General features: G+C 53.1%; 106 protein-coding genes, 2 tRNA genes, 2 rRNA genes, 10 pseudogenes and 1 other annotated feature (2 of these 121 only partly in view). Of the genes and pseudogenes, 61 read left to right on the forward strand and 59 right to left on the reverse strand.

Annotated features, from left to right (window positions below; genetic code table 11):
* From BRW62_RS11405 to BRW62_RS11415, 3 genes are all read right to left on the reverse strand, one after another.
* A protein-coding gene (locus tag BRW62_RS11405) for a sensor domain-containing protein (protein WP_099799523.1) crosses the window boundary here: on the reverse strand, positions 1–109 show its 5' end (the start). Its footprint begins 3,620 nt before the window's first position; only the first 109 of its 3,729 coding nucleotides appear in the window; it begins with the start codon at positions 107–109; its stop codon lies off the left edge, out of view.
* 43 nt (positions 110–152) lie between these two features.
* A complete protein-coding gene (rpe, locus tag BRW62_RS11410) occupies positions 153–854 on the reverse strand; it encodes a ribulose-phosphate 3-epimerase (protein WP_099799524.1) in 702 nt (233 codons plus the stop codon).
* Between the two features lie 156 nt (positions 855–1,010).
* On the reverse strand, positions 1,011–1,424 hold the full coding sequence (locus BRW62_RS11415) for a pentapeptide repeat-containing protein (protein ID WP_099799525.1): 414 nt from the start codon (positions 1,422–1,424) through the stop codon (positions 1,011–1,013).
* 66 nt (positions 1,425–1,490) lie between these two features.
* On the opposite strand from BRW62_RS11415, the gene BRW62_RS11420 reads away from it, so the two are divergent.
* Complete coding sequence (locus BRW62_RS11420; protein ID WP_198406032.1) at positions 1,491–2,402, forward strand: AEC family transporter; 912 nt, start codon at positions 1,491–1,493, stop codon at positions 2,400–2,402.
* 172 nt (positions 2,403–2,574) lie between these two features.
* Here the strand turns inward: BRW62_RS11420 and BRW62_RS15375 are convergent, their stop codons facing one another.
* The gene (locus BRW62_RS15375) at positions 2,575–3,042 is read right to left on the reverse strand and encodes an RNA-guided endonuclease InsQ/TnpB family protein (RefSeq protein WP_198406265.1); all 468 of its coding nucleotides are present in this window, start codon (positions 3,040–3,042) and stop codon (positions 2,575–2,577) included.
* A 128-nt stretch (positions 3,043–3,170) separates the two neighbouring features.
* Positions 3,171–3,272, reverse strand: a complete 102-nt coding sequence (gene petM / locus BRW62_RS11430) for a cytochrome b6-f complex subunit PetM (RefSeq protein WP_099799527.1) — start codon at positions 3,270–3,272, stop codon at positions 3,171–3,173.
* 962 nt (positions 3,273–4,234) lie between these two features.
* On the opposite strand from petM, the gene BRW62_RS11435 reads away from it, so the two are divergent.
* The 7 genes from BRW62_RS11435 to BRW62_RS11460 all read left to right on the forward strand — a co-directional run bounded on the left by BRW62_RS11435 (position 4,235) and on the right by BRW62_RS11460 (position 9,086).
* Positions 4,235–5,005 (forward strand): RNA methyltransferase, encoded by a 771-nt coding sequence (locus BRW62_RS11435; RefSeq protein ID WP_227517399.1) that lies wholly within the window; start codon positions 4,235–4,237, stop codon positions 5,003–5,005.
* Between the two features lie 4 nt (positions 5,006–5,009).
* Positions 5,010–5,357 (forward strand): hypothetical protein, encoded by a 348-nt coding sequence (locus BRW62_RS14175; protein ID WP_227517400.1) that lies wholly within the window; start codon positions 5,010–5,012, stop codon positions 5,355–5,357.
* A complete protein-coding gene (locus BRW62_RS14180) occupies positions 5,329–6,003 on the forward strand; it encodes a serine hydrolase (RefSeq protein WP_227517401.1) in 675 nt (224 codons plus the stop codon). The genes BRW62_RS14175 and BRW62_RS14180 overlap by 29 nt, the downstream gene beginning before the upstream one ends.
* 55 nt (positions 6,004–6,058) lie before the next feature.
* On the forward strand, positions 6,059–6,832 hold the full coding sequence (locus tag BRW62_RS11445; protein WP_099799528.1) for an ABC transporter ATP-binding protein: 774 nt from the start codon (positions 6,059–6,061) through the stop codon (positions 6,830–6,832).
* Positions 6,825–7,685, forward strand: a complete 861-nt coding sequence (locus tag BRW62_RS11450) for a DUF6671 family protein (RefSeq protein WP_099799529.1) — start codon at positions 6,825–6,827, stop codon at positions 7,683–7,685. Before BRW62_RS11445 ends, BRW62_RS11450 begins: the two co-directional genes overlap by 8 nt.
* Positions 7,686–7,877: 192 nt before the next feature.
* Complete coding sequence (locus BRW62_RS11455) at positions 7,878–8,138, forward strand: hypothetical protein (protein ID WP_198406033.1); 261 nt, start codon at positions 7,878–7,880, stop codon at positions 8,136–8,138.
* An 18-nt stretch (positions 8,139–8,156) separates the two neighbouring features.
* Positions 8,157–9,086: an NAD(P)H-dependent glycerol-3-phosphate dehydrogenase gene (locus tag BRW62_RS11460; protein WP_099799531.1), complete on the forward strand. Its 930-nt coding sequence runs from the start codon at positions 8,157–8,159 to the stop codon at positions 9,084–9,086.
* A gap of 1 nt (position 9,087) precedes the next feature.
* On the opposite strand, the gene BRW62_RS14185 is transcribed toward BRW62_RS11460, so the two are convergent.
* The 10 genes from BRW62_RS14185 to BRW62_RS11500 form a co-directional block, all read right to left on the reverse strand.
* Entirely contained in the window at positions 9,088–9,444 is a 357-nt protein-coding gene (locus BRW62_RS14185; protein WP_237269103.1) for a response regulator, read from the reverse strand.
* Positions 9,445–9,449: 5 nt separating this feature from the next.
* Complete coding sequence (locus BRW62_RS11465; RefSeq protein ID WP_227517403.1) at positions 9,450–11,468, reverse strand: chemotaxis protein CheA; 2,019 nt, start codon at positions 11,466–11,468, stop codon at positions 9,450–9,452.
* Positions 11,447–11,674 carry a hypothetical protein gene (locus BRW62_RS14190; RefSeq protein ID WP_227517404.1) on the reverse strand — a complete coding sequence of 76 codons (228 nt, stop codon included), beginning with the start codon at positions 11,672–11,674 and terminating at the stop codon, positions 11,447–11,449. Before BRW62_RS14190 ends, BRW62_RS11465 begins: the two co-directional genes overlap by 22 nt.
* A 30-nt stretch (positions 11,675–11,704) precedes the next feature.
* Positions 11,705–13,273 carry a methyl-accepting chemotaxis protein gene (locus BRW62_RS11470; protein ID WP_099799532.1) on the reverse strand — a complete coding sequence of 523 codons (1,569 nt, stop codon included), beginning with the start codon at positions 13,271–13,273 and terminating at the stop codon, positions 11,705–11,707.
* Positions 13,270–13,776 carry a chemotaxis protein CheW gene (locus tag BRW62_RS11475; protein ID WP_099799533.1) on the reverse strand — a complete coding sequence of 169 codons (507 nt, stop codon included), beginning with the start codon at positions 13,774–13,776 and terminating at the stop codon, positions 13,270–13,272. Before BRW62_RS11475 ends, BRW62_RS11470 begins: the two co-directional genes overlap by 4 nt.
* A gap of 3 nt (positions 13,777–13,779) precedes the next feature.
* Complete coding sequence (locus BRW62_RS11480; protein WP_099799534.1) at positions 13,780–14,154, reverse strand: response regulator; 375 nt, start codon at positions 14,152–14,154, stop codon at positions 13,780–13,782.
* Entirely contained in the window at positions 14,154–15,308 is a 1,155-nt protein-coding gene (locus BRW62_RS11485; protein ID WP_227517405.1) for a response regulator, read from the reverse strand. Before BRW62_RS11485 ends, BRW62_RS11480 begins: the two co-directional genes overlap by 1 nt.
* Positions 15,309–15,906: 598 nt before the next feature.
* Positions 15,907–16,500, reverse strand: coding sequence for a peroxiredoxin (locus tag BRW62_RS11490; protein WP_099799536.1), 594 nt, complete (start codon positions 16,498–16,500; stop codon positions 15,907–15,909).
* Between the two features lie 109 nt (positions 16,501–16,609).
* Positions 16,610–17,476, reverse strand: a complete 867-nt coding sequence (locus BRW62_RS11495; RefSeq protein ID WP_227517406.1) for an amino acid ABC transporter permease — start codon at positions 17,474–17,476, stop codon at positions 16,610–16,612.
* Positions 17,477–17,497: 21 nt separating this feature from the next.
* Complete coding sequence (locus BRW62_RS11500; RefSeq protein ID WP_099799538.1) at positions 17,498–17,818, reverse strand: 2Fe-2S iron-sulfur cluster-binding protein; 321 nt, start codon at positions 17,816–17,818, stop codon at positions 17,498–17,500.
* 189 nt (positions 17,819–18,007) lie between these two features.
* Between BRW62_RS11500 and psbB the strand changes: the two genes are divergently transcribed.
* The 3 genes from psbB (at position 18,008) to BRW62_RS11515 (ending at position 21,220) form a co-directional block, all read left to right on the forward strand.
* Positions 18,008–19,540, forward strand: coding sequence for a photosystem II chlorophyll-binding protein CP47 (psbB, locus tag BRW62_RS11505; protein WP_099799539.1), 1,533 nt, complete (start codon positions 18,008–18,010; stop codon positions 19,538–19,540).
* A 22-nt stretch (positions 19,541–19,562) separates the two neighbouring features.
* Complete coding sequence (locus tag BRW62_RS11510; protein ID WP_099799540.1) at positions 19,563–19,661, forward strand: photosystem II reaction center protein T; 99 nt, start codon at positions 19,563–19,565, stop codon at positions 19,659–19,661.
* A gap of 146 nt (positions 19,662–19,807) precedes the next feature.
* Positions 19,808–21,220 carry a CheR family methyltransferase gene (locus tag BRW62_RS11515; RefSeq protein WP_099799541.1) on the forward strand — a complete coding sequence of 471 codons (1,413 nt, stop codon included), beginning with the start codon at positions 19,808–19,810 and terminating at the stop codon, positions 21,218–21,220.
* An 18-nt stretch (positions 21,221–21,238) separates the two neighbouring features.
* Here BRW62_RS11515 and BRW62_RS11520 read toward each other — a convergent pair.
* Both BRW62_RS11520 and BRW62_RS11525 read right to left on the reverse strand, forming a co-directional pair.
* Positions 21,239–21,312, reverse strand: a tRNA-Arg gene (locus BRW62_RS11520).
* 74 nt (positions 21,313–21,386) lie between these two features.
* Entirely contained in the window at positions 21,387–22,769 is a 1,383-nt protein-coding gene (locus BRW62_RS11525) for a glycosyltransferase family 4 protein (protein ID WP_099799542.1), read from the reverse strand.
* Positions 22,770–23,160: 391 nt separating this feature from the next.
* On the opposite strand from BRW62_RS11525, the gene metK reads away from it, so the two are divergent.
* Positions 23,161–24,417, forward strand: a complete 1,257-nt coding sequence (gene metK, locus BRW62_RS11530; protein ID WP_198406034.1) for a methionine adenosyltransferase — start codon at positions 23,161–23,163, stop codon at positions 24,415–24,417.
* A 61-nt stretch (positions 24,418–24,478) separates the two neighbouring features.
* On the opposite strand, the pseudogene BRW62_RS11535 reads toward metK, so the two are convergent.
* A pseudogene (locus BRW62_RS11535) lies at positions 24,479–24,928 on the reverse strand (RNA-guided endonuclease TnpB family protein); the annotation flags it as partial.
* Positions 24,929–25,140: 212 nt separating this feature from the next.
* Here BRW62_RS11535 and tnpA point away from each other — a divergent pair.
* Together tnpA and BRW62_RS11545 are read left to right on the forward strand one after the other, a co-directional pair.
* Positions 25,141–25,596, forward strand: a complete 456-nt coding sequence (gene tnpA, locus BRW62_RS11540; RefSeq protein WP_099799544.1) for an IS200/IS605 family transposase — start codon at positions 25,141–25,143, stop codon at positions 25,594–25,596.
* Between the two features lie 155 nt (positions 25,597–25,751).
* On the forward strand, positions 25,752–26,519 hold the full coding sequence (locus tag BRW62_RS11545; RefSeq protein WP_099799545.1) for an amino acid ABC transporter ATP-binding protein: 768 nt from the start codon (positions 25,752–25,754) through the stop codon (positions 26,517–26,519).
* Here the strand turns inward: BRW62_RS11545 and BRW62_RS11550 are convergent.
* The 6 genes and pseudogenes from BRW62_RS11550 to BRW62_RS11575 all read right to left on the reverse strand — a co-directional run bounded on the left by BRW62_RS11550 (position 26,516) and on the right by BRW62_RS11575 (position 31,024).
* Entirely contained in the window at positions 26,516–27,034 is a 519-nt protein-coding gene (locus BRW62_RS11550; protein WP_099799546.1) for an inorganic diphosphatase, read from the reverse strand. The two genes, BRW62_RS11545 and BRW62_RS11550, sit on opposite strands and share 4 nt — an antisense overlap.
* Before the next feature lie 96 nt (positions 27,035–27,130).
* Positions 27,131–28,327 (reverse strand): aspartate aminotransferase, encoded by a 1,197-nt coding sequence (locus BRW62_RS11555; RefSeq protein WP_099799547.1) that lies wholly within the window; start codon positions 28,325–28,327, stop codon positions 27,131–27,133.
* Positions 28,328–29,459, reverse strand: a pseudogene (locus tag BRW62_RS11560) (iron-containing alcohol dehydrogenase).
* Positions 29,460–29,525: 66 nt separating this feature from the next.
* Positions 29,526–29,636: a photosystem II reaction center protein PsbM gene (gene psbM, locus BRW62_RS11565; protein ID WP_099799548.1), complete on the reverse strand. Its 111-nt coding sequence runs from the start codon at positions 29,634–29,636 to the stop codon at positions 29,526–29,528.
* Between the two features lie 148 nt (positions 29,637–29,784).
* Positions 29,785–30,423 carry an imidazoleglycerol-phosphate dehydratase HisB gene (hisB, locus tag BRW62_RS11570; RefSeq protein ID WP_198406035.1) on the reverse strand — a complete coding sequence of 213 codons (639 nt, stop codon included), beginning with the start codon at positions 30,421–30,423 and terminating at the stop codon, positions 29,785–29,787.
* A 7-nt stretch (positions 30,424–30,430) separates the two neighbouring features.
* The gene (locus BRW62_RS11575) at positions 30,431–31,024 is read right to left on the reverse strand and encodes a hypothetical protein (protein ID WP_099799549.1); all 594 of its coding nucleotides are present in this window, start codon (positions 31,022–31,024) and stop codon (positions 30,431–30,433) included.
* Between the two features lie 124 nt (positions 31,025–31,148).
* Here BRW62_RS11575 and BRW62_RS11580 point away from each other — a divergent pair, with 124 nt between their 5' ends.
* From BRW62_RS11580 to BRW62_RS11590, 3 genes and pseudogenes are all read left to right on the forward strand, one after another.
* On the forward strand, positions 31,149–32,066 hold the full coding sequence (locus BRW62_RS11580; protein ID WP_227517409.1) for a cell division protein FtsQ/DivIB: 918 nt from the start codon (positions 31,149–31,151) through the stop codon (positions 32,064–32,066).
* 26 nt (positions 32,067–32,092) lie between these two features.
* Positions 32,093–32,608: a cofactor assembly of complex C subunit B gene (locus BRW62_RS11585; RefSeq protein WP_099799550.1), complete on the forward strand. Its 516-nt coding sequence runs from the start codon at positions 32,093–32,095 to the stop codon at positions 32,606–32,608.
* Between the two features lie 68 nt (positions 32,609–32,676).
* Positions 32,677–33,881, forward strand: a pseudogene (locus tag BRW62_RS11590) (4-hydroxy-3-methylbut-2-enyl diphosphate reductase).
* Positions 33,882–33,893: 12 nt separating this feature from the next.
* Here BRW62_RS11590 and psb30 read toward each other — a convergent pair.
* The gene (gene psb30, locus BRW62_RS11595; protein WP_099799551.1) at positions 33,894–34,034 is read right to left on the reverse strand and encodes a photosystem II reaction center protein Ycf12/Psb30; all 141 of its coding nucleotides are present in this window, start codon (positions 34,032–34,034) and stop codon (positions 33,894–33,896) included.
* 69 nt (positions 34,035–34,103) lie between these two features.
* Here psb30 and BRW62_RS11600 point away from each other — a divergent pair, with 69 nt between their 5' ends.
* The gene (locus BRW62_RS11600; protein WP_099799552.1) at positions 34,104–34,469 is read left to right on the forward strand and encodes a YkgJ family cysteine cluster protein; all 366 of its coding nucleotides are present in this window, start codon (positions 34,104–34,106) and stop codon (positions 34,467–34,469) included.
* Here the strand turns inward: BRW62_RS11600 and dprA are convergent.
* From dprA to ndhC, 3 genes are all read right to left on the reverse strand, one after another.
* Positions 34,466–35,590, reverse strand: coding sequence for a DNA-processing protein DprA (gene dprA / locus BRW62_RS11605; protein ID WP_099799553.1), 1,125 nt, complete (start codon positions 35,588–35,590; stop codon positions 34,466–34,468). The two genes, BRW62_RS11600 and dprA, sit on opposite strands and share 4 nt — an antisense overlap.
* A gap of 9 nt (positions 35,591–35,599) precedes the next feature.
* Positions 35,600–36,082, reverse strand: coding sequence for an NAD(P)H-quinone oxidoreductase subunit J (locus tag BRW62_RS11610; protein WP_099799554.1), 483 nt, complete (start codon positions 36,080–36,082; stop codon positions 35,600–35,602).
* 99 nt (positions 36,083–36,181) lie between these two features.
* A complete protein-coding gene (gene ndhC, locus BRW62_RS11615) occupies positions 36,182–36,544 on the reverse strand; it encodes a photosynthetic/respiratory NAD(P)H-quinone oxidoreductase subunit C (RefSeq protein WP_099799555.1) in 363 nt (120 codons plus the stop codon).
* Between the two features lie 116 nt (positions 36,545–36,660).
* Here ndhC and BRW62_RS11620 point away from each other — a divergent pair, with 116 nt between their 5' ends.
* Complete coding sequence (locus tag BRW62_RS11620; RefSeq protein WP_099799556.1) at positions 36,661–37,644, forward strand: carbohydrate kinase family protein; 984 nt, start codon at positions 36,661–36,663, stop codon at positions 37,642–37,644.
* Positions 37,645–38,100: 456 nt separating this feature from the next.
* Here BRW62_RS11620 and acsF read toward each other — a convergent pair.
* From acsF to BRW62_RS13515, 4 genes and pseudogenes are all read right to left on the reverse strand, one after another.
* A pseudogene (gene acsF / locus BRW62_RS11630) lies at positions 38,101–39,242 on the reverse strand (magnesium-protoporphyrin IX monomethyl ester (oxidative) cyclase).
* A gap of 98 nt (positions 39,243–39,340) precedes the next feature.
* Complete coding sequence (locus tag BRW62_RS11635; protein ID WP_227517411.1) at positions 39,341–39,733, reverse strand: Npun_F0494 family protein; 393 nt, start codon at positions 39,731–39,733, stop codon at positions 39,341–39,343.
* Between the two features lie 3 nt (positions 39,734–39,736).
* Complete coding sequence (locus BRW62_RS13510; RefSeq protein WP_198406036.1) at positions 39,737–40,111, reverse strand: hypothetical protein; 375 nt, start codon at positions 40,109–40,111, stop codon at positions 39,737–39,739.
* Positions 40,047–40,403: a hypothetical protein gene (locus tag BRW62_RS13515; protein WP_227517412.1), complete on the reverse strand. Its 357-nt coding sequence runs from the start codon at positions 40,401–40,403 to the stop codon at positions 40,047–40,049. Before BRW62_RS13515 ends, BRW62_RS13510 begins: the two co-directional genes overlap by 65 nt.
* A 275-nt stretch (positions 40,404–40,678) precedes the next feature.
* On the opposite strand from BRW62_RS13515, the gene BRW62_RS11645 reads away from it, so the two are divergent.
* Positions 40,679–41,089, forward strand: a complete 411-nt coding sequence (locus BRW62_RS11645) for a single-stranded DNA-binding protein (RefSeq protein WP_099799557.1) — start codon at positions 40,679–40,681, stop codon at positions 41,087–41,089.
* Here the strand turns inward: BRW62_RS11645 and BRW62_RS11650 are convergent.
* Positions 41,086–44,154, reverse strand: a complete 3,069-nt coding sequence (locus BRW62_RS11650) for an alpha-mannosidase (RefSeq protein ID WP_099799558.1) — start codon at positions 44,152–44,154, stop codon at positions 41,086–41,088. The genes BRW62_RS11645 and BRW62_RS11650 overlap by 4 nt on opposite strands.
* Positions 44,155–44,304: 150 nt before the next feature.
* On the opposite strand from BRW62_RS11650, the gene BRW62_RS11655 reads away from it, so the two are divergent.
* Positions 44,305–45,111 carry a hypothetical protein gene (locus BRW62_RS11655; protein ID WP_099799559.1) on the forward strand — a complete coding sequence of 269 codons (807 nt, stop codon included), beginning with the start codon at positions 44,305–44,307 and terminating at the stop codon, positions 45,109–45,111.
* Between the two features lie 2 nt (positions 45,112–45,113).
* Positions 45,114–46,084: pseudogene (locus tag BRW62_RS11660) on the forward strand (glycosyltransferase family 2 protein).
* Here BRW62_RS11660 and BRW62_RS11665 read toward each other — a convergent pair.
* Positions 46,002–46,916: an alpha/beta fold hydrolase gene (locus tag BRW62_RS11665; RefSeq protein ID WP_099799560.1), complete on the reverse strand. Its 915-nt coding sequence runs from the start codon at positions 46,914–46,916 to the stop codon at positions 46,002–46,004. The pseudogene BRW62_RS11660 and the gene BRW62_RS11665 sit on opposite strands and share 83 nt — an antisense overlap.
* Before the next feature lie 96 nt (positions 46,917–47,012).
* On the opposite strand from BRW62_RS11665, the gene secE reads away from it, so the two are divergent.
* The 8 genes from secE to cobO all read left to right on the forward strand — a co-directional run bounded on the left by secE (position 47,013) and on the right by cobO (position 51,042).
* The gene (secE, locus tag BRW62_RS11670) at positions 47,013–47,228 is read left to right on the forward strand and encodes a preprotein translocase subunit SecE (RefSeq protein WP_099799561.1); all 216 of its coding nucleotides are present in this window, start codon (positions 47,013–47,015) and stop codon (positions 47,226–47,228) included.
* Positions 47,229–47,309: 81 nt separating this feature from the next.
* Positions 47,310–47,939, forward strand: coding sequence for a transcription termination/antitermination protein NusG (nusG, locus tag BRW62_RS11675; RefSeq protein WP_376787948.1), 630 nt, complete (start codon positions 47,310–47,312; stop codon positions 47,937–47,939).
* 14 nt (positions 47,940–47,953) lie between these two features.
* Complete coding sequence (gene rplK, locus BRW62_RS11680; protein ID WP_099799563.1) at positions 47,954–48,379, forward strand: 50S ribosomal protein L11; 426 nt, start codon at positions 47,954–47,956, stop codon at positions 48,377–48,379.
* Positions 48,380–48,460: 81 nt separating this feature from the next.
* A complete protein-coding gene (rplA, locus tag BRW62_RS11685; RefSeq protein WP_099799948.1) occupies positions 48,461–49,174 on the forward strand; it encodes a 50S ribosomal protein L1 in 714 nt (237 codons plus the stop codon).
* A 7-nt stretch (positions 49,175–49,181) separates the two neighbouring features.
* Positions 49,182–49,337: a hypothetical protein gene (locus BRW62_RS13155; RefSeq protein ID WP_157768365.1), complete on the forward strand. Its 156-nt coding sequence runs from the start codon at positions 49,182–49,184 to the stop codon at positions 49,335–49,337.
* Positions 49,203–49,341 (forward strand) — a sequence feature (ribosomal protein L10 leader region). Its footprint overlaps the gene before it by 135 nt.
* Positions 49,342–49,358: 17 nt before the next feature.
* Complete coding sequence (gene rplJ / locus BRW62_RS11690; protein ID WP_099799564.1) at positions 49,359–49,886, forward strand: 50S ribosomal protein L10; 528 nt, start codon at positions 49,359–49,361, stop codon at positions 49,884–49,886.
* A 70-nt stretch (positions 49,887–49,956) separates the two neighbouring features.
* Positions 49,957–50,352 (forward strand): 50S ribosomal protein L7/L12, encoded by a 396-nt coding sequence (gene rplL / locus BRW62_RS11695; RefSeq protein WP_099799565.1) that lies wholly within the window; start codon positions 49,957–49,959, stop codon positions 50,350–50,352.
* 87 nt (positions 50,353–50,439) lie between these two features.
* The gene (cobO, locus tag BRW62_RS11700) at positions 50,440–51,042 is read left to right on the forward strand and encodes a cob(I)yrinic acid a,c-diamide adenosyltransferase (RefSeq protein WP_099799566.1); all 603 of its coding nucleotides are present in this window, start codon (positions 50,440–50,442) and stop codon (positions 51,040–51,042) included.
* Here cobO and BRW62_RS11705 read toward each other — a convergent pair.
* A complete protein-coding gene (locus tag BRW62_RS11705) occupies positions 51,039–51,839 on the reverse strand; it encodes a PhzF family phenazine biosynthesis protein (protein ID WP_099799567.1) in 801 nt (266 codons plus the stop codon). The genes cobO and BRW62_RS11705 overlap by 4 nt on opposite strands.
* Before the next feature lie 56 nt (positions 51,840–51,895).
* Here BRW62_RS11705 and ndk point away from each other — a divergent pair, with 56 nt between their 5' ends.
* Positions 51,896–52,348: a nucleoside-diphosphate kinase gene (ndk, locus tag BRW62_RS11710; RefSeq protein WP_099799568.1), complete on the forward strand. Its 453-nt coding sequence runs from the start codon at positions 51,896–51,898 to the stop codon at positions 52,346–52,348.
* On the opposite strand, the gene BRW62_RS11715 is transcribed toward ndk, so the two are convergent.
* The 3 genes and pseudogenes from BRW62_RS11715 to lipA form a co-directional block, all read right to left on the reverse strand.
* Positions 52,323–53,057, reverse strand: a complete 735-nt coding sequence (locus BRW62_RS11715; protein ID WP_099799569.1) for a TerC family protein — start codon at positions 53,055–53,057, stop codon at positions 52,323–52,325. The genes ndk and BRW62_RS11715 overlap by 26 nt on opposite strands.
* A 43-nt stretch (positions 53,058–53,100) precedes the next feature.
* Positions 53,101–54,426, reverse strand: a complete 1,326-nt coding sequence (locus BRW62_RS11720) for a valine--pyruvate transaminase (protein WP_099799570.1) — start codon at positions 54,424–54,426, stop codon at positions 53,101–53,103.
* An 84-nt stretch (positions 54,427–54,510) separates the two neighbouring features.
* Positions 54,511–55,379: pseudogene (gene lipA / locus BRW62_RS11725) on the reverse strand (lipoyl synthase).
* Between the two features lie 171 nt (positions 55,380–55,550).
* Between lipA and BRW62_RS11730 the strand changes: the two are divergent.
* The gene (locus BRW62_RS11730) at positions 55,551–56,519 is read left to right on the forward strand and encodes a protochlorophyllide reductase (protein WP_099799571.1); all 969 of its coding nucleotides are present in this window, start codon (positions 55,551–55,553) and stop codon (positions 56,517–56,519) included.
* Positions 56,519–57,007: a DUF3828 domain-containing protein gene (locus tag BRW62_RS11735; protein ID WP_099799572.1), complete on the forward strand. Its 489-nt coding sequence runs from the start codon at positions 56,519–56,521 to the stop codon at positions 57,005–57,007. Before BRW62_RS11730 ends, BRW62_RS11735 begins: the two co-directional genes overlap by 1 nt.
* Here the strand turns inward: BRW62_RS11735 and BRW62_RS11740 are convergent.
* Positions 57,004–59,682, reverse strand: coding sequence for a CHAT domain-containing tetratricopeptide repeat protein (locus BRW62_RS11740; RefSeq protein WP_099799573.1), 2,679 nt, complete (start codon positions 59,680–59,682; stop codon positions 57,004–57,006). The two genes, BRW62_RS11735 and BRW62_RS11740, sit on opposite strands and share 4 nt — an antisense overlap.
* A 12-nt stretch (positions 59,683–59,694) precedes the next feature.
* Between BRW62_RS11740 and BRW62_RS13160 the strand changes: the two genes are divergently transcribed.
* The 3 genes from BRW62_RS13160 to BRW62_RS11750 all read left to right on the forward strand — a co-directional run bounded on the left by BRW62_RS13160 (position 59,695) and on the right by BRW62_RS11750 (position 61,411).
* Positions 59,695–59,841 carry a hypothetical protein gene (locus BRW62_RS13160; RefSeq protein WP_157768366.1) on the forward strand — a complete coding sequence of 49 codons (147 nt, stop codon included), beginning with the start codon at positions 59,695–59,697 and terminating at the stop codon, positions 59,839–59,841.
* Between the two features lie 26 nt (positions 59,842–59,867).
* Positions 59,868–60,812: a M23 family metallopeptidase gene (locus tag BRW62_RS11745; RefSeq protein WP_099799574.1), complete on the forward strand. Its 945-nt coding sequence runs from the start codon at positions 59,868–59,870 to the stop codon at positions 60,810–60,812.
* Between the two features lie 185 nt (positions 60,813–60,997).
* The gene (locus BRW62_RS11750) at positions 60,998–61,411 is read left to right on the forward strand and encodes a hypothetical protein (protein WP_099799575.1); all 414 of its coding nucleotides are present in this window, start codon (positions 60,998–61,000) and stop codon (positions 61,409–61,411) included.
* Between the two features lie 93 nt (positions 61,412–61,504).
* Here the strand turns inward: BRW62_RS11750 and psbC are convergent, their stop codons facing one another.
* Together psbC and psbD are read right to left on the reverse strand one after the other, a co-directional pair.
* A complete protein-coding gene (psbC, locus tag BRW62_RS11755) occupies positions 61,505–62,890 on the reverse strand; it encodes a photosystem II reaction center protein CP43 (protein WP_099799576.1) in 1,386 nt (461 codons plus the stop codon).
* Entirely contained in the window at positions 62,874–63,932 is a 1,059-nt protein-coding gene (gene psbD, locus BRW62_RS11760; protein WP_099799577.1) for a photosystem II D2 protein (photosystem q(a) protein), read from the reverse strand. Before psbD ends, psbC begins: the two co-directional genes overlap by 17 nt.
* Positions 63,933–64,407: 475 nt before the next feature.
* On the opposite strand from psbD, the gene BRW62_RS11765 reads away from it, so the two are divergent.
* The 3 genes from BRW62_RS11765 to BRW62_RS14205 are packed head-to-tail and all read left to right on the forward strand — an operon-like array spanning position 64,408 to position 67,334.
* Positions 64,408–64,839, forward strand: coding sequence for a universal stress protein (locus tag BRW62_RS11765; protein ID WP_099799578.1), 432 nt, complete (start codon positions 64,408–64,410; stop codon positions 64,837–64,839).
* Between the two features lie 3 nt (positions 64,840–64,842).
* Positions 64,843–65,976, forward strand: coding sequence for an HAD-IC family P-type ATPase (locus tag BRW62_RS14200; protein ID WP_227517414.1), 1,134 nt, complete (start codon positions 64,843–64,845; stop codon positions 65,974–65,976).
* Positions 65,977–65,987: 11 nt separating this feature from the next.
* Positions 65,988–67,334 carry an HAD-IC family P-type ATPase gene (locus BRW62_RS14205; RefSeq protein WP_237269106.1) on the forward strand — a complete coding sequence of 449 codons (1,347 nt, stop codon included), beginning with the start codon at positions 65,988–65,990 and terminating at the stop codon, positions 67,332–67,334.
* Here the strand turns inward: BRW62_RS14205 and BRW62_RS13165 are convergent.
* On the reverse strand, positions 67,311–67,451 hold the full coding sequence (locus BRW62_RS13165) for a hypothetical protein (protein WP_157768367.1): 141 nt from the start codon (positions 67,449–67,451) through the stop codon (positions 67,311–67,313). The genes BRW62_RS14205 and BRW62_RS13165 overlap by 24 nt on opposite strands.
* 25 nt (positions 67,452–67,476) lie before the next feature.
* Here BRW62_RS13165 and BRW62_RS11775 point away from each other — a divergent pair, with 25 nt between their 5' ends.
* The 6 genes from BRW62_RS11775 to BRW62_RS11800 all read left to right on the forward strand — a co-directional run bounded on the left by BRW62_RS11775 (position 67,477) and on the right by BRW62_RS11800 (position 71,518).
* A complete protein-coding gene (locus BRW62_RS11775; protein WP_099799579.1) occupies positions 67,477–67,851 on the forward strand; it encodes a c-type cytochrome in 375 nt (124 codons plus the stop codon).
* A gap of 122 nt (positions 67,852–67,973) precedes the next feature.
* Positions 67,974–68,243: a CD225/dispanin family protein gene (locus tag BRW62_RS11780; protein WP_099799580.1), complete on the forward strand. Its 270-nt coding sequence runs from the start codon at positions 67,974–67,976 to the stop codon at positions 68,241–68,243.
* Between the two features lie 227 nt (positions 68,244–68,470).
* Entirely contained in the window at positions 68,471–69,595 is a 1,125-nt protein-coding gene (locus tag BRW62_RS11785; protein WP_099799581.1) for a GGDEF domain-containing response regulator, read from the forward strand.
* Between the two features lie 5 nt (positions 69,596–69,600).
* Positions 69,601–70,563: an aldo/keto reductase gene (locus BRW62_RS11790; protein WP_099799949.1), complete on the forward strand. Its 963-nt coding sequence runs from the start codon at positions 69,601–69,603 to the stop codon at positions 70,561–70,563.
* 21 nt (positions 70,564–70,584) lie between these two features.
* A complete protein-coding gene (locus BRW62_RS11795; protein ID WP_099799582.1) occupies positions 70,585–70,764 on the forward strand; it encodes a hypothetical protein in 180 nt (59 codons plus the stop codon).
* Between the two features lies 1 nt (position 70,765).
* Positions 70,766–71,518, forward strand: coding sequence for a cobalt-precorrin-6A reductase (locus BRW62_RS11800; RefSeq protein WP_099799583.1), 753 nt, complete (start codon positions 70,766–70,768; stop codon positions 71,516–71,518).
* Here BRW62_RS11800 and BRW62_RS11805 read toward each other — a convergent pair.
* Positions 71,510–72,655, reverse strand: a complete 1,146-nt coding sequence (locus BRW62_RS11805; protein ID WP_099799584.1) for a citrate synthase — start codon at positions 72,653–72,655, stop codon at positions 71,510–71,512. The two genes, BRW62_RS11800 and BRW62_RS11805, sit on opposite strands and share 9 nt — an antisense overlap.
* Before the next feature lie 196 nt (positions 72,656–72,851).
* Between BRW62_RS11805 and bchB the strand changes: the two genes are divergently transcribed.
* The 5 genes from bchB (at position 72,852) to BRW62_RS13170 (ending at position 79,067) form a co-directional block, all read left to right on the forward strand.
* On the forward strand, positions 72,852–74,378 hold the full coding sequence (gene bchB / locus BRW62_RS11810; protein ID WP_099799585.1) for a ferredoxin:protochlorophyllide reductase (ATP-dependent) subunit B: 1,527 nt from the start codon (positions 72,852–72,854) through the stop codon (positions 74,376–74,378).
* A gap of 133 nt (positions 74,379–74,511) precedes the next feature.
* Positions 74,512–76,368, forward strand: a complete 1,857-nt coding sequence (gene ftsH4, locus BRW62_RS11815) for an ATP-dependent zinc metalloprotease FtsH (RefSeq protein WP_099799586.1) — start codon at positions 74,512–74,514, stop codon at positions 76,366–76,368.
* Positions 76,369–76,701: 333 nt separating this feature from the next.
* Positions 76,702–77,532, forward strand: a complete 831-nt coding sequence (locus BRW62_RS11820; protein WP_099799587.1) for a Tic22 family protein — start codon at positions 76,702–76,704, stop codon at positions 77,530–77,532.
* 9 nt (positions 77,533–77,541) lie between these two features.
* The gene (locus BRW62_RS11825; RefSeq protein WP_099799588.1) at positions 77,542–78,648 is read left to right on the forward strand and encodes an esterase-like activity of phytase family protein; all 1,107 of its coding nucleotides are present in this window, start codon (positions 77,542–77,544) and stop codon (positions 78,646–78,648) included.
* A 254-nt stretch (positions 78,649–78,902) separates the two neighbouring features.
* The gene (locus BRW62_RS13170) at positions 78,903–79,067 is read left to right on the forward strand and encodes a hypothetical protein (protein WP_227517415.1); all 165 of its coding nucleotides are present in this window, start codon (positions 78,903–78,905) and stop codon (positions 79,065–79,067) included.
* A 35-nt stretch (positions 79,068–79,102) separates the two neighbouring features.
* Here BRW62_RS13170 and BRW62_RS11830 read toward each other — a convergent pair whose 3' ends face one another.
* The 4 genes from BRW62_RS11830 to BRW62_RS11845 form a co-directional block, all read right to left on the reverse strand.
* Entirely contained in the window at positions 79,103–80,110 is a 1,008-nt protein-coding gene (locus BRW62_RS11830; RefSeq protein ID WP_198406038.1) for a GntR family transcriptional regulator, read from the reverse strand.
* A 261-nt stretch (positions 80,111–80,371) separates the two neighbouring features.
* The gene (locus BRW62_RS11835; protein ID WP_099799589.1) at positions 80,372–80,542 is read right to left on the reverse strand and encodes a chlorophyll a/b-binding protein; all 171 of its coding nucleotides are present in this window, start codon (positions 80,540–80,542) and stop codon (positions 80,372–80,374) included.
* 115 nt (positions 80,543–80,657) lie between these two features.
* Positions 80,658–82,205: a serine/threonine protein kinase gene (locus BRW62_RS11840; protein WP_099799590.1), complete on the reverse strand. Its 1,548-nt coding sequence runs from the start codon at positions 82,203–82,205 to the stop codon at positions 80,658–80,660.
* Positions 82,206–82,308: 103 nt separating this feature from the next.
* Positions 82,309–82,836, reverse strand: coding sequence for a hypothetical protein (locus tag BRW62_RS11845; RefSeq protein ID WP_099799591.1), 528 nt, complete (start codon positions 82,834–82,836; stop codon positions 82,309–82,311).
* Between the two features lie 283 nt (positions 82,837–83,119).
* Between BRW62_RS11845 and psbO the strand changes: the two genes are divergently transcribed.
* Positions 83,120–83,938: a photosystem II manganese-stabilizing polypeptide gene (psbO, locus tag BRW62_RS11850; RefSeq protein ID WP_099799592.1), complete on the forward strand. Its 819-nt coding sequence runs from the start codon at positions 83,120–83,122 to the stop codon at positions 83,936–83,938.
* A 12-nt stretch (positions 83,939–83,950) separates the two neighbouring features.
* On the forward strand, positions 83,951–85,552 hold the full coding sequence (locus BRW62_RS11855; protein ID WP_099799593.1) for a dipeptide ABC transporter ATP-binding protein: 1,602 nt from the start codon (positions 83,951–83,953) through the stop codon (positions 85,550–85,552).
* A 10-nt stretch (positions 85,553–85,562) separates the two neighbouring features.
* Here the strand turns inward: BRW62_RS11855 and BRW62_RS11860 are convergent.
* Together BRW62_RS11860 and BRW62_RS11865 are read right to left on the reverse strand one after the other, a co-directional pair.
* Positions 85,563–86,242, reverse strand: a pseudogene (locus BRW62_RS11860) (response regulator transcription factor).
* Positions 86,243–86,254: 12 nt separating this feature from the next.
* Positions 86,255–86,515: a ferredoxin-thioredoxin reductase variable chain gene (locus BRW62_RS11865; RefSeq protein ID WP_099799594.1), complete on the reverse strand. Its 261-nt coding sequence runs from the start codon at positions 86,513–86,515 to the stop codon at positions 86,255–86,257.
* A gap of 114 nt (positions 86,516–86,629) precedes the next feature.
* Between BRW62_RS11865 and BRW62_RS11870 the strand changes: the two genes are divergently transcribed.
* Positions 86,630–87,754: a glycosyltransferase gene (locus tag BRW62_RS11870; protein ID WP_099799595.1), complete on the forward strand. Its 1,125-nt coding sequence runs from the start codon at positions 86,630–86,632 to the stop codon at positions 87,752–87,754.
* On the opposite strand, the gene BRW62_RS15380 is transcribed toward BRW62_RS11870, so the two are convergent.
* Together BRW62_RS15380 and BRW62_RS11880 are read right to left on the reverse strand one after the other, a co-directional pair.
* Positions 87,684–87,947 carry an ATP-binding protein gene (locus BRW62_RS15380; RefSeq protein WP_198406040.1) on the reverse strand — a complete coding sequence of 88 codons (264 nt, stop codon included), beginning with the start codon at positions 87,945–87,947 and terminating at the stop codon, positions 87,684–87,686. The two genes, BRW62_RS11870 and BRW62_RS15380, sit on opposite strands and share 71 nt — an antisense overlap.
* A gap of 234 nt (positions 87,948–88,181) precedes the next feature.
* Positions 88,182–88,733: a hypothetical protein gene (locus BRW62_RS11880; protein ID WP_099799596.1), complete on the reverse strand. Its 552-nt coding sequence runs from the start codon at positions 88,731–88,733 to the stop codon at positions 88,182–88,184.
* A 103-nt stretch (positions 88,734–88,836) separates the two neighbouring features.
* On the opposite strand from BRW62_RS11880, the gene BRW62_RS11885 reads away from it, so the two are divergent.
* The 5 genes and pseudogenes from BRW62_RS11885 (at position 88,837) to pgsA (ending at position 95,862) form a co-directional block, all read left to right on the forward strand.
* On the forward strand, positions 88,837–89,346 hold the full coding sequence (locus BRW62_RS11885) for a TIGR02652 family protein (protein WP_099799597.1): 510 nt from the start codon (positions 88,837–88,839) through the stop codon (positions 89,344–89,346).
* A 34-nt stretch (positions 89,347–89,380) separates the two neighbouring features.
* Complete coding sequence (gene thiL / locus BRW62_RS11890) at positions 89,381–90,385, forward strand: thiamine-phosphate kinase (RefSeq protein ID WP_227517418.1); 1,005 nt, start codon at positions 89,381–89,383, stop codon at positions 90,383–90,385.
* Positions 90,386–90,568: 183 nt separating this feature from the next.
* On the forward strand, positions 90,569–93,988 hold the full coding sequence (locus BRW62_RS11895) for a phycobilisome rod-core linker polypeptide (protein WP_099799598.1): 3,420 nt from the start codon (positions 90,569–90,571) through the stop codon (positions 93,986–93,988).
* Positions 93,989–94,224: 236 nt separating this feature from the next.
* A pseudogene (gene glpX, locus BRW62_RS11900) lies at positions 94,225–95,267 on the forward strand (class II fructose-bisphosphatase).
* Positions 95,268–95,352: 85 nt separating this feature from the next.
* On the forward strand, positions 95,353–95,862 hold the full coding sequence (pgsA, locus tag BRW62_RS11905; RefSeq protein WP_099799599.1) for a CDP-diacylglycerol--glycerol-3-phosphate 3-phosphatidyltransferase: 510 nt from the start codon (positions 95,353–95,355) through the stop codon (positions 95,860–95,862).
* Here pgsA and BRW62_RS11910 read toward each other — a convergent pair.
* A complete protein-coding gene (locus tag BRW62_RS11910; RefSeq protein ID WP_099799600.1) occupies positions 95,844–97,514 on the reverse strand; it encodes an alpha/beta hydrolase in 1,671 nt (556 codons plus the stop codon). The genes pgsA and BRW62_RS11910 overlap by 19 nt on opposite strands.
* A 210-nt stretch (positions 97,515–97,724) precedes the next feature.
* Here BRW62_RS11910 and BRW62_RS11915 point away from each other — a divergent pair, with 210 nt between their 5' ends.
* Positions 97,725–98,714, forward strand: coding sequence for a DNA-methyltransferase (locus BRW62_RS11915; RefSeq protein WP_099799601.1), 990 nt, complete (start codon positions 97,725–97,727; stop codon positions 98,712–98,714).
* A 77-nt stretch (positions 98,715–98,791) separates the two neighbouring features.
* Here the strand turns inward: BRW62_RS11915 and BRW62_RS11920 are convergent.
* Together BRW62_RS11920 and BRW62_RS11925 are read right to left on the reverse strand one after the other, a co-directional pair.
* Positions 98,792–98,864: transfer RNA gene (locus BRW62_RS11920), tRNA-Ala, on the reverse strand.
* A gap of 151 nt (positions 98,865–99,015) precedes the next feature.
* The gene (locus tag BRW62_RS11925) at positions 99,016–100,203 is read right to left on the reverse strand and encodes a 1-deoxy-D-xylulose-5-phosphate reductoisomerase (RefSeq protein ID WP_198406041.1); all 1,188 of its coding nucleotides are present in this window, start codon (positions 100,201–100,203) and stop codon (positions 99,016–99,018) included.
* Positions 100,204–100,355: 152 nt separating this feature from the next.
* Between BRW62_RS11925 and BRW62_RS11930 the strand changes: the two genes are divergently transcribed.
* Both BRW62_RS11930 and BRW62_RS11935 read left to right on the forward strand, forming a co-directional pair.
* The gene (locus tag BRW62_RS11930; protein WP_157768369.1) at positions 100,356–100,532 is read left to right on the forward strand and encodes a hypothetical protein; all 177 of its coding nucleotides are present in this window, start codon (positions 100,356–100,358) and stop codon (positions 100,530–100,532) included.
* Between the two features lie 34 nt (positions 100,533–100,566).
* Positions 100,567–101,701, forward strand: a pseudogene (locus tag BRW62_RS11935) (cob(I)yrinic acid a,c-diamide adenosyltransferase).
* 2 nt (positions 101,702–101,703) lie between these two features.
* On the opposite strand, the gene BRW62_RS11940 reads toward BRW62_RS11935, so the two are convergent.
* The 5 genes and pseudogenes from BRW62_RS11940 to BRW62_RS11955 all read right to left on the reverse strand — a co-directional run.
* Positions 101,704–102,036 (reverse strand): ArsR/SmtB family transcription factor, encoded by a 333-nt coding sequence (locus tag BRW62_RS11940; protein WP_099799604.1) that lies wholly within the window; start codon positions 102,034–102,036, stop codon positions 101,704–101,706.
* Positions 102,036–103,384, reverse strand: a pseudogene (locus BRW62_RS15385) (S41 family peptidase). Before BRW62_RS15385 ends, BRW62_RS11940 begins: the two are co-directional and overlap by 1 nt.
* 179 nt (positions 103,385–103,563) lie before the next feature.
* A 5S ribosomal RNA gene (rrf, locus tag BRW62_RS11950) occupies positions 103,564–103,680 on the reverse strand.
* 590 nt (positions 103,681–104,270) lie between these two features.
* The gene (locus BRW62_RS15535; protein ID WP_455650734.1) at positions 104,271–104,750 is read right to left on the reverse strand and encodes an LAGLIDADG family homing endonuclease; all 480 of its coding nucleotides are present in this window, start codon (positions 104,748–104,750) and stop codon (positions 104,271–104,273) included.
* A gap of 41 nt (positions 104,751–104,791) precedes the next feature.
* Positions 104,792–105,962, reverse strand: a 23S ribosomal RNA gene (locus tag BRW62_RS11955); it runs 2,142 nt beyond the window's last position.

The following is a 105,962-nucleotide window of genomic DNA, read 5'->3' on the forward strand; positions in this document are numbered from 1 at the left end:
TGGAGGGCGTAACGTAGAGATAGCAGCCGTTGGGTTCGTGCAGACAAATCAGATCATCTGTGTAGTTGACCAGTAGCTCTGTAAAATGTTCAAATTCGCCGATGAGCATGGCTTAGAGTCCGCACCGCTGTGCGGTCGGAGTCGGGAGTATGTCACTGCAGTACTGGAATATTTTCAAGGCTAGGACGTTTGCTATTGCGAATGCCGGCGATCGCCGCCGCATAATCTGGAGCATTAAACACGGCTGAACCTGCCACAATGGCATTGGCTCCCGCCTCTAGCACCTGCCATGTATTATCAACCTTCAGACCGCCATCGACCTCAATCCATGGATCTAAGCCCCGGTCTTCACACATTTGCCGCAACCGTTGAATTTTCGGCAGAACCGCTGGAATAAACTTCTGGCCGCCAAACCCTGGGTTCACACTCATAATCAAGATGAGATCGCACACCTCAAGGACATACTCAATGAGGTCTAGCGGGCTAGAGGGATTGAGAACCACCCCAGCTTGCTTACCTAATTCACGAATTTGGCACAGGGTGCGGTGCAAGTGGGGCGAAGCGTTGTGCTCTGCGTGCACAGAGATAATGTCGGCACCGGCCTTGGCAAAGTCAGCCACGTATTTTTCCGGCTCAACAATCATCAAGTGCACATCGAGGGGCTTCTGGGTGAGGGGACGAATTGCTTCGACAATTAACGGCCCAATGGTAATATTCGGAACAAAGCGACCGTCCATCACATCCACATGAATCCAGTCGGCACCCGCGCGATCGACGGCTTCAATTTCCTCGCCCAAACGGCTAAAGTCAGCAGACAAAATTGAGGGCGCAATCACAACGGGCTTAGCACTCATGGTAGGTCGGCGTCCGTAGATTTAAGGTAACAGTTGCTACTAGTTTAGCCCTCGATCGCCCCTAGGGCAACTCCTTTTGCGGCTAGTTCCCTGTGACGAACTTCTAGCCAAAAAAAAACTTGCTTAAAGTTGGTTTGTGGAGCCTTGCCTAGAGGCTTACCCTGAGGTGCGACCATTCGGCAGCACAGTACCTCGCAGGGTGGCGGTTAATAGGGAGGTATGGGTTAGGGTTGCCCCTCTGAAACTGGCACGACTGAGATTGGCTTGCCGCAATTGGACATTTGTTAGCTCAGCATTAATCAATTTTGCTTCAATGAGTTTTGCATCACTCAGGTCAACATTAGTCAAACTAGCAGTAGATAAATCTGCTCCGCTCAGATCAATCCCTGAAAGGTTGACATCCTCGAGGGTTACCCCCCGTAGATCGTAGTGGCGAAAGTCACGACGACCAGCAGCATACTCCTTGATCAGTTCCGCCGCTTTCTTTTGGTTAATAATTGCGGGGGCATAGCGGTTCAGAAAACCATGGGCATCTAAGGAATTAACAGGCCGCTCGGCAGAACCGGTCATTCTAAACTTGGTATTATAGTTATTCTTTAATTGTAGCGCGACCTTTAGGCTATAGTCGATTCAGTCTTGTTACCTACCCTTGCCCGACTCTATGGGTTAATTTTCTTCTGCATGGGGGCGGGCTATATTGGTGTGCGGTTTGTGCCTGCCACAACAACAGGTTGGCTGGCTCAAGGGTTGTTTTGGGTGGGTGCTCCCCTCTGTGCCTTAAGTTTCATTCTCACAACCCCCTTGACCGGAAGTAGTAGCTTGGCTCCCTTAATGGCATGGGCAGGGATGGGTCTAGGTGTTGGTGTGGCGTGGCTATGGTTACGGTGGCACCCCTGCCACACTCGCCAAGGGTCAGGTAGTTTTCTGTTGGCAACGATGGTCGGTAATACCGGTTTTATTGGTTATCCAATTACATGGCAACTACTGGGGAGCAGTCATTTTAGTTGGGCTTTATTTTACGATCTGCTGGGTTCTTTGCTAATTTCTTACAGTGCCGGTATTGGCTTGGCCGCTAGCTTTGGTCAAACGCATGTGTCCGTGCCGAAGCTGCTTTGGCATATTGGCCGCAATCCAACGCTTTGGTGTGTGGGGTTGGGGTTGGCGCTACGGAACTATCCCTTGCCGGCGATCGCCCATCAAGGACTACTGGCCGTGGCGTGGCTCATGGTTTTGGCGGGACTGGTCTATATGGGAATGTGCCTTGGGGAAACAAACCTACACATGGACTGGCGGCGCATTATTCCCTGTTTAAGTATCAAGATGTTTCTGGTGCCCCTACTGTTAGGGATAGGGCTGACCCTTGTAGGGGTTAATGGTTTACCTCGTTTGGGGATCGTCTTGCAAGCGGGTATGCCCCCTGCCTTTATGACCCTTGTGCTGGCAGATGTCTATCGTTTAGACCGCCCGTTTGCCGCGAGTCTGATCATGGTGAGTCTGCTGGTGTTAGTGCCACTATTACCCCTATGGCTATTGCTATTTGGTTCCTAGGCAACTGACTGTGGCAGGAGACGTCCCTTGGCCGCATGAACTATCACTCGTATGACCCTTGCAAGGAAGTAAACTACTCCCAGCTAAAGCAGGGAGTAGTTTACTGCTTGCTTTTGGCTGTTCAACTTCGTCATCTATCAGCAGAGACGCAGAGTATCGCCCATCCGGCATCTTAGATTAGGGTTACGGTTTTAAGCTGTCCAACAACGTCGCGATGCACCTTAGCTTTAACAACGCCAAGCTTTCCGGGGAACTTAATCTCTGCAGCGCTGAGCAGTTTGACGTTTGCAGGATACTGGAGAGACTGCCGACCGTGGCGAGTCTTGAACTTTGGATATTGAGCTCGGCCATCAAAAAAGTTAATGAACGCCCTAGATAGATTTAGCACCGACGACTGGAGGCGTTGAGAGTAGCATTCCTTGAGCCACGGGTGCTCCAACTTCCAGAGCGGAATCTGCTTTTTCATGTCGTAAGCAGAAAGACCTTTCCCTGTCTCGTTGTAGGTCTGAGAGAGTGTTGCAAGGGACTGATTCCAAACCCATCGCGCCCAACCGAACGCTTGAGCTAGATGCGTCTGCTGTTCAATCGTGGAATAGAGTCTAACCTTGACGCTCTTAACATGAACCTTTATCGCAGTAATACGACCATAATAACACGGTTAGATAGGTTTGCCATGTCATCAATCAAATTGTTCGCCTACGGCTCACGCGACTCTCATCCCGACGCTGACCCTAGCACGTACAGCGCGGGGCTTCCCGTCTAGAACAGCTAATCGTCGGGGGTTAGGCGCAGTAGCAGGTAGCCCGCCCCTAGGCCGACAAGAACAAGGGTGAAGGAAATGACTGCGGTGTTAAAAATTTCTTCTGCCATAGGATTGCAAGGCTCTAGTGAACAAGAACCCATTGTAGCCAATTTGGGGACATTCTCGGTCTTCTAGTGGGGTGTTGCTGAATGTGGCTCGCAAAAGACTAAGACAGTCGGCCTCGCTGTCCGTGTACCATCAGGATTTTGACATACTCCCCAGCCTAAAGGCTGAGGATTCTTGTTCTTGGTTCCACGAGCGCACTTACTTCATCAGGTTGCCCCTCTAAAGCAGAGGTGCATCTCTCCCCAAGCGTTCCTCCTTTCGGAGCGGTTCCCTTATGCCCTAAGGTACCGTAGCCCACGTCGTGGGCTTCGTTGCAAACAAACACAAACCTATTGAGGTTGTATTCAGTCGTTTGACTGTTGGGTTTTTAGAGCGGTTGACTACCCTCCCGCTATAATGGCGGTGTACCACGATCTCGCTTTGCGTGCAAGTCTTTCATCAAAGCAAAAGCGCCTTATAGGAGTGATGTGGGCGGGCTAAAACCCCTCCGCTTTAGCGAGGGGATACAGCCAACTAGGGGGCTTTAGCCCTCTCTATGTGTTAAACTAGAGACGTGGAAAGTAGGCGTATCAACTACGCGAAGAAACATCCTAGTACGGAGAAATCCCGGCACGTAAGTCACTACCGCTTTGGCGGCAAGCCTAAACCACTGCAAGCAATGGCAGGATGTTGAGCGTATCGAACTGGCTAGTGTTGAAAAGCGCGAAACCACGAACCGAAACATAAACGTAGTCCCAATAGCAGAGATGCTTGAGGTGAGTAGGGGGTCTTTGACTGCTCCCACCCGCATTAAATTGTGGGTGACAGCTCAAGGGAAAAGCGAAGCAACGCGGCTTCAGCCCGTTGCGTAGCATCCTTTGGGAATCCCCTCTCTTTCAAGGAGGGGAGAAGTCAAATCCCCGCCCTAAAGGGCAGGTCTTTACGGCGCTGCTTGGTAAAAATCGATGCCAAGGGAAGCAATATTTTGTTGAACTCTTCTGCTGTCCAGCGGCTTGCTGGGGTGCGCATTGTTCTTGTCGAACCCAACGGTGATATCAATATCGGCAGCGTAGCTCGGGTAATGAAAAATATGGGGTTACAGCAGTTATGGATTGTGAGTCCCCGCTGCTGCCCCCACAGTGAGCTGGCCTATCGCTGGGCAGTGCATGGAAAAGAGGTGCTCACCCAAGCTACGATTACCGATTGCCTAGACACTGCCTTAAAAGGGTGCCAGCGGATTTTTGCTACCGTTGGCCGTGATGTTGCCGATTTAGCCCTTCCCTGCTGGCCACCGCGCGAGGGCGCACCGCAACTGTTAGGTACCGGTACCGCTGCGCTCATCTTTGGTCGCGAGGATCGCGGCTTAACGAATCAGGAACTCGCCTTAGCCCAAGGACTCATTCGCATTCCCACAGCAACCCTCTACCCATCTTTGAATCTGGCCCAGGCTGTGGCCGTATGTTGCTATGAATTGTGGTGCGCTGCCAGCAACCCAGCGGGAACTTCCGATCAGGAGTCTGCCGTCACATTTGAGCGGTTGCAAGGGTTCTACGACCACTTAGAGCAGCTATTGCTCAGGGTTGGTTTTTTGTACCCCCATACGGCAGCCCGTCGCATGGAAAAGGTGCGATCGCTCCTGGGCCGTGCTTACCCAACAGAGGCAGAAGTGGCTCTGCTGCGGGGGATGGTACGGCAATTGGAATGGGCGATTGGTCAGCCTTCCCCCACAAAATCAGACACATTCCCTTTACAGTAGTGGCATGGTTGCACGGTATCGATCGATGGTTCAACAGTCTAACCTTTCCTCACTCCCCCGTTATACTTCTGCACCGTCGTCGCCACCCCATCCTCGCCCTAACCTATTGCTGATCAGCTTTCGCTTTGGGGTGAGCGTCGTTGCCCTTGCGGCTATTGTTGGCACGCTGCTGTCCATCCTGCAACCGCGGGAACTCTCCTTAGACACGGTTGCTGCGCAGGCGATCGCCCCCGATGTGACCAACGCTGATCTACCGCCGGAGCGCCCCTTAGGGAATTTGCAGCAAAAGATTCAGCAGTTAGTGACCCGTCAACCCAAACTCAGTGCTGGGTTTGTACTTTTTCAACCTTGACTCCGGTGCAGCACTGAACGTCGGTGGTGACGATGTCTTTCCTGCCGCCTCAACCATTAAGATTCCAATTCTGGTGGCCTTTTTCAAAGCAGTGGATGAGAACCGCATTAGCCTGAGTGAGCGCCTGACCATGCGACCCGATTTAATTGCGCCGGAGGCAGGAACCTTACAGTACCAAAAACCCAACTCCCAGTATCCAGCCCTAGAAGTGGCCGACTTGATGATTACCATCAGTGACAACACCGCCACCAATATGCTGATCGATCGCCTAGGGGGTGCCGCCGTGCTCAACCAACAGTTTCAGGAGTGGGGCTTAAAGAATACAGTGATCAATAATCTGCTGCCGGATATGGAGGGCACCAACACCACCAGCCCTCGGGATTTAGCTACCCTAATGCTGAAGATTGGCCAAGGGGAACTGGTCTCTCCCCGCAGTCGCGATCGCCTCCTCGATATTATGCGCCGCACGGTTACCAACACGCTGCTACCGGCTGGCATTGGCCCAGGTGCCACCATTGCCCATAAAACAGGTGACATTGGCACCGTCGTGGGGGATGCTGGCATGGTGGATATGCCCAACGGTCAACGCTATGTTGCCGCCATGATGGTCAAGCGCCCCTACAATGACCCCAAGGTAGTGAGCTGATCCGTCAAGTGTCGCGCTTAGCCTACCAAGCCTTTGAAAAAACACCGCCGCAGCCATGAGTGGGGCAGCCGTCCTGACCCTTAGAGAGGTCAGCCGTACCTTTGGTGGCCTGAAGGCCGTGGATCGGGTATCGCTGACGGTTGAAGAGGGGGAAATTTTTGGCATTATTGGCCCCAATGGTGCGGGCAAAACCACCCTCTTTAATCTGCTCACGGGGCTGATTCCCCTCACTAGTGGCGACATCTACTTTCAGCAGCAGCGGTTGACCCATGCGCCCCCCCACCAGATTGCCGCCTTGGGGATTGCCCGTACGTTTCAGAATATTCGCCTGTTTAAGGAGATGACGGTGTGGCAGAATGTGCGGCTGGGGCAGCATCGCCACGGCTCAACGCAGTTTTGGGCCAATCTGCTGAACACTCCTGCGGTGCAACAACAGCAGCGCCGCTTGGCCGATCGCGCCACTGAGCTTTTATACTGGCTGGGTCTCTACGATCGCCGCGATGAATTGGCCGGCAATTTACCCTACGGAGAGCAGCGCCGCCTTGAAATTGCTCGTGCTCTGGCCTTGCAACCGAAGGTACTGTTGCTGGATGAACCAGCGGCGGGGATGAATCCGGCTGAAAAGCAAGCACTGTGCGAATTGATTGACCGTCTGCACGAGGCATTTCAGTTAACGGTGATCGTAATTGAGCACCATGTTCCCTTAGTGATGAATCTCTGCGATCGCATCGCCGTGCTGGATTTTGGTCAACTGATTGCCCTAGGTGACCCCCTCCGGGTTAAAAATGATCCCAAGGTCATTGAGGCGTACTTGGGTGGTGATGTTTAAGGACACAACCGCTTACTTTCACGGACGAACCGCCATTCTAGCCACAAAGCATGGCAAGGAGCAGGTGATTGCCCCAGCGCTTGCGGCACTGGGAATCCAAGTCGAGGTGGCAGCCGCCATTGATACGGATCAGTTTGGCACCTTTAGCCGCGATCGCCCCCGCTGCGGTACTCAAGAGGAGGCTGCTGAAGCAAAAGCCAACTTGGTGCTATCTGAAACGGGGGCTGATTTGGCGATCGCCAGTGAGGGGAGTTTTGGCCCCCATCCCCAGTGTCCCTTAGTCCCGGGCGATCGCGAGCTGGTGCTGCTTGTGGATCGTCTCCACGATCTAAAGTTGTGGGGGGAGGTCATCTCCCTAGACACTAACTTTAGCCATGCCACCATCCGCAGCCTGTCTGATGCCTTAACCTTTGCCAAAACGGTGGGGTTTCCCAGCCATGGCTTAATTGCCATGGTCAGCTCTGACCCAATACCGAATACGCCGATTTTTAAGGGCATTAAAACTGTGGAGGAACTTGAAGCAGCGATCGCGGCGCTACACCCGCATAGCCCGGATGGCCGCCTCCACCTAGAAACCGATATGCGCGCCCACATGAACCCAACCCGCATGGGCGTGATTGCCAGCGCCACCGCTGAACTGGTCAAGGCCATGCAACAGGGTTGCCCCCAGTGTGGTCTGCCCGGCTTTGTCGCAACAGAAACTATCCCCGGTCGCCCCTGCGCCCTGTGTGGTGCACCAACTAGCCAGACCAAAGCAGTCCGCTACCGCTGCCAACGCTGCGCTCACGTCCTCAGCGTCCCGACTCAAGAACCTCTGGCCGACCCAAGTCAGTGCTACTTTTGTAATCCCTAGGCCAAGAACTTGCTATAATTGCAGCATTTCTTCAGTGCCATCCTCAACAGCCCTTGGATGCGTTCTGGCACCTGAATGCTCTGCCCGTCGTCACCCGCTTACATGGATCGTGAGGAGTACTATAGATGAAGCGTCACCTTTTTACCAGTTGCGCCCTTTGCGTTGCTCAGCTTGAGTGTGTGTGGTGTTGTTATGGCTCAGATCCGGCCCACCAACAACCCCATGGACGGTTGGCAGCAAAATGACTCGGGGAGTGGAGACCTCAACTCTATCCTCAACCCCAGTCAAAACTCCAATTTTTCGGTGCCGGGCTTAATGAATCGGCTGCGGCTGCTCGATGGCCGCGATCCCAACGAAATTGCTGCAGATCAAATGGAAAATCTTAGCTCTGAAGCCGAAGCGTTTCGGCAGCGGCAGCGGGAGCAATTCCAAAACTCAACGGTGACTCCCTAAGGGACGACAACTGTTTTCATGCACCCCCATTCCTCTGTACTCATTCTTGGTTTAGGTAGTTGGGGACAAACACTCTCCTATCTGTTTAGACAACAGGGATGTGCTGTGCGCTTGTGGGGGCGATCGCAAGGAGCGCTAGGGAAAGACCTCCTAGACAATATAGACCTCCTTGTATCGGCGTTGCCCATCAAGGCAGTGCGCGACGTTGCCCAGCGGGTGGCGGCTCTACAGCCGAGTCCGGATGTTATTCTTGTCAGTGCCACCAAAGGACTGGAGGCAGAAACCGTTTCCACCGCAGCAGACATCTGGCAAACCTACTGCCCCAATCAAGCGCTGGTGGTGCTATCTGGGCCGAACTTAGCGGCAGAAATTCAACAGGGGTTACCGGCAGCAGCGGTGGTTGGCGGTCAAGCCACCGCTACCAAGCAGGTACAGGACTTGCTCGGCAGTGCCACGTTTCGGCTCTACAGCAATGAGGATCGGCGCGGGGTTGAAATGGGTGGCATTTTCAAAAATGTCATCGCGATCGCCTGCGGGGTCAACGATGGCTTAGGCTTAGGGGTTAATGCCCGCTCCGCCCTAATTACCCGTGGCCTAGTGGAAATGGTACGGGTTGGCTGTCACTGGGGAGGGGAAGCGGCAACATTTTATGGCCTATCTGGACTCGGGGATCTCTTGGCCACCTGTACCAGCTCCCTCAGCCGCAATTATCAGGTGGGGTGGCACCTCGGCCAAGGAAAATCCCTGCCCCAAGCCTTAGAGCTAACCCATGGCACCGCAGAAGGGGTCAATACCGCGCTTGTGTTGTATCGGTACGCTCAGCACCACGGCCTAGAGATACCCATTACCGCAATGGTGGCAGCAGTGCTCCAAGAGCAACTCACCCCCCAAGCGGCTCTCACCCATCTCCTAGAGCGACCCTTCAAGCCTGAAACTACCCCCTGCTAGATCAGCGCTTCCCAAGAAGTTGCGCCACCGTTTCGAGCATGGCTTGGGGCTGGAAGGGTTTTGTAATATAACCATTGGCACCCAATTGCAGTGCTTTCTGGCGATGGCGATCGCCCCCCCGCGAGGTTAACATCGTTACGGGCAGGTGTTGCAGCGGTGCTGCGGTGCGAATTGCCTCGAGTAAGCCATAACCATCTAAGCGCGGCATTTCTACATCGGTAATGACCAAGTCAACCTCTTGCCCTTGCCCCAGCAACGTCTCTAGGGCTTCTTTGCCATCGCGACATTGCACGACTTCGTAGCCAGCTTGACGCAACACCCGATCCAATAGCCGCCGCACCGCAATAGAGTCATCCACAATCATCACTTGGGGAGTGGTGCGTCGTGCCGGAGGCTCACTGGGAACTGCAGGGGAGCAGGAGTTGCCAGCAGCGCCGTAAAATTATCGGGCGCAAGAACAGGCACCACCTCACCGCTGCCTAGCACCGTACACCCCATAATGTAGGGGGGGACGGGCACCGTCTGATCAAAGGGCTTGACCACCAGTTCCCGCTCAGCAATGAGGTAGTTCACCCCTAAGGCAACGGGTTGCCCTGCAACATCCACCACAACCCCCACCCCCAACGGTTGTAGCGGGGCAGTCGTGGGGCGTTGGTAGGGCAAGAAGCTGTGCAGCGGATAGAGGGGGACACTTTGCCCTTGCCAGCGAATGGTGGCACTCGGTTGATGAATATCGGTGTACTCTTTGAGGGCAATGACTTCGCGAATACTCAAATCAGGAATGGCCAAGGTTAAATCGCCAACCTGACACAGCACCATCGGCAAAATGCTCAGGGTCAACGGCAGAGTCAGGGTAAAGGTCGTGCCCTGCTGCGGCTCAGTGGTAACCTTAATGCTGCCGCGCGATCGCTGCACTTGCTCGCGAACCACGTCCAGCCCCACGCCCCGTCCCGAGAGGTCGCTCACCTGTTTAGCCGTTGAGAAACCCGGCAAAAAGAGGAACTCAAGGATTTGCTCACGGCTAAGCTCTGGCATTTTTTCAATGGGGCAGAGATTGAGCGCCACTGCTTTTTGCCGTACCCGCTGCAGATCAATGCCACGGCCATCATCGGCCACTTGAATCTCCACTGCATTACCCCGCAGCTTTGCCCGCAGATAGATGGTACCCATGCTGGGCTTGCCCCTCGCTTGGCGCTCATTGGGAGGTTCTAGACCATGGTCAAAGGCATTGCGGACTAAGTGGGTGAGCGGAGCTTTCAATTGCTGCAAAATCACTTGATCGACTAAGGTGTCCCCCCCTTCAATCACCAGTTGCACAGGTTTCTGGTGGCGATCGCCAAGGGTTTGCACAGCCGTGATAAATTTCTCGGCTAACTGGCGAAAGGGAACAAGGCGTGAGTCTGTCAGTTCACTGTAGAGATTATTCAGGTGTTGCCGCCCCAGATCGAGGGCTTCTTGGAGGTCGCGGTTGAGCAGGTCAATGTCTGCCCCGATCTCTTGAATCCGCGCCAGTAATTCCTGAAAGTCTTGGAGGGTGGTGTGCAGTTCCGTATAACGGTCAAATTGCAACGCATCAAAATCATGCGTTTCATGGCCATGGCTAACCATTCCCCGCGCCGCAAGGGGCGTGGCCAAGCGATCGTAAACGGTCTGCACCTGATCCCGAATCGGACGGAATTGTTCAATACGGCGCTTCAGTTGGCGGTTTGTCTGGGAAAATTGCTGCTGGTAGAGGGTTAACCGCTCTTGACCAATGAGCAGCTCACTGACGGTGTTGCCCAGCCGATCTAACTTGCTTACCGGAATGCGCACATAAAACTCGTCTGGCTGCGGCACCGTTGGCGGGGGAGGAGGAGCGGCGGCAGCTAATTTGGTTAGCTCTGCCTCTCGCAGTTGGCGAAATTCCGCAATGACCGCGGGCACTAATTCTGCCAAGGGCATTTCCGCCACTAGATTGGGGAGTTCTGCGGCCAATTGGCTGAGCCAAGGTACCTGATGGCGATCGCCGAGGGTTTGGGCTGTCCTCACTAGAGCCATAAACGCTTCCTCGCGCTCGGCATCGGTGGTGCTGACTTCTAAACCCTGTAAGCAGGCGTCTAGGTCGTTCGTTAGGGCACTCTGGAGATCTCCCCCAGAGAGGGGCGCAGTCGTCGCAGGCGGGGGGACGGTTTGCAACAGTTCCGCCAAGCCAGCGAGTAGTGCCTGCCGTTGCGGGGTGGGTGTCACTGGCCGCTGCTGTTTTGCTGCCTCCAGTAGCTCATGGGTTTGCTCAATGCCTTGCAGCAATAATTGGTGGGCACGGGGGCGATCGCCCATCTGATTGTCTTTGAGGGCTTCAAGCACATCCTCAAGACGATGGGTTAGCTCCTGTAGCTCTGCCAACTGGGCAATGCCTGCCCCCCCTTGAGGGAGTGTGCCGCTCGCATCAGCGTGTTGTAGTCGTCGGGGCTATAGCGGCGCTGCGGGTCTGCCGCAACCTGCTCTGCCCACTGCTCTAAAAGCAGTAGGTACTCTGGGGCATCCTCGTAGAGAAAGCAATTACGGGCTTCTTGGGTAATGGCATCCAATTCTGCAGCATTTAGGGTCATAGCGCACCGTCCCACGCATTGCCAATGGCCTTAGGTTTCAACACGGAACCGTGACACCGACGACTGGAGTTCTGCCGCCACCGTGACCAAGCTCTCCATCGCTGCGACCACCGCTGCCGAGGCCGAAGAGGTCGTCTGAGCCATCTCAGCCACAGCCTGCATAATCTGAGTCACTTCCGCGGCAGTGGCTGTCTGGGAGACGGTACGCTCAGAAATCGCTTGTAAGCGCGAGTCAATTTGCTGGTTCAGCCGCGCTAGCCCCTGTAGGGTTGTTTTGGTTTGACTCACCAGCTGGGTGCCTTTGACCACCTGAGCCGTGCTGCCCTCCATCTGCTGCAATACGTCAGCAGTTTCCTGCTGAATGCCAGTCACTAATTGCTCAATATCACGGGCTGAATCAGTCACTCGCTCAGCCAAGCGCCGAACCTCGTCGGCCACAACCCGAAACCCTTGACCATGCTCCCCGGCTCGCGCCGCCTCAATGGAAGCGTTAAAGGCCAAAAGGTTCGTTTTCTCAGAAATACCTGAAATAATATTAATAATTTTGGAGATTTCCTGGGACGATTCCGCCAAGCGTTTCATTTTTTTGGCGGTATCGGCTACACTGAGGCGGATATTTTCCATGCTGTCCACCGTGGTATCCATTGTGGCATCCCCTAGTTCCGCTGCGGCTAAGCCTTCCGCAGCAATGGTTGCAGCGTCTTGGGCAGATTTGGCCACATCTTGCACAGAGGCTGCCATGGCTTCCACCGCTTGTAGGGTGCGCTGAATATCCTCGGCTTGCTGGGTTGCCCCTTCGACAAGGCCAGCGATCGCCTGCTGACTGCTTTGAGCCGCAGCTTGCACTTGATTTGCAGCGGCCTGCACCTGCACAACAATTTGCCGCAGACTGCGCACCGTAGCATTAAAGGCATCGGCAATCGACCCCATCTCACCTTCATCAACCTTGGCGCGAACCGTGAGATCCCCCCGCTGTGCCCCCTCAATATCCAACAGCAGATTAATCACAGCCTCCTGCATTTTCATGCGCTCTTGGCGCTGTAGTTGACTATCCGATTGCCGCTGCGCCTCTAGATCCATGATTTGCTGCTGCTGCTGTTGCAATTGCTCGACCAAGGCGGCAATTCCTTGGGCAATTCCTCGCAACTGGGGATCACCCACCTCTGGTAAGGGGGTCTGCCACTGCTGTTGATTCAGTTGCACGAGCGCGCTTTCTAGGGCATGTAGTTCCTGTCGCAGTTGTTTGATTTGGCCACGACCAAAGCTCATCGCTGTGGGGCGAACTGGCGCGGCGGGGCGTGTTGGTATCGCAGGGGTTGCAGGGGGAGAGTTATCCCGCAAGAGGGCAAGGGCATTACGGGCGCTTTGGCCAAAAATCCCCTGATCCCCTTGGGCGATCGCACCGTACAGTTCCGTGGCAGCGGCGATCTCCCCCTGATGCTCTAGGGCAGTGGCCAAGGTTAATTGAACCAAGTAATCCGTTGGGTCTTCGCTTAAAATATCCCGTAGGGTCGGAATATCCTGAGTGAGGATGGCGTTAAAGTAGCGATCGCTCAGGGGGCGAGTCGGGCGACGAGCATTATCGGCAAGGGATGTCATAGGCTGAGGGCAGAGGAGGACAACGGTGAACGAGCCACGGCCTGGAAAATTGCTTCAATGTTTAACAGTAAAATGGGTAACCGCTCCATTTGCACAAATCCCGCCAAGTATTGGCGAACCTCTCGTTGCAGCCGCTTGGGAACAGGTTGAAGTTGATCCGGCAGGACACTCATAATGCCCCGTAAACGGCTCACAATACAGGCAAACTGGCGGGGCTGCTGCGGCGTTGCCTCCCTGACCACTAAGGCCGTCAAGCGTTCATTGGTGGTCTGGCCACTGGGGTGATTCAACCCTAGGAGTTGCAATAAATCTAACATCCACAGGAGGCGACCGCGCTGATTACTAATGCCCAGCAGTGCTGGCGATACCCCCGGGATCAAGCAAATATCCCGCGCTTGCAGGCTCAGTACCTCTGCGGTTTGATCAAGGGGAATGGCCACGTTCACCCCTCGAGGCAACTCAACATGAAAGTACTCGGTAGCACGCAGGGAACCAGTTGCCATAGCTTACTCAGCAGGATTTAAGTACTCACCAATCGTCTGAATGAGGTCTTCCGGTTCAAAGGGCTTTGTCAGGTAGGCATTTCCACCTTGTCGGAGTGCCCAAAAGCGATCAAAGTCTTGATCCTTAGAGGAGCAAAAGACAATGGGGACGTGTTTTAACTCAGGGTTAGCCCGCACTTCGCGGCACAGCTCGAGACCATTGACACCGGGCATGACAATATCTAGGATAATCAAATCCGGTGGCTGATGGTTGGCCAACCACTCCAGTGCTTTTTCAGCGCTTTCGGCAAGATGAGCTTTGTGACCTAGCTTTTCAAGGATAGAAACAATCATTGTTTGATCCGCTCGCGAATCTTCAACCACTAGCACCCGCTTCATCAGTTCGTCTCCAAAACTGCGGAATGAGCAAATCGCTCCGCTAATGATAGTAACTCTTGCGGGGTAAAGGGTTTTGTTAAATAATCGGTGGCACCCACCATGCGGGCGCGAATCCGATCCACGAGGCCATCACGCCCCGTAAGCATCACCACGGGGACATCCTTGAGGGTGTCGGTTTGCCGCAACTGACGGCAGAGTTCATAGCCATCCATCTCTGGCATCGAAATATCCATCAGCACTAGGTCGGGCTTGGTATCGGTAAGGGTACTGAGGGCATGGGTTGGCTGCATTACCTCTAGTACTCGATAGCCAGAGGTCTCTAAAATTAACCGCACATTGCGCTGAATGGTGCGACTATCGTCAATACAGGCAACGACGGGGCGATCGTCGCGTTTGGGAGGGGTGTGGGGATACTGCACAATCGCGCCATTCATTAGGGCAGGGCGCAGCAGTTGAGCCGTGGCGATCGCCTCTAAGCGTAACTGGGTTGCAATTTCGTAGAGCACAGGGGTCTGAGCTAACAGTTGGGGCAAAGCAGCCGCCACATGACGACCATAGTCCTCTTGCCAAAGGCTTGGATGAAGCCTGTCTGCATGCGCCACACCCAGACGTTGTAGGGGTGAGTTCAGGTAGGCGCGGGTTTGTACCGCTTGACTAATACCATCGCGCAACTGGCTGAGGGTTTGCTTGATAGGAACACACAGGACAAGGTGATCTAAGCCCAAGACCCGCTCAACTGAGAGGGAGGCTTGGGGCATGGCAAAGATATGAATCAGCGCTTCTTGGGTAAACAAGAACAGGAGCTTCCGCAATTGGGGGAGGGTTAATTGCCCAGACTGCCAAAGGCGACAGAGATACTGGTACTCAGTGTCGCCCTCTGGCAACGTCCCAGCTAATTGTGGGCAGTACCGCTGGCACAGGTAGTCAAACCGCTGCTGATAGCCAGTGTTGCTGGTGGCATAGTGAAGTTGGCCACTCCCTACATAAAGGTTCCACGCAATAGACACATCATTGGGGTCTGTAAATGTCAACCGCCCCGAGAGGCGATCGCCCATTACCCGCTGTATAACCCGTGCTGGAAAAACAAGTGCCTTATTGGCTTGGGGTGCCTGCTGTGGGGTCAGTGCTGGTGATGGCGTAGAGGTCATAGTCATAGCGCTGTTAAGTTCCCTAGACAAAATTGTGGTGGTCATTTCATAAAATACATTCAGTACATTCAGTGTTGAACCGACTGTAGAGGTTTTGCGGTACGGAGACCTAAGACCGTCTCAAGTAAAACCGTAGGCCAGATGTCATGCCAGCTTGCATCAGCGAGAACACACAGTACAAGCCACTGGTTCAACAACAGATCCCCCATCAGCTGAATTTTGAGAAAAAAGGGCGACTAAGGCACTACATGGAGCCACTATCGTCTTTACTCTAATTTATTCTAAAATTTACCCTTGCCAGTAAAATGTATTCTAAGTAACGATTTGTTGGTCTTAATGTTACCCAGAGGACACTAAACTATTTCTAGAAATCATCAAGGGCAATAGTTGCCCAAATAGGTTCCCCTAATTAAATCTGTTGCAGCAGCCCTTGGAGCTAGGCGACCTAGGCGAGAGATTGTACGATTAATCGTTTAGTTTATACTCAACTGGACTACTCTCTCACCTAACCTAATAGACCACCACTGCACCGTAATCATAAAAATAAAAAACCCACCCTAGGGGCAGGTTTGGACTATGAGATCAGTTCACTCAGCAAGAAGGCTTAGCCAACGGCCTCAAAATACACTTTTGACTTCACTGGATCCGGATTCATCGTTTTGTCACCGGGTTGCCAGCCTGCGGGGCAGACTTCATCGGGATGGGACTGCACGTACTGAATGGCCTGTAAAACCCGCAAGGTTTCATCAACACTGCGACCAAAGGCTAAGTTGTTAATTGTCGCGTGTTGAATCACCCCTTCTTTGTCGATAATGAATAGTCCTCGCAGCGCAACGCCTTCCTCAGTCAACACATTATAGGCTGTGCTAATTTCTTTTTTGAGATCAGACACTAAGGGGTACTTTAGATCTCCGACACCACCAGATTTGCGGTCAGTTTGTGTCCAAGCCAAGTGGGAAAATTGGCTATCAACGGATACCCCTAACACTTCAGTATTGAGTTGGGCAAATTCAGCATAGCGATCGCTGAAGGCCACAATTTCGGTGGGACACACAAACGTGAAGTCCAAGGGGTAGAAAAAGAGGACGACATATTTGCCGCGATAATCGGACAGCTTGATGGTTTTGAACTCCTGATCATACACCGCAACCGCTTCAAAGTCGGGGGCTGCTTGGCCAACACGCAAACATTCAGACATAAAACCTTGTGCTCCTAACTACAACAGCTCTGCATGGAACAGATCGATAGCGGACTGTTAACATTTTTTAACAGCCATGCCTACTATATCATACTCATAACGATTTTGACTACGAAATGCCACTGTGACTAAAGCGGCGTTCACAATAGCGCAAGAGGCGCGATAGGGGATAGCAGAGGGCAAAATAGAACAGAGCACCCAAAATATAGATAAAGAGCTTACGCTGGGGATCGGTGATGGGATTGGCAAAGGTGCTGGTCATGTTCTGGAGTTCTGGTACTCCAATCACGGTCAGGAGGGCGCAATCTTGGATCAAGGTAATAAAGTTATTGGTGAAGGGAGGAAGCATAATTAAGATGGCTTGAGGGAGAATAATCCGCCCCATGGTTTGCCGAGGGGAGAGTCCTAAACTGAGGCTGGCTTCTGTTTGTCCTTGGGGAATTCCTTCAATGCCGCTGCGAAAGACCTCACTCAGGTACGCACCATAATTAAAACCGAGACCAAGGATACCGTAAAAAATAAAGTTAAAGAGGGGCGACACCAAGCGGTTGCTGTGCAGGACAGTCATGATGTCAAAGGCAATCTGTCGTGGGTCAACCCCCAAGTGTCCCAGCAGGCCACCAATGCCAAACCCCCACACCAAGAGTTGCACCAAGGTGGGGGTGCCGCGCACAAACTCAATGTAGAGGGTGCTAGCCAGTCGCAGTAATTTAGCTGAATGCAGCCGTGCCCAAGTGGCGATCGCCCCCAAAATAACTGCTAAAACAAGGCTAACTAGGGCAATTAAAAACGTAGTGACAGTAGCTTGAAACAGAAAAGGCGCGTAAAGAACAATCGTAGAGCGGTAGTAAAAGAGATAGCGAGCAAAAGCCACCCCCCCCACAGCAACTGCAATTAAGAAGGCACTATTGAGAACCACTGCCCACGCAGGAGTAAAAGGGGGCGCGATCAGCCGCTGTAGTCTCAAGATCAGCACGACCCTCATTCCTGTTGAGTGCTATGGCTTTGTCTTGACCGATACCGGACCGTTAACCAAGGTTTGACACGCCAAGCGGTAGTTGTCCGGCTTGCGGCGGAGCTTGCGCTCTTCCACCGCGGTACGGGGCGATAAATGCTCCATGCCTTCGAGAATTTCAACAATGCAGGTGCCACACTGGCCATAGCCGCCACAGTTAAAGAGCTTACCCTTTAAGGTGTACAGATCAACCCCCGCTTCCATTGCTTTTAAGCGCAAATTTGCCCCTTGAGCCGCAACAATTTCTTGGCCTTCGTTAACAAACTTAATATTTGTACCCACAAACTCAGCTTTGCTTGCCATAGCGACCCACGCTAGTTACCATTCTTAATACATTCTCATTCTGGCAGAAAAACTGACCAACCAGAGCTGAAGTTACGGGTAACTTGGCCGTTAAACTCTTAGTAGGGAAGCGGTTGTCACCGTGATCCGGCTGCTTAATAAAATTTGTTCATGCAAACGCTAAACTTTTGTATAGGAGGAGCGTAGTCAATGGGACTACCCTGGTACCGAGTCCACACCGTCTTGATCAATGATCCGGGGCGGTTGATTGCGGCCCACCTGATGCACACGGCACTGGTCGCCGGTTGGGCAGGGTCGATGGCTCTTTACGAGCTAGCTATTTTTGATCCCAGTGATCCAGTTTTGAACCCGATGTGGCGGCAGGGGATGTTTGTCCTGCCCTTCATGACCCGTTTGGGGGTGACTGGTTCCTGGAGTGGCTGGAGCGTCACCGGTGAAACTGGCGTTGATCCCGGATTTTGGAGTTTTGAAGGGGTTGCCCTCGCCCACATCGTCCTTTCCGGCCTCTTGTTCCTTGCGGCCTGCTGGCACTGGGTGTATTGGGACTTAGAATTATTCCGCGATCCCCGCACGGGTGAGCCTGCCCTCGACTTACCCAAAATGTTTGGGATTCACCTGTTTCTATCGGGACTGCTCTGCTTTAGTTTTGGCGCATTTCACCTCACGGGCCTATTTGGGCCGGGGATGTGGGTCTCTGATCCCTACGGTCTCACCGGAAGTGTGCAACCTGTGGCACCGGAGTGGGGGCCTGATGGGTTTAACCCCTTCAATCCGGGCGGAATCGTAGCTCACCATATTGCTGCGGGAATTGTAGGTATTATTGCGGGGCTGTTCCACCTGTTGGTGCGACCCCCACAACGCCTCTACAAAGCCCTGCGCATGGGGAATATTGAAACAGTCTTGTCCAGCAGTATTGCCGCTGTTTTCTTTGCTGCCTTTGTTGTTGCTGGCACCATGTGGTATGGCAGTGCGACGACCCCTATCGAACTATTTGGGCCAACCCGCTATCAGTGGGATAGCAGTTACTTCCAGCAAGAAATTAATCGTCGCGTCCAAGCCTCTTTGGCGAGCGGCGCAACGCCAGAAGAAGCATGGTCGGCAATTCCAGAAAAACTGGCCTTTTACGACTACATTGGCAATAATCCCGCCAAGGGTGGCCTGTTCCGCACTGGGCCAATGAATAAAGGGGATGGTATTGCCCAAGGCTGGAAAGGTCATGCGGTGTTCCGGGACAAAACGGGCGAAGAGCTATTTGTGCGCCGTATGCCTAACTTCTTTGAAACGTTCCCCGTCATCCTCACCGATAAGAATGGGGTTGTGAAGGCGGATATTCCTTTCCGGCGGGCTGAGTCGAAGTATAGTTTTGAGCAGCAGGGTGTAACCGTCACCTTTTATGGTGGTGAGCTGAATGGCCAAACCTTCACGGATGCACCAACAGTGAAGAGCTATGCCCGTAAGGCCATATTTGGGGAGATTTTCGAGTTTGACAAGGAAACCCTCAACTCCGATGGTATTTTCCGCACCAGTCCCCGGGGGTGGTTTACCTTTGGTCATGCCGTATTTGCCCTACTCTTTTTCTTTGGTCACATTTGGCATGGTGCCCGTACCCTCTTCCGCGATGTCTTCTCGGGGATTGATCCTGAGCTGTCGCCGGAACAGGTGGAATGGGGTGTCTACCAGAAAGTGGGTGATCTGAGCACCCGTCGTAAAGAAGCTGTTTAGCTAGTACTCCTAGGGACTTACCATGGAAACTATCACCTACGTTTTCATTTTTGCCTGTTTAATCGCCCTCTTTTTCTTTGCGATCTTCTTCCGTGAGCCGCCGCGGATCACGAAAAAGTAAGATTGAGGTTGGCTGATCTCGGCTTGGGGGTTGGCCAACTGTCATCATTAGGCATCTAAAAATAAAAAATGTCTTAGCTCAACGAGCGATCGCCCTCAGCGGTGGCTCGTTTTTGTTACGGTGTAAGCTGGTGCACTACAGCCGTCATGGACGATCAATTACTCGAGCAATTTTTACAATTAATTCGCCGCCAAACCGGGATTAGTATTCGGCCACAGGACAGACCGCAACTAACCAAGAAGCTCCTGATGCGCTGTCGTGCCCTAGACTGTCAGCATCCCAGCCAATATCTCGCCCTACTGGTGAATTCAGAGTCCGTGGCAGGCCAAAAGGAATGGCAGCACCTTGCGGATCTGATTACCACGGGTGAGAGCTACTTTTTCCGCGACCACGGCCAAATTAAAGTTCTGCGCGAGAGTATTTTGCCGGATCTGATTGCCCGCCATGAGGGCGATCGCACCTTGCGAATTCTGAGTGCAGGCTGCGCCAGCGGCGAGGAACTCTATTCCATTGCCATCTTACTCAAGGAACTGATTCCCAACCCAGAACGCTGGCAATTGAGTCTTGTTGGCTACGATCTTAGCCAAAATGCTGTTGCTCAAGCTCGGGCAGGGGTGTATAGCCGCTGGTCATTTCGCGGCATGAATCCGACCTTACAGGCGCGCTACTTTCAGGAAACAGCCCAAGGTTGGGTCATTGATGCAGCCCTGCGGCAATGGGTGCGCTTTCGTTGCGTCAATTTACTGTGTCCAGAAGACTACGATCTGTTGCCCGCAAGTCTTGACCTCATCATCTGTCGCAATGTATTCATTTACCTTGACAGCACCGCCATCAGCCAAATTTTAGGCACCTTTGTGTCTCTACTGCGTCCCCAAGGTTATCTGTTAACGGGTCATACCGAGCTACAAGGACAAGAGATCAGCCCGCTAGAGATCCTCAGCTATCCTGAATCAGTGGTGTATCAACTTGGGATTGATCCGCCCGTACGGCCACAGCCGACCCCGCCGCCAATCTCTGCTCTAGAGGAAGCCCGCGCAGACTTTGCACAACGGAACTATACCCGTGCATTGGCCTTGGCTCAGCAATGGCAAGCAGGCCACCCCAAGGATGAGGACTGCTTGCTACTTATGGCACAAATGTATGCCAATCAGGGTCGCTACACGGAGGCGATCGCCACCAGTCAACAGATATTAAGCGTGAACCCAGAAAATGTGAATGCACTTTTCTTACTGGCTCACATTGCTGAAGAACAGGACGATAAAGCCACAGCAAAGGAGTACCTGCGACGAATTATTTTCTTAAGCCCCAACACTGTGGCTGCCTACATTGAACTGATAGAGCTGCACCTGAGTGAGCAAGAGACTGATGCCATTCCTTCCTTGCTGGCAACTGCACAAATGTTATTACTACAGCATCATGATAGGAATGAAATTATTCCTTTCCGTCAGGGAGTGACAGTAGCAATGTTGCAGCATTATCTGACTCACATTGCAGCCACGACATTGAGTAAAAACACCTCAAGTTGGCCACATTTGAATGGCGTGACCACCCAGGTTTAAGTACTGGTTTGAACTTTACGGGCTTGGAGGGACTCGAACCCCCGACCTGCTGATCCGTAGTCAGCCGCTCTAATCCACTAAGCTACAAGCCCCAGTCAGGATTCTTATCCTATCATGAATGCACAACAATGCCAACGCCTAATCTCACTAGATCTCAGGGATTGACTTAGGACGCAAGGGAGGCCGGTGAGTTATTGAGCAACGCATCCATGGACGCTAGCATATCGGTATTGGCCAGAGCCGTCAAGCAACCGGACATCCCCATTAAGGAGGCGGCAAACAACTGGCGATAAAGTGCTCCCATTTGCAGGGCGATCGCCTGCCAGTCAAACTGAGCAGCCACGCGCTCACGACCATTTGCACCCAGCATCTGTGCCCATTGGGGGGCATCAATCAGCCGTTGAATTGCTGCGGCTAAGGCGGTTGCATCTTCAGGGGGCACTAGCAGGCCAGTTTCTTCGGGTACCACCGTAAACTGAAGGCCGCCAACGGCAGAGGCAATGACCGGAGTGCCGCAGGCCATCGCTTCGATCGCCACCAAGCCAAAGGGTTCGTAGTAGCTAGGCACCACACAGACATCGGCAGCGCTATAGTAAGCGCCTAGGTCTTCGTGCGCCACTTGCCCCACAAAGGTGACGCGATCGCCTAAGCCGTACGCCTGAACTAGCCCCTCAATTCGGCATCGCTCTGCCCCATCACTGCGCTGGGGGTCACTCCCCCCAACAATCAACAGTTGTCCACGGGGTACCTGCGCTAGGGCTGCCACAAGGGTTTCTAACCCCTTACGCCGATCAAAGCGTCCCACATAGAGAATCAATGGCTCTTGGTGGGGAATCTGCAACCGGCGGCGGGCATCCGGCTGAGGATAAAATAAGCTTAAATCGGTGCCACAGGGAATCAGGCGAATGTGCCCTAGGCGCGAGACCAGCGATCGCAAGTAGGCTTCTTCCTGTGGACTAGTGGCAATAACGCAATCTGCCTGCTCCAAAATATCCGCTTCTACCCTGAGGCGAGTGTCATCGCGGTTAGCTTGCTCAGAGGCCACCTGATACTTCACCACCCCAAGGGAATGATAGGTGTGTAGCCACTGGAAATGTAACTCCTGACGCAACTGGCACCCCACCCAGCCCGATAACCAGTAGTTCGTGTGGACAAGGGGGTAACCCACCTTGGTGTGATAGCGCTTAAACGCCTCAACAAAATCCGGCAGAGTATCAAAAAGATGCTCGCGGGGGATATAGGTTACAGGTCCAGCTTCAAGGCGAATAGTGCGACAGTGGGAACCATGCTCAACCACATCAGCATCTTCAGGATTTACCTTGCGAGTAAACATATCAACGTGCCAGCCTGCTGCTGCCAGAGCTTCCCCTAATTGCCGCACATAGATATTTTGGCCACCTGCGGACTCGTGCCCTACTGCAGCCGCTGGATCGCCATGCACCGAGATCAGGGCAATGGGCTGGCGGGCAGGAATTTGAGGTTGTGGCGCTGCAAAAGCTCTCGGTAGTGTATTTTTTGCCTTTCGAGTCGAAGCTGGGAATGATTGCATAAATACACCTTATTGAATAACTACTAAAGAAAAATTAAAAATGCCGGAGCAACTCTAGTTTGCCAACAATTCTAGAGCATAGGTTTGGTGATTATTATGCAGGACGGCATGGTCAAGAACAGTATCACAGATTGCCTCCTCGTCATTTACTAGAATTGAACAACTCGGCAATGGTAAAGACGCATCGCGTAATATGCCGCTGCCCCAACTATAGTTACCCCCCGTCCCTCGCCAAGGGGGACAACCCCTACCATCGTCTTCGGCAAGCCGTACGGCAGTGGGACTGGTTCGCATCCCCTACTCAATCAACAAACCTGTGTTTAAACACAAAAGCGGTATAATTTTGGAATTTAGCGTCTGTAGTATGACTCTTTCATGACGCAACAGGAGTGTGATTTTGCGGTACTTGTTTAGTTCGGAATCCGTGACAGAGGGGCATCCTGACAAGATCTGCGATCAAATTGCTGACGCGATTCTGGATGCTCTCCTAACCCAAGACCCCCATAGTCGTGTTGCCGCCGAGGTGGTTGTCAATACCGGCTTAGTGCTGATTACGGGTGAAATTACCACCAAAGCACAGGTGGATTATGTCCACATTGCCCGCCAAAAGATTCAGGAGATTGGTTATACCGATGCTGAAAACGGCTTTGCAGCCAACAGTTGTGCCGTGCTGGTGGCCTTAGATGAGCAGTCGCCAGATATTGCCCGCGGTGTAGATACTGCCCAAGAAGCGCGCGAGCAACTCAGTGATGCAGAACTGGATCGCATTGGTGCTGGCGATCAGGGGATTATGTTTGGCTATGCCTGCAATGAAACCCCTGAGTATATGCCGCTGCCCATTAGCTTGGCGCATCGTATGGCACGGCGCTTGGCAGCCGTTCGCAAAACGGGGCAGCTTCCTTACCTGCGACCGGACGGCAAAACCCAAGTCACCGTCATTTATGAAAATGGCCAGCCCGTTGGCATTGATACAATTTTGATCTCCACCCAGCACGCCCCAACGGTGGCCGGTCTGACGGATGAAGCAGCTATCCAAGCCAAGATCAAAGCCGATCTATGGGACGCTGTGGTTCTACCAGTCTTTGCCGATTTGATGATTCAGCCGGATGAGGCAACGAAGTTTTGGGTGAACCCTACCGGCAAATTTGTCATTGGTGGCCCCCAAGGAGACTCAGGGCTGACCGGTCGCAAACTGGTGGTGGACACCTATGGTGGCTATGCTCGCCATGGCGGTGGTGCCTTTTCTGGTAAAGACCCGACAAAAGTAGATCGCAGCGCGGCCTATATGGCGCGGTACATTGCTAAGAATATTGTGGCGGCAGGGTTGGCACAAAAGTGTGAGCTACAAATTAGCTATGCCATCGGGGTGGCGCGGCCAATGAGTATTTTTGTCGATACCTTTGGCACCGGCACCATTGCCCCTGAGCAACTGCTGGAGCTAATTACTGCCCACTTTGACCTGCGCCCTGCAGCCATTATTCAAACCTTTGGGTTACGCCACCTACCGGGCGATCGCAACGGTTGTTTTTATCAACATGTTGCTGCCTACGGTCACTTTGGCCGCAACGATCTGGATCTGCCATGGGAAAGACTTGACAAAGTTCCCGCCCTGAAGGCAGCGGCAGCAGAGTTGCTCAGTACGGTTTAGCGTTTTCGGCAGTGTAGTTGGCGTGACACTCCCCGCTGTGGAACGGCGAGGCTTCTCTAAGTTAGGCTAGAGCAAAACCAATCTGCCCTAACTTGACCTTAGAAGGGGCTGCCACAGCCCCTCTACATACTCCACTCAAATCGATATTGAGCTTTGTGCTTACCTTTCTCATGATGTTGCAGGCTCCATTACAGTCTGCATTGATGAGCCATCCTTGCGCAGTTCGGTACAGACCTCTAAGAACTCGTTTTCCTGATGCCTTCCACCCTTCAGGTTTTTCGCCGAACGTAGGCAAGAAGTCATTATCGAAAAACGAGGCTTGAGACGTATACGATTCTTCGGTTTCGACTAATCGAATCCCGAAAATTAAACAAAGCTGCTTAATTCGTCCAAACAGCTTGTAGTGCGGAATTTGCACGAACTCCTGATTCGTTTTTGCACCCAAATTGATTTCATCTTTCTGCCCGTTGTTTCGACCGTAGATGATCGTATCGATGTCGTTTTCCAAGCAGAAGTAGAGGTTGACATAATTCAGAACCTTGAACGGTTTCCGTCCTTGCTCAAAGAAGTATTGCCGAGACTCATACACGCCTTGGTTGTAGAGATTGTTGGCAAGACGCGCTAACTCAGTAAGCAACTGAGCAAGCTGCTTGTCAGGTTGAAAAACATCTTTTTGGACGGCTAAAAGCATCATTAGGTTAAGATGGTATGCAGTTATTATAGATGCCGATTTACGTGAATAGCAACCGTATGAGAGAAGATGGCATACAGCTAAAATCGACTCGTCATTGCACGTATCAGTCAGGACATCACTTTGTCTGGATTCCGTTCAAGCGCCGCAAAATATTTACCAAGGAAGCAATCATTGAAGCAACCAAAAGGTATGTGACTGAAGCGATTGAAAACAAAAACAACGATATGGGACTAATCGCCATTGAGGTAGACCGAACCTTGATGGATCATGTTCATGTGTTTGTGTCGTTTCCTCCTAGAATGTTAGCTTCTCAGGCGGTGACCATCATGAAAGGGTACAGTTCAAGACGGCTCAGAATGGAATTTCCACATCTCAAAAACCTGCATGAAAAATCCCAACTCTGGGCACACAGTTATTATTGGGGTACTACCGGGAACGTTTCAGCCCAGACAGTGAAACGGTATATCGAAGAATGTCAAGGCTGACTCTCCCTACTGCCGTAGGCGCGGGAACCGTTCTGTATCCCCGTCGGGAACGAGCGAGGTTTTATCCGGTTCCCGAACCCTCCGGTTTCTATAAGCCGATTTGTCTAGAGTTTGATTAGGGATGAAAATATCAAAGAGTATTCTTGGAGGTTGGCATGAATGGCCTAGGGGCAGCACCAGAGATTTTGATTGAAACTCGCAACCTCAACAAGTACTTTGGCGATCGCCATGTGCTAAAAAACATTGACTTTAGGGTAGCCAAGCAAGAAGTTGTAGCACTCATTGGCCCCAGTGGCTCCGGTAAAAGTACCTTGCTACGATGTTTGAATGGCCTCGAAACCTATCAGTCCGGCAGCATTGTCATCCTTGGTCATCGCTTGCCGCCTGTGGCTACGCCGCAACAGTTGAAGGTGATTCGCCGCGATGTGGGGATGGTGTTCCAAAACTTTAATTTGTTCCCCCACATGACGGTGCTACAAAATATTATCGAAGCGCCGATACTGGTGCGCAAACTACCAAAGCGCCTGGCTACGGACATGGCCGAGCATTTGCTGGCAAAGGTGGGGCTAGCAGAGAAACGGCATGTGTACCCCAACCAACTTTCGGGCGGGCAAAAACAGCGGGTGGCGATCGCCCGGGCACTCGCCATGCAACCGCAAATTCTCCTCTTTGATGAACCCACCTCTGCCCTTGATCCGGAACTGGTGGGGGATGTCTTGGCGGTGATGCGGCAGTTGGCCGAGGAGGCGATGACGATGGTGGTTGTCACCCACGAGATGCAGTTTGCCCGCGAGGTCTCCTGTCGGGTGGTGTTTTTGGCAGAGGGGCAGATTATTGAAGAAGGGTCGCCCCACGAGCTATTCCGCCATCCGCAGCAGGAGCGTACCCGTCTCTTTTTAGAGCGTGTGCTCGTGAGGCACTAGCCCTTATAAGCCTTAATGCATTTTTCCACTAAGGGCTGCACGGCATCCACATCCTGCCAGCCAAGGATTTCGGTAATTTTCTTTTGCAGGTTTTTGTAGGTGCGGAAGAATTCAGCAATTTCCTCTAGGCGGTGCGGTGCCACATCTTTGAGGGATTTGACCTCGGCATAGCGGGGATCTGCAGCAGGCACGCAGAGAATCTTTTCGTCGCGATCGCCACTGTCAATCATTTCCAACATACCAATGGGACGTGCCGCGATCACACAGCCCGGAAAGGTTGGCTCATCCATCATTACCAAGCCATCGAGGGGATCCCCATCATCGGCGAGGGTATTGGGGACAAAGCCATAGTCGTAGGGATAGTTCACCGCTGAGTAAAGGACGCGATCGAGGGCAAAGGCATTCATGTCTTTGTCAAACTCGTATTTGTTGCGGCTGCCACCGGCAATTTCCACTAAAACATTGATCACTCCCGGCTTGGGCTGGGCAGGAATACGGCTGAGGTCTAAACTCATAGGAATGGATTAAGGGTGAAATTGACAACAACAAAATAACCAAAAATAATCAAAGGCATTCAATGCTGTAGCTGAATGCTTCTGCATTGTACCGTCTTAGGGGGCCAAACTCGAAAAGCGGATGTTAGCTTGAGCCATCCGCTGCAACGCTTCCCCTAGGCGATCGCAGTTGGCAATTAAGCTAATGCGCACGTAGCCCTCACCCCCCTCGCCAAAGGCATTGCCCGGAGTCACAACCACGCCAGTTTCCTGAAGGAGCTTCAGGGCAAAGTCCGTCGAGCCAAGCCCCGGAGGAGTCGGCACCCACAAGTACATCGTGGCTTTTGTGGGCGGAATCTGCCAGCCAAGTTCTGCCAAGCCGCGAATTAAAAAATCCCGTCGCTGGCGGTAGCGATCGCACACCGCGGTCAAATAACTATCCGGCAAGCTCAGGGCAACTTCGGCAGCCTTTTGCAGCACCGAAAAAACCCCATAGTCTAAATTTGTTTTCAGGGTGCGCAGCCCTTGGATAATATGGCGGTTGCCCACTACAAAGCCAACCCGCCAGCCCGCCATATTGTAGGTTTTCGAAAGGGTGTGAAACTCCACTCCAATCTCCTTGGCGCCGTCAATTTCTAGCAGGCTCGTGGGCTGATAGCCATCAAAAGCCAGCTCGGCATAGCACAGGTCATGAACCAAGAGAATGTGGTACTCCCGCGCAAAGGCTACGATCTCTTCAAAAAATGCGCGAGGAGCAGTAGCGGCGGTGGGGTTACTCGGGTAGTTAAAGTACAGCACCTTGGCTTGGCGAGCCACATCTGTGGGAATCTCGCTCACGTCAATAAGCCACTGTTTCTCAGCCTTAAGGATAAGAGGATAGATATTGGCACCGGCGATCGCCGGCCCGCGAAAATGAGCCGGATAGGCGGGGCTGGGAACCAGAACCACATCGCCTGGGTTCACGTAGGCCAAGGCGAGGTGAGTCAGTCCCTCCTTAGACCCCAACAGCGGCAGGGCTTCGCCATCGGCATCGAGGGAGACATTGTAGCGACGGTCATACCAGCGGGTAATCGCTTGCCGGAATACCGCTGTTCCCTCGAAGGGCGGGTAGCCATGATAGCTGGGTTCCTCAAAGGCAGCGATCGCCGCCTCAATCACTGGGCGGGGTGCCGCACCATCGGGGTTGCCCATCCCCAAATCAATGAGATCCAGACCTTGCTGGCGGGCTTGTAACTTTAGCTCGTCAAGACGCGCAAAGACGTAAGGGGGTAATGTTCCGAGGCGATCGGCGGGCGCAATCCAATCTAGACCCATTCAACGGGCACTCCCATCCATCACCTTAGAGGTATAGCCGACCAGCGTGGACACCATGGCTTCTAGCACTAATTCCGGGGTCACGGCAAAGGGCAGGTAATGAATATCCGACTCAGGCGCACAGGCCACGGTGGCCGCGTACTGGAGTTGTGCCAAACTTGCCTCCTGCAAGCCTAACTGCTCAAGATTTAGAGGTAAGCCCACCTGCTCATAGAACTGGCACAGTTGCTGCCGCGCACTGGTCGCTAGTTGACTCCCCTGCACCAATTCTTCCAATCGTAATTGCACTAAAATGCCGTAGGCCACTTTTTTCGCCGTGGAGGGTGCGCTTACTTTGGGGCAGGTGGGTGAGGCCATTATGGATGGCATGGGCAGCAACAGTACGACACTGGGCACCCCCTAGGCCACCGATCATCCCCGCTACTAAGGTGGTGGCATCCACAACATTCTCCCAAGCAGGGCTACCCACCTCGTTGAGAGCACTCACAGATTGCTGTAGTAACAAGTCCCGCAAAACTCGCGCCTGCTGAACTGCGGCGACGGTGAGGGTGGCCTGAGTGCTGCCGCTACTCACAGAGGCTTCGTACCACTTGGCAAGAGCATCGCCAATACCCGCTACTAGGGTGCGCTTGGGGGCACTCTGTACCAAGGCATAGTCTAGAAGCAGAAGATCGGGGCAGCGCTTTAGGGGAACATCGTAAGCAAAAGCGCCAGTCTCGGTGTAAATATTGGCTAAGGCCGTCCATGCTGCACAGGTTGCTGCTGAGGTAGGAATCGTAACCACCGGCACGCCTAATTGATCTGCCAGTAGCTTTGCGGTATCAAGAGCCTTCCCACCCCCAATCCCAATGATGAGATCACACCGGTGCTCCGTTGCCTCCTGCTGCAATGTGGTTAGGGTCGCTTCGCTGCATTCACCGTGAAAGGTTCCCACCTTTAACTCAAGGCGTTGGGCGATCGCCCCTAAGTCTGCCTCTATGGATTGGTAGCGCCGTGGAGAGGCTACCACCAAGGCACGCTGCCCTAGATGGGCAATGGCCTCTCCAGCTTTAGGGAGAATCGACCACCCTCGATAGACGTGGGTTGGCGCAACGCACAACAATGAAAGATCAGCCGCAGTCACAGGCACGATAAAACCTACATGCTCTAGATACCTTGGCACATAGACGTTATCGAACTAGTGCCATAGAGATCTATATTAGTTACTTTTCTGCTGACTTTCTGTTTGCACGTACAAGATAATGAGAAACACCGTTGGCACCAGTACAAACATCGCGGTTGCCACTAAGCCGAGATCGTTGACTTCCATAGTGTCCTGCTTTCTGTTGACTAAGGTTTAAGTAGGGTTACGCTACAGGCTAAGCTGGCCAGATCAGTGGTTATGGCGGCTCATGCACCCGAGCAGCCCATGAATCAAGCGCAGATAGACTGCAAGAGTTATCATACCCCATTGCGCTCTAGGCTTGAATGATTCCCTTAGAGCTAGGGATTTGCTGGTCACGTCGTGGGTCAATGGCGATCGCCATCCGTAGTGCCCGCGCAAAGGCTTTGAAGGTGGCCTCAATGATATGGTGAGAGTTCAAGCCGTCAAGCTGCCGCAGGTGCAGGGTCATGCGGCTGTGGTTCACCAGCGCCACAAAAAATTCCCGTACCAGTTGGGTATCGTAGGTGCCCACCCGTTGAGTTGGAATGGTCAGTCCGTAGCTGAGGTGGGGGCGACCGGAGCAGTCCAGTGCCACCTCCACTAAACTTTCATCAAGGGGAGCAACAAAATGGCCAAACCGCTGAATACCCCGGCGATCGCCCAAGGCTTGGTCTAAGGCCATCCCCAAAGTAATTCCCACATCTTCATTGGTGTGATGGTCGTCAATGTGAGTATCTCCGGTGGCCTGCACCCGTAAATCTAGTAAGCCATGGGAGCACAACTGATCCAGCATATGATCCAAGAAGGGAATTCCCGTCTGATTGTGGGCTATTCCCGTGCCGTCTAAGCACATCTCGACGTGAACACGGGTCTCCTTGGTTTGGCGATCGACAATCGCCTGCCGTGGCAGCACCTCACGACCTTGAGGGGTAGATACGTCAGAAACCATCATGGACAGGTTAGTTACTAGGCGTTGGCGTGGCCGGCGTTCCCGTGGCTGCCGGAACCGTGCCAGCGCGCGGAAACGGCACATCCACAAAGCCCAATTCTAGCAATTGCTGATACGCTTTTTGCCCCAGTTCGCGGGTGGGGTTTTGACTGCGAATAATTTCCACAAGCAGGGGCACCGCTAGCTCTGGTTGGTTATTTGCCCGATAGACAAGGGCAAGCTGAAATGTGGCTTGATCTCGCAATTGCGCAGTTTCCAGTGCCCGTCGTCGGCTACTGTCGGCGGCATTGCTATCAATCCCCAAAAAACTTGAACTCAGGGATTGGTAAAAATTGGACAGTTGGTTCATCACGGTACGCGCTTCCAACAGCTTCCGTGCCGCTAAGGGATAGTTACGGCCACTCACTGCCGCTGCCGCCTCATCCATGAGTCGTTTGCCCCCCTCGATGGTATAGACCGAGCCACCGGCGGGAGGGGTCGGAGCTACAATTTCAACGCTTGGCGACGCTGTTTGAGCCAGCACCGCTCGGGTCGGTACTCCCAGCAGTACAACCCCAAGCAGGAGGGATGATCTTGACCAGTTGGCAGAGGTGGTAACGGGCATGGTGCTGACCCTTTATAAGATGGAGGCAGTCAAGACGACAATTGACAACGGGTATCTTATCACCAAGCATGACAAAGAGTTTACATTTAAGGTTCCAATTCCCAAGATTTCTGAGGCAGTGGGTATGGTAAATCCCTCCCGCCAAGGTGCAGCGGCCAACGATGCCATCCGTGAACGCCGCCGTCAACTGCAAAGTAAGCGTCGCTGGCGGCAACTAGCTGGTTTATGGCGAACAATGGTGCTGTTGGGGTTGACTGGCGGGCTGGTGTGGGGGCTGACACTGCCCGACTGGATTATTCGTCGCCCCGATCAAGTGCAGATTCGCGGCAATGTGTTGCTCAAGACAACGGCCATTCAAGCCCAGCTAGCCCTAGATTATCCCCAATCCCTGCTGCGGCTACAGCCTCAACCCCTGATTCAAAGCCTAGAGGCAACCTTACCGCTACAGCGAGTCACCATTGCCCGCCAACTTTTTCCTCCCCAGCTCATCGTTGAGGTACAGGAACGCTTACCCGTGGCCGTCACCACCTGTCGCCAGTGCTTGGTGATCAGTGAAGGGGGGCAACCCCAAGGCCCTGCTAGTCGCTGGTTTATTGACGCGACAGGGGCGGTGGCTCCTAGTACCAGTTACCAAGCAACTGCCCTGAATCCGGCTCCCACACTGATGATTCAGGGGTACTTTGTGGCAGTGAGTACGCCATCTCGCCCCAATCTGCTGGCGGTCTCCCGCGATCGCCAACAACAATGGCAGCAGCTTTACCGCCTCCTGCAACGCCAATCCCTGCCGATTATTGCGATAGACTGGCGCAATGAGCAAAACTTAGTTGTGCAAACACCGTTGGCACCCGTGCATCTTGGCGCAGTGCAGTGGAACAGCCATGTCCTTGAGCAACAACTGATGGCTTTGGTAAATTTGCAGCAACTCCCTGACTATCTGGATCCGCGCCAAATTGTTTTTATAGATTTGGTGAATCCTCAAGAACCCCTTGTGCAAATGCGCAATCAGCCCACGCAGCAACCCTTGCCACGGCGGACCCCTTAGTGCGCCCAATAATTTGGAATACTGCTATGCCAACTGATTTAGTTTATCCATCCACGCTGTTGCTCACCAGTCTATTAGCCATTGGCTTTGTCTTTTTTGTGCGAGCCTCCACGAAGGAGCGCTTAGAAACAAAGGTGTGGGCGATCGCCCGTCCAGTCGCCGAGGTGGGCGACCTGCTGAAGCAGTATTTTCAACAGCGAGGGTATCGGCTGCACTCGGTGAGCAGCGATGGCCGACAGGTTACGTTTCAGGGAACCGTGGCCGCTAGTCGTTTTTTAGCGGCTCTCCTCTTTGGCTTGGCGGTCGCTGGAGCCACCTGTATTGCCCTAGCGCTGACGGTTTTATTTCCCAAAGGCGGGATTTTAGCCTTTGGCTTGGTGGGCTTGGCGCCTGTGGCACCGTGGTTTTACTGGCGCGGGGCGCAGCGGGTTGAAACGGTTCAATTAGTTTTAGAGCCGCAGCCTGAGCACACGCAAGTCACCATGAGCGGGCATCGCGATGAGTTAATTGCCTTTGCCAAGTATCTGGCCACGTTGGTCTGAGGACTGCTTGGTAAGGGAAGGGCGGGGAGTATGTCACAATACCTCTAGGTTGCTGCATGAGGAGACCTATGGATACCCGCGCCTTTAAGCGATCGCTACACAGTTCTGGAAATTATCACCGCAAAGGGTTTGGCCACGGGGAAGTAGTCAACGAACAACTTCAAGGAGAGTACCAAAGTTCTCTCATTCAGCAAATTCGTGATAATGGCTACCGCTGGCAGCACGGCGATGTCACTATTCGTTTGGCGGAAGCCTTTGGCTTTTGCTGGGGGGTGGAGCGCGCCGTTGCCCTTGCCTACGAAACCCGCACTCACTTTCCCACAGAGCGGATTTGGATTACCAACGAAATTATTCACAATCCGTCGGTGAATGAGCGGCTGCGGCAGATGCAGGTGGAGTTTATTCCCGTCCTTAACGGCGTGAAGGATTTTAGCAATGTTGCGCAGGGGGATGTTGTGATTCTGCCTGCCTTTGGGGCAAGTGTGCAGGAGATGCAGTTACTCAATGAGCGCGGCTGCACCATTGTGGATACGACGTGTCCGTGGGTGTCAAAAGTGTGGCACAGCGTTGAGAAGCACAAAAAAGTGAGTTTCACCTCAATTATTCACGGTAAATATAATCACGAAGAAACGATTGCCACGAGTTCCTTTGCGGGGACGTACTTGATTGTGCTGAACCTTGAGGAAGCCCGCTACGTTTGCGATTACATTCTCCATGGGGGCGATCGCGATGCCTTTATGGCAAAGTTTGCCAAGGCAGCATCAGCGGACTTTGACCCAGATCGAGACTTGGTGCGGGTGGGGATTGCCAACCAAACAACAATGCTCAAGGGTGAAACAGAGCAGATTGGTAAGTTATTTGAGCGGACGATGATGCAAAAGTATGGCCCCGACCAACTGAACAATCACTTCCAAAGCTTTAATACCATTTGCGATGCCACCCAAGAGCGGCAGGATGCCATGCTGTCCTTGGTTGAGGAACCCTTGATTTGATGGTGGTGATTGGGGGCTATAACTCTTCCAATACAACCCACCTCCAAGAAATTGCTATTGAGCACGGCATTCCCTCGTACCATATTGACGCTGCCGATCGCATCGGGCCTGGCAATCGGATTGAGCATAAACCGCTCAATCAGGAGTTAACCGTAGCCGAAAACTGGCTTCCCGATCGCCCAGTGACTATTGGGGTGACTTCGGGAGCCTCAACCCCTGACAAGGTGGTGGAAGACGTTCTCCAGAAAATTTTTGCCCTCAAGGCACCCTGCCTCCTCTAGCGGGACTTAGACTTAAAGGTTACCACGGCGCACAGCCAAGAGGAACACCACCATAGGGCCAGCAAGACCAATCATGCTAATCATCGTCAGTTGGGCAATGACTTCAAAGTTAATGTTGGCGACAAAATCAATAATTCCGTTGAAGATTCCCATAGGTTCTCCCGAGCAATCAGCGGTAGGTCATTGTGGTTCTATTTTACGGCAGGTTGGAGCACTCTAAGCATGGCAACATGGCAATGTATGCAAGGCTGTGGGGCGTGTTGCTATCTCGACTTGAGCGATCGCCCAGAGGTGGCCACCATCCTTGATGAGGCTGAGTTTGCCCTGTACCAATCCCTGATTGGTGAGGATGGCTGGTGTATTCACTTTGAGCCAATCACCCGCCGCTGCCAAATTTATGCTGAGCGTCCGCGGTTTTGTCGCGTTACCCCTGAGGTGTTTGCCGATCTGTACGGTATTACGGCTGAGGAACTAGACGAGTTTGCAATCGCCTGCTGTCGTGAACACATTAGCGATCGCTACGGTGAGCGCAGCTTGGAGCTACTTCGCTACGAGTATGCCCTGACACAGTCTCTAGCGGATAGCTAGGGGAGAAGATAGCGGTTGCCGGGTTCCTGCTGCACCACCCCGAGAAGTTCTAGGGTCAGCAGTTCAGCCGCCACAGTGCCGGTATCGAGGGGTACTGCCTGCACAATGTCATCAAAGGCAATGCTGCCAGTGTGCCCTTGGACGCTGAGGTGACTCAGGGTTTGCAAAATTTGCTGCTGTTGAGGCGTCAGCTGTGGCACGGCTGGGGGAGAGGGTAGCTGAAGGGGAGGCGTTTGCCCCAGTTGTTGCAGCAGTGCTTCTTCCCCCAAAATAATGTGTGCTCCCTGATTCACTAAGCTAAGTCCCCCCTTGGAGCGATGGTTATCGAGGTGACCCGGCAGAACATAGACATCGCGGCCATACTCGGCAGCATAGCGTGCCGTAATCAGGGCACCGGATTTGAAGGGGGCTTCAACAATAATGACCGCGCGGCACAGACCAGCAATAATGCGATTGCGGCGCGGAAACTGAGCGCGATCCGGACTAGTACCACGGGGATACTCACTCAAGAGCGCACCGCGCTGTACCAGTTGCCAATACAGAGCTTGGTTTTCAGGTGGGTAAATCATATCCACCCCAGTGGCTAAAACGGCGATGGTGCTGCCACCACTCTCAAGGCAGCCCCAATGGGCTTCAGCATCAATGCCAGCGGCCATCCCCGAGACCACGACAAAGCCAGCTTGGCCTAGGCAGTATCCCAGCTTGCGTGCCCAGCGGCGACCGTATTCCGATGGATCTCGGGTGCCCACAATGGCGATCGCCCCCTGTGCCGACGTGAAGACACTCGCACCTAAGGTGCCACCGTAGTACAACAGGGGGGGTGGATCCGGAATTTCCGTGAGGAGGTGGGGATACCCTGTGTCACCATAGACCCAATGCTGCGGGTTTTGCCGAGCATGCTCCGCATAGGCGCGTTCAGGAGTATCGCTAGATCGCTGCTGCTCAATCACCGCCAAGAGTTTTGTGCCAATCCCCTCTACGGCTCCTAGGTCACGCAGCGGCGCCTCCCATGCCGCTTTCAGCGTGCCAAAGTGTTGCCGTAGGCGTTGCAACAGTACCGGCCCAATGCCGGGAACCTGTGCCCAGCTATACCAGTAGGCCGCATCGGTGGGAACAGCCACTGGCGATCGCTAGTAAGCTTCCTGAAGTTCGTAAAAGTCAGGGGTGATGTAATCCTTGCGCAAAGGCCAGCCCACCCAATCTTCAGGCATGAGTAACCGTTTCAGGTGGGGGTGCCCCTCATAGACAATGCCAAACATATCGTAGGATTCCCGCTCTTGCCAGTCCGCTGTTTTCCAAATCCAATACACTGAAGGAACCCGAGCATCATCCCGCGGCACAAATACCTTGAGGCGAACTTCTGGGGGGCGATCGGCCGCATCGCTCAGCTTAATGAGATGGTAGGTGCTCACTAACTCTTGCCCCGGACCAGCATCGTAGGCCGCTTGGCACTGTAAATAGTTAAAGCCATCGGCGTAAAGTGCTTGACAAACGGCTAACAGACAATCGCGCTCCACCTTCAGCAGCTCTACTCTAGAGGCATCAAGCCCTAAGTATTCTACGGTCAGGTTTTGAGACTGCAACCAGCGGCTAATCGGGCCTGCCTCAACAATAGGGGCATCGCTATGGGGGTATCAGTCATGGGTTGGCTCCAACACTATTGCAGAACGGCGAGAGAGAGATACATACAAAGTCAGAGAGTTGCAGGATAGCTACGACCATTCCAGCGCGCGCTTACGCCATGCATAGACCAAGGCAACCACAAGCACGGCAATGAATATCAAGGCTTCGATAAAGGCCAGCACCCCTAACTGGTGGAAGGCCACTGCCCAAGGGTACAAAAACACCGTTTCCACGTCAAAAATAACGAACACCAGCGCGAACATGTAGTAGCGAACATTGAATTGAATCCATGCGCCACCAATGGGTTCCATCCCCGATTCGTAGGTGGTGAGGCGGATCATCCGGCCTGACTTGGGTCGGACAGCGGCGGAGGCCGCAAGGGCAAGAACCGGTACTAACCCACAAATGAGCAAAAAGCCAAGGAAATACTCGTAGCCCGTGAGAACAAACACAGTTGCAGCGCACCTTTCTATGTTGGAATCGCTACCATTTTGACACACTCCCCCAGCAATCGCTAGGCTAGGGATCAATAGAAAAAACTAAATCCACTAATAGCAAATTATTAGCAATGTCAGAGGCTACTGTTTTATGCTTCGGTGAGGTTCTCTTTGACTGCATCGAAGGAGATGATGGGGCAAAGGAATGTTTTCTGGGGGGCGCACCCGCGAATGTGGCCTGTGGCTTGGTCAAACTGGGGGTACCTACGGCATTTTTGGGGGCGGTTGGCAAGGATGCCTTAGGGGAGCAAGCGCGATCGCAATTGGCCGCTATAGGGGTGGATGTTAGTAGCATGGAGACCATCCCCAGTGTGCCGACTCGACAGGTGCGGGTCAAATTGAGTGCCACGGGCGATCGCCAGTTTGTGGGCTTTGCCCCCACCAATACCTTAGCCTTTGCAGATACCCAATTTCTAGGGAGCACCATTTCCCCTAGGCAGGTCGCAGCGGCGCAGTTTCTGGTCACAGGAACCCTTGCCTTAGCCGCTGAGCCAACGGCAACCACTCTCCGGAACCTCGTGCAGCAGATGCACAGCCAAGGTAAAGCAATTTTAATCGATGCCAATTGGCGACCTATTTTTTGGCCGGATACCGAGGCAGCGGTGGCGCAAATTCGCCCCTTTTTGGAAGCCGCCAATTTTCTCAAGCTGGCGAAGGAAGAGGCAGAACTATTTTTCTCTAGTAGTGATCCCCAAGTGGTTTATGGGCGCTTATGGGGGGATGTGGGCGATCGCGCCGTTGTCATTACCGATGGCGGTGCCCCCATTCGCTACTGTTGGCATGGCCACCTTGACACGATTGACCCCCCATCAATGGCAGTTGTGGATACGACGGGGGCAGGGGATGGGTTTGTGGCGGGGTGGCTCTATCAATTGCTCACAGGCACACCGGAAGACTATCGCCAACCAGACTGGCAGCACAACTGTTTACAGTTTGCAGTTGTTGTCGGTGCCTTAGTGACGACCCAAAAAGGGGCGATCGCCGCCCAGCCTACCCTTGAAGAGGTTACAGCATGGCTTCGGGATCATCCTCAAAGAAAAATAAAGATGTCGTAATTGGGGGTACTGCCGTCTGCAATGAGGAGGGAAGGGAGTCTGCCCTAGTGGGAGCGACTGCTAAGGAGCACGCACGCCAAAACCCCCGCACAGGCACATTTAATTTTTCACACGTTCCCCCACGCCGCCCTTCGGAATGATAGAAGGAGCAAAAACGACAGGTAGGGGGGGAATCACTGGGGTATCCATCGCGGGGATCAACTCCGAAGCAATAAACCTCTACCTCCATCCTACGAAATTGCCACAGGTCGATTTTTATCTGATCACAGGTTCAAACCCATCGCCATAGGCTATTTCAGCGATCCCCATTTTTAAAAAGAGCTTTTAGAATCTTTTCATACTTACGCAATGTTTCGCAACATTATAGCAATAATTTTTATCAAAACAATAAAAAAGGTTATGCTCCCTTGAGCATAACCCTGACCTTATCTTTTATCTTGCTAACGAGAGGATGCCTTAGCGAACGGGTGCGGAGGTTGGTGCCTTCACTGGCAGTAAGAACAGCTTCACCATTTGCACCACGTTAGAGAGATAGAGGGGGAGCTTTTTCAGGAACCCACCGCCCGCACGGGCGATCTCGCTGAGCTTCGCATTGTTCTCAACACATTTCTCAAGGCGAGGGTAGAATTCGGGATGATCGACATCCAAAATAATGGGGAAGACTCGCCCAGCAGTCTCATTGGTTTTAGCAATCACCTCGCGATCATACTCCCGGGCATCGAGGCCAATGGCTGCATAGAACTTCGCACGCTGCAGATCGTTGAGGTACATTGTGGCAAAGACCGATAGGAGGAAGAAGCGGCACCAGAGGGTGGGTGGCAGCCAGCAGATCATGAAATAGCGTGCCCATTTCTTGCCTGACAACGAGAGCGGCATTTCTTTAAGTTTTTGCCAGAAGGAACGGGGGCGATCCAGCATCTGTGGCTGGGCACGCATAATGGCATCAAAGAAGTCTCCATGGCGGTTTTCATCTTGGCACCAATTTTCAAAGAAGCGGAAAATTGGGTAGATGCGATGCTCAGGGTGCTTCTCGAGATGGCGATAGATGGTGATATAGCGCCAGTAGCCAATTTTTTCAGAGAGGTACGTGGCGTAGAAAATGAATTCTGGCTCAAAGTAGGTATAGCTGCGACTTTGGGTGAGGAACCCCAAATCAAGGGATAAGTTAAAGTCCGACATGGCTTTATTGAGGAAGCCCGCATGGCGCGCTTCATCCCGAGACATTAGCGCAAAGCATTCTGCCAGTACTGGGTTGCGATCTTTAAGCTTGCGGCTCAGTTCTTTGTACAGCAGGAAGCCAGAAAATTCTGCGGTACAAGAGCGCTCTAGGAATTCAATAAAGAGTTGCCGCGTTTCGCCATCAATGTGATCCCACGATTGCTCAAATTCCGCATCCCGCACAAAGTGGTGGCGGTTGTAGTCGGTGCGGAATTCTTCAAGGATAGCCTGAAGTTCTGCCTCATTTTCAGTAATGCTCATTTCCGCCATCGCTTCAAAATCGGTGGTGTAGAAGCGGGGGTGAGGATGGTTTCTTGAGCGGGGGCTTTGACGCCCGGACGCAGTTCTTCAAACTCGGGCTTAGCTACGGTATTGACCATAAAACGCTGTGTCTCGCTGTCGCTAACGGCACTCTATAGAGCATGGTAGCGAAAATACGACACTGCATTACGGCTCATTACAGAACCGTTACATTCTGCTAGGGATGAAACCAACGGTTCCATAGGTTTTGCAGGCGATCGCCCCAGGAGGCTGACCAGTCTTGAGTCGCCAGCTCCTCTAGGAGGGATTGCCCCAAGGGGGTAAGGCGATAGCGATCGGTCAACCCTTGGCCATCGACTTCACGGCGCAGTAGGCCAACTTGGATCAACCAATCCAGTTCCGCTTCGACTACTAAGGCTGGCAGCGGCGATCGCGTAAAGCCCGCTTCCACCCCCTTGTGGGCAGCAATTTCTAAAAGCGCAACACTTCCTTGCTGCATCGCACGGAAGAGTTGGGGTAAAAATGGACTACACCGCAGGGCGCGATCGCCCCGTTGGCGGACATGGACGGAATAGGGAATGGGCACAGTGTCTTTACGTTGCAGGAGCACTACCTAGCCGTGGCCGGAAAACTGGGTATCGATAAGGGTGGCGCGATCGTTGGCGGAGTTACTGACTGCCGGACTGGCAGGCGAGGGAGACTTAGCGGCTGGTGACGTTTCAGGTTGCCCCATCCGCCGATCCGGAACGACCACACGCTCCATAATAAATTCAATGGTGCCTTTGCGTAACCAACCTCGCGCCACTAGGATATCGCCAAGGCGAGCACCCGTAGAGCGCTGATCCGCAAGCGCAACTTCAATTTGGGCTGGGGTGACTAACTCTGCTTCAACCAGATAATTCCCTAGGCGTTTTGTATAGCTATCATCCTGTGGCCGTTGAATAAACGGGCGGTTTTTTCGCTGGGGTCGCTGGCGCTGCGGGCACATCGGGTAGGCTTTCAGCCATTGCCCGATCGCCGGCCAAGGCAACCAAGCAATCTTTGATCTTCATTAAAATCTCAGCAGCACGCCGGGGCTGATTCTGATGTGCAGCTTGCTCCAGTAGCCGTGCTTCGGCTTCAACAAGCGTCTGCCGCGAGGCAACCGCAGCGACCTGCAGAATACGTGCTTGCTGCTGAAGAGCAGCCATATCATGCTCCAGCAGTGCTTTTTTACATTGCTTGAGGACAAGAGATCCCTGTTTGAGCAGGACTTTTTCGGCGGCAGTGGTCATAGTCAAGAACAGTGAGCGTTTGCTATTGGGGGGTTATATCTATTTTTTTTTAGTCAGTTGTTTAGTCGGTCAATGCTCGCTGTAGCCTACAATGCTATCAGTTTTCAAAGGCTACCGACAACTCAACACGTTATGCTTATCCTTGTGCTTTTACTATAATCTTTTTTGCGGTGGCGATCGCGAGAAGTACAAATGGTTTCACAATTATTGTTAAAAACACCCCGATGGGCTAGAAAGGGTGGCACACTGGCTACAAGCGCTCTCGAATTGGGATGAGGACCATGAACAGTTGTGTACTCTTTGCCGAGGTCATTGAGGCTCCGGAACTGCGTTATACCCAAGACAACCAGATGGCGGTGGCAACCATGGTGGTGCAGTTTCAGGGCATTCGTAGTGAGGAGCCACCGATGAGTTTGCGGGCAGTGGGCTGGGGTGGCCTTGGCCAAAAAATGCACGCTGAGTGCCATGTGGGCGATCGCCTGATCCTTGAGGGTCGCCTCAAGATGGATACCATTGACCGTGCCGAAGGCTTTAAGGAAAAGCGAGCGGAATTGGTTGTCAGCCGATTTTATGCGGTGGAGGGCAATGTGGTTGATCATGTGGCTCACCCCAGTAGTGTTCAGAGTGCCCCTAAGGTGCCCGTCGCACCACCGCCGCCAGAGGATTTGAATCTCGACGAAGTGCCGTTCTAGCCCTTAGCTGCCATCCCCAAGCGTAACGTTAGAAATTGCCATGGCTTTAAGCGGGTTGGCCACGGCAGGGACTGCGGGGGAGCTTCTAAGAAGTTGTGCTGCTCTGTGGGGTACCACGGCAGCAGGCTAGGCTGAAGGGTGAAGGTGCCCCCGTCGCCGTAGGCATCGGCCACTCTCAGGATCCAGCCCCTAGCGTCTTCGGCCTGCTTCAGCGCCATCAGGTGGAGGTTTGGGTCAGACCATGCCAGCAGTGAGCCATGACTGGGTAGGGAACCTGAGGTTGATAGGGGGGCGATCGCCGCCGTGAGGGGGTGGTTAAAGGCTGCTGCTTGATCGGGCACCCGTGCCTTCTGCCACGATTGACTGTGGGGAAATAGGCCATAACTGAAGTGGTGTTCACCGCGATCGCTGTGGGGATCCGGCCACGTGGGCGATCGCAACAGCGTTAATTGCAGTTGTTGGGGCTGGGCATCCACCCCATGCTTGCAATCGCTCAAGAGGCTCAGGCCATACTCTGGCGTGCTTAAATCTACCCACGTGAGAAAGGGCACCTCCCACTTCGCTTGGGCATGGGGGTCTAGATCACGATTGGGAAGCGTGGGGCGCTCTGTGATACCGCCGGGGGTTTCACAGGTGATAGTTGGTGCACTGATGGCCAAGGGAAACGCGGCTTTTAGCAGAATATGCGCTTCGTGCCAGTCAAGGGACGTGTCAATACGCAGCCATGGAGTCTGGTACTGCAGGACATACTCTTGCTGAATCCGTGAAGACTGGAATCGCCACGTCACCCGCAGCCGTTGCTCCAGTTGATGCCAGCAAACCCATTCAATGGACTCTAAGGTTGCCCCTGTCAGTGGGTGCTGGGCGTAGTTTGGGTCAATATTCCACGCATCCCAGTACTGGCCTTGATCGCGGAAAAATCTCAGTTGATTGCCCGGCCCTCCCAAGCAGGGGCGGTGGTTGAGTTTATCGTAGAGGTTGGTAATTTCCCCTGTCGTGGGGTCAATCTCTACGTGGAGATAGTCATTTTCAAGGACATAGCCGAGGGGCGGGGTTGGCAGCCCATCCGGTTGGGAGCGCGGACACACCCACAGCAGGTGATAGCCTACACTGGGGATGTCTTGCGCCCAAAAGCTCAGGCACTGTTGGGGGAGGTTGAGTTGCGCTGGTAAATCGTAATCACCGCGCGGGCAATAGACGCGCCACGAGGGAACCGCTGTGGGCAGATCCGCCAAATTAAGGTGAATGACCCCAGCGCGATCGCCATTCAAGCCATTAAAGATCACTACTGGAATAGCACCCGTTTCTGGGGGAGATCCATCGGCGATCGCGGTGAGAATGGCTGCTTGAGCTTGGCTGAGCAGGTTTTGGGTGCTATCAATGAGGGTTTGCCAAGTGGGGTTAACCTCGGCATAGACCTCAGGGATAGAGGAACCCGGCAGAATATCGTGAAACTGGTTAAACAGCAATTGTTGCCAGAGAGCTTTGAGGGTGGTTTGGGGATAGGGGGTAGCGGTGGCGATCGCCGCTAGGGTTGACCATAGCTCTGCCTGTTGCAACTGCCGCTGGGCGCGATCGTGAGCCGCTTTTTGATCGCCGTGGCTGGTGTAGCAACCGCGATGGAATTCTAGATACAGTTCATCACACCAGATGGCCTGAGGAGGGGTTTCAGCCATCAACTGATCGAGGTAGGAGCGCACCGGTGTCCACTGCCACTGCGGCCCAATCCCTCCTAAGCGCTGCCAACGCCGCACGATCTCAGCCATGTCAGCGGTGGGGCCACCCCCGTGGTCCCCAACCCCCGGCAGCCATAAACTGCGCCGCGAGCCAGTTTGCTGAAACCACTCCTGAGCATAGGCCGCCATCTTCACCGGATCAACCCCTTCGCCGATGGGGGCAGACATCAAACTGGGCAGGCGTGCTCCCGCTGCATCCTGCCACTGAAACCAACCGTAGGGAAAGCGAGTGGTGTCGTTCCAGCGGAGTTTTTGGGTGACAAAGTAGCGAATCCCCGCCTCGGTTAGGAAGCTAGGTAACCGCGCCGGAAAGCCGAAGGTATCCGGTAGCCAAGCAATGGGGCTGACCTCCCCAAACGCCTGTTGTAGGTAGTGTTGACCGTAAAGAAGTTGGCGGACAATGGACTCACCACTAATGAGGTTTAACTCCGGCTCTACCCACAGTCCAGCCGCAACATCCCACCAGCCCTGCGCGACAGCAGTTTGAATCGCCCTAAACAAAGCGGGGGCATGGTGTTCCAGATGGGCATATAACGCCGGGGTGGAATGGGTAAAGGTCAATTCTGGGTAATTTTTTTTCAGGGCTAGCACTGAGGCAAAGGTGGCCTGCGCCACAGACCACGTTTCAGAAATCGGCCACAGCCAAGCAAGGTCGAGGTGGGCATGGCCGCACAGATGCATCTGAAATTGGCGCAGTGGTTCGGCGCAGTCCTGTAGGCGATCGTGGAGGTGATGGAGGAGGGGATCTAAGCGATCGCCCCCTGTTTCCAAGAGCTTAGAGAGCAACGGTGCGAGGGCGTTGGCCTCTACGTGTTCTGCAAACGTTTCTAGAATCTCTAGCTCAGCGGCCACAAACCCAGGGTCAACCCCCTCAGGTGATTCCCATAGGAGTTGCGAGCGCACCAACGCCCCCTCATCGTGGTGGGGACTGACCAATTCCACGACAACATCCCACGTCTGGCCGGGGGTCACGGCCACGTCAAGGCACAACCGCACGGAATGGTCAAATAAATCACCATGGTGTACCGCCTGGCCATTCACATAGACTGTGGCTCGATCTGCCCACCAAGTGAGCGCCAGCCGCAGCGTTAACCCCGCAACAGCGTAGCCCTGAACTGCCGTAGGAACCGTAATCCGCTGTCCTAACCACAGCGGGTGTCCCCCTTTGTCCCAAGCTAAATGTCCCTTGGCATTGCAAGGGTAGGGCAGACCCTCTGCGGGTAAGGGGTGGGCGTGGGGCGCAACGGCACACCACTGCCGCTGTAGATCAATGGTGGCCAGCTGGCATAGAAATTGACGGCTTTTTTTGAGCAATTCTGATAAAATCATAAAAAATAGTTAATCTCGCCGCGATCGGCCTAGGCCACTTGCTATGCTAGAGAAGTGAGGGCTCGTGATGATTGTTTGGCGTTTTTGGCTGACCCGCTTATCCACCTATACATAACCCACTCACACTGTTTTCTGGGGAGGAGTGACCCAATGGTAACCCGATTTGAGCAGTGGCGGGGTATTTTAACCTCCTCACTCTGTGCGCTACTCACGGCTGTGGTGGTTCCCCCCCTGACGCTTGCCCAACCTGACGTAACCCCACCGAAGGCAGATCAGTTGCTGCAAGTAGTGCCCACGGCCACTGACCCTCTGCAAAGCCCTTTTCCCCTGCCGTGGACGTGGATTGAGCAGGGACACGAGGCAGCCCTAAAGGCGCAAAAGCCCCTCTCCTACCGCCAGCAGACGGCCCGCTACGTTTCCCCCGATGGTCGTTATGTGGCGGAAGCCACCCTCTACTTTCAGGCGGCACCCCAGGCGTTCGAGCAACAGTTAACGAGCATATTGGAGATTACCGACCTGCACACGGGCGATCGCCAGCGCATCAACAGCCTTCAGGAAGTCCCGCCAGAGTTTTTAGCAGAGGTGCCTCGCCACCAAGGCTTGATTGCGGTATTAGTGCCGGTGGGGTGGTCGCAACGCGATAATCGTCTCTTGGTACGCCAGTTTATGGGGTTATTTGCGTCAGACCTCGTCACGGATGCCGCTTGGATTTGGCAGCCTGGGCGCGGCCATGTGGCAACAGTGTATCCCACGGCAGCCGACTATGACGTTGCAACGCTTTTGGGCTGGAGCCACACGTACCCGGATCAGGTGCTCTTTCAAACCCACGTGATGGGGGACGCGCAGGCAACCCTTTGGGCGGTGGATAGTCATGGCAGCACCCAACTAGCCCAGGGCGATCGCCCCGCGGTCTATGGCACCACCCTACCAGCGACCGCCACTGCCCGCCAACCCTAGGTATGGGGAACCTGCCACCGACCCTGTCGATCGTCATTCCCTGTTTTAACGAAGAAGCCAATCTGGATGCACTATTTCAAGAACTATTGCCAGTCTTGACACAGTTAGGGTTGCCCTACGAAATTATTTGCGTCAACGATGGCAGTCGCGATCGCACTCTCAGTGGGTTGCTCCAATGGCGCGATCGCCACCCCACGATTAAAATTCTCGATTTGTCCCGCAACTTTGGTAAAGACATTGCCCTCACCGCTGGGATTGATGCTGCCACGGGGTTGGCGGTTATCCCCATGGATGCGGACTTACAAGACCCGCCCGAGGTAATCCCTGACCTTGTGGAGCGCTGGCAGCAGGGATTTGATGTCGTTTATGCCACCCGACAGCGGCGGCGGGAGTCGCTCCTGAAGCAATGGACGGCGCACGGCTTCTATGCCTTGCTGCAAGGACTGAGTTCTGTGCCTATTCCTGCCAATACGGGGGATTTTCGGCTGCTAGATCGACGGGTGGTGGAAGCCCTCAAACAATTACCAGAGCGAGGACGCTTTATGAAGGGACTGTTTAGTTGGGTGGGGTATCGCCAAACTGCGGTTTATTTTGAACGGCCAGCTCGCCGTCAAGGCCAGAGCAAGTGGAGCTACTGGCAATTGTGGAATTTTGCCCTAGGTGCCATTTTTGCCTTTAGCGTCAAGCCCCTACAGGTGTGGCTCTACGTTGGCCTGATGATCTCTGGGGTGGCGTTGATCTATGCCCTGTGGCTGGTCGTGCGCACCTTGCTTTTTGGTGCCGACTTACCCGGGTACCCCTCCCTCATGGTGGCCATTTTGTTTATGGGGGGGTGCAACTGCTGACCCTTGGCATCATTGGTGAGTACATTGGCCGCATTTACGAAGAAGTCAAACAGCGTCCCCTCTACCTTGTGCGCGATCGCTATGGTCTTGACCCGACACCTGCTGCAAATAGCGATCCAGCAAACTAATCATCACCGCCGGACACTCCAACTGGGGGGTTAGCCCCACCTCAGGCACAGTGTCAAAGGCACGAATTGCCTCTGGATTCAGTTCAGCTAAGCGTTGCCCCACACGCAGCGGCGGCAACTTGGCCTGCTCGCCCCACACGATATAGGTCGGTACCGTTAAGTGGGGCAAACGATGGCTAAGATCGCAACAGAGATCCCCGCGCACAAAGGCCAGTGCCGCAATTTCTGCCCCTTCTGCCTGCGCCACTTGGGTGTAGGTGGCAATCATCTGTGGGCTGATTCGTTGCGGCTGCGCAAATTGCTGATTCACCATAAACGACTGCACCCCCAAGGGATTGGCTACCGCCAGCCGATAGAAGACCACATCTAGGTAAGGTTGGCGAGCCAATTGGGCAATGAGGCTCTGACGGTAGTCTTGGCCAAAATCACTCAGACCCGTTGGACACACCAGAATTAAGGCACGAACGTACTGTGGCTGGGCGATCGCCGCTTGGATCGCAAACGCCGCCGTCAGCGAAGACGCAATCACCACCGCTGGCTCAGTTGCTAGCTGGCTGAGGCATTCACTGATGTGGGCAGCGTAGGCTGCAACCGTGTAGGGCTGAGCTACATGGGCAGAGGCACCCCATCCGGGCAAATCTAGGGCAAACACAGGATAATCCGCAGCAAAGGCAGGGTACACAGCTGACCACTCGTAAGAACTGGAGCCTCCCCCGAGACCATGCCAAAAAAACAGCGGTGGCGTTGTAGCCCCGAGGTTGAAGTCATTTGTTCTATAGACCACATCGCCAAGACCAGTGGTGAGGGTGCGAGATCGCAAACTCTCGATCATGATATTCCCTAAACTAAAGAAACCTGCTACGATAATAAATCGCGCTGAATTAGACTGGTAGTAACAGGCTGCCCCTGTGCCCGAAGGAGTTCCGCCGTGACCAAAAGCACCGAAGGCGATAAGCCCAGCAGTGGCTTCAACCTCACTGAGTTTTTCCGCGAGACCAAGGAAGAGCTCAACAAAGTGGTGTGGCCTGATCGCCAACGTTTAATTGGCGAATCTGCTGCTGTGATTTTAATTGTCTCTCTTTCAGCAGTCGTTATCTACTTGGTTGATGAACTTTTTCGCTGGTTGGCGAAACTTATTTTTTAGGCAGCCCACAAGGATTACACGTACGCGCCTATGGCTAGCGAATTTACAGATTACGATCAGCAGGATCCCCTCAATGACAGCATGAGTACCACGGATGACGAATCCGTAAAATCGGCAAAGCGATTTTGGTACGCTGTGCAAGTGGCCTCCGGCTGCGAAAAAAAGGTTAAAAGCACCATTGAGCAGCGGCTGCATACCTTAGATGTCGCTGATCGTATCTTCCGCATTGAAATTCCCCAAACACCAATCATCAAAATCAAGAAAGACGGCTCACGCCAAACCATTGAGGAAAAAGTGTTTCCGGGCTATGTGCTCATTCAAGTGCGGGCACAGCAGTCGCCAGACACCGGTGAGTGGCAGATTGATGATGAAGCATGGCAGGTTATCAAAAACACCCCCAATGTCATTAACTTTGTAGGTGCCGAGCAACGGCGGAGTACCGGCCGCGGGCGAGGGCACGTCAAACCCATGCCCTTGAGTGCGGCAGAAGTGGATCGCATCTTCCGCAAAGTCCAAGAGCAAGAGCCGGTTCACCGCATTGATCTCAACAGTGGTGATAAGATCAAAGTTCTCAGTGGCCCGTTCAAAGACTTTGAGGGTGAAGTTATTGAAGTCAGCCCTGAGCGCAGCAAGCTCAAAGCATTACTCTCGATTTTTGGCCGCGAAACACCGGTTGAACTCGAAGTGAATCAAGTGGAAAAAGAAGGATAGGACGCTCAATCACTATGGCGAAAAAAGTCGTCGCAATTATTAAGTTAGCGATTCAGGCAGGTAAAGCCAACCCTGCCCCTCCCATTGGCCCTGCCTTGGGTCAGCACGGTGTGAACATCATGATGTTCTGCAAAGAGTACAACGCTCGCACCGCCGATCAGGTGGGTACCGTCGTACCGGTGGAAATTTCGGTCTATGAAGATCGCAGTTTTACCTTTGTTCTGAAAACGCCGCCCGCCTCGGTGCTCATCCAAAAAGCGGCAGGGATCGAGAAAGGCTCTGGGGAGCCCAACAAAAAACAAGTCGGCAGTATTACCCGCGCCCAACTGCGGGAAATTGCCGAGAAAAAAATGCCAGACCTCAATGCCAATGACATTGAGGCGGCCATGCGCATTATTGAAGGGACGGCGCGGAATATGGGGGTTGCCGTCACCGACTAAGGGGTTTTCGTGTGTTCGCTGTTAAATTGTTGTGTTGGGGGAGAAACCGAGTTTCGCTTGCACCCCGTGGAGGTTAACCAAATGCCTAAACTCTCGCGACGACTGCGTGACCTCTATGCCAAAGTAGAGGATCGCCCTTACCCACCCCTTGAAGCACTCCAACTGCTCAAGGAAACCGCCACTGCTAAATTTCCGGAATCGGCAGAAGCCCACATTCGTCTAGGGATTGATCCTAAATATACGGATCAGCAATTGCGAACCACTGTGGCGCTCCCCAAAGGCACAGGGCAAACCATTCGGGTGGCGGTTATTGCCCGGGGTGAAAAAGTGACGGAGGCCAGTGCCGCTGGTGCTGATGTGGTGGGGTCTGAAGAGCTGATTGATGAAATCCAAAAAGGGCGGATGGACTTTGATTTGCTGATTGCCACCCCAGATATGATGCCCCAAGTGGCTAAGGTGGGTCGAATTCTTGGGCCGCGCGGCCTCATGCCCTCTCCCAAAGCGGGTACTGTGACCTTTGATCTGCCCCAAGCGATTGCTGAATTTAAGGCCGGTAAGGTCGAATTCCGCGCCGATCGCACCGGAATTGTTCATGTCCTTTTTGGCAAAGCGAGCTTTAGCGCTGAGGATCTGCTGGTGAACCTGAAAGCCTTGCAGGAGGCCATTGATCGCAACCGACCCAGCGGTGCCAAGGGGCGCTACTGGCGCAGTGTCTATGTAACGGCGACCATGGGGCCGAGTATCCAAGTGGATATTAATGCCCTGCGGGAGCTGAAGCTGGCGGACGTGGCCTAAGGAGGAGTTGCCTATTGCCCAAACCCAAAAAATTGAGTTCTTGAAACCGAAGACCGCAGGGGTCTGGCGACTGCCAAGACATAATCGTCCTGCTGAGGTTTGCGATGTCCATCTTGCGGGATTGGGCGATCGCCCCGGCAGCACTGCTGGGGTTTTTTCTTGAAACCATAGGGAGGTGATCCGCGTGGGACGCACGCTAGAAAATAAAAAACAAATTGTAGCCGAACTCAAAGACCGCTTGAGTCAAGCCCAAATGGCACTGGTGATTGACTATCAAGGTCTCACCGATGCTGAACTCAAGGACTTACGACAGCGCTTGCGCAAGTGCAATGCCAGTTGCAAAGTTACGAAAAACACGCTGATGGAACTGGCGGTCAAAGACAGTGACCACTGGCAACCTCTGACCCAGTTCTTGCAAGGACCATCCGCCTTTTTGTTGGCCACGGATGACTTGGGGGGCACCATTAAAGCCTACCAAGAATTCCAGAAAGCCACGAAAAAGACAGCCTTGCGCGGTGGTGTCCTAGAGGGACGCGCCCTTGACGAAGCCCAAGTCAAGGCCATCGGCGATCTGCCCTCCAAGGAGCAACTCATGGCGCAAATTGCCGGTGCCCTCAACGCTGTCACGGCCAAGATTGCCATTGGCATCAAGGAAGTTCCGGCTTCCTTGGCGCGGGCAACGCAGGCGATCGCCGACAAAGAGGCGGCATAGATCATCCTGCTTTTGGGTTCTGTTTGAGAATCCACCTGTTGTTTTATTTACTACACTTTAGGAGTTAACAATGTCTGCTGCAACCGATGAAATTCTCGAAAAATTGAAATCCCTAACCCTGTTAGAAGCTGCCGAACTGGTCAAACAAATTGAAGAGACCTTTGGCGTGAGTGCGGCTGCGCCGGTCGGCGGCATGGTGATGGCGGCTCCCGTTGCTGCCGGTGCCGCTCCTGCGGAGGAAGTCGAAGAAAAAACTGCTTTTGATGTCATCCTCGAGGACGTTCCTGCCGACAAGAAAATTGCCGTTCTGAAAGTCGTCCGTTCCTTGACAGGGCTGGGGCTAAAAGAAGCTAAAGAAGTGGTGGAATCAACCCCCAAAGCTGTCAAAGAGGGGGCTACCAAGGAAGATGCCGAAGCTGCCAAGAAAGAGCTAGAAGAGGCTGGCGCCAAAGTCAGCATCAAATAGCTTAATTTCTGGTATCTTGACCGCCAAGGGTAGTTCGACTGTCAGAGCTACCCTATTTATTATTTTTGCTAATTTGGAAGGTATCCGATGCTAAGCGATGAGCAATACCGCCAAAAAATGCAGCAACGTAAAGCGGTGCAGGCACAACGACTGGCAGAGCGCAACCGCGAAAAGGGGCTGATCATCGTCCATACCGGCAATGGTAAAGGTAAGACAACTGCCGCTCTGGGAATGGTTGTCCGCTCTTTGGGGCACGGCTACCGCGTGGCCATTATTCAGTTTATTAAGGGGGCGTGGGAACCCGCTGAGAAAGCCGTTCTGAGCCATTGGCCAGAGCAGTTAGCCTTCCATGCCATGGGAGAAGGGTTTACATGGGAAACCCAAGATCGGCAGCGGGACATTGCCCATGCCCTAGCGGCCTGGGAATTAGCGCTCACTTACCTGAGAAATCCGGAGTATCGCTTGGTGCTTTTGGATGAAATTAACGTTGCCTTAAAACTGGAGTACCTTGCGGTGGAGACAGTCTTGGCTGGTTTGAGTCAGAAACCCGCCATGACCCATGTGATTCTCACAGGGCGCGGTGCGCCTGCAGCTCTGATTGAGGCCGCAGACTTAGTGACGGAAATGACCCTCGTGAAACATCCCTTCCGCGAACAAGGGATAAAAGCCCAACCTGGCATTGAATTCTAGTCCAGTCCTAGCAGTTCTCCTTGCAACACGGTAACGGCTTGACCAAAGAGGATGACGCGATCGCCTGCGCCTTGGACTTTGACGATTCCGCCTCGCCGCGAGGCTTGATACCCCACTAATGTTTCCTTAGCAACGTGCTCTCGCCAGTAGGGATAAAGGCTACAGTGAGCCGATCCGGTGACTGGATCCTCAGGAATGCCTAATTGCGGAGCAAAAAAGCGCGAGACAAAGTCATAATCCTGAGCATGGCTTAATGCTGTCACAATCACCCCTCGACAGGGCAGGGTGGCAATTTGGGCAAAATCAGGGCTTAACTGCTGCACTAGGGTTTCATTGTCCAAGACAACAAATAAATCACTGGCGGTTTGACCAAGCCAAACGGGGGAAATCCCTAAGGCAGCAGTGAGTGTTTCAAGGAGTTTCGGATGCTCGAGGGAGTGCACCGGTTGTTGCGGAAAGTCCAAGGCAATCCAGTCCTCAGCTTGGCGGGCTACCAAGGTGCCGCTACGGGTATGAAATAGCAGATCACCAACCGCTCCCTGATGCTGCCAGAGGGCATGGGCTGCCGCCAGCGTAGCATGACCGCACAGATCGACTTCGGCCACGGGGGTGAACCATCGCAGATCAAATCCCGCAGCCGTGGGCACCACAAAGGCGGTTTCCGAAAGATTCATTTCCTGAGCGATCGCCTGGAGCTGATCGGACTCTAGGAACACTGGGAGAACACATACGGCTGCTGGGTTACCGCAAAAGGGAGTTTTAGTAAATGCATCAACTTGATAGAGTGGTAGCCCCATCTGGTACCTCTAAACCCGTAAAATTTATGCTGTAGTGCAAGCAGAGGAACGACTGCGTGGAACGGACATTTCTAGCCATTAAGCCCGATGGTGTCCAGCGGGGTCTAGTGGGGACGATTATCCAACGATTTGAGCAAAAAGGCTACACATTAGTAGGTCTGAAAATGCTGCGGGTGAGCCGCGAACTGGCGGAGCAACACTACGGCGAGCACAAGGATAAACCTTTTTTTCCGGGGCTTGTGAACTTTATTACCTCAGGGCCTGTGGTAGCGATGGTATGGGAAGGTCGCGGTGTGATTGCCGCTGCCCGTAAGATGATTGGCGCGACAAATCCCCTGAATGCCGAGCCAGGCACCCTGCGTGGAGAGTTTGGTGTGGACGTGGGGCGCAATATCATCCATGGCTCTGATGCCGCCGAAACCGCAGAGCGCGAAATTAACCTCTGGTTCCAAACGCAAGAACTGGTTCCTTGGGAGCCATCCCTTACCTCTTGGGTGTACGAGATGTAGGCTCCTGGGCTTGCGGGGTTATGGCTGGAGGGGGCTCGTCCGTCGCCCGTTTGGAAAACCCCCAAAGAAAGCACAGGGCAATGAGACTAATCATCAGCCAGTCAGGGGGAACAAGGGCATGGTTGACAACCCGCATAAGCAGCCGTAACCCCACCAAGGTGACGGTTAAGTAGCCAGCATCTTCAAGGCGAGGAAATTCCTTTAACCATCGAATAAATAGCTCTGCCATAAACCGCAGCATAATGACACCGATGGTGCCCCCCAGCACCACCAGCCAGCGTTCATCCGACAGGGCGATCGCCGTTGTCACACTATCTAAAGAAAACGCCAAATCTGCCAGCGCCAGCAGGGGTACCGCTTGCCAAAAGGAGCGAATCACCCGTTCGTGCTCGTGCTCTGGTTCGTTTGTGAAGAAAAAGTACTTGATCGCCAACCAGAGGAGGTAAAGTGCGCCCGCCAATTCAAACTGCCAGAACTGGAGTACCCAGCTTGCCGTAAAAATGAGGCCGATGCGAAAAATGTAAGAGATGGCCAGCCCCAAATTCAGGGCGTTGCGCTGCTCTTGCGGATCGTCAATGCCCTGTACTAATGCTGCCAGAGCAATCGCATTATCAGCGGAGAGAATTGCTTCTAACGCCAACAACACCACCAGCAACAGCAGCGTGTCCACCCCCCAATTGGGTGACAGTTCCAGCAACTCATCAATCATGTAGGCAGCATCTATCTCCAAAGCTCAACCATGGACATAATGTCTATGGTCGCATACCTGCTTCAGAAATCTGCCATTGCTGACCGGCAGAGTAGGTCGAAGCGTCTTGATAGATTTGGCTAATTGTTGCTGCTAAGCGCTCCATCCCCAGAGCAATTTCCTCATCACTGGCAGTGAGGCTAATGCGTAAGCATTCTTGCTTATGATGCCATTCCTCGCTCAGACCGGGGAAGAAGGAGCTACCGGGAACCACAATCACCCCCGCTTGCTTCAAGTGCTGGTACAGTTCCCAATCCGTCATTGGCAAATTCCGCAGCCATAGCCAGGCAAAAATCGCCCCTTCACCGCGATGGAGGAACCATGGCAAATCTTGAGGTAAGGCGGTTCTTAGGGTTTCCTCTAAAACAGCAAATTTACGTTGATAAAATGGCCGAATGACATTTAGTGAGACATCGGCAAGGGCACCATTGGCTATGGCCAAGGCAGCAATTGCCTGACCATAGCGGGAGGCATGAATACACGCATTGGTCTGAAACGCTTCTAGAACACTGAGAATGTCGCGATCGCCAATGGCAATCCCCACCCGCTCACCGGGTAAGCCCGCCTTAGACAAACTGAGACAGTGAACAATATTGCCACCAAACACAGGCACCAGTTCCGTAAAATTCAAGCTGGGATAGGGAGGGCCATAGGCGGCATCAATGAGCACGGGTACCCCGTAGGGCACCGCCAGATCTGCAATTTGCCGCACTTCCACATCGGTCAGAACATTGCCAGTGGGGTTACAGGGGCGCGAAAAAATTACACACCCAGTGGTGTCATCAATCTGTAACTGCTGAAAATCAGGACGGTACTTAAAGGCGTGCTCCGTTTCAAAAATCTCTAAGCGGGGACGGTAGGCCACTACGGTATGGGGCATCAAACTCACGCCACCATAGCCGGTATATTCGGGACTCAAGGGCAGCACCACTTTCTTGGCTTGACCGTTCGCCGCAGCCCCTCCAAAGGCATTGGCAGCAAAGAAATAAATCGCTTGGCTGCCGGGGGTCACCAGCACATTCTGTTCACTGAGGTTCAAGCCATAGCGGCGGTTAAAGTCATCGACAACGGCGGCAATGAGCGGCTCATAACCTTGGCTGGTACCGTAGCGACACACTACTTGGCCAAATTCTGGACTGGCCATGAGTTCTTGGGTGCACTCTCGCCACAGTTGCTCGACCTCCGGCAAAATCAGCGGGTTGCCTGCACTCAGGTTAATAAGATCCTGACCGCGATTCAGACGCAGGGTTTCGATAATATCCTTCATGATTGCCCGTACTCCCGTCAGTTGGGACATTTGTTGGCCAATCTGGGAGAGTGCAGGATTCATAAGCGCAGGGGAATCATGACAGTAACGTTAGAATAACACTTTGGCTTTGATGGTGTCTCAGACATGCGTTGGTGCAAATGTCCCCTAAGCTTCACCAGCGTGGTAAGAGCTTCGCACCAGTGGGCCTGAGCGTACATGGCTAAACCCCAGCTCCTTGGCTATCTCACCTAAGCGCTCAAACTCTTCAGGGTGCCAGTATTTGACAACAGGAAGATGGTTAAGGGATGGGGGCAGGTACTGCCCCAGGGTGAGGCGATCGCACCCCACTGCCCGTAAATCCTTCAGCGTGGCCACAATCTCTGCTTCAGACTCGCCGAGACCAAGCATCAGCCCCGATTTGGTGGGAATCTGTGGGTTCAACGCCTTGACGGTTGCCAGTACCCGCAAGGAACTCTCATAGGTGGCGCCGCGCCGAACGGGTTTTTGCAGCCGTGCCACGGTTTCCAGATTATGGTTATAGCAGGCGGGGTCTAGGGCAACAATTTGGGCAATGCAGTCGCGCTGGCTCAGCCGCCCGTGATCCATGCGAAAGTCAGGGGTGAGGACTTCAATGTGCGCTTGGGGTCGCTGTTGGCGAATGGCTTGGATGGTGGCCACAAACTGCCCGGCTCCCTGGTCAGGTAAGTCATCCCGCGCCACACTGGTTAAGACTACGTAGTCTAACCCCAGCGTAGCGACTGCCGCGGCTACCTTCGCCGGTTCCTGGGGATCCACCGCTAGGGGGGCGTGTCCCTTATCCACTTGGCAAAAGGCACAGGCGCGGGTACAGGTTGACCCCAATAGTAAAAACGTTGCGGTTTTTTGGGCGTAGCACTCCCCCGATTGGGGCAGCGCCCCTCCTCACAGATGGTGTGGATGCCCTGCCGTCGTATTAACTGCTGTACGGTGGCGATATCGCTGGCTTTGCCGAGGGGTTTGCGTAACCAAGCTGGCAGGGGCTGAAGATGGGTCATAATGCCTTTGAATGATAGCAATAGAGCAGAGGACGTATAAATACAAAACTTAATGAATTATTGAGTCTATTTATTAAGTAACTGTAAATTATCAGTGGGGCACCCCCTAGGGGGCGATCGCTTCTGTGGCAGGATCAATAGCGATGTTACAGCACGTACCCCGCAAGACCTATGAGTGATCAGCCACGCCCTACCGTTATTATTACAGGTGCCTCCTCTGGCGTTGGACTGTACGGAACCAAAGCCTTAACCGCCAAGGGCTGGCACGTTGTCATGGCCTGCCGTAATCTTGAAAAAGCAGCACGGGCGGCGCAGGATCTCAATCTCCCCAGTGATGCCTATACTCTGCTGCATCTGGATCTCGCTTCTCTAGCCAGTGTGCGCGGATTTGTCGAGTCGTTTCGCGCTCTGAATCGGCCGCTGCGGGCGTTGGTTTGCAATGCAGCAGTGTACTATCCACTGCTGAAAGAGCCAATCTACAGCGTTGATGGCTATGAAGTAACGGTGGCCACCAACCATCTGGGGCACTTCCTCCTGTGTAATTTACTCCTGAGCGATTTACAACAGTCTCCCGAAAGCGATAAACGCCTGATTATCTTGGGTACGGTTACGGCCAACCGCAAGGAGTTGGGGGGCAAAATTCCGATTCCGGCTCCCCCCGATCTGGGGAACCTAGAAGGCTTTGAGAAGGGGTTCAAAGCCCCCATTTCGATGATTAATGGCAAGCCTTTCAAATCGGGTAAAGCCTACAAGGATAGTAAGCTCTGTAATATGCTGACCACGCGGGAGCTGCATCGTCGCTTCCATGAGTCCACCGGGATTATCTTTAACTCGCTTTATCCTGGCTGTGTAGCCGATACGCCCTTGTTCCGTCATCATTTTCCCCTCTTTCAGAAGCTCTTTCCCCTGTTCCAGAAAAATATCACCGGGGGCTATGTCACCCAAGAGTTGGCAGGGGAACGCTTAGCGATGGTGGTGGCAGATCCGGGATTTCGGCAGTCGGGTGTGCACTGGAGTTGGGGCAATCGCCAAAAAGCGGGTCGCCAAGCCTTTGTTCAGGAGCTTTCGGCGGAAGGCAGTGATGAGCAAAAAGCCCGCCGCCTCTGGGAACTGAGTGAGAAACTGGTGGGACTGGCCTAATGCGGGCTGGCTTGGGACTAGGCATTGCAGCGGGACTGGTGATCTCACCCATAACGGTGGCGATCGCCAACCCTCCCCCTCAGGCTGTGGTTACACAGTTCTATCAATGGCTGGTGCAACATCAAGACCAGAGTCGCCAACAACTGCGGCAGCAACAACACCACTTCACACCGGAGTTGTATCAGCAGCTAACGGCAGCGTTTCGCAAACAACCCCAAGATGGGGCATGGCTAGACTTTGACCCCTTTTCCTACACTCAGGTGAGCACTCTGGGGATGCAAGTACGCAAGGTGACCCCCTCCACCACAGATCCGCGCAGCGCTGACGTGGATATTGATGTTATTGCTGGGCTACGGGGGCGGCGGGGAACCCCCGTGCCCATTAAGGTGATCATGAAAAAGACGGGCGATCGCTGGCAGATTGACAATTTGGTTTATATCAGCACTTGGGATAATCTGCGCTGTATTTTGCGGGAGATCAACCGCTAGGGGAGCGATCGCCACTCGCCACTGGTTACAAACGCTGCCCAAAAGTAGGGAATTTGCCTGCTACTGTCTTGCATTAAGCTGAGCTGGGCTTGTCGCAATGCCTCACTGCGGCTCTTTCCGGCTGCTAAGTTCTGGTAAAAGGCTGTCATTAACTGTTGGGTTGTGGTGTCGTCCACCTTCCACAGGGAACTAACTTGAGTGCGTGCTCCGGCAAGGGTAAAGGCACGCCGCAACCCATAGACCCCATCGCCATTAAAAATGTCGCCCCGCCCCGTATCACAGGCAGACATCACCACGAGTTCTGTGCCCTCTAGGTTAAGACCGGTCACTTCTAGAGCCGTGAGCACGCCATCATCACTACCGCTTTGGCGTTGATTGAAGCCAGCCATGGCCAAGCCAGAGCGCAACAGCGGATTCTCACCCCCAAAGGGTGCGTAGGCATTCAAGCCCCGTGTGTTCTGTAAACCCTGAGAACTGACAGCAGGACTCTCTAGAAAAAAGCCGTGGGTGGCCAAATGCAAAATGCGGGGACGATTCGCTTGCTTGATGGCCGTCTCTGTGGCATTGCTGCCGGTGAGCACTTGCGCTTGGGGCAATAGGTTGCTGAGGGTTTTGACTTCGGTCGCAGTTCCCGGTAGCTCGTTAAAGGTGAGGCTGCGCAGATCCAAGGAGCGGCTGCTACTGCTCTGCTGTGGGCTAGGGCGGCTCTGGCCAAAGGCAGGGTTCCCCACCACTAAGGGGGGGCTGGGCGATCGCCCGCGCTGTTGTAGCCGCAGCAAATCCCGACCCGAGGTGAGGAGAGTCACAGTGTAGGATTCCAGCAAGTAGCGATCTTGGCGATTGACTAGGGCTTCAAAGGGGAGAGTATTTAACTGACCATCAGGGGCGATGAGGAGGTGGGTACTGCCGCCAATGAATGGTTCCAGCGGTGCTAGCAAGGTCTCGTAGGCCGCCTTGAGAGGGGGCTTGACAATGTTGGGAGTCAAGCGCGGATCCGCCACCCGCGATCGCGCGGCATTGACGACCCTATCCACCTCAGCAACGGTGCCTAAATCTCGCCACTGCGGTGCACCGGTGGCTTTAAGGCCATAAACGGCATAGCGAGGTGCATCCCAGCGATTGGTTTTGGGATTGTAGGGCACGTACTGGATAAATTCCAGCAAAACCGCATCGGCAGGAATGGCTTGCTGAACGGCCGCTAGGGTGACAGGGGTCACTTCGACACGGAAATTAGCATTTTGGCTGGTGAGTTGGGCTTCAAGCTGGCTGGCACGCTGCTCCAGTTGGCTAATTTGACTGCTGGGCGCTGGGCGATCGCGCATAAAGGTGAGGCTGGCAATCTGGGTGCGCAGCCGGATGAGTTCCTCCAGTTGCTGTTGGCCAGCAGCATCCAGTTGATGGCGCAAGCGGCTGGTGGTTTGTGCCAGCACATCCAGTAACCGCCCCTTGCGACGCAAAATAGTGGTTAAGGCCAGCGTTGCCGCTGTTGGATTCTGGGGATTGCCTTGCAGGTGGAAGGAGATGGCGGTATTCGTTGAGTCTTGGAAGGTGCTGAGATAGTTGCGTTTATAGGCTTCGGAACCCACCACTAAATTACGAGCAAGGTTAGTTTCTTCAATCTCAAGGGAGCGCGTCAGGGTGGCTAGAGCCTCCGGTATGTTGCCTTGTGCCCAGTAAGCTTTGGCCAGATTCGCCAAACTCAAGGCCAAATAAGGATGCTCATTCCCTAGGGTGCGCTGCCGCAGAGCAATGCTGCGTTGGTACAGCGGCAGTGCGGCGCTATAGTTATTTTGGCTACGGTAGAGTTCTGCCAAATTGTTGAGACTGGTGGCTACATCGGGATGATCTTGGCCAAGGACACGTTCGCGCAGACCCAGACTCCGCTGATACAGGGGTAAAGCCGCACCATAGTTGCCCTGTGCCCGGTAAAGTTCAGCCAAGTTATTGAGCAGCGTGGCCACAAGGGGATGATCTGCGCCAAGGGTGGACTCTACCACGGCAATGCTGCGCTGATACAGGGGTAGAGCCGCCGCCAGATTGCCTTGGAGATGGTACATCACTGCTAAGTTATGCAGGCTAACCCCCACATCGGGGTGATTGGCACCCAGTGCCTGCTCGCGAATGCTGAGGCTGCGCTGATAGAGGGGAAGCGCCTCCCCATAATTGCCCTGATCACTAAAAAGATTCGCTAGGTTATTCAGACTGGTGGCCACATCGGGATGGCGCGCCCCCAGTGCCTGTTCCTGAATGCTGAGGCTGCGTTGGTACAGCGGCACAGCAGCGCTAAAGTTGCCCAATTCTTTATAGAGGACGGCCAAATTGTTTAGGGTGGCGGCTACGGTCGGATGCGTCGGCCCTAACACCCGCTCAGCAATCGCCACTAATTCCTGAGACGGGGCGATCGCAGCGGTATAGTTTCCCTGCCGCTGTAATTGTTCAATTGAGTTCGTTAGGGCAATAACATTCCCACTATCGGCACCAAAGGAGGTTTGGCGAATCACATCCAACTCACTCACCGCCGTCGTGTAGCGCTGCTGCAGTGAGTCAAGGCGTTGCATAATGTCCCGTAACTGCTGGGACTCATTCTGCGCCATCACCGACCGTGCTAGCCCCCCCACCCCCAGTAGCACCAGAAGAAGCAGTAAGTGACCCCGGAATTGTAAAAAGGCAGCCATAGGACAACACCAGTGCGCCTACTTCTATCCTACGCAGCAGGCTTTGATCTTGGTGGGGCATGGGCCACCCTAAGAGAGCCAACGACCCCACAGGATGTGGATGTCCGCGACACCCTAAACACCAGCATCCCGCTGCTTAAGCTAAAATTTTGGGGATAACTGGGCGTGAAGGGGATATTAACGTCATGGAATTCCGATTACTGGCAATGGGGTTAACCGTTGGGTTGCTGGCAGCAGGGATGGGCAGCAGCTATGCTGAGCCTCCCTTAGCAGTTTCTGAAGACAGTTCCCCTGCACCAACCCTCATCAATCCTGTCGAAGCGGTGGACAGTGACCCCCTTGTGTTTTCAACGGAACCGGTGGACCCGCCGGCGGGCAGTGAACCCCTCGAAAATTTGCTGCCTGCTCGCCCCTTGCCCGTTGTGCTGCAAGAGCGTTCCACCGGCTGCCAAGCAACGCTCCATGGCGCTGAGGAACTTCCCGCCTCTCTATGTGCCCCAGCGATCGCCCCTGCTACCCCTGCCACAATTGCCAGTTACCCGACCCATCACTCCTATCCGCCGATCCGTAGCGTATCACACGCATCACAACCGAGGGCAACAACCACTTACGTCCGCCAACCCTTTCCAGGAGCCAATCCGCTGCGTTGGCTGAATTTTAATAATCGGCAAATGCTGTTTCCGCTGCCCTTTGCTGCCCCCATTACCTCTTCGTTTGGCTGGCGTGTGCATCCTATCTTTGGCGATCGCCGGTTTCACTCTGGCACTGATTTAGCTGCCCCTGAAGGAACACCCGTCCTTGCAGTATTTGATGGCCGAGTCGTTGAATCCAACCGGTTAGGGGGCTACGGCCTCACGGTCATTCTGCGACACCCGCCGGATCAGCATGAAACCCTGTACGCGCATCTGTCGCAGCTATTTGTCAATCCGGGGCAGTGGGTTAAGCAGGGGGAGGTCGTTGGCTTGGTGGGTAGTACGGGAAACTCCACCGGTCCACACCTCCATTTTGAAATTCATGAAATGACCGCCCAAGGGTTGATTCCTGTTGCTCCTGAAGCTCGCCTAGCGTTGGCATTACAGCATCTGCGCGAGGCGATCGCCCACGCTCGTAGCCAGCAAAATCCCAGCTAGTGTAGCCAATTTAATCGTTCATCTGTGCCTGTGCCACTACTGTCACAGTTCAGTAGAGCGATCAGCTAAAATCTGTCACGATCAAGGTATCAGCGCTATCACACCACGCTTCGCTACAATTCGCTGTCGAAAGCTCTGGTATGACCGTTGACCATTCATTTACCTCGTCTCAGGTAGGTCCAGCAATGTTTTCAGTGCGGTTGTTTGGTCGGCAATTGTCTGTTTTGGTTGGTGTTGTCACGCTTTTTGCAGGGGGGGCGATCGCCCAACCCGTCAGCTTAATTGCTCGGCAAAACCAGCCTACCCAGTTAGCAGACGGTATCTATCTTTTTGGTGAATCTCCCCAGCCCCACCAGACGGGGCATGGCTATATAGTCTTTGAAGTCTCGAATCAACAAGTTCGTGGTGCATTTTACCTACCCAACTCTTCCTTTGATTGTTTTGTAGGAACTGTTGGTGATCAGCAACTTGATGTCACTGTAGAGGCCACCTACGATGACGAAACCTATCCAGCCCACGTTGATCTGTTTAGTTTTTACAGCCTTGATCACGTCAGTTCTGGCGATCGCGCCATCCTATCTGCGTGTCACGCAAACTGATCGCTCGGATTTGTGCTCTTAAACGGTCAAAAATAAAAAGACTCCCATCTAAATGGGAGCCTTAGACATGGTTGTGATATTTAGCCTTAGCGACTAGTCAAGGCTTGGCATCGTCAGCACGGGTTCAGTTTCGCGATCAATGCCTTTCTCGAACCCTGCCGCAGCAGCGCGGGCACGTCCTGCATGCCACAGATGACCAACTAAGAAGAAGAAGGCCAGTACAAAGTGAGATGTGGCCAACCACGAACGGGGTGACACAAAGTTCACCGAGTTAATTTCGGTGGCTACCCCTCCCACAGAGTTCAAGGAACCCAAGGGTGCATGGGTCATGTACTCAGCAGCACGGCGAGCTTGCCATGGCTGAATGTCATTTTTGATCTTGTTCAGGTCAAGACCATTCGGCCCACGCAGCGGCTCTAGCCACGGGCCACGGAAATCCCAGAAGCGCATGGTTTCGCCACCAAAGATGATTTCACCTGTGGGCGATCGCATCAGGTATTTACCTAAACCAGTTGGGCCTTGAGCCGAACCAACGTTTGCCCCTAGCTTTTGGTCACGGATCAGAAACGTCATCGCTTGGGCTTGCGAGGCTTCAGGGCCTGTGGGGCCATAGAACTCGCTGGGATACACCGTGTTGTTGAACCAAACAAAGCAGGTGGCAATAAAGCCCATCATCGAGAGGGCACCCAAGCTATAGGAGAGGTAAGCCTCACCGGACCAGATAAAGGCACGGCGTGCCCAACCAAAGGGCTTGGTGAGAATGTGCCAGATACCACCAAAAATACAGATCAAACCAATCCAAATGTGACCACCGACCACATCCTCAAGGTTATTGACGCTGACGATCCAGCCATCACCGCCAAAGGGAGACTTGAGCAGATAGCCAAAAATCACCGTGGGATCAAGGGTGGGGTTGGTAATCACCCGCACATCGCCACCACCGGGTGCCCAAGTGTCGTACAGCCCCCCAAAGAACATGGCCTTCGCCACCAGTAGGAGGGCGCCAATGCCAAGGACGATCAGGTGAAATCCTAGGATCGTCGTCATTTTGTTCTTGTCTTTCCAGTCATACCCAAAGAAGGAGGAGTACTCCTCTAAGGTTTCGGGACCACGAATGGCGTGATAAACACCACCCAAGCCCAAGACAGCGGAGGAAATTAGGTGAACCACCCCCACCACAAAGAAGGGGAAGGTATCGACGACTTCACCGCCGGGGCCTACGCCCCAGCCGAGGGTCGCAATGTGGGGCAGTAGGATTAAGCCTTGCTCATACATCGGCTTTTCAGGGATGAAATGAGCCGTTTCAAACAAGGTCATAGCACCTGCCCAGAACACCATGAGGCCAGCATGGGCAACGTGGGCACCCAGAAGCTTACCAGACAGGTTAATCAGGCGGGCATTCCCAGCCCACCACGCGAACCCTGAGGATTCTTGGTCGCGGTTGGTGGCAAAAATAGAATTACTAGAGAGCGTTACCACGGGGGAGTACCTCTTCGGGGAAGACTAGGTTTTCATGGGGTTGGTCTTGCGGCGCCATCCACGCCCGAATCCCTTCGTTCAACAGAATGTTCTTGGTGTAGAACGTCTCAAACTCAGGGTCTTCAGCCGCACGAATCTCTTGCGAAATGAAGTCGTAGGAGCGCAGGTTCACCGCTAACCCTACCACCCCAATCGCACTCATCCACAGACCTGTCACTGGCACAAACAACATAAAGAAGTGTAGCCAGCGCTTGTTCGAGAAGGCAATCCCAAAAATTTGGCTCCAGAACCGGTTCGCCGTCACCATCGAGTAGGTCTCTTCCGACTGGGTGGGGGTAAAGGCACGGAAGGTACTGGCCCCTTCCCCATCCTGGAACAGGGTATTTTCAACCGTCGCACCGTGAATGGCACACAGTAGGGCACCCCCCAGCACCCCGGCAACCCCCATCATGTGGAAGGGGTTCAAGGTCCAGTTGTGGAACCCTTGGAAGAATAGCAAGAACCGGAAAATCGCCGCTACCCCAAAACTAGGCGCAAAGAACCAGCCCGACTGCCCCAGTGGGTAAATCAAAAAGACACTCACAAATACGGCAATCGGCGCACTAAAGGCAATGGCGTTGTAGGGGCGAATGCCAACCAAGCGGGCAATTTCAAACTGCCGCAGCATAAAGCCAATGAGGCCAAAGGCACCATGGAGGGCAATAAACGTCCACAGGCCTCCCAGTTGACACCAGCGGGTAAAGTCCCCTTGGGCTTCGGGTCCCCACAGCAGCAGCAGGGAGTGTCCCATACTGTTGGCCGGGGTCGAGACTGCCACGGTCAGGAAGTTACAGCCTTCCAAGTAGCTGGAGGCTAAGCCGTGGGTGTACCACGAGGTTACAAAGGTGGTGCCGGTCAGCCAACCACCCAGGGCAAGGTAGGCACAGGGAAACAGCAGGATGCCTGACCAGCCCACAAACACAAATCTGTCGCGCTTGAGCCAGTCGTCGAGAATGTCGAACCATCCTCGCTCCGCTGGCGCACGTCCGATTGCTATTGTCATGGAATTAAATCCTCTTGCAGATATTTAGATGCCAGATTTAGAAGATGACAGTTGCTGGTATTGCTATTGTCACCCCCAAAGGGAGCGATCGCCCCAGCATCCTGTTAATTTGGCTTATAAATTAAAATCCAACCATTAACCTTGCCACAACATTATTAGGCGCTTTTACCTATTACGTATGGCAAGGGCTAGCGGTAGGCTTAGGTTCCCATCAGTGTTTACTGCGGGAGAACTATATTAACGTGATAGCGGAATTCTTACGAAATATCAAGGTGAATCGGGGGAGCTTTTTCAGCGTTCTCATAATTGATCTCTCTTGGGAAACCCCTTGATGCACTAGGCGTCTTGCTTTGGAGGATTGCTCTGTGCTTTAGCTTATCTTTAAGTTTTGTAAAGAAACCCTATCGGCACGTGGCTTACGGCGGCTGGTGTCTTATGGCAGACTAGGAAAGCACAGGCAGTGAGTCAACGGGTAATGTTCAAAACGATTCTGGTGGCACTTGATACCAGTGATTTAGCACAGCAGGTGATGAAAGCGGTTGATCAATTGAACTTAGACCCTGATGCCCACGTTATTTTAAGTCATGTGATTTCCCCTACGGAGTCTGGCTTTGGGGTGAGTGCCGATCGCCCCTCACCGAATCCGCAGATCGGCACCTATCGCAGTATTGAGCAACACTTAAAGCAGTTCCAGGGCAGGCTTCCGTGTGACTCAGAGATCGAAATTGTGACCGGCGAGCCAGTGGAGGAAATTTTACGACTGGCCAATATCTACAGTGCTGACCTGATTGTTTTAGGCAGTCGGGGCTTAACGGGAGTGCGGCGAGTGGTGCAAGGCTCCGTGAGTAGTGCGGTTGTGGCGGATGCTGCCTGCTCGGTGTTGGTGGTCAAGTCAGCAGATGTTTAGACCATGGACGACCTAACTGGGTTAACCGCTGCTGAGGTGGCTAAGCGGCAAGCACAGGGTCAGAGCAATCGACAGGTGAATGAGAGTCATCGTACCTATCGCGAGATTTTCTTGGAAAATCTTTTCACCTTTATTAATGGGGTGTTTGCCTTTATTAGTGTGATCTTACTGGGGCTAGGACGGCCAGGGGATGTCATCGCTATTGTTTTGGTGGTGTTCTTGAATGCCATTATCAGTATCGTCCAAGAAATTCGTGCCAAACGCCAACTGGATGCCATTAGCGTGTTGACTCGACCCCGGGTGAAGGTGCGGCGCGATCGCCACAATCAAGTCATTGACCCAGCGGAGGTGGTTGTGGGGGATATTGTGCTGCTGGAGCCAGGCGATCAGGTCGTGGCGGACGGCACCGTGGTAGGCAGCGGCAGCATCCACGTTGATGAATCGTTACTGACGGGCGAGTCAGACTTAATTCCGAAGCAAGCTGGCGATCGCCTCTACTCCGGCAGCTTTTGCGTGCGGGGGGCAGCAGCCTATGTGGCTGAGCAGGTGGGCAGTGCCAGTACGGCGCAACAGCTTACCGCGGCTGCGAAAACCCATCACCGTAAGCTCACCCCTCTACAACAGGAAATCAACCTAATTATTCGGGTGATTCTGGCGCTCGCTATTTTTCTGTGGTTATTAGTGCTGCTATCTCTGTTAGTACGCTTAACCACCCTACCCATGAGTGTGCAAACCGCAGCGGTGGTCGCGGGCTTAGTCCCGGTTGGCTTGTACCTAACCATTACCCTCACCTATGCGTTGGGGGCCATTCGCATTTCCCGCGCAGATGTGCTAGTACAGCAAGTGAATGCCATTGAGTCCCTCAGCAGTATTGATATTCTTTGTCTGGATAAAACAGGTACCCTAACCGCCAATACCCTTGAGTTACACAGCATTCACCTGTTAGCCCATGCACCGGCCAATACCCAGCAGCAGCTAGCAACCCTAGCCGCCAGTGTGAGTGCCCCCAACCGTACCGTGACGGCCCTGTGTGAGGCTTTGGGGGGAACCCCTGCCCCTTACGCTGCGAAATTCCCTTTTCTTCAGCTTATAAGTGGAGTGCCGCGGCATGGGATGAGAGCGGCGCTTATATTTTAGGCGCGCCGGATGTGCTGTTAGAGGGTGCTCAGAGTTATCCCGAAATAGAGGCGTACCTGCACGAAGGCAGAGAGCAGGGGCTACGGGTTTTGTTATTCGCCCACAGCCCAGCACTCCCGCAATGGGATGCCCAAAACGACGCACCATTGCTGCCTGCCAACCTCAGCCCCTTAGCTGTGATTTGGGTGGGCGATCGCCTGCGGCCTCAGTCTAAGGAGGTGCTAGAGCGGTTTCAGGCGGCGGGGATTCGCATCAAAATTATTTCCGGCGATCATGCGGATACCGTTGTTGCTCTCGGCAAACAGGTGGGGCTAGACCCTGAGGCGATCGCGGTCTCCGGCCAAGAATTAGCGCGACTGGATGAGCCAAGCTTTGATCAGATGGCGGTTAACGCCACGGTTTTTGGGCGCATTACCCCTAATCAAAAAGCGCAACTGGTCAGCCGTTTGCGCGCACAGGGACACCAAGTCGCCATGATTGGCGATGGGGTCAACGATGTCCTCTCTCTGAAGCAGGCCAACGTGGGTATCGCCATGGAAAGCGGCAGCGCCATTACCCGCAATGTGGCGGATATTGTGCTACTGAAGGATTCCTTTGCCGCCCTGCCGGAAGCCTTTCGCGAAGGTCAGCGCATTTACAACGGCATTCAGGATGTCACCAAGCTGTTTTTAGTGCGGGTGCTGAGTTTTAGTTTACTGTCCCTAGTCACCGTCATGGCGGGACGCGCCTTTCCGCTGCTAATTAAGCACAACACCCTGTTAACCCTGTGGGGTGTGGGGTTACCCACCTTAGCGGTCGCCTTCTGGGCCGTGCCGGGGCCGCGTCCCTACCGTTCCCTGATTCGTTCGCTCTTGCACTTTGTTGTCCCTGCTACCCTCAGCTTGGCTTTATTGGCAATTTTCGTGTACCTCGGTGTATTGGCACGAGAGCTAACTCCCCTCATGGCACTGTTCCAGAGTGGGTTTGGCTCAGCCTTATTAAACCGTCAAGAGGTCATTGGCGATATTCAGCACAGCATCGCGATCGCCCGCACAGCATTGGTGACCACCCTCCTCTTGGCATCCCTTTGCTTGGTCTTGTTCCTGAAACCTCCCCATCCTGTATGGGTGGGTGGCGCCCCCTTAGTGGGGAACTGGCGCTATGTTGGTGTTGTGGTGGCTCTACTGGCACTATTTATCGGTATGAATGTCTCCCCCCGCCTGCGATCGCTGATGGAGCTGGAGCCGATGTCGTGGCAGTTATGGGCCGGAACAGTCCTGATTGTCATCCTATGGGTGCTGATGTTGCGCACCTTCTGGCGCTACCGGCTCTTAGATCGCTTTTTAGGGGTGAGCCTAGATGGCTGCTACCCAACCTAGGCCAGCACTCACTGAAATGAGTACTAGCAGCCGGAAATTTGGGGCAGGATAGGTGCCAATGCCTTGAACCTGCTTCTCATTACGGTTTAGAATGCAAAGTGCAACAATAATAAACATTTTTTAACTTTTCCCAATCCATATAATGCGTTTAGTCAGCACAGTAGCGTCTGGTTCAAGCCTATGGCGGTGGGTACTCCCGTTGGCCATTCTGCTGACAGTGCTCGGTTGCTGGGGCGTAGCTCTACTACTGCCCTTAACGGATCCCTACGTGCAATCAGTGCGATCGCTAGTGGCGGATGTCAAGCGGGGGGAGCAAATTTATATCATGAATTGCGCAGGCTGCCACGGGCTGGAGGGAAAAGGGCAAGTCGGGCCAACCCTGATTCAAATTAGTCGGCGGCGATCGCAACCGCAGCTTATTCATCAGATTGTAAGTGGTGAAACACCCCCCATGCCAAAGTTCCAAGCTCAACCCCAAGATATGGCCGACCTGCTGAGCTATTTGAAAACCCTGTAGGTCTTCACACTATTGCTTTGTTTAAGGAAATAAGGTAGCCTGTGCTTGGCAATTTAGCAGGGGATCATGCGTCTCTATTAAGTTACCGCAGCAATCATAAACTTATTTTAAGGACCTTGGTAATGACCTCTTCTGAAGATAATATTCCTAACTATTTAATACCAGCGATTCTTTCGACAGTTTGCTGCTGCTTACCCTTTGGTGTTGTCGCTATTATCTTTGCTGCACAGGTGAATTCCAAATTGGCCGCCGGCGATCGCGCCGGTGCGCTCGATGCATCCAACAAAGCCAAACTATTCACATGGATTGCCTTTGGGTTGGGGTTTCTGGGATCAGCAGTTTACATTATTATTACAGTGCTAGCCATTATGGCAGAGCAAAGCGGGATGTGAGTGCCTAATTGTCCCACATAGGAATAGGGCAACAAGCGAGGCAGCGCAACAGCGGGGAGTATGTTACAACTGTAGCTAGCGCTTTCCTTGAAGTTTTTAGAACGTTCTCTTGAGATGGCTAACTGAGTTCTCGGAGCACCGGATCATTTCTGGGTGCATAGGTTATTGTAAATAAAATTCCGTCTCAATTCCTTAACCCCCTGTTTTTGCCCCCTTGGAAGACTACCTTGGATAGCCCAGCCCTCTTCCCTTCTGAAGCACCCAAACGCAAGCCAGTTGTCATTTGTGTGGATGATGAACCAGCCGTATTGGAAAGTTTGCGCATTGAGCTGCGGCGAGCCTTGGGTGAAGACTGTCTCATTGAAACGGCAGAAGATGGCGAGGATGCTCTTGCTCTGATGAGCGAGCTTCAGGAAGACGATCACGAAATTGCGCTTGTGCTGTCGGACTATATCATGCCCAATATCAAAGGGGATGAATTATTGGCACGGATGCATCAGATGTCTCCCAATACTCTAAAAATTATGCTCACCGGCCAAGCCAACCTAGAAGCTGTGGGCAATGCTCTCAAGCTGGCAAAACTCTATCGTTACATGGCAAAGCCGTGGACTCCTGAAGACTTAAAGGTAACGGTGTTAGAGGCTGTGCATAGTTACCTCCAAGATCGGAAGCTAGACGAGCAAAACTATCGCCTACAACTCCTCAATGAGCAACTGCGGCAGGCCAATATTGAACTAGAGCGGGTTGTGAATGAGCAAGCAGCCATCATTGCTGCCCGTACCGCAGAGCTACAAGCAGCCAATAAGGAGTTGATGCACTTGTCGGTGACCGATCCCCTCACTGAGTTGCCCAATCGGCGTTATTTTGATGCTTACCTACGCCAAGAGTGGCTCGTGACCGTTCGCGATCGCCAGTTCCTGTCTCTGATTCTGGCGGATGTGGATTATTTCAAAGCCTACAATGATCACTATGGGCACCATGCTGGGGATCTGTGTCTTCAACAAGTAGCACAAGTGCTGCAGCAGACAGTGCAACGCCCGCGGGATTGTGTGGCTCGCTACGGCGGTGAAGAGTTTGTGATAGTGTTGCCTCATACTGACCTTAGCGGCGCAGAGCTGATTTGCCGTCAGATACAGCACGCCCTTCAACAGTGCCACATTGTCCATGAACATTCGCAGGTGAGCCACTGTGTGACCCTCAGTTTCGGTGTGGCTTCCCTCATCCCCCTTGGGGTCGCTTCCCCCCTAGAGTTGTTTAATGCTGCGGATAAGGCGCTTTACGATGCCAAACGCCAAGGGCGTAACTGCATTGTTGTGAATTCAATCAATAATTCTCCTACGGTTCCTTGCTAATGCTTATGCAAACCCGTCTTCTTGGTCGCACAAACCTGCAGATCACGCCCCTGATTCTGGGCACGTGGCAAGCCGGTAAACGCTGGTGGGTCGGCATTGACGACCAAGAGTCCATCCGCGCGATTCGTGCTGCGGTTGAGGCGGGGATGACCACCATTGATACCGCAGAGGTGTATGGGGATGGTCACTCGGAGCAGATCGTGGCTGCTGCGGTTGGCGATTTGCGCGATCGCTGTGTGTATGCCACCAAGGTTTTTGCCAATCATCTGCGCTACCCAGAGGTGATTGCTGCCTGTGAGCGATCGCTACGCAACCTGAACACTGACTACATTGACCTTTATCAAATTCACTGGCCCTCAGGTTCCTTTGGCACTGAAGTTGTGCCCATTAGTGAAACCATGCAAGCCATGGTGGAGCTACAGCAAGCGGGCAAAATTCGAGCAATTGGGGTATCTAACTTTTCCCGTGCCCAACTCCTTGAAGCCATGCAGTATGGCCGCATTGACAGTGTTCAACCACCTTACTCTCTCTTTTGGCGCTGGGCAGAGACGGAATTAGTGCCCTTTTGTATTGAGCACGACATTACTATCTTGGCTTACTCCGCCCTAGCCCAAGGGTTACTGACCGGGCGTTTCGGTGCCGAGCACCGCTTTGCTCCTGAGGACAACCGTGCCAAAAATCAACTGTTCCAAGGGGAAACCTATGCCCGTGCCCTTGAAGCCATTGAACTGATGAAACCCATTGCGGCCAGTCTTGGCACAACGGTCGGTAACTTAGCCTTGGCATGGCTATTGCATCAACCGCAAACCTGTGCCATTGTGGGTGCTCGCCATCCAGAGCAGGTGCTCGAAAATCTCAAGGCAGCGGAACTGAGCCTCGATCCCTCAATTCTAGAGATGCTCGATGATCTGAGCCAGCCAGTGATCGCCACCCTCGACCCCAGCAATCCGGTAATGTGGAAGTGGTAACGTCGCAAAGGCTGAGTGTCTATGGGAACTATGCTCACAGTCGGGGCGATCGCCCTTTATCTGTTTATTGCAATTCGCTTTTGGCAACGCTTTGATCGCACTTACTATAGTCAATCGCGTTTTCTGCTCAGTGCCCTGTGGTTACCTCTGTTACTCAATGCCTCTTACCGCGAAAACTTTCGTCGCGCCTTACTGAGTTAGAGTGGCCACGTGCATTTGGCTGATTGGTGGCACCAGTGACAGCCGCTGGTTGGCCAACAACCTGCTCAAGGCTGGTTATACCTGCTGGGTAACCGTCACCACCGACGAGGCGTGTACCCTATACCCCCCGCATCCCCGCCTCATCTGCCATGGGGAGCGCTTAACGCCAGACACAGCTCGGCAGTTGGTTCAGCAGCAACAGGTTCAGGCAATTGTGGATGCCTCCCATCCCTTTGCCACAGCGATTTCCACCCTAGCCATGGGGCTGAGCCGGGACTTGCACCTCCCCTACCTACGATTTGAACGTCCCGATTACAGCCTTGAGCGACCCAACTGTATCGATGTCGAAACCTTGATCCAGAGCCATTCCCTTGTGGGTGAGCGGGTGCTGCTGACCATTGGCAGCCAACTCCTTGCTGCGTTTGCCCCTTTACAAAAAAGCGCCACCCTGTTTGCGCGCATTTTACCCACCCCTAATGCCCTAAACCTTGCCCTAGAAGCGGGGTTTGCGCGGCAGCAACTGGTGGCCATATTTCCACCGGTTTCGCGGGAGCTAGAGCGCGCCCTCTGGCAGCACTGGCAGATTACCACGGTTGTCACCAAAGCCTCGGGCACCGAGAGTGAACAGATCAAACAGGAACTCGCGCAAGAGCTAGGGGTCACTCTCATCACCTTGCAGCGGCCAGTGATCACCTATCCCCAGCAAACGGCGGACTGGGCGGGGGTAGTGGCCTTTCTAGAGCAGCTAACGTGATGCTCGCTCTGCCATGGGCACGTAGGCCTGCTGATGGGCACCGGTATAGATTTGGGTGGGACGGTAGATGCGATTAGTTTCCAATTGTTCTTTCCAGTGAGCTAGCCAGCCAGCCACCCGGGCGATCGCAAACACCGGCGTAAACAAATCACTGGGAATCCCGAGGCGACGATAGACCAAGCCAGAGTAAAAGTCCACATTGGGATAAATCCCCTTATAGCTCAGGTACTCGCCCACCACCTCCTCCAGCTTCAGGGCAATCTCGTAGTAGCGATCGCCACCAAACTTATCAAACAACTGCTCCGCTAACTTTTGTAAAATCGTTGCCCGCGGATCCTTCACCTTATAGACACGATGGCCAAAGCCAGCAATTTTAATTTTATTGTCCACACACTTTTGCACATAGGGACGGACATTCTCAACACTGCCAATTTCCTCAAGCATATTGATCACATCCTCATTTGCCCCCCCATGCAACGGCCCTGCCAGCGTACCCACCGCCGATGCCACCACAGCGTATGGATCGGTGAGGGTTGAAGCCGTCACCCGCGCCGAAAAGGTTGAGGCATTCATCGTATGCTCAGCATGCAGAATTAAGCAGATGTCAAACACCCGCGCCGCAAACGGATCAGGCCGTTGCTCATTGAGCATGTAGAGAAAATTAGCCGCATAATCTAGCTCATCGCAGGGCATCACCGGGTCATTTCCCTTGCGGATCAGCTGGAAAGCTGCCACCATCGTTGGGATTTTAGCTAACAGACGAATGACTGCCGCGCGGATATAGGCCGGATCATCCAGTGCTCGCCGCGAGTAAAACAGCCCTAAAGCTCCTGCTGAGGCTTGCAGCGCATCCATCGGGTGGCCACTATCTGGAAAACACTTCATCATATCGCGGATGCGGTACTTAACGCGGCGATGGTAGGTGATATCGTGCTCAAACGCCGCCAACTCCTCCTGAGTCGGCCAATACCCCCAGATCAACAGGAAAGAGGTTTCCAGAAACGTACTTTTTTCCGCCAGTTCTTCAATAGGGACACCGCGATATTCAAGAATACCCGCTTGGCCATCCACATAGCTAATAGCCGATTGGGCAACGGGAATACCGTCAAGACCGGGACTAAATTCACAAGCAACCATGCTGGGGTGTCCTTAGTGGCAACAAATCTCTATCAATTCTAGGAGACAGTGGGGAAATGATGTTTGTATGTTAAGCTGCACCCCCCCATTCCTCCAAACTTTTGCTAAGTTTTGCAGCGGACGAAAACGTCACTGTTACGATCGCTAGTCAGAGGCTCGTTGCCCCTGCCTACCCTCACACCAAGGACTGTCACCTATGAAACTTGCCTACTGGATGTACGCTGGGCCTGCTCACATCGGCACCCTCCGCATTGCCAGTTCATTTCAGAACGTCCATGGCATTATGCACGCCCCCCTTGGTGACGACTACTTCAACGTCATGCGATCCATGCTCGAGCGGGAGCGCGACTTTACCCCCGTTACCGCCAGTATCGTAGATCGCCACGTCTTAGCCCGCGGCTCCCAAGAAAAAGTCGTCGATAACATTACCCGCAAAGACAGCGAAGAGCATCCTGATTTAATTGTTTTAACCCCCACCTGTACCTCCAGCATTCTTCAAGAAGACCTACAAAACTTTGTCCAGCGCGCCAGCCTGAGTACCACTGCCGATGTCATTTTGGCGGATGTTAACCACTACCGCGTCAATGAACTCCAAGCCGCCGATCGCACCCTCGATCAGATTGTTCAGTTCTATATCGAAAAAGCCCGCCGTCAGGGTACCCTCAGCACAACCAAAACCCCAACCCCCAGCGTTAATATTATTGGCCTCACCACCCTAGGCTTCCACAACCAGCACGACTGCCGCGAACTCAAACACCTCATGGCCGATTTGGGGATTCAAGTGAACCTTGTCCTGCCAGCCGGTGCCTCGGTACACGACTTAGCGCGGCTGCCTCAGGCCTGGTTTAACCTTGTGCCCTACCGAGAAATTGGCGGCCTCAGTGCCCAGTACCTTGCCAATGAATTTGGGATGCCCAGCGTCACCATCACACCGATGGGCGTGATAGAAACCGCTCGCTGCATTCGCGCCATCCAATCCGTCCTCAACGAGCAAGGGGCAGATGTCAACTATGAACCCCTGATTGAGCACCAGACCCGTGACGTTTCCCAAGCTGCTTGGTTTTCTCGCTCCATTGACTGCCAAAATCTCACCGGCAAAAAAGCCGTCGTCTTTGGGGACAACACCCATGCGGCTGCCATGACCAAAATCCTGACCCGAGAAATGGGAATTCATGTGGTGTGGGCAGGCACCTACTGCAAGTACGATGCCGACTGGTTTCGCACAGAAGTGACTGGCCTGTGCGACGAGGTGCTGATTACCGACGACCACACCGTTGTGGGTGATGCCATTGCCCGCGTTGAACCGGCTGCCATCTTTGGCACCCAAATGGAACGCCACGTTGGCAAACGCCTCAATATTCCCTGCGGAGTCATTGCCGCGCCCATCCATATTCAGGACTTTCCAGTGGGCTATCGTCCCTTTTTGGGGTACGAAGGCACCAATCAACTGGTGGACTTAATTTATAACTCCTTTACCCTCGGCATGGAAGACCACCTCTTAGAAATCTTTGGCGGTCACGACACCAAAGAAGTGATTCATAAAGGCTTGTCGGCAGCAACAGATTTGACTTGGACAACGGATGGCTTAGCGGAACTGAATAAAATCCCCGGATTTGTTCGCGGTAAAGTCAAGCGCAACACCGAAAAATTTGCCAGGGAGCAGGGCATCACCGAGATCACCGTGGAGGTACTCTATGCGGCCAAGGAAGCGGTTGGCGCGTAGCCTGCCCGCAAGCTAGTCTTTAGGGCGTATGTTCCCTCGGTAGTCCTGCAAAGAAGGGAGATGACCTAGCCTTGCCCTTTGTAGCAGAACAGTGTCACCATGATCGGTAATAGAACCGTAAAAGATAAGTACTATGGCCATCAAAAACTCTCCCGAAGTTCCCCGTAGCCGTTGGATTGGCAATGTACTGCTCCTACTGGGGTTTGGTTTTTTATTGATTAATCTGTTCTTCCCACAACTATTTTCACCGCGCCCTCCCCAAGTGCCCTACAGCATGTTCATCCATCAGGTCCAAGAAGGGGAGGTGCAACGCGCCTACGTTAGTCAAAACGAGATTCTCTACCAATTAAAGCCTGAGGGAGACAAGCCACCCCAAGTTTTGTCCACCACACCCATCTTTGATTTAGAACTGCCAAAACTTCTAGAGTCTCAAGGGGTAGAATTTGCTGCTGCACCGCCACCAAAAAACAACTGGATTTTTAACATCTTGGGGTGGGTGATTCCACCAATTGTGTTTGTGCTAATTTTTCAGTTTTTTGCCAATCGGCAAGCGGGGGGAGGTGCCCAAGGTGTGCTCTCCATCAGCAAAAGTCGCGCCAAAGTCTATGTACAGGGGGATAACGTCAAGATTGGCTTCGACGATGTGGCGGGTGTTGAAGAGGCAAAAACAGAACTGGTGGAAATCGTTGATTTCCTCAAAAATCCCCAGCGCTACATCCAGATTGGTGCCCGGATTCCCAAGGGGGTATTGCTGGTAGGACCACCGGGAACGGGTAAAACCCTGTTGGCCAAAGCCGTTGCGGGGGAGGCTAATGTACCCTTTTTCTCGATTTCTGGCTCTGAATTTGTGGAATTATTTGTGGGTGTGGGGTCAGCGCGGGTGCGGGATTTGTTTGAGCAGGCCAAGAAACAAGCCCCTTGTATTGTCTTCATTGATGAACTGGATGCCATTGGTAAGTCCCGCTCCAGCAGCGGTTTCTATGGTGGCAACGATGAGCGCGAGCAAACCCTCAACCAGTTACTAACAGAAATGGATGGCTTTAATGCTGCGGAGGCGACGGTCATTGTGCTGGCGGCAACGAACCGACCTGAAAGCTTAGACCCAGCGTTGCTGCGCCCGGGTCGCTTTGATCGTCAAGTACTCGTCGATCGCCCCGATCTCAGTGGCCGGGAAGCAATTCTCAAAATCCATGCCAAAAAAGTCAAATTATCCCCCAGTGTTGATCTACGGGCTATTGCCACCCGGACACCGGGCTTTGCGGGGGCAGACTTGGCCAACCTAGTGAATGAAGCTGCCTTGCTGGCGGCTCGCAATCACCGCGAATATGTTGAGCAACAGGACTTTGCTGAAGCCATTGAACGCATTGTTGCGGGCTTAGAGAAGAAAAGTCGCGTCCTCAGTGACAAAGAAAAAGAAATTGTTGCCTACCATGAAGTGGGGCATGCCTTGGTGGGCTATGTCTTGCCGGGGAGTGGTCGGGTTGAAAAAATCTCTATTGTGCCGCGGGGGATGGCAGCCTTGGGCTATACCTTACAGCTGCCGACGGAAGACCGGTTCTTACTCGACGAGAAAGAGCTTCGCGGTCAAATTGCTACACTGCTGGGGGGGCGATCGGCAGAAGAAATTATCTTTGGCAGTGTGACAACTGGAGCAGCCAACGATCTCCAACGTGCCACCGACCTCGCCGAGCGCATGGTTCGTAGCTATGGCATGAGTAAAGTATTAGGTCCCCTTGCCTTTGAAGAGCAGCGGGCCAACTTTCTTGGGAACGGGGCAATGCTGCGTACTGTCAGTGAGGAAACAGCCCGAGCCATTGACCGGGAAGTCAAAGATATTGTGGAAACGGCTCATCAGCAGGCTCTAGAGATCCTAAAGGCAAACCGCGATCTCCTAGAACGAATTGCTAAGGTACTCCTTGAAAAAGAGGTTGTTGAGGGGGCAGAACTCCACGAGCTACTCGCAGAGGTCAAAAACCCGGTTGCAGCCTAAGGGCAGGGAGCATCAGGTGACGCTGAAACCATCCTACTGGCCTTATCAGGGTATTTTTCAATGATCAAATAAAAAACTCGCCCCTTGTGAATCGCGTCAAATTAGCTTAGGGTGGGTAAGCGTAGCGATATGAGTATGCATAAATACCTAATTCGCTCTCCTAGAGCATTGCCGCTGCATAGTCTCTGGTCTGGCTCGATACCATCTTGTAGTCATTCCCTGCTGCTGGCAGGGCTAACGTTGGAGTTGTCGAGGAATGAACCGTGCCACCGCTCCCTGTATTCCTCTAATGAGGGGTAAGACCAAGATTGAACTAAACCAATAGGAGACAGTATGAAAACATTAGCACGCTTGGGCGTTTTGGCAGGGCTGATGAGTAGTTTGTGGCTGGCACCAGCCATGGGCGGTTACCACGTGGCCACTGCCTTGCCCGAAGAACAAGTGCTGCGGATTTTAAATAATGTTCCCGTTTTCATGATTACCAACGATAAAGGGGAACCCCTCACCTTTGAGATTCCTAATCCTCAGGATCAAAGTAAAAAAGTTCAGGTGTTTACTTTCTTTATTAATCAACAGGATGCTCAAACGGCACTCAATACCATCAAGACCCAGCAACCGGACGTGGGTCGTGTCGCGCGAGTTTCAGCAGCAGCGCTCAGTGGCGCTCTGAAAATTGCGATTGAAAGCCAAAAGAACCCTGCGGTCGGGGTGGATATTATTCCCTCCAGTCAGCAACTTCAAGCCGCTGTGGATATGCTCAAAAAAAGTGGTGATCTGGTCGAGCGGGATGGGCGTATTCTCACCAAGAATGGGCAGCCGTTTGCTGGGGGAACACCGTTATTCTTTTTAGCCGATACCAAGACTGGCAACCCAATTGCAGTGGAAGCTCAGGTGCGGGAAAATGGCCAAACCCGCACGCAGCGGTTTATTCCCTTTTACTTTGATAATGCTCAACTGCAACGAGAGGTGGATCAAGCGCGGCAGAAACGACCCGAGCTTGCGCGGGATACAGGCATTCGGGTGATTATGCTAGACAGCTTGGTCTCGACGATGCTCTCGAGTAATGATCCGGTGGCGGGGCAAATTCAACTGATTCAAACCCCTGATGCGATCCAGTTTGCGGTGCAACAGCAAGGGGGCAGCAACCAAGCGGGAAATCGCTAGGACAAGCTCATGCCCTTGCCGCGCTTTTGGCTAGGTTGTATTGGTTGCGTCCTTTTGGTCAGTCTGCTGTGGGGGTGTGCATTGCCCCAGGTGCGGGCTGAAGATCGGCTCTTTTTGAATGTTACTGTTGAGTACCGTGGCGAACTTAGCCTGCCTGCGGGTACCCTCGTTGACGGTACTGTGGTGGGGGGGATATCAGGGTTGACCTATGACCCCCAGCAACAGCAGTTTTATGCCATTAGCGACGATCGCCAGCAGCCACGCTTTTATGGGCTGGCGCTCTCCTTGCCGTCAGCGGTTTCTACCTACGAGGGAGCCATTGAGCCAAAGTTCGTGACCTTTTTGACGCAGGCCAACGGTGATCTGTATCCTGCCAATACGGCGGATACGGAGGGGATTGGCCTTACCCCTGACGGTCGTCTGATGATCAGTAGTGAAGGGGTGACTGCCACGAGCAGTTTGCCGTGGATTAAGGAGTTTGTCCTAAACGGTCAGCAAGAGCGGGCGTTACCGATTCCGGCCTATTATTTACCAGAGGAGACAGGGCAAAAGGGCATTCGTAATAATCTTGGTTTTGAGGCACTCACCCTCTCCCCGACGGGCGATCGCCTCTTTGTCGGGGTCGAGTCTGCCCTTAGCCAAGACCTTCGCCCCAATCAGCCAATCTATTGTCGGCTGCTGCACTATTTGCGGGGGGATGTGCTGCCAGTGCTGTTAGCGGAGCATGTGTACCCCCTTGATCCGGCTCCAGCGGGGTCAATTGCCAATGGCTTGGTGGAGCTGCTGGCACTGGATAATGGTGGCCATTTTCTCAGCTTGGAGCGCACCTACAGCCCCCAGAATGGCTATGGCATCAAACTCTTTGAAATGTCCCTTGCGGGAGCCACCGATACCCTCGGCATGGCCATATTGCCTGTAGATTTACCATCGCTGCAGCCGGTGCGCAAACGCTTAATCCTAGACTTGACGACCTTGGGAATACCATTAACCAATCTTGAAGGGATGGCCTTGGGATATCCCTTTGCCGATGGATCGCGATCGCTATGGATCATTGGCGACAATGATTTTGATGCTCAGATTCCTACCCAAGCATTGGTATTTCGAGTGCAATTTTGAAAAGCCATTTGAACACCGAGGCAGCAGTTTCCTGTGGCTGTTAATTCAGCTCAAGTTGAACAATTGTAACGTTTGCGCCCACTCCCTGAGAGCGATCGCTAGAATTAGAAGTAATTTTTGGTGTTTTCCATTTAGGGGCTGCCTGATACCCAAACGACGTGCGGTCGCGGGTAGCGATGCCTGACCTAGGGTAGCCTGAAATCCCGTATTGGTTACGCTTTTGGTGTCTCATGTGGTAACGAGGGGTTGGAATTATGCTACGTTTTATGAGTCTTCACTGGTCTAAACTCAGTGCTTTAGGCATTCTTTACTGTGTTTTGGCCGCTGGCCTAGGGTATCTTACGAACATGCAACTTGATGCTATGCAAGATCAAGCAACGGCCTTGCAATTGACCCACAGCCTGAACACCCTCGAGTAACAGCCCGATCCAAGCTGTGGGGGCTACGGTTGCTTTCAAGACGCTTTGGCTTGCAGTGTTAAATCCTCAGTTAAGCCAATTTCCCGTTTGAGCAACTCCACGGATCGTGGATCAATGTAACTCTCACAGCAGATCAGGCGTGGAATACGAATCAAATCATTCCGGGCAGCAGCAATGGCTTCCTTGACGCGATCCCCGCTGGCGCGATCGCTAATGATCGTATGCGCACGGTGGACAAGGGCATTCAATTTATAGCTATCGTTGACTTGGGCAGTGACCAGCAGTAGCTCTTCACCGCGAAGGCTATGAATCATCACCTCCGCCACGCCGAGGGTGCCGGAACTGAGGCTGACCAAGCCAAGGCAGGATCCCTTGGGCAATTGCCGCACCACCTCAAGCTCCCGCTGATAGCTATAGATGTCAATGAAGAACACGCGCACATCCTTGTCGCGGGTAATGGCTTCCGTCATGCTGGCAAAATAGCGAACGGTAACTAGGGTTGCGGTATTCTCCGGTTGCAATGCCGTATCCAGTTCCTCTAGAAACACTAACTCCACAGGGATAGGCAGCAGTTGTTGTAGCTCCTGCACAATTAACTCCCCTGCCCCTTGGTCATGGCGGGGGACGGTGACAATAACCCGCACTCCCGCTTTCTGGCGGGCATCAATTTCTGCTAAGAATAGCTCCCGAATTTGGCCGAGGGAGTAGCCCATGCCCAGAAGCGTGTCCATACTTTCTTGGACAATGCGGTGAACGGGCACCACTGCGGGTCGCCGCTGCCGGGGGCGGGTTTCTTCTTGGCCAAGGGCGCGCACATAAATGCCGGAACCCACTTGGGGAACAACCAGACCGGCGGCTTCAAGGCGTTCATAGACCTTGCTGATCGTATTACGGTGCAACCCAGTTTGCATGGCTAATTGTCGCGTGCTGGGCAGACGATACCCTGGCGGAAACTGGCGAGCGGCGATCGCAAAACTAATTTGGTTAAAAAGTTGGGTTGACGCAGGAATTTCGCTATCTGGTTGGATGTGGAACTGAATCATAATCTCCCTTCCGCCGTTCAAGAACTGTCCTACGAGGATACGCACCCCGTGCTAGAGCTATGCCAGATGCAAAACCTACCCCTAATGGCTGCATAAACCGTCACAATCGATAAGTAATTTTACCGCACGTTCTGCCGCTTGCCGTGGAGACTGGCCCATGCCAACCAGTCCTGCCAGCCCTCGCAACAAGCACAAAAAAAAGAGGCCATTGCTGACCCCTCAAGACACTTTGACCGCTGAAAATTGGGAGAGAGTTAAGGTCTAGAGCAGACCCCAGAAATGAAGCACGCCTTGTTTGGTGATCAATTCTGTTAAAAGGGCAGCCACAAAGCCAATCATGGCAAGGCGGCCATTCCAAATTTCGGCTTGGGGCGTAAACCCAAACACCCATGCATTGCGATCCTCTGACTTGATGGTTTTGGTATCTTCCATGGTTTTGACTCCTGATCGAACCCTGTAATCCCAATGTAACAATTCTTTACCGATTGTGCAATATCTCTTAATATATTTTTCTCTATTGCTAGCCAAGAGGCGATCGCCCTTAGGCTTAGTCAATCATGGCAGCAGTTTTCACAGTTTCTAGCTTGGTGAGAATTTGCGGCTTGTAGTTCTCAAACTCTGCCTTGAGCAGGTTGCGGCTAATGACCGCTGAGGCTGACGAGGGTAGGTTTTTACTGGTTTCCACCCAATCGCGCAGCAGTTGTCGTTGAAAGGTGGCAATGGTAAAGTTCCGCACATTGATGCAGTGCAAGGGATCTTCAAGGGAGAAGAACAGCAGCGGATAGTACCCCGTTTCCGAGAGCAGTAGGCATAGCTCTTGGTTGCGGGGCAGCTTCATATCGAGATAGCAGGGGAGCCAACGGGGGCCTTGCTTTGGATCGTAGATAGCGGTAATCCAGAGGATCATCGGATGCGGGCTAGTTGTAAACAGAAATTGGTTATAGCGAATATTAAGCATCCGCCGATCAATTTCTGCCCGCGGGAGCATCACCCAAAGGCTCGCCGCTGATTCCCGCTGGGCATACAGAGGGGCGGGAAAGACAATTTCAGCAACGGGTTTGTCACTGGGCCACGTACTTTGCCAGCACGCCTCTTCTACCGTAGCAAGGGCAATAGGTAACTCTGGGGGAGCACTAGGTTGAGAGGTTTTAGCCGCAACTGGCTCACTTCCGGGCTGGGTGATGCGGCTAATCCCAAGCTGTTCCTCAATGCTACTCACCGTTTGGATAATTTCCGCTGTGGTTTGGGGGCGCTCTCCCGGAGATTTGGCCATGCAGGACATGATCAACTCTTCGAGGGCTGGCGGTACGTAGAGTCCGGGGCTGGCCACATGAAAAGGTACGGGTTTTTGGAAATGGTGGGCTTTGAACCAACTGCCGATGGAGTGGGTTTCGGCTTGGATCGGCATTTTGCCGGTCAGTAGCTCGTACATGGTAATGCCTAGGCTATAGATGTCGGAGCGGTGATCTAATTCCCGGCCTTCAATTTGCTCAGGAGAGCAGTAAGCAAGGGTGCCCATAAAGGAGGAGGTTTGCCCCTGCTCTGAAATATCGCCTAAAAACTTGGCAATGCCAAAGTCCAGCACCTTGGCCAGTTCACCCATGGTGCCATCGTTGATGACAAGCACATTACTGGGCTTGATGTCACGGTGGATGATAGGGCATTTTTGGCCTTCGATGATGACTCCTTCGTGAGCCACCTGTAGCCCAAGGCAAATGTGCCGCGCAATACGCAGAAAGCGAGCCAGCGGCAGTGGTTCCTCCAGTAAGAGATCACTCAGGTTATCTCCTTCTAAAAATTCCATCACATAGAAGGGAACCTCTTCGTTATTCATACCGTAGTCGAGAACGCGAACGACGTGCATGGTTTTTTGCCCCAAGAGAGCACCCGCTCGCGCTTCTTGGGCAAATCGGGTTTTCATGCGGTCGTTCAGTAGGGTTTGTGCCAAAAATTTGACGGCAACAGGCACACCGCCTAACAGCACGTCTTCAGCGCGATAAACGCGTCCCATGGAACCTTTGCCAATGAGTTCGGTAAGGCGATACCGATTCATGAGGGTTTGGCCAATGTTGTCGTCGCGGTACTGGTCTGACATAGTGTGCCTCAGTGGTGGTGCCGTCTGGGTTGCCCTATTTTGGTTGTACTTGATTTGGCGAGGCGATCGCCAACGGTGGCTGCCCCTACCCTAGATTAAGGGACTAAGTCACTGGCACGGCTAACCACGACATCAGGGTAGAACCGGTGATCTGGAGTTCGCTGTTGAGTTCGGGGATCGGGATAAAGACAACGCCGCCACTACAGGAGATTGCACCAACAGAGCGCCACGCCCCCGCCGTGTAAACTAGCACCTGATCCACTGCTTGACGGCGCCAACTTCGCCACATATCGCTAGCGGTGCAATCGTAGAGTTGCCATCCGGCAGGAATATCAACCGCCCTAAAGGCAACCAATTGGGCGTTGTTGTCTGCTAGGTCTGGAAAAAACGAGGCGGCAATCAAGGCTTGACGCAAGGGTTCCCATGCCTCGGAGTATCGCTTCACAATGAGTTGAAGATCTTGGCGATCGCCCGCTTGACGCTTGGCGGTGGCAATAACCCCCGCCTTATTATCCACCAGTTGCAGTGTGCCAAAGGCAGACTCCACCCGATAGTTGGCATTAGAGAGCAGACTTGGAATTCCCTTGAGGGCATCGGCAATGAAAGCCGCAAAGAGTTCTGCATCATCCATAGGTTACCCCTTCTCCACCGCAGTTTGCCGCAATTCCCGCTTAGTAACCAGTGTACCCACTTTGCAGGGAGGCGCAGACGCCCACCTCTGCCAACGGATGGTATTTGGTATTTTATTGCTGGCAAATTAAAACCCGCCAAGAAATTTCTTTTCTGAGGCGATCGCAAACCTCCGTATAATCATGGATTGAAAGGGAGTCGTAACACTGCCTTCACTGGACTCTTAACCGGGGGTATCTCCCAACTCTGACTGCTTTGAGATGCTTTGACTTCTGAGGTTAACCATGAAATATCGCATTTTAATGGCGACTCTATTGGCGGTATGCCTAGGAATAGTTTCCTGGAGTACGCCAGCTATGGCCGCAAAACAGACTTTAACCTACGATGATATTGTTGGTACGGGTCTGGCCAATACTTGCCCGACACTGGATGATTCTGCGCGGGGTTCCTATCCCATTGATAGTTCAAAATCCTATCGGGTGGTGCAACTGTGCTTACAACCTACCACGTTCCTAGTGAAAGAAGAGCCAAAGAATAAACGGCAAGAAGCTGAGTTTGTGCCAACGAAGTTGGTTACCCGCGAAACCACGAGCCTAGATCAGATTCAAGGGGAACTCAAGGTCAACAGCGATGGTAGCCTCACCTTTGTGGAAGAGGATGGGATTGACTTTCAGCCGATTACGGTGCAAATGCCTGGTGGTGAGCGGATTCCATTATTGTTTACTGTGAAAAACCTCGTGGCAACGACGCAGCCCAATATCACCAGTATCACTACCTCCACGGATTTTAGTGGCCAATTTAACGTGCCCTCCTACCGCACCTCTAATTTCCTTGATCCCAAGGGGCGGGGGCTGGCAGCGGGCTATGATTCGGCAGTCGCAATTCCCCAGTCCAGCGATGAGCAGTTGGCTCGGGCAAATGTCAAGCGCTTTTCGCTGACGAAGGGTAACATTTCCTTGAATGTTGCTAAAGTTGATGGGCGCACTGGCGAAATTGCCGGTACATTTGAGAGTGAGCAACTCTCTGACGATGATATGGGTGCCCATGAAGCGCATGAAGTAAAAATTCAAGGGGTCTTTTACGCTCGCATTGAGCCTGCTTAGGATCGACGGTTAATGGCGACTCTACTGGAACTTCACCATTTGCGGGTCGCCTATCCCCCTACTGGATCATCATCTGCTACAGGGTTTGTGGTGGATGATGTTTCTTTTGCGCTCGCAGCGGGAGAGCGGCTGGGCTTGGTAGGAGCGTCAGGCTGCGGTAAGTCCACGCTGGGTAAGGCAATTTTGCAATTGTTGCCCAAGGGGTCAATCGTTGAGGGAACGATTGTGCTGCGGGGGCGATCGCTCACCCAGTTGAGCCGTAAAGACCTACAGCAGTTGCGAGGAGAGCAGATCGGGTTGGTCTTTCAAGACCCGATGACTCGCTTGAACCCTTTGATGAGTGTGTATGAGCATTGCGATGAACTGTTGCGCAGCCATTGGCCGCAGTTAACTCGGCGATCGCGGCAGCAGCGGATTGTGCAGACGCTAGAAATGGTGAAAATTCCTGCGAGTCGCCTGTATCAGTATCCCCATGAGTTTAGCGGTGGGATGCGGCAGCGGGTGGCGATCGCCCTAGCGCTGCTGTTAGACCCGCAGCTCATCATTGCCGATGAGCCAACAACCGCCCTAGATGTAACGGTGGCGGCTGAAATTCTCGATGAACTGACCCGCCTCTGCCAAGAGCAGCAAAAAGGGTTGTTGCTGATTTCCCACGATTTGGCCTTGATGGCGCGCTATTGCGATCGCTTGGCGGTGATGCACGCCGGTAAAATTGTTGAGATCAATACCGCCACAACCGTATTGACCCAGCCCCAGCACCCCTATACTCAATCCCTTCTTGCCGCCGCTCACCCCCACCCCTTAACCACGTCTGCTCTCCCAGAGGCTGCACCGGTGCTAGTGGAGGTACAAGGGCTACAACGACACTACCGCTTGGGTGGCTGGCTGCAACCCAAAACCATCATTCCGGCAGTGGATGGGGTCGATTTGTGCCTACGGCGGGGCGAAACCCTCGGCTTGGTCGGGGAGTCGGGCTGTGGCAAAAGTACCCTATCCCGTTTGATTTTGCAGTTAATTCCCCCTACGGCGGGGGAGGTGGTCTTTTTGGGGCAGAGCCTTGGCAAACTGTCCCCTCAAGATCTGCGAGCCGCGCGGCGCAGCTTTCAAATGGTGTTTCAAGACCCCCATGCCTGCCTAAACCCGAAAATGACAGTGGGGGAAAACCTGTTGGAACCACTGCTCATTCATCGCCTGCTTGACCGTGGGAGAGCGCAGCAGCGAGTGCTCGAGATGCTCAACCAAGTGGAACTCACCCCCAGTAGGGAGTATTACCAGCGCTATCCCTATGCGTTGTCCGGGGGACAGCGGCAGCGGGTGGCGATCGCCCGCGCCCTGATTACTCAGCCACAGTTTGTGGTCTGTGATGAACCCGTGAGTATGCTAGATGCCCATATTCAACGTCAGATTTTAGTGCTCATGCAGCAGTTGAAAGAACGCCTCCAGCTTACCTATTTGTTTATTACCCACGATTTAGCGGTGGCACGGGGGTTTTGCGATCGCATCGCGGTGATGCACGCTGGTAAAATCGTTGAAGTGGCTCCCACGGCAACCCTCTTTGCCCAACCGCAGCATCCCTACACCCAAAAGCTCTTGGCGGCAGCACCAAGCCTCTAACCTGCCCGTCTCAGTGCGCTAAATGGTTTTCAAGGGCAAAGCGCACTAGCTCGGTACGGCTACTGGTGCCCGTTTTGACAAAGAGACGGCTGACGTACTTTTCAATGTTGCGCACGCTGGTATTGAGTTGGCTGGCAATTTCTTTGTTCATCAGCCCCTGCACCACCAGTTGCAACACGCTGGCTTCACGGGGGTTAAATCCAGTTGAATGGACGGTGGCGGTTTCGGTCGTCCCCCGTCTTGCACAAGCATGGCGCGCAGTTCAGCAATTTGTTGGGCAAGGCTGGCAAGGTTGGGTTCTGCGTCATCCCGGGCGGCGGCTTGCCGTCGTAAGAGGTTATTGATAATAGCCACCAACTCATCGGGGTCAAAGGGCTTAGAGAGGTAGGCATCGCAGCCAGCATCGTACCCCTGAATGCGATCGCGCTTCATGCCGCGAGCCGTCAAAAAGACAATGGGAATATGATTGAGATGAGGTTGTTGCCGCACCTGCTCAAGAAAGGCATAGCCATCCATTTGCGGCATCATGATATCGGTAATGATGAGATCTGGCACATGGTGTTGCAAATAGTCCAGCGCCGCTTGGCCACTGGGAACCGCCGTCACTTCAAAGCCGCTGTCTTCAAGATAGGCGGTGACCGCCTCTCGCAGCCCAGGCTCATCATCAACTAACAGTAAGGTTGCGGCCACAGGTCAGCTCCTCTATCGGGGTGGATCAGAGATGACTTCGAGTTCATCGGGGTGCAGGTGTGCGATAAATTTAGGGCTAAAGCGAACTTGACAGGGATAGTTGGGACTAATGGGGCGACCTTGCCAATCGCTGAGGATGGCGATGATTTCTCCTTCCAGCCCTTGAATGTCAAAGGGTTGATTCCGGTGGTCAGGATGGTGGTACATGATGGTTGAAGGCTTAACACGCACCCGCAACCCCACACTTAAGGTTGGTTGTTCCATGACACTCATTCAGTGTTGCTCCTCGACTGGCAGGGGTTTTATTTTTATGGTCGCATACGGATTGGCATGGGCGATCGCTCTGCCACAATTGGAAATAATCCCGTCATTGCAGCCTAAGGTTCAATGGCTCCCCTCCTGTCTCTGTGCATGATTGTTAAAAATGAAGCCCACCAGTTACGGCGCTGCTTAACCTCGGTGCAGCCGTGGGTGGACGAAATCATCCTTGTGGATACAGGGTCTGAGGATGACACGGTGGCGATCGCCGGCGAGTTTACTCCCCATGTTTATGCCGTTGAGTGGCAACAGGATTTTGCGGCAGCTCGCAACTATTCTTTACAGTGGGCAACAGGAGAGTGGATTTTTTATATCGATGCCGATGAAGAACTCATTGTTACGGATTCCCACTGGCGATCGCAGCTCCTTGATCAAGGGATTGATTGCTTTAGCGTGTTGCGGCAAGAAGCAGGCACGCACCACAACTGGAGTGACTTTGCCAACGTTCGCTTTGCCCGTCGTCAGCCAGGGCTGAGGTTTGTGGGGGCGTTACATGAACAATTGAACACTGCTCAAGGCAAGGTTGGGGCACTCAAAGGGATACATCTGTTGCACCATAACCAGCAAACGCAGGAACAATTTCTCAAAAAAATCCGCGATCGCAATATCCCGATTCTGGAGCAGATGGTACAGCGGGGCGATCGGCGGCTGATGAACTTGGTGTGCCTAGGGGATCACTATGCCGCCTGTGGTCGAACCGAGCAGTCACGCGATTGGTACCATCAAGCCCTTGACGCGATCGCCGAGGATATTGAGCAGCAGCGGCTTCCCCAAGAGACCACTTGGCTCCGTCACCTACTGTTTTGGGCAACCTACACAGCATTCGAGGCTAAGGACTACGACACTGCACAGTACTATGCCAGTTATGGCCTCAGGTACTTCAATGCCTACCCGCCACTACTTTATGCGGCAGGTCTGATTGTCTTTGAACTGGGGCTACCACGAGGGGCACTGCCCTACTTTCATCGCTGCTTAGACCTTTTCAGTCGTGGTACCTATGATCGCAGCGAACCCTTTGATCGCCAGTGGATGACGACTCAGCCTGCCTATAGCCTAGGGTTTACCTATATGACCCTCCAAGAACAGGAGCGTGCTATTACGTACTTTCAGAAAACCCTTGAGTTTAATCCGCACTATCAACCAGCGCAACAGCACTTGCAGCACCTTCTATCGGCAACGGCACCTTCAGGGTAATGCGCGTGCCTGCTCCCACCACAGACCGGATCCACATGCGCCCGCCTAAGCGCTTGGTAACAAGAAAAGCTTTGGTAAGACCAAACCCACCTCCCATAGTTCGCCGCTGCTGTACGTTTGAGCCGCGCTGGCCAAAGCCCACGACTTTAGCCAATTCATCGCTGGGAATGCCACAGCCAGTATCCTCAACCACAAATTTAAGGTAAACTACTCCCAGCTAAAACAGGGAGCTTTCAGTAGCCCTGCAGTTAGCAAGCCAACCGCGAGCCTCTGGGGTGGTTTACGACACCCCAATCGACCGTTACCAGTGCCTTGAACAACCGTTTCTGGTGTCCGCACTACAATTATAACCTAAGGCAACTGAAGTTGCTAAAGAGGCTTTCCTCCCCGCACTGAAGTACGGGGCTTCCAGCCCTACCCGATGTGATCAGCACACTCTGCTAAACCAGCAATGATTTCCCCCGGGATCGGTATATTTGCGGGCATTAGCAATGAGATCCCGCATCACATCTTCAAAAATGTGTGGCATCAATATGACCTTACCATCGGGAGAGGCAATATCAAACACCAAATAGTAGTCTGAAGCTTTTTGGGCGGCAATATTGTGGAGGATACGATAGCGCCCCTTACTATTTTTTTCAATCGCTTGGAAAACCTGCTCAAATTGTTTCTGCAATTCATGGATAGGCATTCTAACCCATTCATCGGGGTTCGCTTCGCGAGAGAGGAGTTGCTGTACGCGAATTTCAACAATGTCAAATACAGAATGGATGTTAGCGATCGCCTCTTTAACGTCGGGTGTGTCTGCAAGGTGGGAATACTGCTGCAGCGCTGCCTCTAAATTGTCGGTTATCGTCTGCCGCAAGGCACTGATTTTCTTAAGGTAGGCCAAAATAGTTGGGCGATCGCTGAGAGCATCGAGAACCTGCTGTAAAAGCTGCAAACTAGGCTGTAACACCTCAAGGTTATCAATCTCCAAGCCCAGAAACTGAATTTCACGTTCACTTTAGCGTCGCCTAAAGACCAGTCGCTATAATAAGGGCGATCGCGGTGGAACCACTGCCGCTGTGTGGTAACTGTACATGCTCTCATCCGGCTCTCACTACCCGATCTTTGGTCCTGAAATCCGCTGCCCCCACTGCCGACAAGTGATTTCGGCCTTAACGCTGACGGATACTTACCTTTGCCCTCGCCATGGCCCCTTTGAAGCGGATGCAAAAACTCAAGAACTCATGCATCTACAGTCAGGGCGGATTTGGCGACTCTGGGACGGCGAGTGGTATCGCCAACATACTCACCCCGACGGTATTCGCTTTGAAATTCACGATGCCCTCGATCGCCTCTATACCCAAGGCTACCGAGCAACAAAGGTCATTATTGCCCAACGCTACCGCGACCTATTTTGTGCCTACCTCGAACGCAATACCCCTTGGCGTGGCTCCACAGATCCACAAATGCTGCGCCTGTTTGGCCTACCCGTCGAGTTTAGCCCCCCCGCTAACACCGATGAACGCTGGGACGTGATTAACTTTGATCTGGAAAAGGAACCGGGTGCTCCCATCCGTCCTCCCTACTTTCGGATGTTTGACTAGGCCACGCCGCCCAAGCAAGAGAATGGAGTTAGGTGTGTCAGACCCAGAAATGACCCTTGGCGACTGTGGCGAGCACCAATTAATCGAGCGGTTACGGTTCTACTGCGCCCCTTCAATGATTGGAGATGATGCCGCTGTCTTCGCACCGCCCCAAGATCAACAGATGGTCTTCAGTACAGATGTACTGGTGGATGGGGTGCATTTTAGCTTGGGGATGGCCAGCCCAGTGGTGACCATGACCCCATTTGATGTGGGGTGGCGTGCCGCCGCTGCCAACCTTTCCGACATCGCCGCCATGGGGGCAACACCGATCGGGATGACCGTGGGTATGGCTGCCCCTAGTCACTGTCCGGTAGCAGTCATCGAGGACATTTATCAAGGACTGGCGGCCTGTTGCCACACCTATGGCACTGCTATTTTCGGAGGGGACACCTGCCGCTCTGGGGTACTCAGCCTAAGCATTAGTATTTTGGGCGCTGCCCCACCAGAGCGACTCATTTACCGCCATACTGCCCGCCCCGGAGATCTAATTCTTGCAACTGGTCTGCACGGTGCTGCCCGCGCTGGCCTCGAATGCTTACTCCAACCAGAATGGGCTGCAACAGTGCCCACAGAACTACGGCAGCTTTGGGTTCACGCCCATCAGCACCCCCAACCGCGTCTAGATGTGGTGCAGTGGCTCTGGCAGCAGTCTCCTGCGCCACGGGTGAGTGGGATGGATAGCAGTGATGGGTTGGCCGATGCAGTGCTACAAATTTGTGCCGCTAGTGGTGTTGGCGCTATTCTTTCAGCGGAGGCTATTCCCAAGGTGCCCTACCTAGACCCAGAACAAGCCTTAGCTTGGGCACTCTACGGCGGTGAAGATTTTGAACTCGTGCTGTGCCTGCCCCCGGCGATCGCCCCGGATTTGTGCGCTATGGCAGGCAACCATGCGGCAATCCTTGGCGAAATTACCGCAACCCCTGAGGTTCTCCTGCAACAGGGCAAGGCCTTGCGTCCGCTTCAGCATCAGCACACCTTTCAACACTTTAGCCGCTAATGATCCCCCTAAAATTATGGCGAAAAAGTCAAGGAATATTACAAAAATTCATAAATAGTCGCGGCGATCGCCGCCAAGTGCCCATGAATTTATACATTTCTTAAAAAATAGCTGACCCATCCCCGAATCGTTCTAATCTAAGTTAGCGCGTTAACCAAAAGTAAAGGGAGCCTCTTAGTAACCATGGTTGTCAAAGCAAGTGGTGGAAGCTCGGTTGCCCGCCCGCAACTTTATCAAACTGTCCCCGTTTCAACAATTATTCAAGCAGAGCAGCAGGATCGTTTTTTGAATCGTGGTGAACTAGACGAGCTTGCTGTCTATCTGCGTTCTGGCAGTAAACGGCTGGAAATTGCCACCACCCTCACCCGCAACGCGGATATTATTGTCTCCCGAGCCGCCAACCGCATCTTTGTCGGTGGCTCTCCCATGGCCTTCCTCTCCCGTCCCAGCACTGAAGATACCCCGCAGTTCACCACAGGGGCAACTGGCCAAGCCATTGACATGAAAGAAGCCATGAAACTGGGTACCGCCACCTACGTAGATACCCGCGGCGGTTTCCTAGAAGGGTTACGGTCAGTGTTCAGTGCCTCAGGAGGGGGAGCTCCAGCAGGCTTTAAGCCCATCAACATCGCCCGCTATGGCCCTGAGCGGATGCAAAAATCGCTGCGGGACTTAGATTGGTTTTTGCGGTACACCACCTACGCCATTGTGGCAGGGGATCCAAACATTCTCGCCGTCAATACCCGTGGCCTGCGGGAAATCATTGAAGCCGCTTGCTCCACCGATGCCACCATTGCCGCACTGCAAGAAATGAGCCGTGCTGCTGCCAGCTATTTTGAGAAAGATGCCGAGGGTCGCGCCATTGTCGAGCAATACTTTGACGTGCTGCTGAAGGAATTTATTGCCCCCGCCCCGTCAGATAAACTGCGGCAGCGTACCTCCAGTGACCTACAAGGATTACAACTACCGCAAATTTACTTCAATGCTGCGGAGCGCCGCCCTAAATTTGTCATGAAACCCGGTCTCTCAGCCTCCGAGAAAACCGAAGTTGTCAAAGCGGCCTATCGGCAAATCTTTGAGCGGGATATTTCCCGTGCCTATGGTCTAGGGATTTCGGATCTAGAGTCGAAGGTGAAAAACGGCTCCATTTCCATGAAGGAATTTGTGCGACGACTGGCAAAGTCTCCGCTATATCGCAAAAACTTCTACGAACCCTACATCAACAGCCGTGCTCTTGAGTTAGCCTTCCGCCATATCCTTGGGCGCGGCCCCTCCAGTCGCGAAGAAGTGCAAAAGTACTTTGCCATTATCTCTAACGGCGGTCTGCCAGCCTTAGTGGATGCCCTAGTGGATTCTCAGGAGTACAGCGACTACTTTGGCGAAGAGACCGTCCCCTACCTGCGGGGCTTGGGGCAAGAAGCCCAAGAATGCCGTAACTGGGGGGCGCAGCAAGACCTATTCAAGTACAGTGCTCCCTTCCGCAAAGTGCCACAATTTATCACCACCTTTGCTGCCCAAGATCAACCCCTGCCCGATCAGCATCCCTACGGCGCAGGCAACGACCCCCTCGAAATTCAGTTTGGAGCCATCTTCCCGAAAGAGAAGAAAAACCCCAACACCCGTCCCCAACCCTTCAACAAAGATACGCGCCGCATTCTCATTAACCGTGGCCCTGGAATTAATAACCAAGTCAGTAACCCAGCTGCCCGTGGGGTTGCCCCCGGTAGCCTAGGCCCAAAAGTCTTCAAACTGGATCAGTTGCCCAGCATCAATGTCCGGATTGGCAAGCGGTCTGTGGCCACCGGTGGCGATAGTGTCAAGTTTGCCGAAAGCTCGACACAGCGGGTTATTCGGGCTGCCTACCTGCAAGTCTTTGGCCGCGATGTTTACGAAGGGCAGCGCCAAAAAGTGGCTGAGATTAAGCTGGAAAACGGTGACATCTCGGTGCGGGAGTTTGTGCGAATTTTAGCCAAGTCTAATCTGTTCCGCAGCCTCTACTGGACCCCGCTGTACGTCACCAAGGCGGTGGAGTACATTCATCGGCGCCTGCTGGGTCGCCCAACCTATGGCCGCCAAGAAATGAACACCTACTTTGATATTGCCTCGAAGAAAGGGTTGTACGGCTTAGTCGATGCGATCCTTGACAGCAGCGAGTACAGCGAAACCTTCGGTGAAGATACGGTTCCCTACGAGCGGTATATTACGCCCCAGGGGTTAGCCTTGCGCTCCTTACGCACGGGCAGTATTGGAGAAACTGGCATTAAACCAGAAAAAGCAGAAACACCACGCTTTATCGAGCTGGGGGCTGTAACAGAGCTGCGCACTGAGCCTGCCATTGCATTCCGTGCCAACCAAGGGGTTAGCAAGCAGCGGGAGCAAACCAAGGTCTTTAAGCTAACGCAACTGAACGACAAGCAAAATCTGCAACTGGTGATTCAGGCAGCTTATCGCCAAGTCTTTGAGCGCGATATTGCCCCCTACATTGTCCGTAACGAGTTTACGGCGCTCGAGTCGAAGCTGGGCAATGGCGAAATTACTCTCAAGGAGTTTATTGAAGCCCTAGGCTGCTCTGAGCTGTATCAGAAAGAGTTCTATACCCCCTACCCCAATACAAAGGTGATTGAGCTGGGGACAAAACACTTCTTGGGTCGTGCCCCCTTAGACCAAGCGGAAATTCGCCACTACAACCAAGTTCTGGCCACTCAAGGGTTAAAAGCCTTTGTTCAAGCGCTGGTCAGTAGTGCCGAATACGCCCAAGTGTTTGGGGAAGATACGGTGCCCTATCGTCGCTTCCCGACGCTACCGGCGGCTAATTTCCCGAACACAGAAAAACTCCACAATCAACTCACGAAGCAGAGTGATGCAATTGTGGTGCCTAGCTTTAGCCCGGTGAAGTCGCGCCTTGATAATACCAAGCTGCCCCTCTTAAGCCGGGCGATCGCCGAGCAGGAGGCAAAATCTCGGCAGCCAGATCCCAGCAAACCGCGCTTTGTGGAATTGGGTCGTTCCTTCAGCAATGGGGATGGCCAGTCCGTAGAGGTGGGGGTGGGTACCACTCGTCGTCGGCCTGCGCGTATTTTCCGCATGACGATGGGGGCACCCGCGTCCGAAGTGGAGCAGGTGATCAACGCCATCTACTGCCAAGTGATGGATGTCTTCAGCGGTAAGGTTCCCAGCCAGTTCCGCCGCAGTGACCTCGATAGCCGCCTGCGCAACGGCGAAATTACGGTGCGGGAGTTTGTGCGAACCTTGGCCAGTTCCGAGATCTATCGCAATCGCTTCTATACCCCTTACCCGAATACGAAAGTGATTGAGTTTCTGTTCCGGCATTTGTTGGGACGTGCCCCGGCCACTCAAACCGAAATTCGCCAGTACAACAAGATTTTGGCGGATCAAGGGCTGAAAGCAGCAGTGGAAACGATGGTCAACAGCCCAGAGTACAGCCGCTACTTTGGCGAAGATGTGGTGCCCTACAAGCGGTTCCCAACCATTCCAGCGGGGAACTATATCGGCAGCGTCAAAGCAGATGCGGATCTGGTGAAACAATCGTGGTCTAGTCTCTCACCCTCCTTGGTGGGAAGCCAGTCCACCAATCGCAGCTAGCTCTTTTGCTAGGATTGCTTAGCAATAGTGTTGTTTACGATGCTATAGGGGTGCAGGGATGTTGTTCCTGTCCCCCTATTTTTTGGCATCTTTTTCCCTAGGGGCGAATGTCTAAATAATTTGCACCAAGAAAATATTTTGGAGGAACCAAAGTTCTGTAAGCTCGGATAGGAGACCCCTGAAGGAGCGTCAGGAGGTTGCTTCGTAAGGTTAATTTGTGCATTTAGGAGAGTTGCGTGGATAACGTCATCGGCTTAGAAATTATTGAAGTAGTAGAGCAGGCGGCGATCGCCTCGGCACGCTGGATGGGAAAAGGCGATAAAAACATGGCAGATCAGGTGGCTGTGGATGCCATGCGCAACCGCATGAATCAGATCCACATGCGGGGTCGGATTGTGATTGGCGAAGGGGAGCGAGACGAAGCGCCGATGCTTTATATTGGCGAGGAGGTGGGCATTTGCACCCGCGAAGATGCGGCTCAGTACTGTAACCCCGAAGAGCTACTAGAAATTGATATTGCGGTTGACCCCTGTGAGGGCACCAACCTCTGTGCCTATGGCCAACCTGGATCCATGGCAGTGCTGGCCATTTCTGAAAAAGGTGGGTTGTTTGCTGCCCCTGACTTTTACATGAAAAAGTTGGCAGCCCCTCCTGCAGCCAAAGGCAAAGTTGATATTCGCAAGTCAGCCACAGAAAACCTAAAAATTCTTGCTGAATGTCTTGATCGTGCCATCGATGAACTGGTGATTGTGGTGATGAAGCGCGATCGCCACAACGACCTGATCAAAGAAATTCGCGAAGCCGGGGCACGGGTGCAACTGATTTCCGATGGAGACGTGTCTGCTGCCCTTTCCTGTGCCTTTTCGGGAACGAATATCCATGCCCTCATGGGAATTGGCGCGGCTCCGGAGGGGGTGATTTCGGCAGCGGCGATGCGAGCTTTGGGAGGACACTTCCAAGGGCAATTGGTCTATGATCCAGCAGTGGTGATGACCAAAGAGTGGGCAGGGCGTACCCGAGAGGGGAACCTAGAGGAACTGAAAAAAGCAGGGATTACGGATCCCGATAAGGTGTACGATGCCCATGAGCTCGCCTCCGGGGAAACGGTTCTCTTTGCTGCCTGTGGCATTACCCCGGGGTTCTGATGAAGGGCGTGCGCTTCTTTAATGGTGGGGCACGTACTCAATCCCTTGTCATCTCTACGCAGTCCAAAACGGCTCGCTTTGTTGATACCATCCATATGTTTGACAAGCAGCTGCGATCGCTACAATTGCACTAAACCAACCCAGTACTGATAAACTCCCTCGCTAGAGCCGACAAGTGCCAGAGGGAGTGTTTACCCCCGTTAAGGCAAGGTATTCCTCGTGCCCTTAAACCTTGCAACTCGCATTACCCTTGCTCGCCTGCTCGTGATTCCTGTGATTGTGGCAGTGCTTAGCATTGACCCTAGCTCACAGCATCGCTGGTGGGCAGTGGGCTTGTTTCTGGCGGCAGCACTGACCGACTGGCTAGATGGGTACTTGGCGCGGCGACTCAATCAAGTCACCGATCTGGGTAAGGTACTGGATCCGCTTGTGGATAAGCTGCTCATACTGGTGCCATTATTGCTGTGTATTGAGTGGGGAGAGGTGCCCGCATGGTCGGTGGCACTTATTCTGGTGCGGGAACTGGGCATTGCGAGTTGGCGCATTCACCAATCTCAGATTCAGGGGGCAAGTGTTTGGGGCAAAGCAAAAACCGTGAGCCAGATTCTGGCGGTTACTCTGTTGCTTGCACCCTTACCGGCCCCATGGCACGTGCCCACGATGATGGTTTATGGGGGGGCGATCGCCCTCACCCTAATCTCTGGCTGGACTTACCTGCGTTCGAGCTGAGTGCCAACCCGTCCCGCAATAACCTCCTGGAGTTGTTGCGGATTAATGCGATCCACCCAATAGACTTGGAACGATGGCTGTGCAACTTGATTCACAAAGGTTTGGCTTAAAAAGGGACGTAACTGTTCATTGCGTTGGTTAAATACCCCAAAAAAGGCACCGCCAATACCCTTGACAAACGGTTCTGCTTGGCGCGGATCAGGGCCAATTAAATCATTGGGTACTGGTAAGACCCCAGCCTCACTCACCCCAATCGTCGAAAAGTGGGTTCCCGGCACCAGCATCGCCAAGTATTTGGGGGAAGCGGCCAGCTCTGTAAAGGGCTGCACCTGCTCGATCAGGGGCGGCGCAAAGACATCCTTGCTACTCGAGATAATGAGAGCAGGGACATTGATATTGGCCATGCCACTCGAGCCAATCAACACACTACTCACCGGATTAACGGCAATCACCGATTTCACCCGTGGGTCAGCATAGTTTGTGGGCTGAGAGGGTGCTCCCAAGCTGCGACACTGCAGAGGAGCAGAAATATTAAAGACAAAGAGGTCGTTGGCGATCGCCTGACAGCGTTGCTGAACCGCCGTCCAATCCACCGTCCCCCCTGCGGCGGCCAAGACCGTGAACCCCCCCATCGATTGCCCAAATAGGCCAACATTATTGGTATCAATATTTAGTGTGGGAGTTTGTTGTACCAACGCCGCCACCGCATCGATGCCATACTTCAAGTCAAGAGGGCGCTGCGCCCAATCCTTTGGGAGGTTTTCGTAATCTACAGGAGCACCAGAGAGAAAACTGCCAATTCGCTGTGCATCTGATCCGATATGAGTGACGGCCAGCACCGCAAATCCATGACTCGCTAAGTGCTCTGCCAGATAGGCAAAGGTCAATCGATCCGATGCTAACCCATGGGAAATGACAATTAACGGTGCAGCGGTGGGGGTGCCCGTTGGTACGTAAAGATCAGCGGGAATACCGTTAGCAGAGCGGTTCGGATTCACAAATTGAATCGTCTGTTTCTGCCACTGAAACGGTCCCTTTTGGCTAGGGTTGGGCACATGAGTAGGCAAAGTCACTGGAGGCTGAAGTGCCGCCAACCGCGCGATAAATTCACGTGTCCGGCGCTCCTCATTGATGGCACGGGTAAACGCACCTACAGCCTTTAGCCCCAAATCACCATTGACGTTGACACTCCGCCCCGGAAACGCCTGCAACACTGTCAAAAAATTGATTCCTGAGGAGGACGAGGCGGCTGTTTTCAAGGCTTGACCGAGTGCCTGCCCCCCATTGCGATCATTATCCGTCCGAATGACTTCTCCAATGCGCTGCAAAAAGACCTGACCGATGGGACTATTCACAAACTGGCGAACACTGGTGGCTTCTAGTCGCACACTTTCATTCAGCGCCTCCCGCAGGTGCGCCCCTTGATCACTCGGAAGGAGACGAATGAGAAACGTTAGCTCCGGACTAGCATTGCCAGTTCTAGCAAAGGTAGCAAGATCACTAACATCAATATTAAACGTGCCAAAGGGAGGATACACTAAGCTAATTCTTTCCGCCGTTAAACCAGCCTGTCCCCAGAGGGCAGCAGCTAAACCGACTAATGAAAGCCATTGCCAAGGCCGCCGTGAGAGCTTGGTTTTTACAATCGCCATTCTGAGGACATCCTCACACATTGCTAGGATACTTAGAATACTATAGTTGACTCAGCACACTATCCGCTAATAGGCAAACTGCACTATGCTAAATTAAACTATTTGTATCATCCAACGTCAGTGACGGCGGATGAGTTCAGTCGCTAGCCTGCCTAATAAATGCGGTAGGATTGAGATAACATCCCAAGTTTGGGATAGCAGGTATGGCATGTGAGTGAATTGCCCCTATTTCGTTTTGCAAAGCCTATTGAAACAAGTTTTAGTCCAGAAGCTGAGATTGTTGTCTTTTCTGGAGATGTTATTGATTGCCTTGCCCAACTTCCAGACAACTCGATCGCTCTCATTGTGACTTCTCCACCGTATAACTTGGGTAAGGAATACGAGAATCGTGTCTCAATTGAACACTACTTACAATCACAAGCTAAGGTTATTACCCAACTTTATCGAGTTCTACGAAATGATGGCAATATTTGCTGGCAGGTAGGCAATTTTATTCAGAATGGTGAAGTTTACCCTCTGGATAGTCTCTATTACCCAATTTTCAAAGAACTTGGGATGAAGTTGCGCAATCGGATTATTTGGAAATTTGGGCACGGATTACATGCATCGAGACGATTTTCAGGTCGTTATGAAACTATTCTCTGGTTTACAAAATCTGACCACTATATCTTTAATCTTGATTCAGTTCGTGTGCCAGCCAAGTACCCTGGCAAACGTCACTTCAAGGGACCACGTAAGGGAGAACCTTCAGGCAATCCTCTAGGGAAAAATCCCTCTGACATTTGGGAAATCATGTTACAAGATTGGGAAGAATTAGTATGGGATATTCCTAATGTAAAATCAAATCATCCTGAAAAGACAATTCACCCCTGCCAATTCCCTATTGAGCTGGTTGAGCGTTGTGTTCTTGCTCTTACAAATGAAAATGATTGGGTTTTTGACCCCTATATGGGCGTAGGTTCATCTCTTATCGCTGCTGTAATGCACAATCGTCGAGCAATAGGGTGCGAGAAAGAGTCAGAATACGTCGAGATAGCCCGCGAACGTCTTTCAGATTATTTTAATGGCACGCTTCGTTACCGTCCTATCGGAAAGCCAGTTCATCAGCCCACAGGCAAGGAAAAAGTGGCTCAAATTCCCGAAGAGTGGCGGGAAACGTCTCAGGTGCGACTTTTAGAAAAACAGGGTGAATACGAATGATCGTCGCCGGAATTGACTCTTTCAACAGGATAAGCCTAAAGATCCTGAAATCCCCTTATGGGTACCTGAAGTGCGTATGGAGCTAAGCGGATTCGAACCGCTGACCCCTTCAATGCCATTGAAGTGCTCTACCAACTGAGCTATAGCCCCTGATCAGCAGAAAATTATCATCCCCTACAGCGATAGCATTTGTCAACTGTTTACCAGTTGGATTCGAAAACGATGAACGACTCCCGACACGGAGCTTGCTCTTGAGTAAACACAATTCACGCATACAGTGCGGGGCTTGCCGCCGATTAAGCTAAAGAGCAAGGGCGGGCGATCGCTCCTGCTGTGCCAATTCAAGCACCATCTGCCGTGCCCAGCAATCAGCAGCCAGAATATCCTCTAAGGTAGGGGTGCTGATGTTTTGGTGGTGGTAGCGATCGCAGGTTAGTTCAATGAGGCGGGGAATATCAAGGAATGAAATCGCCTCGGCAATAAATAGAGCCACCGCTTGTTCATTGGCAGCATTCAGTACCGCTGGCATTGCTCCTCCAGCACGACCGGCGGCATAGGCCAGCCCCATACAGGGATATTTATGGTGATCGGGGGTACGAAAGGTAAGGTCTCCCGCTTTGACCAAATCAAGAGCTGACCAATTCGTTGGTAGCCGCTCCGGCCAAGAGAGAGCGTAGAGGAGGGGCAGACGCATATCCGGCCAGCCTAACTGCGCCAACACCGATGTATCCTGTAGCTCAATGAGGGAGTGAATAATACTTTGCGGGTGGATGACAATGTCGATGTTATCGTAGTCCATGCCAAAGAGATAATGAGCCTCGATCACTTCCAGCCCTTTATTCATCAGCGTGGCCGAGTCCACGGTAATTTTCGGCCCCATGGACCAGTTGGGGTGCTTGAGGGCATCCGCCACCGTCACATCAGCGAGTTGCTCCACCGACCAGTCGCGAAAGGCACCACCAGAGGCAGTAAGAATAATTTTGCGTAGTCCCCCCGCAGGTACCCCCTGTAAACACTGAAAAATAGCTGAGTGTTCAGAATCTGCAGGTAGCAGCTTCACACCGTACTCTTGTAACAGTGGCAACACTACAGGCCCACCCGCAATTAAGGTTTCTTTATTGGCAAGGGCAATATCCTTACCGGCCTTAATGGCGGCGATCGTCGGCACCAAACCGGCGCATCCCACAATCCCTGTCACAACCACATCGGCATCGCCATAGGCGGCAACTGCAGCAATACCCGCCTCCCCAGCCACGAGTTCCGGTGTATAGGGCAGATCGCGCAATGCGTCTGCCAACTCTGGCAATTGGTTCGGATCAGCAATACCAACAATTTCAGGTCTAAACTGACGAATTTGCGGGATTAACCGCTCTAGATTCCGACCTGCTGCCAAGCCAACCACGCGGAAGCGATCGGGGTATTGGGCAACAATATCAAGGGTTTGGGTGCCGATAGAGCCAGTGGAGCCGAGCAGATTCAGTGCTTTCACAGTGGTTGGGGTAGGGTCAGTGGACACCTTAATATCTACCGCAGGAGGGGACAGAAGGCAATCGTCCCTTTGCAGGTGACAAGGCTAGAGATAATAGAAAAACTAGCCAAGGGACTACGATGGAGCCAAGTAAGATTCCACCCATCATGGAAATGATGCAAATGGACCTGATCCACACCACCCTGCAACGTCCTACGACGCCTAACAACCTTGATCATGTTGTTGAGGAGTATTTGCGGCAGCAGGGGAGACCACTGCGTTGGGCCATTACTGCCGTCAGCCCCCAAACCCTAACCATTGAAGCTGTGATCCTCAAGGACGGAAGTTGATAAAATCCTTACATATTCAGCTTTACACTTTCCCATGACACGCGCTGGTATCGGCATTCAAACGGCTCAGGCTCGCCCCGGACGGGTCAGCGGCCAGCTTCACGTCTATGATGGTACCGGCAAGGGCAAGTCTCAGGCCGCTCTTGGTGTTGTCCTGCGCTCCATTGGTTTAGGTATTGCCTCCGCGTGGCCAACACGGGTGCTACTTTTGCGCTTTCTTAAAGGCCCCGGTCGTACCTACGCGGAAGATGCTGCCATTGAAGCCCTGCAACGAGGGTTTCCCCATTTGATTGACCAAGTGCGCACCGGTCGCGCTGAGTATTTTAATGCCGAACAAATCACCACGTTCGATCGCCAAGAAGCTCAGCGGGGATGGGATATAGCCAAAGGGGCGATCGCCTCCGGTCTTTACTCAGTCATTGTCCTTGATGAACTGAATCCGGTACTGGATCTCGGCTTATTACCCGTTGACGAAGTCGTGGCAACCCTGCGCCGCAAACCCGATCATCTCGAAATCATTGCCACCGGTCGCGGTGCCCCTCCGGCACTGCTACAAATTGCAGATCTCCACTCAGAAATGCGGCCACTGGTACATCCCACCGCCCACCAGCAGGGGATCGAAGGTATTGAAATTTACACTGGCGAGGGCAAAGGCAAATCCACCAGCGCCCTTGGTAAAGCCCTGCAAGCAATTGGCACCGGCATCAGTCGGGATCAGTCCCATCGAGTGTTAATCCTCCAGTGGCTTAAGGGAGGACGAGGCTATACCGAGGATGCCGCCATTGCTGCCCTCAAAGAAAGCTATCCTCACCTTGTGGATCACCAGCGTTGCGGTCGGGATGCCATCGTCTGGCGCGGGCAGCAACAGGAAATTGACTACATCGAAGCCGAGCGCGGCTGGGAAATTGCACGGGCAGCGATCGCCTCTGGACTCTACAAAAACCATTATTCTCGACGAGCTGAATCCCACCGTTGATCTGGAATTACTGCCCGTTGAGTCCATCATTCAAAGCCTGCTTCGCAAACCCCGTACCACTGAAATAATTATTACTGGACGCTGTAAAAATCCCCCCAGCTACTTTGACATCGCTAGTGTCCACTCCGAAATGATTTGCCATAAGCATTATGCCGAAAAAGGGATTGATCTCAAGCGCGGCGTTGATTTCTAAACCTAAAGGCAGACCCGCCCGATGACAGTGTCTCCGGCAGAGAACTGCTCTAAATAGTCCATTAGCACCTTAAACTGGGGACGGTTCAAGCGATAGTACACCCAGCGACCGTCTTGACGAGACAATACTAAATTTGCCTGCCGCAATGCCCGTAAATGAAACGATAGCTTTGACGGCGAGAGGTTGAGGCGGGCACACAAATCGCACACACACACTTCCTCGTTATGTAAGATTTGAATCACCTCAAGGCGCAGCGGCTCTGCAAGCGCATGAAAACCAAGCTGTATCATGCCATCGGGGCGATCGCAAACCAAATTCGATGACCCTTGCAGCATTACTTCACCGGAGAACAGGGATCATCAACTTGGCACATATTATCAGCACCTGCCTCGCTATTGGATGTTTGTGCTGTATTGACAGGAGTCACGAATTGCGACCGATAAATTGCCTGTCGTAATTGCACCACCGCCTCTTGATACAGCGGATCCGCAGCAGTTGCCCACAGGCGTGGATTACGACTCACCTCTTGGGGCAACGTCACCATGATGTTAGGGGTAATTCCCATACGGTTAATATCAGTACCCTTTGGCGTGTAATAGTGCGCCACCGTCACAGATAACCCCGAGCCATCACTGAGTTGATGAATAGACTGCACAAGAGCCTTACCGTAAGTTTTTGTACCCACCACAATAGCACGACCATTATCCTGCAACGCCCCTGTTAAAATCTCGCTACTGCTTGCCGAACGCTGATCCACCAACACCACCAAGGGCAACGTAGTCAGGGCAGATTGCGTTGCTCGAGCCTGTTCACTATGGCCACTGCGATCCACAGTGCGCACAATCATTCCCTGATCAAGCCACATACGAGCAATATCAATCCCCGCTTGCAGCAACCCCCCGGATTTCCCCGCAGATCTAGCACAAACCCATTCACCTGTTCTGCTTGTAACTGCCGGATTGCTGCCTGTACTTGCTCTGCCGCATGGGAAGTAAACTCACTGAGATAAATATAACCAATCCGTTGATCCCCTTCCTCCTTCACGAGCGATCGCACCGCTGGCAACTCAATTAATGCCCGCATCAACGTCAAGCGAAATGTGCCTCGATTTGGGCGAAATAATTGCAACTCAATCGGCGTACCCACCCGACCACGAATCCGCCGTGATGCTTCTTCAATAGACATTCGCCGTGTTGAGTGGCCATCGATCGCAAGGAGGCGATCGCCCGCCTCAATACCCGCGCGAGTTGCTGGGGAGTTAGCCAGCGGCTCCAAAATAGTTAATTGCTGCGTCTTTTCATCCATCCCCAAGCGAATACCAATCCCTGAAACTTCCCCCGATGTCTGGGTTCGCAAAATCGCAAACTCTTCCGGAGTCATAAACCGCGTATAAGGATCATTCAATCGCTGCAACATCCCCTGAATGGCGCTATAGGCGTGCTCACGAGAGGTATAATGCTGCTCCAACAATTGTTGCCGTACCGCCAACCAATCCAGACGGTTAAACGAACTATCCACATACTCCTGCTGCACAACTTGCCACACCTCATCCACCAATGCCTTAGGACTATCTTTCAAAGCACCGTAACTAGGAAGAGGCACGAAAGCGACTGCCCCAGACACCAACACCGACGATGCAACAACTGCCCAATAACGCAAACTCAAAACATCAACCTGAGGCATAGCAACACAAACCCTGTGAGGAGAAACAATTAGCATACTAGACCTAGTACACCCGTGTTATTGGATGCACTATAGCCCATCTACAATCCCATGCCACCCTCCTATCCAAAAACCGTCCCAACTTAACACTTCTTAAAAAACAATTCCCCACCTAGAGACTAGATGGGGAAAAATATTTTGCCTAGCATTGAGCTATTTTTGCAGGAGGCTACCCTCCAACTATCTTCACCGCTGCGATGTTTCACCTCTGAGTTCGGGATGGATCAGCGTGGTTCCACCGCGCCATAAACACTAGGCAAATAGGTTAATAACTTTAGAAAACTTTAGAACCTAGATAATTTAACTGCTAGGCTTCAGCAACAAAACAAGGAATTAAAACTAAATAGTGATTGTCAGTATTATCAGCATTATCAGACACCTGTTGAGTGATGAGGTCAAGCCCTCGGTCTATTAGTACTCCTAGACTTCATCCATTACTGGACTTCCATCGAGAGCCTATTAACGGGTGTTCTACCCGTGACCTTACTGGCTTATGCCATGGGAGCACTCATCTTGAGGTGGGCTTCCCACTTAGATGCTTTCAGCGGTTATCCTCTCCGCACATGGCTACCCTGCGTTTACCGTTGGCACGATAACAGGTACACCAGAGGTGCGTTCCTCCCGGTCCTCTCGTACTAAGGAGGACTCCTCTCAATGCTCCTACGCCTGCACCGGATATGGACCGAACTGTCTCACGCATGTTTATCCCGTATCACTACGAGCATGGACTATATCTTCATCCTGACTCTTGCCATTGACGAATCAGGAGCCGACATTTGATTACTCTGACACACTCAGAGCATCTCAGCTTACACTTAGCGGCTAAACTAAGTCTAGGCTTCAGTCTCTACGGGATCAAGAGTTGTCGTGATCTCAAGTATGCTTCCACTTGGTCGCTGCGAATTGATCTGCGCTTGGAGACGTTTAACTCACCAAACCGATCAACCTGCCGCGCAAGCCTTAGAAAATGCGCTGGCTCTAGTCGCTTAGAGCTTAGCATTTCCTCTAGAACAGACATGACTAAGTTACATTGCATTTTTTTTAGACGAACATAGGGAGTCAGATTGCTCAATACATTCAACACCATCCGAGATTCAGTAATAGAATACTCAGCAACTCCATCTTTTCTTTCTCGAATAAAACCAGCCCCTAAAATTGACTGAATCCATTCAAGAAATGAGCGATGAACCGTACGTTGAAAGAAGGTCACACTGGCTCGAATTTGATAGCCAAGGACATAATCCTTTCGTCGTACAAGTTGAAGGTTAATACAACCATCTCCATCCAAAAAACCAGCAATGTAGCTATAAGTCTGTACATCTGTCACGAGAACTCCGCTTACCCTCGGTATTGTCTTAGCTAGCGTTCGGAATCTAACTAAGATTCTACCGATTTTAGTCGGTTTGCTGCTCCACATTACTGTGAAGTGACGCAATGATTTACGTTCTGAACCCAGCTCACGTACCGCTTTAATGGGCGAACAGCCCAACCCTTGGGACGTACTACCGCCCCAGGTTGCGATGAGCCGACATCGAGGTGCCAAACCTCCCCGTCGATGTGAACTCTTGGGGGAGATCAGCCTGTTATCCCTAGAGTAACTTTTATCCGTTGAGCGACGGCCCTTCCACGCGGAACCGTCGGATCACTAAGGCCGACTTTCGTCTCTGCTCGACTTGTAGGTCTTGCAGTCAAGCTCCCTTATGCCTTTACACTCTACGGCTGATTTCCGACCAGCCTGAGGGAACCTTTGCGCGCCTCCGTTATCGTTTAGGAGGCGACCGCCCCAGTCAAACTGCCCACCTGAAACTGTTCCCTCGCCGGATAACGGCAGAGAGTTAGAATTCTAGCCTTGCCAGAGTGGTATCTCACCGATGACTCCATATTCCCCGCAAGGAATACTTCGACGTCTCCCACCTATCCTGCGCAAGCAAAGCCCGAACCCAATTCCAGGCTACAGTAAAGCTTCATAGGGTCTTTCTGTCCGGGTGCAGGTAGTCCGCATCTTCACAGACACTTCTATTTCGCCGAGCCTCTCTCCGAGACAGCATCCAGATCGTTACGCCTTTCGTGCGGGTCGGAACTTACCCGACAAGGAATTTCGCTCAGTTGATCTCTACCATTTCTGATAAAGCTGGACTTTACCTTGTGCGACCACGATTCATTTGCGATGCAATGCGTTGGATTTTTAATAGTCCTTCTTCCTTGAGGTGATCTCCCGATTGACACAGGAGCACAACATCCCTAAATTTCAGGAAATCTATCGATTTACTGGTTTTCAAGGAATGCTTTATAAAGAAAGGACAAATACGCTCTGCAAGATGATGGATACTACGCACCCGATAAGCCATGCGATCGCCGTGATTCACCCGAACCACACCGCAATCAAAGTAGGCTTTTAAGGCATAGAGAACCTTTACATCTCGCCGATGCTGAACAACGGTAAACTCAGGTAACACCTGATAACCAATTGCCATCTGACGATGGGGGTTAACTCTAACATGGAAGCACCCCTCACCATCAACAAAACCAACAATCCATT

Origin of the sequence: Thermostichus lividus PCC 6715 (assembly GCF_002754935.1) — a bacterium.
Classification (GTDB): domain Bacteria; phylum Cyanobacteriota; class Cyanobacteriia; order Thermosynechococcales; family Thermosynechococcaceae; genus Thermosynechococcus; species Thermosynechococcus lividus.

Coding starts and splice junctions, on each gene's coding strand:
- BRW62_RS11940 (WP_099799604.1), bottom strand. CDS start 102,036: ATGCTGCAAGGGTCATCGAATTTGGTTTGCGATCGCCCCGATGGCATG.
- BRW62_RS11765 (WP_099799578.1), top strand. CDS start 64,408: ATGTTCAAAACGATTCTGGTGGCACTTGATACCAGTGATTTAGCACAG.
- psbM (WP_099799548.1), bottom strand. CDS start 29,636: ATGGAAGTCAACGATCTCGGCTTAGTGGCAACCGCGATGTTTGTACTG.
- BRW62_RS11490 (WP_099799536.1), bottom strand. CDS start 16,500: ATGTCTGAATGTTTGCGTGTTGGCCAAGCAGCCCCCGACTTTGAAGCG.
- BRW62_RS11780 (WP_099799580.1), top strand. CDS start 67,974: ATGACCTCTTCTGAAGATAATATTCCTAACTATTTAATACCAGCGATT.
- BRW62_RS11620 (WP_099799556.1), top strand. CDS start 36,661: ATGTCAGAGGCTACTGTTTTATGCTTCGGTGAGGTTCTCTTTGACTGC.
- BRW62_RS11720 (WP_099799570.1), bottom strand. CDS start 54,426: ATGAATCCTGCACTCTCCCAGATTGGCCAACAAATGTCCCAACTGACG.
- BRW62_RS11555 (WP_099799547.1), bottom strand. CDS start 28,327: ATGGGTCTAGATTGGATTGCGCCCGCCGATCGCCTCGGAACATTACCC.
- BRW62_RS11855 (WP_099799593.1), top strand. CDS start 83,951: ATGGCGACTCTACTGGAACTTCACCATTTGCGGGTCGCCTATCCCCCT.
- psb30 (WP_099799551.1), bottom strand. CDS start 34,034: ATGGGAATCTTCAACGGAATTATTGATTTTGTCGCCAACATTAACTTT.
- BRW62_RS11930 (WP_157768369.1), top strand. CDS start 100,356: ATGATGCAAATGGACCTGATCCACACCACCCTGCAACGTCCTACGACG.
- BRW62_RS14190 (WP_227517404.1), bottom strand. CDS start 11,674: ATGACCCTAAATGCTGCAGAATTGGATGCCATTACCCAAGAAGCCCGT.
- BRW62_RS11585 (WP_099799550.1), top strand. CDS start 32,093: ATGCCAACTGATTTAGTTTATCCATCCACGCTGTTGCTCACCAGTCTA.
- BRW62_RS11480 (WP_099799534.1), bottom strand. CDS start 14,154: ATGAAGCGGGTGCTAGTGGTTGAAGATTCGCGAGCGGATCAAACAATG.
- BRW62_RS11460 (WP_099799531.1), top strand. CDS start 8,157: ATGCACCCCCATTCCTCTGTACTCATTCTTGGTTTAGGTAGTTGGGGA.
- BRW62_RS11445 (WP_099799528.1), top strand. CDS start 6,059: ATGAGTGGGGCAGCCGTCCTGACCCTTAGAGAGGTCAGCCGTACCTTT.
- BRW62_RS11500 (WP_099799538.1), bottom strand. CDS start 17,818: ATGGCAAGCAAAGCTGAGTTTGTGGGTACAAATATTAAGTTTGTTAAC.
- BRW62_RS11830 (WP_198406038.1), bottom strand. CDS start 80,110: ATGATTCAGTTCCACATCCAACCAGATAGCGAAATTCCTGCGTCAACC.
- BRW62_RS11740 (WP_099799573.1), bottom strand. CDS start 59,682: ATGGCTGCCTTTTTACAATTCCGGGGTCACTTACTGCTTCTTCTGGTG.
- BRW62_RS11455 (WP_198406033.1), top strand. CDS start 7,878: ATGGCTCAGATCCGGCCCACCAACAACCCCATGGACGGTTGGCAGCAA.
- BRW62_RS11475 (WP_099799533.1), bottom strand. CDS start 13,776: ATGGCAACTGGTTCCCTGCGTGCTACCGAGTACTTTCATGTTGAGTTG.
- BRW62_RS11580 (WP_227517409.1), top strand. CDS start 31,149: ATGGTAAATCCCTCCCGCCAAGGTGCAGCGGCCAACGATGCCATCCGT.
- ftsH4 (WP_099799586.1), top strand. CDS start 74,512: ATGGCCATCAAAAACTCTCCCGAAGTTCCCCGTAGCCGTTGGATTGGC.
- tnpA (WP_099799544.1), top strand. CDS start 25,141: ATGCCGATTTACGTGAATAGCAACCGTATGAGAGAAGATGGCATACAG.
- BRW62_RS11845 (WP_099799591.1), bottom strand. CDS start 82,836: ATGGATGATGCAGAACTCTTTGCGGCTTTCATTGCCGATGCCCTCAAG.
- BRW62_RS11510 (WP_099799540.1), top strand. CDS start 19,563: ATGGAAACTATCACCTACGTTTTCATTTTTGCCTGTTTAATCGCCCTC.
- rplL (WP_099799565.1), top strand. CDS start 49,957: ATGTCTGCTGCAACCGATGAAATTCTCGAAAAATTGAAATCCCTAACC.
- BRW62_RS11415 (WP_099799525.1), bottom strand. CDS start 1,424: ATGACCGGTTCTGCCGAGCGGCCTGTTAATTCCTTAGATGCCCATGGT.
- BRW62_RS11790 (WP_099799949.1), top strand. CDS start 69,601: ATGCAAACCCGTCTTCTTGGTCGCACAAACCTGCAGATCACGCCCCTG.
- BRW62_RS11895 (WP_099799598.1), top strand. CDS start 90,569: ATGGTTGTCAAAGCAAGTGGTGGAAGCTCGGTTGCCCGCCCGCAACTT.
- BRW62_RS11645 (WP_099799557.1), top strand. CDS start 40,679: ATGAACAGTTGTGTACTCTTTGCCGAGGTCATTGAGGCTCCGGAACTG.
- BRW62_RS13510 (WP_198406036.1), bottom strand. CDS start 40,111: ATGTGCCCGCAGCGCCAGCGACCCCAGCGAAAAAACCGCCCGTTTATT.
- BRW62_RS11870 (WP_099799595.1), top strand. CDS start 86,630: ATGGCTCCCCTCCTGTCTCTGTGCATGATTGTTAAAAATGAAGCCCAC.
- BRW62_RS11730 (WP_099799571.1), top strand. CDS start 55,551: ATGAGTGATCAGCCACGCCCTACCGTTATTATTACAGGTGCCTCCTCT.
- psbD (WP_099799577.1), bottom strand. CDS start 63,932: ATGACAATAGCAATCGGACGTGCGCCAGCGGAGCGAGGATGGTTCGAC.
- BRW62_RS11735 (WP_099799572.1), top strand. CDS start 56,519: ATGCGGGCTGGCTTGGGACTAGGCATTGCAGCGGGACTGGTGATCTCA.
- BRW62_RS11650 (WP_099799558.1), bottom strand. CDS start 44,154: ATGATTTTATCAGAATTGCTCAAAAAAAGCCGTCAATTTCTATGCCAG.
- BRW62_RS14200 (WP_227517414.1), top strand. CDS start 64,843: ATGGACGACCTAACTGGGTTAACCGCTGCTGAGGTGGCTAAGCGGCAA.
- psbB (WP_099799539.1), top strand. CDS start 18,008: ATGGGACTACCCTGGTACCGAGTCCACACCGTCTTGATCAATGATCCG.
- rplA (WP_099799948.1), top strand. CDS start 48,461: ATGCCTAAACTCTCGCGACGACTGCGTGACCTCTATGCCAAAGTAGAG.
- BRW62_RS11485 (WP_227517405.1), bottom strand. CDS start 15,308: ATGACTATGACCTCTACGCCATCACCAGCACTGACCCCACAGCAGGCA.
- BRW62_RS11450 (WP_099799529.1), top strand. CDS start 6,825: ATGTTTAAGGACACAACCGCTTACTTTCACGGACGAACCGCCATTCTA.
- BRW62_RS11745 (WP_099799574.1), top strand. CDS start 59,868: ATGGAATTCCGATTACTGGCAATGGGGTTAACCGTTGGGTTGCTGGCA.
- BRW62_RS11600 (WP_099799552.1), top strand. CDS start 34,104: ATGGCAACATGGCAATGTATGCAAGGCTGTGGGGCGTGTTGCTATCTC.
- BRW62_RS11835 (WP_099799589.1), bottom strand. CDS start 80,542: ATGGAAGATACCAAAACCATCAAGTCAGAGGATCGCAATGCATGGGTG.
- rplK (WP_099799563.1), top strand. CDS start 47,954: ATGGCGAAAAAAGTCGTCGCAATTATTAAGTTAGCGATTCAGGCAGGT.
- BRW62_RS11840 (WP_099799590.1), bottom strand. CDS start 82,205: ATGTCAGACCAGTACCGCGACGACAACATTGGCCAAACCCTCATGAAT.
- BRW62_RS11575 (WP_099799549.1), bottom strand. CDS start 31,024: ATGCCCGTTACCACCTCTGCCAACTGGTCAAGATCATCCCTCCTGCTT.
- psbO (WP_099799592.1), top strand. CDS start 83,120: ATGAAATATCGCATTTTAATGGCGACTCTATTGGCGGTATGCCTAGGA.
- BRW62_RS11715 (WP_099799569.1), bottom strand. CDS start 53,057: ATGATTGATGAGTTGCTGGAACTGTCACCCAATTGGGGGGTGGACACG.
- hisB (WP_198406035.1), bottom strand. CDS start 30,423: ATGATGGTTTCTGACGTATCTACCCCTCAAGGTCGTGAGGTGCTGCCA.
- BRW62_RS11655 (WP_099799559.1), top strand. CDS start 44,305: ATGGTAACCCGATTTGAGCAGTGGCGGGGTATTTTAACCTCCTCACTC.
- BRW62_RS11470 (WP_099799532.1), bottom strand. CDS start 13,273: ATGACATCCCTTGCCGATAATGCTCGTCGCCCGACTCGCCCCCTGAGC.
- BRW62_RS11545 (WP_099799545.1), top strand. CDS start 25,752: ATGAATGGCCTAGGGGCAGCACCAGAGATTTTGATTGAAACTCGCAAC.
- BRW62_RS14175 (WP_227517400.1), top strand. CDS start 5,010: ATGGTTGCACGGTATCGATCGATGGTTCAACAGTCTAACCTTTCCTCA.
- cobO (WP_099799566.1), top strand. CDS start 50,440: ATGCTAAGCGATGAGCAATACCGCCAAAAAATGCAGCAACGTAAAGCG.
- BRW62_RS13165 (WP_157768367.1), bottom strand. CDS start 67,451: ATGTTTATTATTGTTGCACTTTGCATTCTAAACCGTAATGAGAAGCAG.
- BRW62_RS11795 (WP_099799582.1), top strand. CDS start 70,585: ATGGGAACTATGCTCACAGTCGGGGCGATCGCCCTTTATCTGTTTATT.
- BRW62_RS11805 (WP_099799584.1), bottom strand. CDS start 72,655: ATGGTTGCTTGTGAATTTAGTCCCGGTCTTGACGGTATTCCCGTTGCC.
- BRW62_RS11865 (WP_099799594.1), bottom strand. CDS start 86,515: ATGAGTGTCATGGAACAACCAACCTTAAGTGTGGGGTTGCGGGTGCGT.
- BRW62_RS11705 (WP_099799567.1), bottom strand. CDS start 51,839: ATGGGGCTACCACTCTATCAAGTTGATGCATTTACTAAAACTCCCTTT.
- BRW62_RS13170 (WP_227517415.1), top strand. CDS start 78,903: ATGCTACGTTTTATGAGTCTTCACTGGTCTAAACTCAGTGCTTTAGGC.
- BRW62_RS11525 (WP_099799542.1), bottom strand. CDS start 22,769: ATGCAATCATTCCCAGCTTCGACTCGAAAGGCAAAAAATACACTACCG.
- BRW62_RS11820 (WP_099799587.1), top strand. CDS start 76,702: ATGAAAACATTAGCACGCTTGGGCGTTTTGGCAGGGCTGATGAGTAGT.
- nusG (WP_376787948.1), top strand. CDS start 47,310: ATGAGTACCACGGATGACGAATCCGTAAAATCGGCAAAGCGATTTTGG.
- petM (WP_099799527.1), bottom strand. CDS start 3,272: ATGGCAGAAGAAATTTTTAACACCGCAGTCATTTCCTTCACCCTTGTT.
- BRW62_RS11515 (WP_099799541.1), top strand. CDS start 19,808: ATGGACGATCAATTACTCGAGCAATTTTTACAATTAATTCGCCGCCAA.
- BRW62_RS11825 (WP_099799588.1), top strand. CDS start 77,542: ATGCCCTTGCCGCGCTTTTGGCTAGGTTGTATTGGTTGCGTCCTTTTG.
- BRW62_RS11885 (WP_099799597.1), top strand. CDS start 88,837: ATGCTCTCATCCGGCTCTCACTACCCGATCTTTGGTCCTGAAATCCGC.
- BRW62_RS11550 (WP_099799546.1), bottom strand. CDS start 27,034: ATGAGTTTAGACCTCAGCCGTATTCCTGCCCAGCCCAAGCCGGGAGTG.
- BRW62_RS11775 (WP_099799579.1), top strand. CDS start 67,477: ATGCGTTTAGTCAGCACAGTAGCGTCTGGTTCAAGCCTATGGCGGTGG.
- BRW62_RS11750 (WP_099799575.1), top strand. CDS start 60,998: ATGTTTTCAGTGCGGTTGTTTGGTCGGCAATTGTCTGTTTTGGTTGGT.
- BRW62_RS11665 (WP_099799560.1), bottom strand. CDS start 46,916: ATGATCGAGAGTTTGCGATCTCGCACCCTCACCACTGGTCTTGGCGAT.
- BRW62_RS11910 (WP_099799600.1), bottom strand. CDS start 97,514: ATGGCGATTGTAAAAACCAAGCTCTCACGGCGGCCTTGGCAATGGCTT.
- bchB (WP_099799585.1), top strand. CDS start 72,852: ATGAAACTTGCCTACTGGATGTACGCTGGGCCTGCTCACATCGGCACC.
- rpe (WP_099799524.1), bottom strand. CDS start 854: ATGAGTGCTAAGCCCGTTGTGATTGCGCCCTCAATTTTGTCTGCTGAC.